The organism is Flavobacterium sp. UBA7680, from assembly GCF_002482975.1.
Lineage (GTDB): Bacteria > Bacteroidota > Bacteroidia > Flavobacteriales > Flavobacteriaceae > Flavobacterium.
This window is the reverse complement of record NZ_DLHA01000058.1, coordinates 185,808-301,150: the sequence shown is the minus strand read 5'-3', so window position 1 is coordinate 301,150 and position 115,343 is coordinate 185,808. Positions and strand designations below refer to the sequence as shown.

The window sequence follows — 115,343 nt, the reverse complement described above, 5'->3', positions numbered from 1 at the left end:
TTTGTCAAAGTTTTTGCATAAAGTTTGTCATTTCGACGAAGGAGAAATCGCACTCGTGAGTCTACAACGAAAATCGCCAATCTTTGTCGAGCTTCTAGTGCGATTTCTCCTTCGTCGAAATGACAAAATATTCAATAATTTTTAAAACTTTAAAATGACATACAAACTCTTTCTCGACGATATTAGAGACGTAAATATGGTTTACAAAAAACTAACTAATGATGATTTCGTTGTTGTTAGAAATTCTCATGATTTTAAAAAAGTTATTCTTGAAAAAGGGCTTCCTGAATTAATTAGTTTTGATAATGATTTAGGTCTTGATGAAAATGATCAAATTGCCGAAGATGGTTACGCTTGCGCCAAATGGCTGGTTTATGAATCTGGAATAGATTTATTGAATTTAAAATTCAATGTTCATTCTGCTAATCCTGTTGCGAGTAAGCAAATTCAGGGTTTGCTTGATAATTATATTAGACATTTGAGAGGTTAAAACAATTAAACATTTATTTGTATTTTCGTACAAATACTTTAACTAACTAAAATTAATATTGTATGTCATTTCAAGGATACCTAAAAACAATTAAAGAAAAAACAGGAAATGGTCCAGCCGAGTTTAAAACTTTAGCTGAACAAAAAGGTTTTACAGCCGAGGGAAAATTAAAACCAGAAGTAAAAGCTGGAGATATTGTAAACTGGCTTAAAAATGATTTTGACTTAGGCCAAGGACATTCAATGGCAATTTATGCGCTGCTTAAAGGCATAAAAAATGAGGATAGTGAATAAATGAATTAGTCTCGCTCTATCTTTTTTGAATGATTATGTTAACGAGTGAGTAATTGTAGTGCGTCATCTATTAGACAGCCAATGTGGATTAGGTATATCTTGCAAAAAGAACTTCCATTCCTGCAAAATTTGCAAAAAATCTGCTATTGGAATTTCTACTGGGTTACCTGTTGTATTAAAAACGGCTCTAAAAGGTGGCGATTTGATTTCGACACTTTCATCTTGATTTCCTCCCCAAATATTATAGTCTTCGAATGGTAAGTTTAAATCTAAATTTAAAGAATTGATGTCATCTATGATTTCTTGTGTTAAACGAATGCCATTTGGTTCTAGAAAACTTGCTATCTCATGATTTTTAGTTGAACCATTAATTAATGAAACCCCAATACTTGGTTTCACTGTGACACCGTCAGATAATGTCCAAATATAAAAGTTTAAATTGTATTGATTTGCTACACTCATAGTATGTTATAAATTCATTAAAATTCAAAAATATGAATAATGATTATAAAGATTGTTGCAAAGTATATCTAAATAATTTTAATTACTCCCGTACCAATTACAAAGTATAATATTCCTTTGGAATATCTCATCGGTAGAAAAAATAATATCGTTTTGCATTGTGTCCTGTAAGGATACCTGTTTTAAGGAAATAAAATATCTACAACATTAATCAAACGTTCCTACGGAACGTATAATCGTAATACAAATTTAATTCTACCAAACAGACAGTCCTACGGAATGAATTGCCGTGTGAGGCTATGTAAAAGTTGAAACAGATATTTCTGTAATAAAAAAATATCTTATTCTGATATTTAAATGACTTATGTGGTAGTTGAATAGTTTTTCGAAGGGTTAGTTTTAAGAATACTAACCTTATAACTATTTTATTATTAAAAAATTAAAAAAAGTACTAATGCCTTTTTTGGTTTTTGGCACAATTGTTTTAGTTGCTGGCTGTGACAATGAAGAAAATGACACAGGTCAATTAATAAGTGAAAATGCTAAAATTGATCAGGCTAAAAATTGGTTTCAAAGCTACAAATCAAACTCCACAACCAATAAATCAGAAGAAGGAGAATTTAATAAAGCATTTAGAAATCTTGATTACTATTGGGAAAATGCCAAAGTAATCCAACTGAGTGATAATTCTACAGGAATCACTGTACCTATTAAGGATAACCCCGAAGATCCAGATTACAAAGGACAGAAAATGTTATATTTGTATGAATCGGATTCAAAGTATCAGGCTCTAATACAGGAGATATTTCCAGAGTTGCAAGATAAAATTGATGATGCGCAAAAAAAGCAAGGGTTTGAGGATTTAACTTTTTTTAGCGGTTATATCATTCATTGGGATTTAAAAAAAGGCTTTTTAAAAGGTGCGAAATTAAAAGAAGGTCTTGTTATTGAAGATGTACAAGATGTGATAATGCTATTTGACAAAGATCACAAACATAGCTCGACATCTAAAATGATAGAAATGTTTGATGAGAGCGCTAATTATGGCGGAGAACGTGACGACACCTTACAGAGAGGAGGAACTGCGGCAATTCCATTAAATAATGTTATTGTTACGCAGAAATCTCCTGCTCCAGCTCCTAGGGATTTTAGTATTGCTGGAGCATTTGGTGGAGATGGAGGTTCAAGTGGGTATTCTGGAACTCCTACAGGAGGTGGAGGATCTGGAGGAGAAAGCGGCCTTGTAATGCCCCCTCCTCCCGATGTAGCAATTAGTGACATAAAAAAATTCCTGTCGTGCTTCAGTATTTCCGTCCCAGTAAAACTTACGGTTTATGCAGAAAGAATGGGAGGAGGCAATGGCGTAGGACATGCATTCATAGGCATATCACAAGGAAGTAATTCTGCGGTTTATGGCTATTACCCTAAAACGGCATTAGGTTCCTTAAGTGGGAAGGGCATTATGGGAGAAAATGGAGGCCATCATTACAACGTATCTGCCAGTATGACCATTACTGGAGCGCAATTGAGCCAGATCATAGCACTCTCAGAAGTTTACCAATCCAAGTGGTATGATTTAAGCTTTAACAACTGTTCTGATTTTGCTACTGATGTATTAAATATTGCCGGAGTTTCAACTTCAGGGATGATTGACACTCCAAACACCGTAGCTTCTATATTAAGTAGCCTTGCAAATCATACAACGGAATCAAATAACGCACCTAAAACAAATAAATCATGTCCATAAACTTACGAGTTGCAAAATTCATCGCAGTGCTGTCTTTTTTATTAATCAGCGGCGTCCAAGAGAATGGGGTTCCAAATTTTGCCCTGATATTGATCTATTTCTACCAGTTTTTGAGCGACCTCTCCAACAGTGTGCACCCAATATTTTGGGAAGGACTGCTTACAATTCCTGTATTAGGTCTGCTTATTTTAATTCTAGTAAACAGAAATTATAAGGTTTTATTGAGTTGTTTTGTGGTTTTACTGGCTTTTCTAGTTTACACTACTGGACTATTGCATAATTACCACAGGATAAATACTGCTTTTGTAATCCCGTTGGTTTTATATATAATATCTTCGGTTTATGTCATAGCGTTGGCAAGAAAAGCAGCGGCTTGATGTTATAATGCCTAAATTAAATTTGAAAAAATGATAGAATCATTAATGGATCATTTAATTAATAATAATATTGGCGAAATAATTACAGGTAAAAGACTTTAAGCTATATAATTATGAAAGATGTAACAATTAATGACTTCTCAATATCATTGCTAATTTGGCAAATATTTTGTATATGTTTTTTGGCAGCAATAGTATACTTATTGTATAAAATTTACAAAAAAGTCAAATAAGTTTTGCTCTACCAGCGTAAGCATCTCGCTCGTGAACACAATAATAACTAAAAAGCTTAATAAACATAAGTTTATTAGGCTTTTTAATTAGAAAATGAATATCGGTTTGAAATTCTAAAAAAAAATCCCGACAATGTGTCTTTCCGTAAAAATGGTTGGTTATAATATTTTATATTTGAAATAAATCTAACCAAACCCCAATCAAAATTCCTGCTGATGAAACACAAATTAATTTCGTTATTCGTGTTGGTTTTCATTATTTTTTCTTGTAAAAATGAAACTAAAGAAAGTAATTCTATTGCTGAACCTGAAAAATCGAACGCAAATACAACTGAATCAGACAGTATAAAAAGTGATTCGGCTGTAGTGAATTCTTCAAGCAATAATTTGGCAGAAAACAAAAAATTATTGTTGGATTTTTATCTTAAAAATGACAAAAAACCACAATATTTTTTAATTAACAACAATAAAGATACTACGATTGTCTGCGCCGAAAAAACCAAAATAACAATTACGGCGAATAGTTTTATTGTTTCAAAAACGCAAAAAGAGGTTTCGGGACAAATTAAGATATCGGTTAAAGAATATTATAGTATTTCGGATATTCTTTTAGGCAGACTTTCGACAACTTCAAACGGAAAATTGTTGGAAACTGGCGGAATGCTGGATATAAATGCTGTTTCGGGTGTGGAAAAATGTGATTTGAAAAAAGGAAAAAGTATTGAAATTGAAATGCCTAAAAAGAAAGAAAAAGAAGGAATGCAGCTTTTTAACGGAAAGAGAACAAATGATCAGGTTAATTGGCAGCTTGCTGAGGTTTCGATCAATTTAAATAAGGTTTATAATAAAGTTGATGAAATGCCTGTTTATCCGGGTGGTAATCAAGTGTTATATAAAACTCTTGGCAACAGTATAGTTTTGCCGGAAGAAGTTATCTCAGGTAGAGTTGCAAGTACATTTATTGTAGATAAAGAAGGAAATGTAACCAATATTAAAATAATAAAAGGCTTAAGTAAAGAGGTTGATGAAGCTGTGGTTAAGGCTTTTAAAAAGCTTTCAAAGTTTATTCCGGGCAAAGTAAATGGTATTCCTGTAAATGTTCAATATTCTCTTCCCGTTAATATTCACTCAGATGAAGATGGTAATAATGGCTATTTAAGTTCTACTTCTAACAGCAGCGAATTTGGTAATTATGAAGCAAAAAAAACAAAAGCAGAGGAATTTGGTTCTTACTTATTTAAAAGTGCGAAACTAGGTTTTATAAATTGTGATAGATTTTTGGATTATGATGAATCGTCTAAAATTGATTATGTGATTAATTTTAAAAATGACAGCAATACTTCTGTAAGTATCATATTTCATAGTATAAAATCGGTAATGACAGGATACTCAAATGGTGATAATGTCTCGTTTAACGATATTCCATCTGGAGAAAAGATTACTATTTTCGCCATTAAATATGTTGACAATAAACCTTATTTAGCCACTCAGGAAGCCGAAACATCACAACAAAAATTGAATAATTTGGCTTTTGAGGAAGTAACTCCTGAAAAATTAAAACAGGAAATAAAAAAACTGGACCGATTAAATTAATTCTTTTAATAAAAAAATGGATTAACATTGATGATCTAAATAAATTATAATAAAAAGCCCCAATTATTATTGGGGCTTTTAAATTTTATTTTAATCTGCTTTTACTTTTATTTCTTCTGCAAATAATAATTTAATGTTTTCGTAAGAGTTTTTAAGCGCTTCTTTGATTTGTTCCGGGTTTAGCCAGGCTACTTTTTCAATTCCTTCTTCGATTTGTCCGTGTGGAGTTCCTTCAAAATCAGAATGCATTTCGAACCAATGCGTGATTTTAAGTTTGTATTTTCCGTTGCGTTTAAAGATATGATATGTTTTTTGAAGTTTTTGAACAATACGAAGCTGGTTTACGCCCGTTTCTTCCTCAACTTCGCGCATGGCGGTGGCTTCAATGTCCTCGCCTTTCTCGATTCCGCCTTTTGGGAGATCCCATTTTCCGTTTCTGAAGATGAATAAAACCTCGCCTTTTTTATTGTACACAAAACCTCCGCCGGCTTTATTTACCGGAATTTTGGCTTTGAGGGTTTTCATTATCTCACTTTCGTCAGGATGATATAAAATAGCTTTTTGAATTTTATTTTGAAAAATTTTCACTATAAGCTGTTCTATATCAATACTTTCTAACAAGAACAATTGAAAATCTGTCTCGCGGGAGATTTCATTTGTCAAAAAAAGTGGTTTGTCGTTCACAAAAACTTTATACATTTGTACTATGATTTTTAATAAAGATACTGCCGAAAAAACAGCCGAATTGCTTTTGCAAATAAATGCAATTAAATTGAATCCCGAAAATCCTTTTACATGGGCTTCTGGTTGGAAATCTCCTATTTATTGTGATAACAGGTTAATTCTTTCATTTCCGAGCATTAGAAACTATGTTCGTGATGAATTTGCTAAGAACATTGAAAAACAATTTGGAAAACCTGATGTGATTGCCGGTGTTGCTACTGGAGCCATTGGAATTGGAATTTTAGTTGCCGAAAGCCTTGGACTTCCGTTTGTATATGTGCGTCCGGAACCAAAAAAACACGGAAGACAAAATCAAGTTGAAGGTTTTTTTCAAAAAGGACAAAATGTTGTAGTTGTTGAAGATTTAATCAGCACAGGAAACAGTAGTTTACTTGCCGTTGAAGCTTTGCGCAATGAAGGTGCTAATATTAAAGGAATGGCAGCGATTTTTACCTACGGTTTTAATGTTGCCGAAGAAAATTTTAAAAATGCCAATGTTGACTTGTTTACTTTAAGCAACTACGAAAATCTTTTAGACTTAGCAGTTCAAAAACAATATATCACAGAAGATCAACAATCTACGTTACAAGAATGGAGCGTAAGCCCATCGACTTGGGGACAAGAATAGATTTTAGATTTTAGATTTTAGATTTTAGATTTTAGATTTTAGATTTTAGATTTTAGATTTTAGATTTATAAAAAATCGCTTCGCTCTTTTTGGGATTTGGAATTTTAAAAAATTGGAATTTATTTTGATTGCTACATACAAATAAAAAAACAAAATATTATATGAACTTAGAAAGTCCAAAAGTTACCGTTCAGAAATCAGCTCAGGATTTATTCGATCAACTGACTGATGTTAAGAATTTTGAAAAACTAATGCCGGATAACATCGCTAAATTTGAAGTAATTGGCGAAGATGCTTTTATTTTTGGATTGAAAGGTATGCCGGAAATCAAATTAAAAATGAAAGATAAAGTAGCGCCAAACAAAATTGTTCTAGGCGCTGCAAGTGATAAACTTCCGTTTACTTTAACTTCAAACATTGACACTATTTCTGATTCAGAAAGTGCTGTTCAATTATTCTTTGAAGGCGAATTCAACGCTATGATGGCGATGATGGTTAAAGGTCCAATCAGTAAGTTTATTGAAACTTTAGCAAACAATATGACAAAATTATAATTGTGAATTATAAATTGTGAATTATAAATGAAAATGCCCGATTTTAGTCGGGCATTTTTATTTTTTGTCATTTCGAGGAACGAGAAATCGCACTAGAAATTCGACAAAGATTGGTGACTCTCGTTACGGAGTTTCTAGTGCGATTTCTCGTTCCTCGAAATGACAAACAGTACGAAAAAAAACTCAGAATCTTAGAACCTTAGTATCTTAGCAACACTTAATAAAGCATCTGAATCTCCTTTATCTCAAATTCAGAAACAGAATCATCTTCCAATAAAACCTGCAATTTTCCATTAAGAGAAACGCCCTGAATAATTCCCATGAAATTTTTATCCTCTAGATTTTTAAAAGGCATTGGAACTCCTTTTTTGAAGAGAGAATTAAAATAATCTATCCAGAAAAGAGATGATGAGGTTATCCATAATTCAGTTTTCTCTTGTATTTTTTTGGTAATTAAAATTGCCAGATTGTCTTTGTCAAAAGTTTTCCCTGAGATAACTGCCAAAGAAGAACCGCGAGGCAGATCCTCATAATTAGTTTGATTGACATTTATTCCGATTCCAACAACTGACACTATCCTGCCATCGCTTTTTAGAGTATTTTCTATCAATATGCCACCTATTTTCTTATTGTATGACATTATGTCGTTAGGCCATTTTATACATAAATCAGGAATATTTAACGATTTCAAGGCGTCTAAAACAGCTAAAGAAACGACAATACTCAAATTAAAAACCTGTTCATTATCAAACAGAAAATCTTTTACCAAGACGCTCATAATTAAGTTTTTACCCGTCTCAGAGCTCCACTTTGCCCCCATTTGCCCCTTGCCTTTTGTCTGATTTTCAGCCGTTACCACCGTAAAATTCTCCAGTTCATCCTGACTTGACAATGATTTTAAGAAATCATTTGTGGAATCTATGGCATCGAGTTTGATTAGTTTCATTAAATAATTTAAATATCTTAATTTAATATTTTGTTAAGGTTCAAAAATAATCACAAAATTTGGTAACTTTACAAATTCATATAAAATAATTCATGGCGAAAAAGACTATTAATAATGATGTTCTATTGGCGAACATAATCAAAGGGATTGAGGAAGTAAAAGGAAATGATATCGACATTCTTGACTTAAGAGATATAGACACAGCAGTTTGTGACTATTTTGTCATTTGCAACGGTAGCTCAAATACCCAAGTTAACGCCATTGTAAACTCAATTCAAAAAACAGTTTCAAAAGACTTAAAAGACAAACCCTGGCACGTAGAAGGAACCGATAACGCAGAATGGGTTCTTATGGATTATGTGCATATCGTGGTACATGTTTTCCAAAAACACATTCGTGAATACTATAATATCGAAAGCCTTTGGGGTGACGCCAAAATAACTACAATCGAAAACAAATACTAAAAGAAAAATTTTTCTAAATGGCTAAAGATAATAATCCAAATCCGAGTAAATTTAAAATAAGTCCCTGGTTAATATATACCGCAATACTTCTAGTTTTTTTATTTATAAGTTTTGCAACCGGTGGATCTAACTTAAGCGAACCTGCACAATTGACTTCTTCTAAATTCAACACTTTATTAGAAAAAGGTCAAATTGAAAAAGTGATCGTTTACAATAAAGCCGAAGCTGAAGTATACCTGACTGCTGCTGCTCTTAAAGATCCGGCAAACGAAAAGGTTTCTAAAGATATTTTTAAAAACCCTAACAAAGGGCCGCACTATACTTTAGAGATTGGTAACGACCAAATCTTTCAAACAAAACTTGAAAAAGCAGTTGGTGAAGGCAAACTAAAAGATTTCAATTTCCTTCAAAAAAATAATTGGAGCGATATTTTAATCAGCTTACTTCCTATTATCATCATTATTGGTGTATGGATTTTCATTATGCGTAAAATGTCTGGCGGAGGCGCTGGCGGAGGCGGACAGATTTTTAATATTGGAAAATCTAAAGCTAAACTTTTTGATGAAAAAACAGATATCAAAACTACATTTAAAGATGTTGCAGGTTTAGAAGGTGCTAAAGAAGAAATACAAGAAATTGTAGAATTCCTTAAAAACCCTGAAAAATATACAAATCTTGGAGGTAAAATCCCTAAAGGAGCTTTACTTGTAGGACCTCCGGGAACTGGTAAAACATTATTAGCAAAAGCCGTTGCAGGTGAAGCGCAGGTTCCATTTTTCTCTTTATCAGGTTCTGATTTCGTTGAAATGTTTGTGGGAGTTGGTGCATCTCGTGTACGTGATTTGTTTAAACAAGCAAAAGAAAAATCTCCTGCAATTATCTTTATCGATGAGATTGATGCTGTAGGTAGAGCTCGTGGAAAAAGCAATATGTCTGGCGGAAACGACGAAAGAGAAAATACTTTGAACCAATTATTGACAGAAATGGATGGTTTTGGCACAAACTCAAACGTAATTGTTTTAGCTGCAACCAACAGAGCTGATGTTCTTGATAAAGCTTTAATGCGTGCAGGGCGTTTTGACAGACAAATTTTTGTTGACTTACCGGACATTCGCGAAAGAGCTGAAATCTTTGCAGTACACTTAGCTCCTATCAAAAAAATTGAAGGTCTTGATTTAGATTTCTTAGCAAAACAAACTCCGGGATTCTCTGGTGCTGATATAGCAAATGTTTGTAACGAAGCTGCTTTAATTGCTGCCCGTAACAATAAAACTGCTGTTGATAAACAAGATTTTCTTGATGCTGTTGACAGAATTATTGGTGGTCTTGAAAAGAAAAACAAAATTATTACTCCAGAAGAGAAAAGAGCAATTGCAATTCACGAAGCTGGTCACGCTACTGTAAGCTGGATGTTAGAACATGCTGCTCCGCTTATTAAAGTAACTATTGTTCCCCGCGGACAAAGCTTAGGTGCTGCATGGTACTTACCAGAAGAAAGACAAATCGTAAGAACAGATCAAATGTTAGACGAAATGTGTGCTACTATGGGCGGAAGAGCTGCTGAAAAGGTAACTTTTGACAGAATTTCGACTGGTGCATTAAGCGATTTAGAAAAAGTAACGCGTCAGGCTCGTGCAATGGTAACGATTTATGGTTTGAACGATAAAATTGGAAATGTTACTTATTACGATTCATCAGGGCAAAGTGAGTACAATTTCTCAAAACCATATTCTGATGAAACTGCAAAAGTTATTGATAAAGAAATTTCAGAATTAATTGAAGGTCAATACCAAAGAGCGATTGAAATTTTACAAGAAAACAAAGACAAGCTAAATCAGCTTGCTGATATATTAATTGAAAAAGAAGTTATTTTTAAAGATGACTTAGAAGCAATTTTCGGAAAACGTACTTTTGACAAAAATTTAGAAGAAGTCGTTTCGTAAATTATTCATTAAATACACAATATTTTTTAAAATCTTAATTCAAAATACCCTTTTGAATTAAGATTTTTTTATCTTTGAACGTTTTCAATTAACATGTAAAGTATTTCATATAAAAAATGAATTTTTTCAAAAAAATATTTGGTTCCGGCGAATCTGCTTCTGACGAAGAACACGAAAGTGAGTACGCAGGAACTCCTGCCCCAAATAGTCATTTGTCTTTAGACGAACAATTCATCTTTAACTTTAAGAAAAATGGCGGAAAATTTTTGTATTGTGAAAACACTCAAGAGGTTGCAGAACAATTCGAAAATATTTTAGAAGAAAACGACTGGTTTGAAAGTGAAGTTTTATGTTACGAACCAGCCCTTTTTCATTTATTAGATGAAAATAAATTATTCTATATTGCCCCATCTAAACCAAAGTTTTTATTAGCAAGCTGCGAAAATCTAATTTCTGATGAAGGTTCTATTCTTTTCTCTTCAAAACAGATTAGACAAAATAAACCGAATGAATTACCTGCAAATATTGTAATTATTGCCACAACAAGTCAAATTCTTCCAATGAAAAGTGATGGTTTAACTGCCATTAAACGTAAATACGATCGAGACATTCCGACTAATATCACCACAATAAAATATTTCGAAAAGGCAAAAGAAGAAGATTTCACTCAATACGGAAGTGTTGCCAAGAATCTTTATTTATTGCTCTTAGAAGATCTTTAAGATGAACGAAACGCTTAAAAGAACCATTTCTGGTGCTGTTTATATTGCTCTGTTGTTAACTTCAATCTTGTTTTCCACCGAAAGCTTTATCATTCTCTTTGGAATTTTTCTAATTATTACCATTTATGAATTTTCAAATATTGTAAATCTTAATAAAGTCTTTTCGATTTTATTTGGAACTTTACTTTATTCCATCGTAATACTTATCAGCCATTACAATAAACAAACTTCTACTTATTTAAATACTACTTTTAATTCAAATCTTGATTTAGAAACTAATATTCAGCAATTAGATCTTATTCTTTTAGCTATTACACTGGTTGTATCTATTAAATGTATCATATTTTTATTTTATGATTCAGTTCAAAAAATAAGTACCTCTTCAAAATATTTATATCTTTTAGGATACATCACATTACCCTTTCTTTTTATCGTAAAAATTTCCTTTGGAACAAATTCTTATAACCCTAAGATTATCATAGGTTTGTTTGTATTAATCTGGACAAATGACACTTTTGCGTATTTGGTTGGAAAATCAATGGGAAAACATAAATTATTTGAACGTGTTTCGCCTAAAAAAACAATTGAAGGTTTTCTGGGCGGAATGGTTTTTGCAGCTTTTGTAGGCTTTTTAATTTCAAAATTATATATACAGCCTAGTCCGGCTTTTAGCAGTAAATCTATCCTTATATGGACGATTATTGCTTTAATCGTGAGTGTTTTTGGAACGATCGGCGATTTGATCGAATCAAAATTTAAACGAATTGCAGGCATTAAAGACAGCGGCTCGATTATGCCTGGACACGGAGGTATCTTAGATCGATTAGATAGTGTTATATTTGTAGCACCAATTATATTTTTATTTTATCAAATTTTATATTATGTTTCATAAAGAAGGAGCCCCATCTATTTTATTAGGAACAGTTTTTACTGTTGCCGTACTTGTAATTGCTGATAGATTTATTGATATCAATTGGCTAAGAATGCTAGTTCAGATAGCAGCATTATTGGTTTTGATTATCATTTTACAGTTTTTTAGAAATCCTAAAAGAATTGCTGTTAGAAACAGCGATCACATACTTGCTCCTGTTGATGGAAAAGTTGTGGTTATTGAAGAAGTTTACGAAGGCGAATACTTTAAAGATAAACGTTTACAGGTTTCTATTTTTATGTCACCTATCAATGTTCACGTTACGCGTTATGCGATGGACGGAATTATAAAATTTAGTAAATACCACCCTGGAAAGTTTTTAGTTGCATGGCATCCAAAAGCTAGTGAGGAAAATGAAAGAACAACTGTAGTAATCGAAAATGATACTTTTGGTGCTATTCTTTACAGACAAATTGCTGGTGCTTTGGCACGTAGAATTGTAAACTATGCTCAGGAAGGAATGCAGGTTATTCAGGGAACTGATGCTGGTTTTATTAAATTTGGATCGAGAGTAGATTTATTTTTACCTTTAGGTACACCAATTAATGTCGAGTTAAACCAAAAAGCAATTGGAGGAAAAACTATTATTGCTACAAAAGCGTAAATGGCAGAAAAAGATTTAGATACACGCTTCAACGAGGCTGTAGAAATTGCATTGAAAATGACTCAGGCCTCTCTGCCGCAAGATGTGCAGTTAAGACTTTATGCGTTTTACAAACAGGCTACTTTTGGAACTGCTGTTTACAATCAGTCTGAGAATTTTGATTTACGAAATGCTTTTAAAACTAATGCCTGGATGCAGATTAGTCATTTATCGATTGATGAAGCCAAGGAATGTTACATCGAAATCATTAATTCACTATCATCAAAATAAATTAATATTATGAAGAATAACATTGTTCGTTTCAGCATTTTAGCTTCATTTTTTCTATTATTTTCTTGTAATGACAACAATAAGCTAACCGAAGTTGTAGAAGTTCCGCTGCCAACTAAAGAAGAAAAAATAACGATTGGTTCTCCAAATGATGTAAAAGCAGATCCGGGTTCATTTGAACTTACAAAACTGCCTTTTGCTTACGACGGATTAAGTCCTGCGTTACGTTCCTTAACTTTAGAAACGCATTATTCTAAACACTATTTATCGTATACAAACAATTTTAATAAAGAAATTGTTTCGACTGAGTTTGAAAATATGCCAATTGAGGATATTTTGAAAAAAATGCCTCTCACGAATTTAAAACTTCGTCAAAATGCCGGTGGATATTACAATCATACGCTTTATTTTAATATTTTAACTCCAAAAGAGCAGACTCCAAAAGATACTCTTGCGGGTTCCATTAATAAGGAATTTGGATCTTTTAATAATCTTACCAATCAGTTTAAAGGTCAGGCTGAAAAACAATTTGGTTCTGGCTGGGTTTGGCTGGTTGTAGACCGATACGGAAAATTACAAATTACCACTACGGAAGATCAGGATAATCCGTTAATGAAAAATGCATTAATTCCCGGAACGCCAATTTTAGGTATTGATTTATGGGAACATGCTTATTATCTGGATTATCAAAACAGAAAAGGAAGTTATATCGACGCTTTTTACGAACATATAAACTGGGAAAGAGTAAACGAGTATTATGTCGAAGCCCTCAAAAAGGTCAAGAAAGTATAAAAAAGTAAAGCTGGTACTAAAAAAGTATCAGCTTTTTTTATTTTCTTATTTCAGAACACAGGCACTTTATTAATGCAAGCCAAAAAATATGACATAAATCATAGTGTATCAATGGATATTCATATATCTTTAAGCTTCGTGAAATGTTTTTTTAATCAAGAATCATATCACGAGGAACTATTTAACTATTTTGAATAAACCAATATGCTAAGAACGATGACTATGTCGGGTGAAGCTATTAAAATAAAGTACAGTGAAGATTAAAGCTATTCTCTTATATTTTGTCTTAATGATTTTCTTTTCATGTGACAATAAAGAGAAAACCATTTCCATCAATAATACTCAAAAGAGTCCGTTTTTAAAAACTACTTCGTTACCTATCCACAATCAAAACGCTGCTTATAAAACAATTGATATAGAGTATTCGGCTGAGCAGTTGGATAATAATAAAGGACTCTCTAACAGTTCGATTAATGCTATTTTTCAGGATTCTGACAATTTACTTTGGATAGGAACCTGGGATGGTTTAAATCGCTATGATGGCAGCAATTTTAAAATTTACAGACCGGAAGCTAATAATGAAAACAGCTTAAGCAATCAGGTTATTTTAAAAATAGACGAAGACAGTAATGGAAACATTTGGATTGTTACCATACACGGCATCAATCGATTTGATAAAAAAACAGGCACTTTTCAGCGGTATTATTTCTCGAGAAAAGATATCTCACCATTATCTGAATCTGAGTTTAACATGGCATTGGATTCTTCTAAAAGAGTATTTTGTGCCGCAAAAAATTGGGGAATTGGCTATTTTGAAAATGATAGTTTTCAATTATTAAACTCAAAAAATCTCCCTAAAAAAGCGGTAAAAAAAATGCAGTTTACACAAAACGGTGAATTGCTGGTTTTATTTGAAAATAATGATCTCTACAAATTATCCATTGAAACTGCCAAAAGTGGTAAAAAGACAATTTCAGGAATAAAGCTAATTTCAAAAAACATTCAGTCATTTGATGAAATTTCGAAGCAAAAAATAGTTATAGTATCACTAAACGGACACAGCAGTTTATATTCTTTAAACAATGAAATTCTTCCATTCCGTAAAAACCATATTGAGAAAATTATAGGAAAAATTGCTGACGGCCTTATTGTTCTGGACAAATCAGGATATGCTGTTTTAAATCAAAATGGTGTTGAGGTAAAAAAAGATTGGCTAAACCATTTGAAAAACAAAACTACCGTTCTAATTCAAGGGAACGAAAATATATTTTGGGCAGGAACAGATGGTGACGGAATTTTTAAAATAAGTCCGCTTAAAAAACCTTTTAATCTCGTTTCTAAAACAGAGCTTCCAGAATTGGATGGTGCTATTGTGAGGGCATTTTTAGAATTAGAAGATCATTCATTTCTTATTGGTACAAAAGGAAAAGGTTTGTTTAAATTCTCATCAAATTTTTATTTAAATCCCGAAAAACCATTACAATACAAAAACTACAACGAGAATAATAGTGCTATAAATAATTCAGTTTTTTCTTTACACAAAGGACAAAAAGATCTAATTTTTATTGGCACAGATGGAGACGGTATTACCGTTTATGATTCGAAAAACTCAAAATTAGTTACCTGGAAAGAAATTATAGGCAGCGATGCCTTTTCTTACTTCAAATCTGTTTATTCTATTTATCAGGATGATAACGGGTTTATCTGGGTGGGAACAAACGGATATGGTATGTTTCGTTTTAAAATTGAACACTTAGGAAATAATCTAAAAGTTTCTGATTTTAAAAATTATGCCGCCAATAACAATCAAAGCAATGCCTTGAGCAGCAATATTGTCTTTTCGATAATTCCAAAAAATAAAAATCAGCTATGGATTGGAACTCGTTTAGGCGGATTAAATTTATTTGATATCAAATCAGAACGTTTTTATGCTTACAGAAATCATAAAAATGATCCTGAAAGTTTATCTAACAATGATATTTTATGTTTAGTTACAGATGCTAAAAACAGGCTTTGGATAGGAACTAGTCTCGGTCTAAATGTACTGGAAACAAAAAATGGAAAATCTGTATTTAAAAGCTTTACGGTAAAGGATGGTCTTCCTAATAATACGATTCACGGAATTGTTTGTGATAAAAAAAACAATCTCTGGTTAAGCACCAATTTTGGTCTTTCTAATTTTAATGTCAAAGAATTAAATTTTACGAATTATACTAAAAACGAAGGGCTTCAAAACAATGAATTTGCAGATGGCGCTTTTTATCAAAATCTAAAATCTGATTTTATATTTATGGGCGGCATAAAAGGATTTAATTATTTTTTGCCTCAAAATATAAAAGAGTCAAATGTAATTCCAGATCTTTTTATTGATAAAATAAGCGGACAGAATCAGCCGCTGCCCTATTATCAAGGATTGGTTATTGCACCAAATTCAATTTCTCATCCTTCAATTGTTTTAAATCATAATCAAAACTTCTTTGATATAGAACTGACGGCACTGACTTTTATCAATACCGAAAAATGTCAATATGCTTATCAATTAAAAAATTTTGATAAAGACTGGAATGTTATTGATAATCGAAGAATTATTTCTTTTACAAACGTTCCTAAAGGAAATTATTCTTTATGGATAAAATGGTCAAACAGCGATGGTGTCTGGACTAAACCAGTTCAGGCTGTTGATATACGCGTTAAACCGGTATATTGGCAGTCAAACATTGCCTTTTTAATTTATGCCCTGCTCCTATTGGCTTTTGCATTTTTTATTCAGAGTTATTACAAAAAACGTCAATCCTTAAACCAAAATATCTTATTTAGGAAAAGGGAAATGGAAATTCATGAAAACAGGCTTACTTTTTTTACCGAAATAGCGCATGAATTTCAAACGCCACTTACTTTAATTGTTGGTCCAATTCAAAAACTTTCTGAAGTAACCAACCTCAGCGAAAGAAATACGAAATTTATACACATGATTCAGCGCAATTCTTCGCGTTTATTGTTTCTGACACAGCAATTGCTTGAATTTAGAAAAGCTGAATTCGATCATATTGAAGTAAATGTGAAAAATTTTGATTTGGTGAATTTAATCGAACAAATTGCCGAATTGTTTGATGAATGGGCAATCGAAAAAAACATTAGTTATTCACTTGATATTCCGCCAGTTTTATTGGGTTGGTTTGACAAAGATAAAATCGAAAAAATAGTATTTAATCTAATGTCGAATGCTTTTAAATATACGCCTGAAAATGGAAAAATAACCTTGAAGTTTAGTATTCAAGACATTGGTTCAGAAAAATTAAATATCACGATAACCAATACAGGAAAAGGAATTTCGAAAGAAGAATCAGATTCTTTGTTCGATCAGTTTTTCTTAGCTAAATTAAATAATGAGACTGATAATACCATGTTTAGAACCGGTATTGGTCTGGCGTATGTAAAAAAATTAATTACAGCATTAAGAGGCAAAATTTCGGTTTCAAGTCAGGAAAATGTCGAAACAACATTTACTGTTTTACTGCCTTGTAATAAAGATTCGTTTGATGACAAAGAACTGGATAGCACTGTAAGCCCTATTTTAATTTCAAATCATTTAAAAAATATCCTGGAAGAAACTCCGGTTAAAGAGGAAGAAACTCCAGATAAAATTTCCTCATTAAGCCACATTACAGATGATAGAAAATCCATATTGATAGTTGAAGATGAAAAAGAAATTCATTTGCTTATTAATGATTTATTAGATCAAAAATATAAACTTATTACAGCATACAACGGTTTAGAAGCTTTAAAAATTATTGAAAATGAAATTCCTGATCTTATTATCAGCGATGTAATGATGCCTTTTATGGACGGAATTGACTTTTGCAAAATAATCAAGAACGATCTTAAAACCTGTCATATTCCGTTTATTATGTTAACCGCAAAAGATTCTGTTCTGCATCGAATTGAAGGAATCGAAAGCGGTGCCAATTCCTATATCGCAAAACCATTTTATCCGGATCATTTACTGATAAGAGTTCAAAAGCTTCTGGAAGAAAAAGAGTTAATATCAAGACATTTTACGCAGGATACTCCTATCGAAAATCTGGCTTCTCTTCCCATAAATAATGATGAAAAAGACTTTATTAAAAAAGTAATTGATCTAATTCGACGTAATATCGATAATGAAAATCTTCAAAGTTTATTTATCGAAAAAGAATTAGGCATCAGTAATTCACAATTGTATAGAAAAATCAAACAAATATTTGGTTTTACACCTGGCGATTTGATTCGAACCATCCGATTAAAATATGCTGCAGAATTATTACGAAAGAATATTCTAACAGTATCTGAAGTTTGTTACAAATCAGGCTTTAATAACCGCTCTTATTTTTACCGCGAGTTTAAAAAACTCTATAATACTACCCCAAAAAATTACCAGCTCAAATACAAAAGCAAGAGCTAAAACAATTACAAAATACTAAATATCAACACAATAAATACCAGTGTACACTTTTGAAGAAATAGTGTACACTGTTTCTTGTATGCACCAGCTAATTTTATAAACGATAATTATTTCAATCGTTATCGTAAAACTTTACAAACATCTCTAACCTTTTTAACCATGAAAAAAAACACTCCAACCAGTAAACCAATTAACACTTCCTTATCATGATGAAAAAATATATTTATAAGTTATTCCTGTTTGGAATAATGATGGTAGGAAGCATTATAAATGCTCAAACCGTAAAAGGTGTAGTTTCTGATATTGATGGTCTAATGCCGCAGGCTAATATCAATGTAAAAGGAACCTCAACCTATGCCATAACCGATTTTGATGGTAATTATATCATTAATGCAGGCCCTGACGCTGTCCTGATTTTTAGCTATGTAGGATATCAATCTCAGGAAATAGCGGTATCTGGCAGAAAGGAAATAAATGTAACGCTAACAGCAGATTCAAATGCCTTGAATGAAGTTGTTATTGTAGGATATACAAGTGAAAAAAAATCATCCATAACAGGTGCAGTCGCAACTGTAGATATGGGCGAATTATCTAAAACAAAAGTAGCCGATGTCGGGCAGGCATTACAAGGGCAAGTTGCCGGAGTTTCGGTTTCGGCTAATACTGGTGCTCCAGGCGACGGACTCAAAATACGTATTAGAGGTGAAGGAACATTGGGTAACAACGAAGTTCTTTATGTTGTAGATGGTGTTGCGACCCGCGATATTTCGTTCCTGAACATGTCTGATGTAAAATCCATGACCGTATTAAAAGATGCTGCTGCAACTGCCATATATGGATCAAGATCTTCTGGCGGTGTTGTTATTCTTACCACCAAAAGCGGTGCAAAAGGAAAAGCAAATATTGATGTAGATTATTTTGGTGGAACTAGTTATGCGACTAACCTTCCGAAAATGCTAAATTCAGATCAGTATTTGACTGTAATGGACCAGGCTTGGCATAATTCTAACAATAATCCTGCAAATGGAATAAGTCCTTACCAAACCGATAGAACTAACGGACAGGTTAATGGTATTCCGTTATCAAATACAAACTGGTTAAACGAATTATTTGGCGCAGGAAGAACAGACAATTTCCAGATTTCGGCCAGCGGAGGTACTGATAAAACACAATATTTAATTTCTGGTGGTTATTTTGGACAAAATGGTATTGTCGTGGGCGATAAAGATACTTACAGACGTATCAATTTTAGAGCAAATATCAATACCGAAATTACGGAACGTCTTAAAGTGGGTACAAACTTTCAGATTACAAGCAGCAGACAGGATAAAATGTCTTCAAGCGGAGATGCTCCCGGAGTAATCAGACATGCTTTATTACGTCCTTCTGTTTTAGGCGTTTATAAAGATGTAAACGATCCAACGTATAAAGCAAATGATCCTTATACTGATTTGCCATTTTACTTAAATAATAATCCTAATGGCGGATGGAGCCGTAATTACGAGTTGACTTCTAATCCTATTGCGATAGTTAATTTTACAGATGATGTACGATCTGCCTTTAAAACTTTTGGAAATGTTTATGCAGAATATGCTTTTCTGGCTGATAAATCATTAAAATTCAGAAGTAATTTTGGTGCCGAAATCACTTTCGATCACAATAAAGCTTTTGGAGAAAATTTTGGAGATGATAATGACAACGATCCAAATGAGTTATATCCGGGACAAGGCAGACAAAACCGACCTTCAAACTTAAACGAAAACAGAGGCGAAGCTACCACTTTTACCTTTACCAATACTTTAAACTATACTAAAACCCTTGCACAGAAACACAGTATCAATGCATTATTAGGGGAAGAAACCGTTAGTTACGACCAATCTGCAGTTGGCGGAAGCCGAACGAATTATAACAATACGACAGATCCTTTCCGTTATTTGGATTATGGAAGCGATGTCAATAAAAACAGTTCAGGATCTGCACAAAGCTGGAACCTTATTTCCTTTTTTGCGTCTGCAAATTATGCATACGATAATAAATATTTAGTTTCAGGTACAATAAGAGCCGATGGTTCTTCTCGTTTTGGCCCTAATAATAAATGGGGTTATTTTCCTTCGGTTTCTGGAGGCTGGGTTATGTCCAGAGAAAAATTCATGGAAAACGCAAAATGGGTTTCTAACTTAAAATGGAGAGCTAGCTGGGGACAATCTGGAAATCAGGAAATCCCTAATAACGCTTATGAAACTCTTGTTACAGAAACTGGCGGAATCATAAATGTGGTACGTTACGGTAATCCTGATCTAAAATGGGAAACAACTACGCAAACCAATTTTGGTCTTGATTTAGGTGTATTAGATAATAAACTGACTTTTTCTGTTGATTATTTTGATAAAACAACTAATGATATTTTACTAGCCGTAGGGCTTCCGTCTGCAACAGTTGGTCAAATCAACAAAACGTATGTAAATGCCGGTGTTGTAACTAATAAAGGCTTTGAATTTGGAGCGAATTTTCAAAATAACGATCACGAATTTAAATACGGTATTAACGGAAATATTGCGACACTAAAAAATAATGTAGAACAGCTGCAGCAATATGTTTCAGAAATTAATGATGACAAAACGCACACCAAAACTGTAGTTGGACAGCCAATTAGTTCGTATTATGGATTGAAGTTTGACGGAATTTATCAAAATCAGGCAGAAATAGATGCAGCTTTATACTCCAATTCAAACGGTGCAAAACCCGGAGATATTAAGTTTAAAGACTTAAACGGAGACGGGCAGATTAATGCCAATGACAGAACGTTTATAGGAAGTTCGATTCCGAAAATAACATACGGATTTTCATTTAATGCCGAATACAAAAGATTTGACATGTCATTTCTTTTCCAAGGCGTTTCGGGTGTAGATCGTTACAATGATTTAAAACAAATTTTAGATTACGACAGCCGTCCGTTTAATTCTACTACTTCAGTATTAAACGCGTGGAATGGCGAAGGTACAAGCAACACAATTCCTCGTAATACATTGAATGATAATGGAGGAAGTCAGGTTTCAAGTGTTTTTGTTGAAGATGCTTCTTATTTGAGATTAAAAAATCTTGAAATTGGATATACATTCAATCCTAAAATAATTGGCGACACGTATTTAAGAATGTATGTATCCGGACAAAACTTATTGACTTTTACGAAATATACTGGTTTAGATCCAGAATCGACTTCTTTTATAGATCAGGGTACTTATCCTCAATCTAGTACAATACTAATAGGTCTAAAATTTAAAATTTAATAATCGAATCATGAAATATAAATATATAACAGTAATCCTTATTGCACTTGCCTTAACAAGCTGCGAAGATGAACTTACGACAGATCCCATCGGAGCGCAAACTCAGGAACAAGCCAATTCTAAACCAACATTAGCCTCTGTAGAAAGTTCGGTAACGTCTTCTTACGATATGTTATCCAACAGATTAAATCAGCTTGCTGAATGGGATTGGAACGGAGGTTTAGTATTTCAAAATGATATTATTATTGATGATATCGCATCTGATGATATGGAAAAAAAATGGTCTCCAGATGGTGATCAATCGTGGATGGATGAAATCAATAATTTTACTTTTACTTCGACAAATGGCGGTCCAAACGGATTGTGGAAATACAATTATGAAGGTATTAAAAGAACCAACATTGCATTGAATTTTCTATTAAATCCGGAAATTGAATCGCTTACCGGAATTTCTACCCAAAGAAAAAATCAATTACTGGGCGAAGCTTATTTTTTACGCTCGTATTATTATTTTTCATTGGTAACAAATTTCGGTGATGTGCCTTTAATTTTGGCTCCCATAAAAACATATCAGGAAGCTTTTGATAAAGCCGTAAGAGCACCAAAAGAAACCGTATGGAGCCAAATTAAGACTGATTTAGAAACAGCAAAAGGACTTTTACCAAACTTAAAATATTCGTCAAGTACAGAAAAATGGAGAGTTTCTAAAGGAGCGGTTATTGCACTTTTGGCTAAAACGGCACTGTACAATAAAGACTGGGCTAGTGTAAATACTTTAGTATCAGAACTAGAAACGACAGGTTTTTATAGCCTTGATGCAAATTATTTTGATAACTTTAATATGAACAAGGAATATACAGACAATGAAGTGATTTTCTCTTATAACCATGTTAAACAAGCTGATCCAAGAAAAGGAAACGGAATTTGTGCACCTCTTGGGTGGGGATTTTTTGCTCCAAGTGCTGATTTCTTAGCTTCGTTTGAGCCTAATGACCCTAGAAAATTATATACCGTAAATGCTCCTGAGCAATGGGTTAATAAACTTTTAGGAACTACAGACGGCGGAAACAAAGGCGATGATGATGCTCCAAACAATAAAGTTTTCATTCGCTATGCCGACGTTTTGCTTTGGAAAGCAGAAGCACTTAATGAAACAGGAAATTACTCAGGCGCAATTGACATTATAAACCAAATTAGAGCTAGAGCCAGAAATACAGTTACAACTGTTACGGTTAGAGTTCAGGATCCGGCTTTTCCAGCTGATCCTAGTAAAACGATTCCGTCAACTTCGGTTGGTCCTCCTCCACCCGCAGGAACATTGCCAGACAGACCAAATTCTGGAGATAAAGCTGTTGTAAAAGCTTGGTTGATTGCTGAAAGAAGAGCCGAATTAGGTTTTGAAAATCAAAGAATGCCCGATTTAAAAAGATGGGGAATTGCTAAGGATGTAATGACGGCTCACGGAAAAGTTTTCTTAGACAAACATATGCTGTACCCAATTCCGCAAGCAGAAGTAGATGCATCGGCAGGACTTTTAACACAAAATCCTGGATATTAGGACAAATCTATTTGCAATTTTTAAATTGCCTCCAGCTTTAGCTGGAGATCTAAAAAGGGAATGAGAACTAGGCTTTAGCCAAAAACACTTAATTATTTTGGCTAAAGCTGAATTTATTATCAATTCTTCAACCTCCAGCTAAAGCTGGAGGCAATTAAAAACGATAAAAAATAAAAATCATGAAAGATATAGCGAAACGTTTTGCAGACAACCCATTATTATCACCTGCAGACATCCCAGCAAGCAGAGAAGGATTAGAAATAACCTGTTTATTAAATCCGGGAGTATTTCAATATGAAAATAAAACCTGGCTGGTAGTACGCGTTGCCGAAAGACCGAAACAAAAGGATAATATCATTTCTTTTCCCATATTGACAGAAACCGGTTCTATTCAAATTATTGAAATAGCAAAAAATGATCCCGAATTAATAGCGACAGATGCCAGAGTAATCAATTACAAAGGAGTAGATTATCTAACAACATTATCTCATTTACGCTTATTATGCAGCCAAGACGGACATAATTTTTATGAACCCGAAAATTATCCATCACTTGTTGGAGAAGGTATACTTGAAACGTTTGGTATAGAAGACTGCCGCGTTGCCGAAATCGAAGGAACATATTACCTAACCTTCACTTCAGTATCAGATAATGGTGTTGGTGTTGGTTTACGTACTACAACCGATTGGAAAAATTTCACCAAACACGGTATGATATTACCCGCACACAATAAAGACTGTGCCATTTTTGAAGAAAAAATAAACGGATTGTTTTACGCTTTACACCGTCCGAGCAGTGTCGATATTGGCGGTAATTATATCTGGATTGCTTCGTCTCCCGATGGTATTCATTGGGGAAATCATCATTGTATCATAAAAACAAGAAAAGGACTTTGGGACAGCAAAAGAGTTGGTGCCGGGGCTGCTCCAATAAAAACAGATAAAGGATGGCTCGAAATTTATCATGGAGCCAATGAAAATCATCAATATTGTCTGGGTGCTTTTTTAATGGATTTAAAAGATCCTTCAAAAGTAATTGCAAGAACCATTGAACCTATTATGGTTCCTACTACAGAGTATGAATTAAGCGGATTTTTTGGAAACGTAGTATTCACCAACGGCCACATTGTAGAGCCAGACGGAGACACTCTTACCATGTATTATGGTGCATCAGATGAATTTGTATGCGGTGCTCAATTTTCGATTAAAGAAATCCTTTTACTTTTAAAAAATAGCTAATGTTTAAAAAACTTATATCAGAAATTGATCATTTTAAAAGCCAGACCCATAATTTTCGTATTCTTATTTTCACCAACTTAGTATACGCACTAGTACTGCCGGTTATCGATATATTTGTTGCCGCTTATATTATGCGAAACTCAAATGACACCTCAAAAGTAGTCATCTATCAATTGGCAATTTATACCGGGATTCCGCTTACTTTTTTATTAAATGGCTTCCTGCTGAAACATATCAATATCAAAAAATTATATTCAATCGGAATGATGCTCAGCGGAGTTTCGATGATTATAATGATGTCCTTAAAAACACTTGATTTAATCGGAATTGGTGTTGCCGGGATTACTATGGGGCTTTCTTTTGGTTTGTATTGGTCAAATCGCGATTATCTGGCTTTGTCTATAACAAATGACAACAATCGAAATTATTATTACGGATTAGAAACTTTTATTTATACTATAATTGCCATCGCAATACCTGCAGCGATTGGATTATTTATTCAGTCAAAAATAGGTGAAGATCAAAAACATCAGGCTTATGAAATTATTACCGCTGTTGTTTTTTTAATTACCATTATTGCTTCAATCGTTTGTTATAGAGGTAAATTTATAAATCCTGTACAAAAGCAATATATCTTTTTCAAATTTCATCCGCTTTGGTACAAACTGTTATCGCTGGCAGCATTCAAAGGTTTGGCACAAGGGTTTTTAGTTACCGCTCCTGCCATGCTTATTTTTAAAATATTGGGTGAAGAAGGCGCATTAGGAAAAGCACAGTCCATTGGAGCTGTTTTAGCCGCAATTATAATTTATTTCATTGGTCGTTTTTCTAAACCATCAGACAGGATCAAAACCTTTTCTGTTGGATTAATTTTATTTGCTTTAGGTGCATGTTTAAATGGTTTCTTATTTAACAAAATGGGCGTAATAATCTTTTTACTATTACTGCTTATAGCAAAACCTTTAATGGATTTAGCCTACTTCCCTATTCAGTTAAAGGTAATTGATATTGTTTCCCGAATCGAAAAAAGAGGCGAATTTGCGTATATCTTAAACCATGAAGCGGGTTTATACCTCGGAAGACTTTTAGGCGCCGGAACTTTCTTAACCTTGTATTTTGTTGTATCTGAAGATATTGCTTTAAGATATGCCATTGGTATTATCGCACTATTGCAGTTATGTTCTATTTATATCAGCAAAAAAATCATCAAACAAGGTCTTGAACTTTCACCAGATGAAGAAACAGAACCTAAAGTATTAGAAGAAGTAGCGGCAAGACTGCTTTAAATCAAAAAAGAAGAAAATGAATACATTTATAAAAATCAGCACTTCGTGTTTGTTAGTTTTAAGTTTAACTGCAGCCGCACAAGTAACACAGCAAAAAATACCTCGCGTAGCACAAATGCCTGATTTGCCTCAGCCATTAAAAATTATCGATTACAAAAAAATGGCTTTAGATTTTGACAAAACAGTTTACGATTTTAATGCAAAAGGTAAATTTTGGCCGATGGTCTGGATGGATGACAGCAAGAAAAATTATCCGCAAACAGTTGTTGGATTATATACTGCTGTAGCAGATGTTCGACAAGGCCCGGATCATAATAAAGGAATGTTTCATGAAGCTCTGGCAACAATGGGCGCAACATTAGGAGCTACATTAGTAGGTATTGACAAAAACAATTCGCAAAACCTAAACTATGTTGCCATGTTGAAAAACTATTTTAACAAAGAAACCAACTGGAATATTATGATGAATAATACCTGCCCCGAAGTTGCTTTATTGGGCGGAGGTTATGGGCGTGATTGGTGGTATGATGTATATCCAAATCTTCTGTTTTATGCCATTTATGATAAATATCCTAATGAACCCGGTTTTACAGAAATAGCCAGAAGTATTGCAGATAAGTTTTATGAGGCCGATGTAATTTTAAACGGCAACTACGAATACTCCTATTTTGATTACAACAAAATGAAACCCATGACAAACCAAATCTGTGCGCAGCCAGATGCTGCGGCAGGACATGCATGGGTATTGTATATGGCTTATAAAAAATTTGGTGATGTCAAATACTTAAAAGGAGCTAAAAGTGCATTAGCAGCCTTAGAATCACAGTCCAAAAATCCAACTTATGAAGTATTAATGCCTTTTGGAGCTTATCTGTCAGCTAGAATTAATGCCGAAGAAAGCACAAAATACGATACAAACAAAATGCTGGCTTGGACTTTTGACGGAACACCAATTTGTCGCGAAGGCTGGGGTTCTTTAGTTGGAAATTGGAACGGAATTGATATTTCGGGTGTTTTTGGAAGTACGGTAGATCACGGCGGATATGGCTTTTTAATGAATACTTATGATGCTGCCTGGCCGCTTATACCAATGGTAAGATACGATCAATCGTATGCAACAGCAATAGGAAAATGGATGTTGAACGCTGCCAATGCTTCTCGATTTTTCTATCCACAATATATGCCTGATGAACACGAAACAATACCGGAATTAGCTGAAGTTTCAAAAGGCGTTATTGGTTATGAAGGCATTATAAAGCAATCTAGTTATAAAGAATATGAAAACCTAAAAGGCCCTGTAGCACAAGGTGATGGTCCGCTTTGGGTTCTTGGCGAAAATCCTAAAGAATCTCAATTTAGTGTATATGGAAGTGGTCATGTTGGTATCTTCGGAAGTATTATTCGTGAAACCAATGTTATGGGAATTTTACAATTAAATTTATTAGCAACCGATTTTTATAGTGATAAAGCATATCCTTCTTATCTGTATTATAATCCATATTCTGCAAGTAAAACAGTAACCATAAAAGTTGAAAAAGGAGCAAAAGTAGATTTATACAATACCGTTTCAGGAAGTTTTGTAGCCAAGAATGTTTCTGCTTCTGCAAAAATAAAAATAGATGCATTGAGTGCTGCTGTAATTATTCAAGTTCCTTCTGATGGAAAAATAAGTTATGACGGCTCAAAGATGTTAGTTAATGGAATTGTGGTAGATTATAAATCGCAAGGCAAAAAATAAGAACTATTTTCTATCTAGCTTGACACACAATCTTGTCATTCCGAGGAACGAGGAATCTTCGCAAGTAGCTCGACAACGATTGTATAAATTTCTTTGTAGAGTTTCTCGTGCGAAGATTCCTCGTTCCTCGGAATGACAAGATTGGGTACAAATTATGGACTAAAACACAGAATTTCATATAGATATAGCGTTCCGAAGGAACAAAACATATTGTAGGGATGGATTTTAATCCATCCTTCGCAATTATAATCGACAATAATACTATGAAATCTAATACCTTCAATTATATATTCATTTTTCTAATAATGTTTAATATAAATCCAGCAATCGCTCAAAATACAGCTGACAAAAAATGGTGGAAAGAATCCGTTTTTTATCAAATCTATATGCCGAGTTATGCCGACAGCAACGGAGATGGATATGGCGATTTTAAAGGAATGACTCAAAAGTTAGATTATCTAAAAAAAATAGGTATAAAAGGCATTTGGCTTACGCCTTTCCTTACTTCACCAAAAGTGGATAACGGTTATGATATTGCTAATTATTACGAAGTAGACCCAACATATGGCACTAAAGCCGATTTTGATATTTTTTTGAATGAAGCCCATAAAAGGGGAATAAAAGTAATTATCGATATGGTTTTAAATCATACTTCTACAGATTGTAAATGGTTTCAGGAATCGAGAAAATCAAAAGACAATCTGTATCGGGATTATTATATTTGGAAGGATGAACCGAATAATTGGGAATCATTTTTTGGAGGTACAGCTTGGGAAAAAGACGCTGCAACTAATCAATATTACTATCATAAGTTTGATAAAAGAATGGCCGACTTGAACTGGTCAAACCCAAAAGTTGTTGCTGAGGTTCAAAAAATACTCCGCTTTTGGCTTGATGCTGGCGTAGATGGTTTCAGGTTAGATGTTATAAACTTCCTAACTACTAACGGAATTACAAAAGATAATCCGATGAAAAACGGACAGCAGGAACACCTAAACGATATTGATCAGGAAGGTGTAAAAGATGCCATGAAAATTATAAAATCGACCGTCAATGAATACGATAATCGTTTTATTGTGGGAGAAATTGGAAGCGATAAAATCGAGGTTTTAAAACAATATCAATCGCAGGATTTATTAGATGTTGTTTTTAATTTCAATTTTGGAAGTATCAAAGAGTTTTCGACTAAGCGTATTTTTGACGAATTGCAAAGCATGGAGAAAAACATGAGCAACTATCCTACTTTGTTTTTTGGAAGCCATGATATGCCCAGAATGATCGACAGACTGGCAGACGGAAATACTGACAGAGCCACAGCACTTGCCGCTTTGATACTTACCGCAAAAGGAGTTCCATTTATTTATTATGGTGAAGAAATCGGAATGCATAATATTATCGCCCAAAACATAAACGAAATGGTCGATATACAAGGCAAAACCCATTATCAATTGGCAATATCGCAAGGCAAAAATGATAAAGAAGCACTTCTTGAAGGTAACGAACATAATCGGGATAAATCACGAAGCCCGATGCAATGGAATGCAGAAGCGTTTGCTGGATTTTCAACAGAAAAAAGCTGGATTAAAATCAATCCTGATTACAAAGAAATAAATGTTGCTGCTTTAAAAAATCAAAAAAAATCAATTCTTAACAGCTATAAAAAATTGACAGCTTTAAGAAATAAAGAAAAAGTTTTGCAATATGGCAGTTATGATAATCTGGAAATTGAAGGAGATCAAATTTCGTTTACACGATCTTTTGAAAATGAAAAAATTACTGTTCTAATTAATTTTGGTATAAAAAAAGTAATAACATTACCAAAGAATGCAAAAATATTATTAGGTCAAAAAGAGCTGAAAACAAATAGCTATATTATTTATAAAAATTAGTTTTTTCATATAACAAACCCGACAGGTTTTAAAAACCTGTCGGGTTTGTTATATGCGCATACTATTTCAATTCAAAAATAAAAGATTCCGAAGGTTTTATTTTAACTCTTGCCGAGCCTTCGCCATTTTTTACAGTAAAATAGGTTTTACTCTCAGAATATAATTTATCAACTAGCACATACGAACCATCTTTTAAATTCCATTTTGAAATAACATCCGCAGGAATTTTTAAATCAAACTCACTTGTTTTTTCTGAAGAGAAATTGGCAACTATAATCAATTTTTGATTTTCAGACCAACGAACAAACGAATAAATTAATTCATCATAGCCTTGATTATTTTGACGGTTTACAGATTGAATTTCCTGAAAACTGCACATCAAAGCCGGGCTTTTTATAGAGAAATTTAATAATCTTTTATAAAAATCTCGTAATTGTTTTTCAGAATCAGACAATTGTCCGCCGTCAAATTTTCCTTCATTCATCCATTTTTGATGATTCGGAACTCCGATATAATCAAAAATAGAAGTTCTGGAATGAGTTCCGAAACCTGCATTTTCATTTCCCGCCTCTCCTACTTCCTGTCCAAAATAAATCATTGTTGGTGAAGTGCTTAAAGTTGTCGAAACTACCATTAAAGGTTTACCGCGTTCCGGTGTTCCGGCAAATTCCGGCGAAGCTAAACGCTGTTCATCATGATTGTCAAGAAAATGAAGCATATGATGTTCAATATCTGCCATTCCTTTTTGAATATCAGACAATCCATCTGGAGAAGATTTTCCGCGAATAACATCTTTCAGTTTATCATACGTTTCTACTTTATCATACAAATAATCCATTTTTCCCAAACGAATATAATTTCTATATTCATTTGGATTATAAACTTCTGCCAATAAAAAAGCATCTGGATTTTTCATTTTGATTGCAGAATTCATATAACTCCAAAATTCGTACGGAACCATTTCTGCCATATCATAACGAAAACCGTCAACACCTTTTGCTGTCCAGTATAAAGCTATTGATTTAAATTTTTTCCACGAATCCGGCACCTCTTTATCCTGCCAAAACGCAAAATGTTCGGGATATGATTTTTGATCAAAACCAGCCGGAAGTTCAGGGAAATCTTTTGAACCATCAGGACGAACACCATAATTTACTTTTACTGTTTCATACCAGTCGTTTTGATCCGGTTTAACTTTACGCGAACCATTTCCTGTCCATTTTGCAGGATTTTCATCAAAAACACCATCAACAAGAGGATTTTTTTCTCCGTTTAACGGAATATCTCCATCGGGAATTTCGAAGTGTACATTTGGAATATAATAGAAATTATTATCACGTTTATATTCAGCAGATACATCATCATCGGCACCAAAATCTCTTACTCCTTCGGGATTATTTTTTCCTTCGTATTTTCTCGCAATATGATTCGGAACTATATCAATAATTAGTTTTAAACCTGCTTTATGTGTACGCGCAATTAAAGCCTCAAATTCCTGTAATCTGTTTGCCGGATTTACTGCCAAATCAGGATTTACATTATAATAATCTTTTACGGCATATGGCGAACCCGCACGGCCTTTTACAACTTCAGGATCGTCATTTGAGATTCCGTAAGCCGTATAATCGTGAACCAAAGCGTGATGCGGGACGCCTGTATACCAAATATAAGTTACACCTAAATCCTTAATTTCGTGAAGCGCCTTATCTGTAAAATCATTAAACTTTCCAACCCCGTTTTCTTCAATTGTTCCCCACGGTTTATTGGTTTTGTTTTTATTTCCGAACAAACGGGTAAAAACTTGGTAAACAACAATTTTATGATCTTTTGAATTTTCTTCTTTTACTTCACTCATTTTTAAATCTTTTGTTTTACAACCCGAAAACAACATTGTCGCGGCCATTCCCGCAGCAATAAATTTACTTTTTATCATAGTTTTTTAAATCTAAACGTATCTGTTTTTCGGAATTAGAAATCTAAATCCAATTCCTAAATTTAGTTTATTTTTTATAACTCTAAAGAATGCCATTTCAATTTATCATTTTGCCATAACGAAATCGTTAACTACAACGTGAGAGTTCATGGTTTTGTTGATAAATTAGAGGGACAAAGGTTCAAAGTAACAAAGGGACAAAGTTTTTGAAATGTCAGTGAAATTTTTAAATTCAAACTTTGAACCTTTGTTACTTTGTTACTTTGAACCTTAAAAAATAAACATATAAATTAATGCTAATAACAATCTAAGGTTGTATCCTTTTTTATAAATTTGACAAAAATTTAATCACTTGAAGAAATTACTCTTTTTTATATCTTGTCTGCTTTTATTAAGTGTTCAAATCATTTCTGCGCAAGCACCAAAAAAAGCGCAGGGACCCAAAAAAATCAACATAGAACATTCTGATTATTTAGATGTGGATCAAGCTACAGCACCTGATGCAGTCTTGCTTACCGGAAACGTAAAAGTAAACCATGACGGAGTAGTTCTTACTTGTAATAAAGCGTATTATTTTCAGAAAGAAAATTATCTTAAAGCCTTTGGAAATGTACAATTAGTACAAGGCGATACTTTATTTTTAAATAGTAAATATGCCGAATATAACGGAAATATGAAAAAAGCTTTTGCAACTGGAGATGCTGTAATGACTTCACCAGATGCAACGCTGCAAACAGATACTATTAATTTTGACCGAAATACCCAGGAAGTTTTCTATAACACAAAAGGAACTATCGTCAACAAAGACAATACTTTAGTGAGCAAATCAGGAAGGTATTTTGTAGCCCAGAAAAAATTTCAGTTTTTGACAGAAGTTACGATTACGAACCCAAAATATGTTATTAAATCTAATCATTTAGATTATTACAGTAATTCTGGGCATACGTATTTACTTGGTCCATCAACAATTACGAGTAAAACAAATTATATTTATACCGAAAAAGGGTTTTATGACACCAAGAAAAACCTCGCTCACTTTTTACGGAAATCATATATAAAATACGACGACCGACTCATTGAAGGTGACAGTTTATTTTATAATCGAAACACCGAGTTTGCATCGGCAACACGAAATGTAAAAATCACGGATTCAATCAACAAAGGGCTTGTAAAAGGGCATTATGCCGAGATTTACAAACTAAAAGATTCGATGTTTGTAACCAAAAGAGCGGTTGCTATTAATTTAGTCGAAAACGATTCTGTTTACATTCACGGACAAAAATTAATGGTAACCGGAAAAGAAGGAGAACGAATTTTGAGAGCGTTTAAAAATGTCCGCTTTTATAAAACCGACATGAGCGGAAAATGTGATTCGATTCATTCAAATTCTAAAACCGCTTTAACGAAATTGATTGGAAGTCCGATTTTGTGGAACGGCGACAGCCAGATTACGGGTGATTTAATGCATTTAATTGGCGATAATAATACCAAAAAGTTAGATTCATTAAAAGTTATTAATAACACTTTCCTCATCTCCAAGGACACTTTAGGGACGGGCTATAATCAGGTCAAGGGACTCAATTTATTTGGAAAGTTTAAAGAAGGGAAACTCCACGATGTTGACGTCGTCAAAAACACCGAAGTTGTCTATTTTATGCGGAATGACGCCAATGAGTTAATCGGAATTAATAAAAATGTCAGCAGTAAAATCAACCTGATTTTAGAGAATAATGCCGTAGAAACGATTACATTTTTTAATCGTGTTGACGGAGATATTTTCCCCGAAGAAGATTTACCTGAAAATGCCCGTAAACTACGTGGTTTTGTCTGGCGCGGTGACGAAAGAATAAAATCAAAAGACGATATTTTTACTGCCGAAGAAAATGAAATGAACGACAAATTAGTCAAAGAAGGAAAAGATCAGGAAGAAAAAGATAAAAACGTTCCTATGAAAGTCAGAAAAGAGACTTTGGATTACGACAAGAAAAAACCAGCTGTAAAGACAGAAACGAAACCTAAAGTTAAATAGTTTTAGTTTTCAGTCTCAGTTTTCAGAATTTGAAACCTGAAACAAATTTTTAATTTTCAGTTTCAGCTTTGAGATCTCTGCATAAAAATGCAATCTTAATTTTAACCTTACAAACTTTGCGTAAATCTTTGCGATCTTTGCGTTAAAAATTAGTCTCAGTTTTCAGTCTCCAGCAACCTGAAACTTTAAACCTGAAACAAAAACCTAAGAACCTTAGCATCTCAGCAACTTAGCATCTTAAAAAAAATGAACCCAGATTTTATAAAATACCAGGCACAAACTTCCCCTTATCCGTTAGGAATGGAAGTTTCGCACGCCATAGGATCATACATATACGATACAAACGATAAAAAATATTTAGACTTTGTTGCCGGAGTTTCGGCTTGTACACTTGGACATCAGCATCCCAGAGTAAATCAAGCCATAAAAGATCAGTTAGACAAATATTCGCACGTAATGGTTTACGGAGAATATTCGCAGAGTCCGGCAGTTCAATATTGCAAATTAATGGCCTCACTCCTTCCAGAATCTCTAAACAAAACCTATTTAGTAAATTCAGGAACAGAAGCAATTGAAGGCGCTTTAAAACTAGCAAAAAGAACAACAGGCCGCAGCCAGCTTATTTCTTGCCATAACGCTTATCACGGAAACACAATGGGTTCTATGAGTGTTATGGGATTTGAAGAACGCAAACGAGCTTTTCGCCCGCTACTTCCAGATGTAGATTTCATTACATTTAATAACGAAGCCGATTTAGAAAAAATAACCACCAGAACCGCTGCAATTCTTCTTGAAACGATACAAGGCGGTGCCGGATTTATTCAGCCCGAAAATAACTTTCTGCAAAAAGTCCGCAAGCGTTGTGATGAAGTTGGAGCGTTGATGATTGTAGATGAAATTCAGCCGGGTTTTGGAAGAACAGGAAAACTTTTTGGCTTCCAAACCTACGACGTTATTCCAGATATTGTTGTTATGGGAAAAGGTATGGGAGGCGGAATGCCGGTTGGTGCTTTTACAGCTTCGGCAGAAAGAATGGACCTTTTAACCGAAAATCCTAAACTGGGACATATCACCACATTTGGAGGTCATCCTGTCATTGCGTCAGCTTGTTTGGCTACTTTGCAGGAATTAACTGAGACAAATTTAATGCAGGAAGCACTTGAGAAGGAAAAACTGTTCAGATCGCTTTTGGTACATCCTTTGATAAAGGAAGTTAGAGGAAAGGGATTAATGCTCGCAGCAATGACTGAAACGGCAGAAATAACGAATCAGGTTATTTTAAACTGTCAGGACAAAGGATTAATACTGTTCTGGCTTTTGTTTGAAGGATGTGCTATCCGGATAACACCGCCGCTTACTATTTCTGAGGAAGAAATAAGAGAAGGCTGCTCCATAATTTTAAACGTTATGGACGAAATATTGAAAGCGAACAATAATTAAATAATCTTTTAAAAATCAGAAGATTATAATTAAATTTGGAGCGTAAATTCTAAATTCATTGTTAATTAAATTGTTCAAAACAATTAATTTCCCCTCCCCACATCAATTATATGGTTGCCTAAATTTATAACAGGCTAATTTCAAATAAAACAAAGTATGCAATTAAGCAACGAAGAAGAAGATTATAACCTATCCTTATCAAAATTTGAGTCGATGTTAAAAACTAACAAAGTTCTCTTTTTTGATTCTGAAGAATTTGAAGAAATCATTCTTCATTATTTAGATATAGGCAAGGCTAATTTAGCAAAAAAGGCCTTAAAACTTGCATTAGACCAACATCCAAAATCTACAGGCTTAAAACTAGTACAAGTAGAAATGCTGGTTTACGAAGACAAACTTGAAATCGCTGAGAAGCTTTTAAACGAGTTGTATGCAATCGAACCAAACAACGAGGAAATTTATATCCAAAAAGCAAATATTTGTTCTAAAAGAGATCAACACGAAAAAGCGGTAGAATTACTTAAAATTGCCCTGCAATATACTGATGATTATGCCGATGTTTACAACTTGATTGGAATGGAATATCTTTTTATGGATAATCTTGAACTGGCAAAAGAGAGCTTCATCAAATGTCTTGAAGAAGATTTAGAAGATCAATCTGCCTTATATAACGTGGTTTACTGTTTTGAATTTTTAGATCAAAATCAGGAAGCTATTGTGTATCTGAACGATTACATCAACAAAAACCCATATAGCGAAATTGCATGGCATCAGCTTGGAAGACTGCATTATGGCGTAAAAGAATATGAAAGTGCCATTCGTGCTTTTGACTATGCAACCCTAATCGACGATGAGTTTTTAGGTGCATTTATGGAAAAAGCAAAAGCTTACGAACGTCTTAAAAAGTACAACGAAGCTATTGAAAGCTATAATCGTACCATTGAATTAGACGACGCAACATCGTATGCTTTATTGCGTATTGGTAAATGTTATGAAAAATTAGGAAATGCTGTAAAAGCGCTTCAATATTACAACCAGACTGTTCACGAAGATCCGCTTTTAGACAAAGGCTGGATTGCAATTACAGATTTTCATGTTCGTCAAAAGAACTTTCAAAAAGCCTTATTTTTTGTCAACAAAGCATTAGCAATCGACAATCAAAATCGTTTGTATTGGAAACGTTATGCAACGATCAACAAACAAATGAACTTTTTTGAAGAAGCTGAATTTGGGTACAGAAAAGCGGTTGAATTTGGAGATTATGCTCTTGATACCTGGTTGTATTGGGTTGATATTCTTCAATTTTTAGGAGAATTTGAGAGTGCTATTCAAACCTTGCTTCAAGCTTCAGAATATTTTCCCGAAGAAAACGAAATCGAATATCGTTTGGCAGGATTGTATTTTATGATTCAGGACAATACGAAGGCAAAATTCCATTTAAGCAATGGACTTCGTTTAAACTTTGATAATTATATTCTTATCGAAGATTTATTTCCGGTTGTATGGACAAAGAAAACAGTTAGAAATTATATCGAAAAACACAGAAAATAATAATGATTGATATTTTAAAAAGGCGTTTTGGCTTATTGGGCCGTAATATTAGTTACTCATTTTCAAAAGGTTATTTTACAGAAAAATTTAACGACGAAATTTTCGCAGGCAACAGCTATGAGAACTTCGACATTGCTGAAATTAACCACTTTACCGGATTATTAAAAAACAATCCGGATTTGAAAGGTTTAAATGTTACGATTCCTTATAAAGAGCAGGTAATTCCTTTTTTAGATAAACTATCAAAAAAAGCAACTTTAATTGGTGCTGTAAATACTATTAAGTTTACCAAAAATGGAAAACTAAAAGGTTACAACACCGATTATTATGGTTTTAAAAAATCATTAAAACCGTTATTAGAACCGCATCATAAAAAGGCATTGATTCTTGGTACAGGTGGCGCTTCAAAAGGTGTTGCTTTTGCACTAGATGAACTTGGTATTCTTTATACTTTTGTTTCAAGAGAAGCAAAAGAAAACATAATTGATTACAACTTAATCAATGCTACAACTTTTGATAACTTTCAAATCATAATCAATTGTACGCCAGTTGGCACAAGCCCTAACATAGAAGCTTGTCCTGATCTTCCTTATGAGTTTTTTACAGATAAACATATCGCATACGATTTGATTTACAATCCTGCCGAAACTCAATTTCTTAAAAATGCTAAAGAAAGAGGTGCTGTAATTAAAAACGGATATGATATGCTTATTTTTCAGGCAGAGAAAGCCTGGAAGATCTGGAACAAATAAAAAATTTGGAATATAGGAAATTAAAGTAATTTTTGTAAATTAGTCTACTCATTTGTAGATAGTTATGAAAAAATCAACACTTTACTTCTGCATTTTATTTTTTATTTCACTTGCTTCAACAGCACAGGAATCTCAAAACACAAATGAGACCGCAAGTAGTGTCTATACCGAAGCCCGATATCATTATTATCTAAAAACAATTCTTCTTTTCAATGAATATTTAGATACTGATTCTGGCTCATTTAACACAACTCAGCTTCGATTTTTACATCCAATCGCTAATAAAGCGTGGAATTTAAGGGTCGATCTTCCGTTAGTTTCTACTAATACTTCTTCTATAAACAAAACCGGAATTGGAGATATTGCTGTCGGAATCAGCTACATTCCCTATTTAGAACATAAAAATGGCGGAGTTGCTTTTCGTGCTCGGGTCATATCAAATTCAGCTGTTGATCCTGCTTTGGGATCAGGAAAATGGGTCTTTGCTCCTGCAGTTTTCTATGGAAAATATTTGGTTATGAATAAATTTCTATGGATAAGTTCTATAGAAAATCAGTCTAGTTTTGCCGGATCAAGCAACAGAAGCGACATCAATACAATCTCTTTTGAAAATTACTTCATGTACATTTTTGGAAAAAACTGGGTTGCTGCCGATGCCGCTTTTAGATATAATAATACAAATAAAGGTTTCCCGAATAATGCTTTTGTAGAATTTGGTCGAAAAATAACCGCAAATGATATGGCATATATTCATCCGAGCGTTGCTTTTGGAAATCATAAATCTTATAATTTTGGAATTGAAGTTGGAATGTTGATTTTATTTTAATCAGGAATCGGCAAAAATTTCCAGCTAAAACCATCAGTTTAACTTCAATCATCTAAAAAATAATAGGAAATCGAAATTTTTATTTCCTCCAAACAATTTATAAAAATTTGCATATGAGAGGTATAAATGAAGGCAAAGAATAGGAATTTCATCGTAAAATACAGCATAAACAAACGATTTATTTTGTAGTTAGGAACACCTTTACTATCTTTCGCTCTGTTTAAAGTAAAAACCTTATACATTTAAAATGTTAGAAGAAAAGAATGATAACCTGCAAGAAGCAGACGGAAAGTTAGGAATCGATATTAGTGATTCTACACAAGATGATACAGTTGAAGCTGCAGAAACTGAAACGGTAACTGAAACTACTGTTCCAGATGTTGAAAATGAAGTTGAAGAAACAGCTGAAATTGAAGAAACTGATCATCAAAGTGCATTAGATGCCATAACAAATTCAAACGCCGAAGAAAGTGAAGATGAAACGCTAAAAGAGCGTCATGATATTCCTATGAAGGATTATCATACTTTTTCTTTGGATGCACTGGTAGACGAGCTTAAAAAATTGGTTAATATAGACAAAACAATGTCTGTAAAAGATCATATTGAGGAAATCAAAAAATCATTTTTACTACAATACAATCATCTTATAGAAGAAAAAAGAGAAGAATTTAATGCTTCAAAAGAAGACCCTAATGAAGAATTTGAATATCATTCTCCTTTAAAATCTAAGTTTGATGAATATTACAATATTTTTAGAGAGAAAAGAAATGCTCACTTTAAACATTTGCAAACTAATCTAAAATCTAATTTAGAAAATCGACTTGCCATAGTTGAGGAACTAAAAGAACTTATAAATCCGCAGGCCAATATAAAAGATACTCTTAAACATTTTAATGATTTAAGAGAAAGATGGAAAAATGCCGGAGCAATTCCAAAAGACAAATACAATCACGTTTGGAACAACTATCATTTTCATGTAGAAAATTTTTATGATTATCTGCATTTAGATCGTGAAGCAAGAGATTTAGATTTTAAACATAACTTAGATCAAAAGCAAAAAATCATTGCAAGAGTTGAAGAACTTGTCAATGAAAGCGACATAAGTAAAGCATTTCGTGAATTGCAAGATTTACACCGACTTTGGAAAGAAGATATCGGGCCTGTTTCTAAAGAACACCGTGATTCTATCTGGAATAAATTTAGCGAACTGACTAAAAAAATTCACGATAAAAGAGAAGTTTTATTCGAAAGCCAAAGAGCAAACGAACAGCAAAATCTTGAAGCTAAAAAAGATATTATTTCTAAAATCGAAGTTTTAGGAACTGAAAAAGTAAACTCGCACTCGCAATGGCTTATTCAGATTCAAAAAGTAGAAGCTTTAAGAAATGAGTTTTTCGCAGCTGGAAAAGTTCCTTCTGAAGTAAATGAAGAAACCTGGGCATCGTTTAAAACAGCTGTTAGAAATTTCAATGCCTTTAAAAATTCGTTTTACAAAGACATCAAGAAAGATCAAAACGACAATTTAAATAAAAAAATGGCCCTTGTAGCTAAAGCCAAAGAACTACAGGAAAGTACAGATTTTGGTTCTACTACTCCAATCATGAAGCAAATTCAGGAAGAATGGAAACAGATTGGTCATGTTCCTAAAAAATACTCAGATAAAATCTGGAAAGAATTTAAGGATGCGTGCAATCATTATTTTGATAAATTAAAAGAACACAAATCAGAAGAAAATGCTGATGAGGTTGGAGCTTTTGATAACAAAAAAGCATACTTAGATATTTTAAGAGCTTATCAGTTAACAGGCGATCACAAAACAGACCTTGACGCTATAAAACAGCATATTGAAATCTGGAAAGGTTACGGAAAAGTTCCTTTTTCAAGACGTCATATTGAAGGGAAATTCAATAAAATTTTAGATGCACTTTTTGAAAAACTAAGTTTAAGCAAAAAAGAATCTGAAATGATGCGTTTCTCTAATAGAATTGATTCGTTATCAGATAGTAACGATACGAGAAAATTAGATAATGAAAAGATTTTCATTATGCGTAAAATTGAAGAAGTTCAAAATGAAATTTTCCAGTTAGAAAATAACATTCAGTTCTTTACCAATACTAAAAATGCTAAAAAAGAGAATTCAATTGTTACTGAAGTACGTAAAAACATTGCAATTCACAAAGAAAGCCTTGATGTATGGAAAGATAAATTGAAACAATTAAGAAACTTAAATCAACCGGAATAATTCTCAGGTTGAGCGAAGTCGAAACCATTTAAATATAAAAGGTGTAATGAAATTCATTGCACCTTTTTTTTGTGCTCATTTTTTTAACCGCAAAGCACGCAAGAGATTTATAAAAGCGCAAAGTTCGCAAAGCTTTACTTAAATACTTTGCGAACTTTGCGTAAACCTTTGCGTCTTTGCGGTTAAACATCACCACAACGAAAAACCTAAAACTTAACATTTCTTATTAAATTTCGTAAAACTATTCTGCAAAATATTGATTATATTTGAGTTACCACTATAATAAACAATCAACAAATAACATTTAATACTAATTTTTAAATTAAGAAGAACATGAAATTTACAAGAAAAGCAAATGCCAACTGGAAAGGAACAGGCATGGAAGGAACAGGAACTATAAGTACACAAAGCACAACATTAGATAACGCACAATTGTCTTTTAAAACAAGATTTGCAGACGGAGTTGGAACAAACCCTGAAGAATTAGTCGCAGCAGCGCATTCTGGCTGTTTTACAATGCAGTTAAGCTTTTTACTTAACGAAGGTGGTTTTACTGCAGATGATTTATCTACAGAAGCTACAGTAACTTTTGAAGACGGAACTATAACATTAATTCATTTAGATTTAAAAGGAAAAGTGCCATCAATATCTGCAGAAGAATTTGAAAAAACGGCTGCAAAAGCAAAAGAAATCTGCCCGATTTCAAAACTTTTAAATACAACTATAACTTTATCTGCAACATTAGTGAGTTAAGTTATATTTTCTAAGCATAAAAAAAACCATCCGTTTCTGGATGGTTTTTTTTATATAATGAAATGACTAATATTAGTTCATTGTTGCTTTTAAAGCTTTTGCTTCAGCAGTCATTTCTAATGCTTTATAAACTCCTAATAATGTTTTAGCAACATCTTCGTTTTTAGGATCTAATTCATTTGCTTTTTTAAGGTAAGGAATAACACCTTTAAAAACACCTTCTCTTTGTGCTTTTAAAACGTCGTAACGTTTCATATCTTTTGCAGAAGTTCCCAATTTATTCATTTCGTCAATAATTGGTTTTTCAGCTTCTAACTTTAATGCAGCAAGGTTAAGGTATGCATTAGTATAGTTTGGATTAATTTCGATAGCTTTCAAATAGTATTTTTCAGCATCAGCATTATTTTTTGAATTTGCACTTAATACACCTAAGTTAAATACTAAATCAGCATTGTTTGGATCTTTTTGTAATGCTTCTCCAACTAATTTTTTGTACTGCTCGTAATCTTTAGTTTCAAGGTATAAGTTAGCTTCTGTAAGAATCAAAGAACTATCATCTGGATTAGTTTTTCTAGCATCAGCAATTGCTTGTTTAGCTTCTTCAATTTTTCCTTTTTGAACTAAAATCAACGCTAAGTTTTTGTAGATTTCTCCTCTTTTTGAAGGAATCGCTTCTGTTTTAGGTTTTTCGTGAGTTCCTAATTTTACTGCTAAATCTCTTTCTTTTGAATTAGCAAAGTTATCTTCTCCTCCACTTGCTTTGTTTGTGGCTAAATACAAAGTCCCTTTACCAGAAAAGTTTAATTTTTTCAACTCTTCATACATTGGAAGTGCTGTATCAAAATCCTGAGCGTTTACAGCTGTAGATGCCGCATAGTAAAGATTGATAGTATCTTTTTTATCTAACTGATAAGCATCATATAATTTTTTAGCACCGTCAGAATGTTTGTTTGCCTGAGTATCTGCAATCGCTGAGTTAATCAACAAACCTTTGATATTTGTGATCGAAGCTGCTGCCTGAGTTGAATATTTCTGTTTTCCAGAAGCATTTTCAACATCAATTAATTTTTTGTAGCTGTCAGCAGCTGCACTTAAGTTTTTACTTTCTTCAACTTTTTTAGTTGCAAGGTCTAAATAAGCATTTCCTTGTACAAAATAATATTGAGCCTGCTCAGTATCTTTTGCATTCACTATTGAATTCTCTGCATCTTTTAGCTGCGCAAGTGCCCCTTGTGCATCACCGCTTTTCAATGCTTTTTCAGCATTTTTAATTTGATCTTTTTGAGCAAATGTAGCTACAGAAATCAGTAATGCTGACGCTAGTATAACATATTTACTTTTCATAATGTTCTATTTGTATATTTAATTTAATTTTTGTGGTTTTTATCTTTATTCTTCAGATTCTTCTTCTTCCGAGTCATCTTCGTCTTCCACTACATCATCAGCGTCATCGTCGTCATCTTCAGCAGTTCCGTCATCTTCAAGAACTTCTAAATCCGGTTTAACTCTTTCAATTGCAGATTCGACAACATTACCATCTTCATCTACAATAACTTCTTCTGCATCGTCTTTCATAACTTTTGTAACAGCAGCGATAGAATCTTTACCTTTTAGGTTAATCAATCTAACACCTTGAGTAGCACGTCCCATAACACGTAAATCCTCAATTGCCATTCTAATAGTTAATCCAGATTTGTTGATGATCATTAAATCATCAGAATCTGTAACGGCATTAATCGAAATTAATTTTCCAGTTTTCTCCGTGATATTAAGAGTTTTAACCCCTTTACCTCCACGGTTTGTAATTCTGTATACATCTTCTCCATCATCGTCAACTAATTTGGTACGTTTTCCGTATCCGTTTTCAGTTACCACTAATATCTGAGAATCTGTAACATCATTTTTACCAACAGTAACCATACCAATTACTTCATCTGTATCGTCTTTTAAAGAAATTCCACGAACTCCGGAAGCTGTTCTTCCCATCGGACGTGTTTTTGTTTCTTCAAAACGAACCAATTTACCAGACTTAACTGCCAGGATAATTTGGCTTTCTCCATCTGTTAATTTAGCTTCAAGTAATTCGTCACCTTCTTTAATTGTAATAGCGGCAACTCCATTTACACGAGGTTTAGAATATTTCTCTAAAGAAGTTTTCTTAACCTGTCCTTTTTTCGTAACCATTACAAGGTTATGCGTATTGATATAATCTTTGTCTTTTAAATCTTGTGTACAAATGAAAGCTTTTACTTTATCATCGCTTTCGATGTTTACTAAGTTTTGAATTGCTCTACCTTTAGCCGTTTTGCTTCCTTCCGGAATTTCATAAACACGCATCCAGAAACATTTTCCTTTTTGGGTAAAGAACATCATATATTGGTGGTTGGTAGCAACGAACATATGCTCAAGGAAATCCTGATCTCTTGTTCCTGCGCTTTTTTGTCCAACTCCTCCTCTATTTTGAGTTTTATATTCTGTTAAGTTTGTACGCTTGATATAACCTGCATGCGAAATTGTAATAACCACATTTTCATCGGCAATCAAATCTTCGATACTTACATCTCCACCAGAATATTCAATAGTAGAACGACGAGCATCTCCGTATTTCTCACGAATTTCTTCAAGTTCTTCCTTAATTAAGTTAGTTCTTAAATTAACGTCTGCTAATAAAGCTTTTAAGTGCTCGATTAATTTCATTAATTCATCAAACTCAGCTCTTAATTTATCTTGCTCCAGACCTGTTAACTGACGTAAACGCATCTCAACAATAGCACGAGCCTGAATATCTGACAAACTGAATCTTTCGATTAATTTTTCACGCGCTTCTTCTGTATTTTTAGAACCTCTGATGATCGCAATTACTTCGTCAATATTATCTGAAGCAATAATTAATCCTTCTAAAATATGTGCTCTTTCTTCAGCTTTACGTAATTCAAATTGTGTTCTACGAACTACAACATCATGACGATGCTCAATAAAGTAGTGAATCATATCTTTTAGATTCAACATTTGAGGACGCCCTTTTACAAGTGCAATATTGTTTACACTAAAAGAAGATTGTAATGAGGTGAATTTATATAAGGTATTCAATACTACGTTTGGTGTAGCATCACGTTTTAAGATATAAACGATACGCATACCGTTTCTATCAGACTCGTCACGAATATTCGCAATACCTTCAATTTTTTTATCATTAACTAAATCAGCCGTACGTTTGATCATTTCGGCTTTGTTAACCTGATATGGAATCTCGGTAACAATAATACATTCTCTTCCGTCAACTTCTTCAAAACCAACTTTAGCACGCATAACAATACGTCCTCTACCCGTTTTAAAAGCTTCACGAACACCTTCATAACCATATATTACACCACCCGTTGGAAAATCAGGAGCTTTAATATGTGTCATTAATTCGTCAACTTCGATATCATTATTATCAAGGTACGCTAATGTTCCGTTGATAACTTCTGTTAAATTGTGCGGCGGCATATTAGTCGCCATACCTACTGCAATACCTGTTGCTCCATTCACTAATAAGGTAGGAACTCTTGTAGGCATTACTTTTGGCTCATATAAAGTATCATCAAAGTTTAATTGAAAGTCAACTGTTTCTTTTTCGATGTCTGCCATAATATCTTCAGATATTCTGCGCATTCTCGCCTCAGTATAACGCATTGCTGCCGGACTGTCACCATCAACAGAACCAAAGTTACCCTGACCGTCAACTAATAAATATCGCATACTCCACTCCTGAGCCATACGAACCATTGCATCATAAACAGAGGTATCACCGTGTGGGTGATACTTACCTAAAACCTCCCCTACAATTCTCGCAGATTTTTTGTGGGCAGATCTTGAAGTTACACCTAAATCATACATTCCGTAAAGAACTCTTCGATGCACTGGTTTCAAGCCATCTCTAACATCAGGAAGTGCTCTCGATACGATTACTGACATCGAATAATCGATGTAAGCTGATTTCATTTCATCTTCAATGTTAATAGGAATTAACTTTTCTCCTTCAGACATAAGTTGTTATGTTTTAATAATTACATTAGTTTCAAAGCGTGCCAAGATACGTTTTTTTAAAATTTTTTCAGCTATTTCCTTACACTTATTTAAATGATTTATTAACAACTTTATTTTAGCTTTTAGTTAATAAATTAAGCGTTTTTTAACGCTTTTATTGTTATTTTTTTTGTCAATTAGCTGACAGTAGTTATCGATGGGTATGGTTTTTGTTTTTCAAACTGTAATTCATTAAATTTACAATACCAATTATATATTATGGATGATAATTTTTCACCAAGAGTAAAAGATGTTATTACATACAGTAAGGAAGAAGCCCTTCGTTTAGGACACGACTTTATTGGTACTGAGCATCTAATGCTGGGCATTTTAAGAGATGGTAACGGAAAAGCTATTCATATACTTAATAACCTAGCAGTCGATTTAGATCATTTACGCAGGAAGGTAGAAATACTGAGTCCAGCCAACCAGAGCGTTGAGGTAAATGCCGAAAAGAAAAACCTTCATCTGACCCGACAGGCCGAAAGGGCACTGAAGACCACTTTTCTAGAAGCTAAAGTATTTCAAAGTTCGTCGATTAGCACAGCTCACTTGCTTTTATGCATCTTACGAAACGAAAACGATCCAACAACCAAGCTGTTGAATAAGCTAAAAATAGATTATGACATAGCTAAAGAACAATATTTAAACATGACGCCAAACGAAGAAGAATTCTTAGAAAACTTGCCAAGAAACGAATCGTACAATGACGATTCAGGACAAGATGACAGTCTAAAGGAAAGTAGTTTTAATAATCCAGCCAATAAGTCAAACAAAAAATCTAAAACGCCGGTTCTGGATAATTTTGGGAGAGATTTAACAGAAATGGCTGAAGAAGGAAAACTTGATCCTGTAGTAGGACGCGAAAAAGAAATTGAACGCGTTTCTCAAATTTTAAGCCGAAGAAAAAAGAACAATCCGCTTCTTATTGGAGAACCCGGAGTTGGTAAATCTGCTATTGCAGAAGGACTTGCTTTGCGCATTATCCAGAAGAAAGTATCTCGTATTCTTTTTCACAAACGTGTTGTAACATTGGATTTGGCAAGTTTAGTTGCCGGAACAAAATACAGAGGCCAGTTTGAAGAAAGAATGAAAGCCGTAATGAACGAGCTTGAAAAAAACGATGACATTATTCTTTTTATTGACGAAATCCATACTATTGTAGGAGCTGGAGGAGCAACTGGTTCGCTTGATGCTTCAAACATGTTCAAACCTGCATTAGCAAGAGGAGAAATACAATGTATTGGTGCTACAACTCTTGACGAGTACAGACAATATATTGAAAAAGATGGTGCTCTTGAAAGACGTTTCCAAAAAGTAATTGTTGAACCAACTTCTGTTGAAGAAACAATCGCAATTTTGAACAACGTAAAAGACAAATACGAAGACCACCACAATGTTACTTATACACAGGAAGCAATTGAAGCTTGTGTTAAATTAACAAACAGATATATGTCTGAGCGTTTCTTACCAGACAAAGCTATTGACGCTATGGATGAGGCCGGATCTCGTGTACACATTACTAATATTGATGTTCCAAAACAAATTTTGGATTTAGAACGTCAGTTAGAAGAAGTTCGCGAAATGAAAAACATGGTAGTTAAGAAACAAAAATATGAAGAAGCTGCCAAACTTCGCGATGATGAAAAACGCATTGAAAAAGATTTAGCCGTTGCACAAGAACAATGGGAAGAAGATTCTAAAAACAACAGAATTGAAGTTACAGAAGATAATGTAGCCGATGTTGTTTCGATGATGACCGGAATTCCAGTAAACAGAATTGCACAAACAGAAAGCAACAAATTAGCACAATTACCTGAATTGATTCAGAACAAAGTAATTGGTCAAAATGAAGCTGTTCTTAAAATTGCACGTTCTATTCAACGTAACAGAGCTGGACTTAAAGATCCTAATAAACCAATTGGTTCATTCATTTTCTTAGGACAGACTGGAGTTGGTAAAACACAATTAGCAAAAGTTTTAGCAAAAGAATTATTCGATTCTGAAGATGCATTAGTTCGTATTGACATGAGCGAATACATGGAAAAATTTGCTATTTCTCGTTTAGTTGGTGCGCCTCCGGGATACGTAGGTTACGAAGAAGGTGGACAATTGACTGAAAAAGTTCGTAGAAAACCATATTGCGTTGTACTTTTAGATGAGATCGAAAAAGCGCATCCAGATGTGTTTAATATGATGCTGCAAGTTTTAGATGACGGATATTTAACTGATAGTTTAGGTCGCAAAATTGACTTTAAAAACACTATCATTATCATGACATCTAACGTTGGAGCACGTCAGTTAAAAGACTTCGGACAAGGTGTTGGATTCGGAACTGCTGCAAAAGTGGCTCAGGCTGATGAAAACTCAAAAAGCATTATCGAAAATGCATTGAAAAAAACTTTTGCTCCTGAGTTCTTAAACAGAATTGATGATGTAATCGTGTTCAATGCATTAGAAAAAGGTGATATTGATTTGATTATCGAAATCGAATTGAAAAAACTATATTCTCGTATTGCTGAGTTAGGTTACAAACTAACATTAACAGACAAAGCAAAAGCATTTATTGCAGAAAAAGGCTTTGACAGACAATTTGGTGCAAGACCGCTAAAAAGAGCAATTCAGAAATATGTTGAAGATTTGTTAGCAGAAGAAATCATCACTTCGAAAATACATTCGGGAGATGAAATCATGATGGATTTAAAAGAAGATTCACAAGAACTTTCGGTAGAAATTCACAAAGCCGAAGAACCGACAAATCAATAAATTAGTCAAAATTTATAACAAAAATAATCTACCCGTTACGTTTTCATAACTTAACGGGTATTTTTTTTGGATAATTTACTATCTTTAGTAAAAGCAAATAGCTATTTTTGAATTTAAATTCTATAATTAAAAAACAAAGTATGCTTCAAAACAAAGTCATTTTAGGCAGCGAAGAATGGTGCGCATTTCCAGAACTTGGAATCCCGACAATTAAGGCTCGTGTCGATTCTGGTGCCAAAACTTCGGCAATGCACGCTATCAACATAGCTCCTTTTATAAAAAATGATGCTAATTGGGTTAAGTTTGACATTAATCCAATTCAAAATAATATTAAAACCATCATTCATTGCGAAGCTCCGCTGGTTGATAAAAGAATTGTAAAAAGTTCAAGCGGTTTTAGAGAACACCGTTATGTAATTCAGACCAATATTAGAATTGGCGATTCAAAATGGCCTATCGAAATGACTTTGACCAACCGTGATTCAATGGGTTTCCGTATGCTTTTAGGGCGTGAAGCCATGAGCGGACGTGTACTAGTTGATCCGGAAGAAAAATACTTATTGGGACAGCCTACAAGTGAAGCTTTAAAAGAATTATACCAAAACTCAGAAAAAGCAAGTTCGGGTTTACGAATTGGCCTTTTAGCCAGTAATCCTGAATTATACAGTAATAAAAGAATCATGGAAGCAGGCGAAATGCGCGGTCATGAAATGCATTTTTTGAACATCAAAGAATGTTACATGAAACTCGACGCTAAAACTCCTGAGATTCATTACAGAGGCGGAAAAATCTTAAATCAGTTTGATGCTATTATTCCCCGAATTCGACCAAGCATAACTTTTTACGGCTGTGCCTTAACACGTCAGTTTGAAGCATTGAAGGTTTTCGTTTTAAACTCCGCTACAGCTATAACACAATCAAGAGATAAATTATATTCACTGCAATTACTTTTAAACAGCGGCATTGATATCCCGACAACTGGTTTTGCCAATTCTCCGCTGGATACAGACGATTTAATTAAGATGGTTGGAGGTTCTCCTCTAATTGTCAAGTTATTAGAAGGAACGCAAGGAAAAGGGGTTGTTTTGGCAGAAACCAAGAAAGCTGCAGAAAGTGTTATCAATGCTTTTAAAAGTTTAAATGCCAACATCTTAGTTCAGGAATTTATCAAAGAAGCAAACGGAAAAGATATTCGCTGTTTTGTAATTGACGGAAAAGTAGTTGCTGCGATTCAGCGTGAAGCAATGCCGGGCGAGTTTAGAGCAAATATTCACCTTGGCGGAACAGCATCTGTAATCAAAGTAACTGCCGAAGAGAAAAAGATCGCAATTAAGGCCGCAAAAGCTATGGATTTAAAAGTTGCAGGCGTTGATATTATTCGTTCTTCAAAAGGACCTTTATTGCTTGAAGTAAACTCTTCACCAGGTCTTGAAGGAATCGAAGGCGCAACAAATAAAGATATTGCCGGAGAAATGATTAAGGCTATTGAAAAGAATTTTAAACTTGGTTAAATTCATTTAAACTTAATATCACATAAATAATTTAGCAGCTTTGTCAAAGTTTAAAACTTTGACAAAGCTTTTTTTAAACTTTAAAATAAAAAATATGCTTTTTCCCTATTTAGATATTATTCTACGAAGTGTTGCAGTCTACTTTTTTATGACAATTGCCTTACGCATTTTCGGTAAAAAAGAACTTTCGCAATTAAATACTGCTGATATTATTCTGATTTTACTAATTAGCAACTCCGTTCAAAATGCAATGGTTGGCCCGGATACCAGTCTTCTTGGAGGTTTAGTTGCTGCATTGGTTTTATTTGTAATCAATTTTATTATCAAAAAATTGACCCATAAATACAAGCTTTTTAGCGATCTGTTATTAGACAAACCTGAAGTATTAATTCACGATGGAAAACTCGATTTTAAAGCTTTAAGTAAATTAGATATTTCTGATGAAGAACTAAAAGAAGCCATGAGAGAACATGGAATCGAATTTTTCAAAAATGTAAAGCTTGCAATGTTAGAAATTGACGGAACAATCAGCATTATATCCGAAGATCAGGAAAAACTAAAACAAACGCATTACAAACGAAAACACAATCACAAAAGCCTGCAGAATTTCAATTAAAGAGAAACAAAAAATTTCTTTTCTTATTTCTTAAAAGGAATTTTTGATTTGCCATAAAAGGGTAAAAGCAATTCTTCATTGGCAAACCTGCCATCCAGATCATATCGCATAGGTGTTTTTACCAACAGGGTGCTAAAATTTCCTTCTACATCTATATAAATCTTTTTTGAATAATATCTTTCAGAAGAAGCCAGGCAATCCTGTATTGCAAATAACATTTTTTTTCGGGAAGACTTTTGAATTCCCATAATATCAGTAACCTTAGCAATTACTAAAATAGTATCGTTTCTCTCTACCGTATAATATTTTAGTTTATTTGTATCTATCCCTTTCAAAGATCTGTTAACAGATTCTTTTATAAAACAGGAAATTATATCCGATTCCTCATTTGGATTACTGGTTACTTTTTTTTGATCTACTTTCAAGCGAATTTTTCTTATATCATCCTCTTTTTTGCAAGAGAAAAATAAACAAAATACAAGTAAAAAAAATAGTGGTGAAAGTTTATTGTTTTTGAAGAGGTGTATCAATTGGAATTAGCCGTTTTTAAAACTCATTTCAATCTATTTCAATACTTTAGACAATGAATTTATATGTTTAACAATTCGGCAAATATCAATTTATAAAACAGTAAGAATAACTGCTAAAAATTAAAAAAATAGCATTTACAGACATTTTTCCATTTATAAATTACCGCAATAAAAAAGCCGATTTCAATTTGAAATCGGCTTTTTTATTATGTTGACAAAATGCGATTTACATCTCACATTTCACAAAAATCATTTTACGAAATAAACAAACTTAGTATAAAATAAACCAAACCTGCTAATATTGCTGAAATTGGAATAGTCAGAATCCAAGCCCAAACTAAACTTACTGTAACTCCCCAGCGAACTGCAGAAACACGTTTTGTTAATCCAACACCAATAATAGATCCTGTAATAGTATGCGTTGTACTTACCGGAATTTTTAAATGCTCAGTAAAATAAAGCGTTAAAGCTCCAGCAGTTTCAGCAGCAACTCCTTCAAATGAACTTACTTTTGTGATTTTAGAACCCATTGTTTTTACAATTTTCCATCCACCACTTAAAGTTCCCGCTGCAATTGCAGAATAACAAGCTAACGGAATCCAGCCCGGCATTACTCCTTTTATTCCTGTGTCATCATTTGGCAGTACAACATTTAACCATGAATCCATATGAACACCAGGATTTGTATTGATATAAACCGCTACAGCAGCAGCAATAATACCCATTACTTTTTGAGAATCATTTCCTCCGTGACCTAAACTAAAAGCCGCTGAAGATAATAACTGCATTTTTTTCAAAGCAGCATCAGCCTGATGAAGATTTAAACTGCTAAATATCAAACAAAATGCACTTACCGTTAAAATAATAAAGGCTACTAAAAACCATTTAATATTATGAGGATCAAAAGCTATACTCCAAAAATGAGAATCAAAACGAGGTTTTCCATGCTCTAAAATTTCATCATAAGAAACCATTTGAGCATATACAAACCAAATAGTTCCAAGCATTAAAGCTACTGTAAATACTTTAGGCCAAATACTTTTACGAGAAGCATTTAATAACCAGATTGAAATTAAATACGATGCCAAAGCTCCTAATAAAGGTGCTAAAACAATAAAAGCAATAATAATAAGAACTCCAGAAGGCATTCCGCCATCTTTTCCGGCCTTATACCAGCTTACAATTTGATACCAGTAATGTGTTGCTCCATCCTCTCCAACATAACCAGAAAAACCATGAACTGCAATAGCGTGCGCAACCGCCGCTCCGGCAAAACCTCCAATTAATGTATGAGAAGAACTTGAAGGAATTCCTAACCACCAAGTCAATAAATTCCAGCAAATTGCCGCAATAACCCCGGCAAGAATTACAACCAGGTTAATTTCCATTGTGTGCGCTGTTTTTGCAACAGTATCTGCAACACCAAATCCGAAAACCCAATAAGCTAAAAAGTTAAAAAATGCTGCCCAAAGAACGGCCTGAAAAGGCGTTAAAACCTTTGTAGCAACAACAGTCGCTATAGCATTTGCCGCATCATGAAAACCATTGATGTAATCAAAAATTAAGGCTAATACTATAATTAATAAAAGTAGCGTCATAAAATTATAACTTCAGAATGAAAGATTGAATTAAGAATGTTTTACAGAAATAGATTCTAGTATGTTCGCAACACTCTTACATTTGTCTGTTGCTGATTCTAAAACAGATAACACTTCTTTATATTTAATAATATTTTTAGCGTCTGTTTCGTTTTCAAAAATTTCAAAAACTGCTTTGTTATATACATTATCAGATTTGTTTTCCAGTTTATTAATTCTGGCACAAGCATCTTTAATGATTTTAAAATTCTTTAAATTTCTTAATTCTTTTACTGCACTATCAATGTTTTGACAAGCTTCAAGATTGATTTCTGTCATCCTTCTGATAGATTTTGTAATCTTATCAACCTGATACAATCTCATACGGCTTGCCGCACCATGAAGGTAATCAGCAACGTTATCAATAGAAGTAATTAATGTATGGATATCCTCTCTGTCAAATGGAGTGATAAAGTTTCTGCTCAATTCCAAATTGGTCTGACGCGTAATGTCCTCCCCTTTTTGTTCTAATTCGTCAATCTTTTGAAAAAGAATTTCTCTTTCTTTTAATGGAAGGTTTACCGCTTCGTGTAAGTTAGAAGCTAGTTCAATTAAATTGCTTGAAGCCTCTTCAAAAAGTGGAAAGAATTTCTTGTCTTTCGGCACTAAAAATTGGAAAATACTGTTTATTGACATTTTTATATTTTTGATAGTGCAAAATTACTTCAATAATATTTTACAATGTTAAGCCATTGTTAACAAATCGTTTTCTATTTGGAAACTCCCAAGGAACGAAACTGTGTTTTCAATATCATAATGTAAGATTCTATCTTCCTTAACCAAAGGCACAACTTCTCTATAACTGCTTAAGAACATTTCGATGAAATCACTTGATTTTAAAGGCTCTCTGTAAGCAATTGCCTGAGAAGCATTTAACAATTCAATGGCCAAAATACGCTCTAAATTATCTAAAACTCGTAAGGCTTTTGTCGCTCCGTTTGCTCCCATGCTCACATGATCTTCCTGTCCGTTGCTCGAAACAATACTGTCAACACTCGCCGGAGTTGCCAATTGTTTGTTTTGACTCGCAATACTTGCTGCAGTATATTGCGGAATCATGAAACCAGAATTCAATCCCGGATTATCAACCAAAAATGCCGGAAGATTACGCAAACCGGAAATTAACTGATACGTTCTTCTTTCAGAAATACTTCCTAATTCTGCCAAAGCAATTGCCATAAAGTCTAAAGCCAAAGCCAAAGGCTGTCCGTGGAAATTCCCACCCGAAATAATCTGATCGGCTTCAATAAATATATTTGGATTATCGGTAACCGAATTAATTTCAGTTTTAAATACCTTTCTAACGTAATCAATTGCATCTTTTGAAGCACCGTGAACCTGTGGCATACAACGGAAAGAATACGGATCCTGAACATGTTTCTTTTCCTGAGCGATAATTTCGCTTCCATCCAAAAATTCAGTAATGCGCTGTGCTGTTACAATTTGTCCTTTATGCGGACGTATATAATGTATCAATTCATTAAATGGCTCAATTCTTCCATCAAAACCTTCTAAAGAAATAGTTCCGATTAAATCTGCCAAATATGAATATTTATATGCTTTAATTAAAATATGAGCTCCATAAGCACTCATAAACTGCGTTCCGTTTAACAAAGCCAAACCTTCTTTTGACTGTAAAACAATTGGTTCCCAGTTAAAATGTTTTAAAACTTGGGCAGAAGCCACTTTTTTACCTTCAAAATAAACTTCACCTTCTCCAATTAAAGGTAAAGATAAATGAGCCAGCGGCGCTAAATCTCCAGAAGCTCCAAGTGAGCCCTGCGTATAAATTACCGGTAAAATATCATTATTATAAAAATCAACCAAACGGTTTAAAGTAATCAATTGTACTCCAGAATGTCCGTAGCTTAAAGATTGAATTTTAAGCAAAAGCATCATTTTTACAATTTCTGCAGGAACTTCCTCACCCGTTCCGCAAGCATGAGATTTCACTAAATTTTCCTGAAGTTTCGATAAATTCTCATTAGAGATTTTTACACTATAAAGTGATCCAAAACCAGTATTGATTCCATAAATTGGTGTCGTAAGTGATGCCATCTTTTTATCTAAATAATCACGGCATTTTTGAACGTTTACCTTAGCTTCTTCAGACAACTCAAGTGCTTTATCATTTACTAAAATTTCCTGTAAAGTTTCAAGCGTTATAGTTTCAGTACTTATATAATGAATATCTCTCATGACATTTTTAAATTTAAGGTGTCAAAATTCAACAAATCAATATTAAAAAGCAACATTTTATCACAATAATTAAAATTTCAATAAAGCCCAATCTTTACTTTTATTTATTTGATAATAGTAAAATGTAGATTATCACAGCCTTTTGCTCCTTTTTTTAGTAAAATTCTCATCGGGAAAGTATCTATATTTCCGTTTTAAATTATCAGAAATATATTAAAACGCTAACTTAACATGTTTAATTTTAACAAATGCTCAATATTGAAATCTAAGGATTTAAATTATTAAAATATTCGTAAAAAGGCTTTCAAAATTTTTAACTCGTATAAAAATCTGTACTTTTGAAAAATCAAAAATGAAAAGTAACAGCGCAAAATATCAATCTACAATGACAACTCAAACAGGAGTTGCAATTGCTGCTACAACAATTTCTACTACAACAACTACTACCCCTTAGGGGTATACACTTTTACATATAATCCAGATTATCTATACTTTTTTCGCAAAAGAAGAAAGGTAATGGGTACATAAAAACTATTGCATTCAAAGAAAAAAAATATCAAAAATGAAAGTATTAAAATTTGGCGGAACTTCGGTTGCCAATGCTCAAAATATAAAACTCGTTCTCGAAATTGTTAACCAAAAAGCGAAGCAGGATAAATTAGTAGTTGTAGTTTCTGCACTTAGTAAAGTAACTGATTTATTGCAATTAGCAGCAGCAAAAGCAGCGGCAAATGATGAAGGCTTTAGAGATATTGTTGCCGAAATCGAGAAAAAACACCTTGACACACTTAAAGAACTTATTCCGGTAAGTGAGCAAAGCAGTTTGTTGAGCCATGTAAAAAGAATCATAAACCACTTAGAAACTTTATTAGACGGTTGTTTCCTTTTAGGCGAATTATCGCCAAGAACTGCCGATACTATTTTAAGTTTTGGAGAATTGCTTTCATCTTATATCATTGCTCAGGCGTTTCAGCAAACTGAAAAAGATGCGGTTTATAAAGATAGCCGTGAGTTAATTAAAACAAATGCTGATTTTGGAAAAGCAGTTGTTAACTTCGAAATTTCAAACCAATTGATTCAGGAATATTTTGCTTTGAATCAATCAAAAATCAATATTCTTCCAGGTTTTATCGCTCAGACTTTAGACGGAATTACTTCCACTTTAGGACGCGGCGGATCTGATTATACGGCAGCAATTATTGCCGGAGCAATCGATGCGGAACAACTGGAAATCTGGACTGACGTAAACGGAATGTTTACTGCAAACCCAAAAATCGTAAAACAAGCGCAGCCAATTGCGAATATTTCGTATCAGGAAGCAATGGAATTGTCGCATTTTGGTGCCAAAGTTTTGTATCCGCCAACAATTCAGCCGGTTTTAAGAAAAAACATTCCAATTTTAATCAAAAATACTTTTGAGCCGGAAGCTGTAGGAACTTTAATTTCGGACACTGTTGTATCAAAAGATACCGTTGTAAAAGGAATCAGTCATATTGATCATATTTCACTGCTGACACTTGAAGGTCCGGGAATGATTGGAGTTGCAGGTTCATCAAGACGTTTGTTTGAAGTATTGTCTCAGGAAAAAATCAACGTAATTTTTATTACTCAGGCTTCTTCTGAACATTCCATTTGTATCGGAATTTTAAATTCGGATGCTGATAATGCCGAAGCTGCGATCAACAGAGCTTTTGAAATCGAAATTGCACAAAACAAAATCGATCCTTGTTATGTAGAAAAAGACCTTTGCATTATTGCTTTGGTTGGTGAAAACATGAAAAATCACCAGGGTTTAAGCGGAAGAATGTTCTCTACTTTAGGAAAAAACAACGTAAACATTCGTGCGATTGCGCAAGGTGCTTCTGAAAGAAATATCTCGACTGTAATTAACGAAAGAGACGTTAAAAAAGCATTGAATACTTTACACGAAAATTTCTTTGAAGAAAACACTAAACAGCTCAATTTATTTGTAATGGGCGTTGGAAATGTGGGCGAAAAATTCATCGAGCAGATTCACAATCAGAGAAAATTTTTAAAAGACAATTTAAAGATTAATGTTCGCGTAATTGCTTTGTCGAACTCAAGAAAAATGCTTTTTGATGAAGACGGAATTTCTTTAAAAGACTGGCAATCGACTTTGGATAAAGGTGAAGAAGCAATTCCAACAGAATTTATTGCACGTGCCAGAGAATTGAATTTACGTAACAGTATTTTTGTTGATATTACAGCAAATGCAGGTGTTTCTGAAATGTATGAGAAATTCTTAAAAGAAAGTATTGCCGTTGTAACTTGTAATAAAATTGCTTGTTCATCTGCCTACGACAATTATAAAAAACTAAAAAGTTTATCACGCCAATACAACGCTCCGTTTTTATTTGAAACGAATGTTGGTGCGGGATTACCAATTATAGATACTGTAAAAAACCTTATTGCATCTGGCGATAAAGTGCATAAAATTCAGGCGGTTTTATCTGGAAGTTTGAACTTCATTTTCAATAATTTCGATAAAAACAATTCTTTTCACGATGTGGTAAAAGAAGCCGGAGTGCAAGGATTCACAGAACCTGATCCGAAAATTGACTTAAGCGGAATTGACGTAGCTCGTAAAATCCTGATTTTGATTCGCGAAAGCGGTTACGAAATGGATATTGACGCCATTGCAAACGAATCGTTTTTACCAGCTGATTGTTTAGCAACAACAAACAACGAAGACTTTTTTGCTTCGTTAATCAAACACGCTGCTCATTTTGAAGGTATTTATGAAGAAGCTTTAGCCAAAGATTCAAGATTGAAATACGTAGCGCAATTCGAAAACGGAAAAGCAAGCGTTGGTCTGCAATTCATCCCAAAAGAGCATCCTTTTTACAATCTTGAAGGAAAAGACAATATCGTATTGTTCTACACAGATCGTTACGTAGATCAGCCTTTATTGATAAAAGGCGCCGGAGCCGGAGCAGCGGTAACAGCATCAGGAATTTTTGCAGATGTTATTCGTATTGGGAATGTTTAGCCGCTAAGGCACTAAGACGCTAAGTTTTTAAGTTTTTATTCTTTGAGACTTAGCGCAAAAAATAAAAAATCTTTGCGTCTTTGCGCCTTCGTGGCAAAAACCAAAGCCTTAAAAAAATAAAACTTTGTGACTTTGTGCCTTCGTGGCAAAAACCAAAAAAATGAAAGAAATAAAACTATTTTGCCCGGCAACTATCGCAAACCTCTCCTGCGGATTTGACGTACTCGGACTTTGCTTAGACAATGCGGGCGATGAAATGATTGTTCGAAAAGTCGATCAAAAAGGAGTACGAATCACTAAAATTGTGGGTGCCGATTTGCCTTTGGAAACCGAAAAAAACGTTTCTGGAGTTGCAGCTTTGGCAATGCTTGAAACTTTAGACGAACTAGATTTTGGATTCGAAATCGAAATTTATAAAAACATAAAAGCCGGAAGCGGAATCGGAAGCAGCGCTGCAAGTTCTGCCGGAGCGGTTTTCGGAATTAATGAATTATTAGGAAGACCATATTCTCGTAAAGATTTGGTTCAGTTTGCGATGCAGGGCGAAAAATTAGCCAGCGGAAACGCGCATGCCGACAACGTTGCTCCTGCCCTTTTAGGCGGATTTACTTTGGTAAGAAGTTATGCTCCGCTTGATATTATCAGAATTGACAGTCCGGAAGAATTATTCGCAACGGTGGTTCATCCGCAAATTGAGTTGAAAACTTCTGATGCACGTTCAGTATTAAAACAAACGGTTTCCCTAAAAAGCGCCATTATGCAATGGGGAAATGTAGGCGGATTAATCGCAGGTTTATACACCAAAGATTACGAATTGATTGGAAGATCGCTTCATGACGAAATCGTTGAGCCTTTAAGAAGTGTTTTGATTCCGGGATTTGATTTAATCAAACAAACGGCTCTTGAAAACGGTGCTTTAGGTTCTGGAATTTCAGGTTCTGGCCCATCTATTTTTGCTTTAAGCAGAGGAAAAAATACCGCCGACCAAATCGCAAAAGCCATGAGCGACGTTTACGAAAAAATGAATTTACCATATGAAATTCACGTTTCGAAGATAAACCCCGATGGAGTTCGCATTTTGTGAGATGTGAAATGTATTAAGTAAAAAAAATTAAAAAAAAGTTTTGTCAGGCTGAGCGAAGTCGAAGCCCACGCAAAGTAAAAACACAATGTTTGTCATTTCGAGGAACGAGACCCGAGCGATAGCGAACAGGCGAAGCAAATCGCACTAGTTTGTCGACAAAGTATAGACACAAAACATAGCCATAAAGTTTGTCATTTCGACTGAAAGGAGAAATCTCCACAAGAAGCTCGACAAAGATTTGACTCTCATTGCGGAGTTACTTGCGGAGATTTCTCCTTCGTCGAAATGACAAGAAAACCGAACATAACTATTGGAATTTGGAATTTAAAATTTGGAATTTCCTCCAAAAATCTAAAATCTAAAATCTAAAATATCAAAATATCAAAATATCAAAATGAAATACTACAGTTTAAACCATAATGCCCCAAAAGTTTCTTTTCAGGAAGCCGTAATACAAGGATTAGCGAGTGATAAAGGATTATATTTCCCAGAAAATATCACCGCTTTAGATTCATCATTTTTTGATAAAATCGAAAGTTTAAGCCACGAAGAAATTGCTTTTGAAGCCATAAAACAATTCGTTGGCGATGAAATTCCGGCTTCAACATTAAAAGAAATCATTGCAGATACTTTAGTTTTTGATTTTCCGGTTGTGAAAGTTGAAAACGGAATCTATTCGTTAGAATTATTTCACGGCCCTACAATGGCATTTAAAGACGTTGGAGCGCGTTTTATGTCACGTTGTCTGGGATATTTCAATAAAGACAAAAAAGACGCTAAAAACACCGTTTTAGTAGCAACTTCCGGAGATACGGGCGGAGCCGTTGCCAGCGGATTTTTAGGCGTTGACGGCGTTGATGTTGTCATTTTATATCCGTCAGGAAAAGTGAGCGATATTCAGGAAAAACAATTGACTACTTTAGGGCAAAACATTAAAGCGCTGGAAGTTGACGGTGTTTTTGACGATTGTCAGGATATGGTAAAAAAAGCATTTTTAGATGAAACTTTAGCGCACAAAAACCTTACTTCGGCAAACTCAATTAATATTGCGCGCTGGTTACCGCAAATGTTTTATTTCTTCTTTGCTTACAAAGCATTGAAAAGCCAAAACAAACCTTTAGTTTTTTCTTGTCCAAGCGGAAATTTCGGGAATATCTGCGCCGGAATTATGGCAAAGAAATTAGGTTTACCAATTGAACATTTTGTAGCGTCTACAAACGTAAACGACACGGTACCAAGATTCTTAGAAAACGGAAAATACGACCCTAAACCTTCTAAAGCAACAATTTCTAACGCAATGGATGTTGGAAATCCAAGTAACTTTATTAGAATTCAGGAATTGTACAATAATGACTTAAAAGCTTTCGAAAAAGATTTCTCTTCTTATAGTTATACCGATGAAGAAACTCTTGAAGCTCTAAAGAAAATTTATAACACAGACGGTTATATCGCAGAACCGCACGGTGCTGTTGGTTATTTAGGTTTGAAAAAAGAATTGGAGAAACATAGCAATGCAATTGGTGTTTTCTTAGAAACGGCGCATCCTATTAAGTTTTTAGATGTTGTTGAACCTGCTTTGGGAATTACACTTCCGATTCCGACACAAATTGAGAGTGTTATTAATGAGGAGAAAGTTAGTGTGAAGATTGGAACTTATGAAGAGTTGAAGGATTTCTTGGGGTAATTTTTTATAAAATAAAAAATTTAAAGCCGCAGATTACAACATTTTAAAACTGTAATTTGTGGCTTTATTCTTTTATAAATATAAGGTTCAGAAATAATTATTAATTAAAATATATCTTTAAATTATATAACCAATTTATTTAAAAAATTATGGAAATGAGACTTCGATTAAACTATGAAAGCTTCTTCAATGAAAATGATAATATTCAAGATTTAATAGAACCTTTAAATAAATTGGATTTATTAAGAGCCGTAAGTTATATAACAAATAAATCCAGAACAGAAAAGGATTCCATCGAAACAATAAATAATTGGTTTAGAAATCCTTTACATAAATTAAATTTGATTCCTATAACTCCTACAAACACATCAATTCTAAATATTTTCAGTAGTTTAAAATTATTGAATTATATATATGAAAAAGAAGATATAAAAACAGATGTAATTATTGATACGGACGAATTTGAATTACGCCTATTTAAAACATATCTTTTATTAAATTCCGAACAGGATAAAATTGAAAAAGCAGGAAAAGATAAGCTGCCACAAAATGGTTCTGATGAACACCTAAGCGCATCTTTACTTATAATGGCGTATCATGACCATGATTTACAAAATTATATTCTGAACGAAGTTTTTTTAACTCAATTTATAAAGGCTATTGATTTTTTTCAATTTATTGAAAACGAACCAAAGCTTGCGTCTCACCTTTCCTTATTCCTTTCAACATATAACTGCAAAACATGGAAAGAATGGACAAGAAATTTATTAAATCTGATTATACCTGTAATTAATCATAATGATGAAACATATTCTGAAATTCAACTTGAAGAAGATGCTAATTTTGAAATAAATTCAAACTTTATAAATTTATTTACAGTTTCAATTGATTACAATGAATTACCTGATTTTGTAAGTTTGAGAAGTAATCCAATTTTAAAAATTGACGAAAAAACATTTATTATTCTCAGTAAATTATTTTTAGTTGAACGAATATTTAAAAGTGTTGTTTTTGAATTCAGTTTAAAGATCAATGTAAGTTTGCCAAAAGAATTACAAGTAAAAGATTTTCGATCAATTTATTGTGATCATTTTTCTGAGCAGGTTTTATTATACAACACTTTAGACAAATGTTTCCCAAATAATAATAAATGGATTAAATTTAGAGGAGAAGATTTTAAAAAAAATGGATATTCAGCAGAACCTGACTATTATGTAAGATTTAAAAATAAAATACTTCTATTTGAAAGTAAAGACGTAATTTTAAAAGGAAAAGTAAAACAATCCAGAGATTTTTCAATTTTATCAGAATCGTTAAAAGAGAAGTTTTTAAAACACGGTAAAGACAAAAAAGCAATATTGCAAATAATTGAAAATATAAAAAGATTATTTAGTATTTATTACACAAAAATAGACAACAACTATAACATAGAGCATCTAAATATCTATCCAATATTAGTTGTTCACGATAGACAATTTGATACTCCTGAATTAAACAGATTAATAAATATATGGTTTAGAAATGAGATTAGAGAGAACTTCAATACGAAAGAAATTTCCAAAATAAATGATCTTGTTATTATTAATATTGATACTTTAATTTTATATCAAGAGCATTTTAGAAAGAGAGGAGAGTACGGATTAGAAATAATGATTAACAAATATTTTGAATTTATAAGACCAACTATTATTAAAAGTAAGGAAGAATTTAGGCAAAAGTATCTTAATACTTCTATTTCTTTCTCTCTCTTTGTTGCAAGAAAATTTGATCAGACTAATTTTAAAAATCAACCATCTTATATTGAAAATTATATTCAGAAACTTGATTTAAAATAAAGTCTAGAAAAGAATAAAAAAGAGATCTTAATAAGATTCTTTTCATTCTAATACATCACTCTCTATCGTAATCATACCTATCGTTAACACAAATAAATTCAAAACATATTCTACACACCCACCAGCGGGACACTCACCCTAGCAATTGCAGTAACAAAGCGTTAATGGTAAGCTTAAGAAAAAAGTAGATATTCAAAATATATTTTTATATTTACAACGCAATCGTAGCTCAGCAAGGTTAGAGCGCTTGAGAAATCAAGAGGTCGCAGGTTCGATTCCTGCCGGTTTATGAGATACTACTTTTTTTAGATTTCATAAACTGGCAAATCAGCTAATTAAATAAAATATGCCAGACCCAAACACCCTAGATTTTTACAAAGCATATGTTGTAAATACTACTGATTATCTTACTGCAGAAAATGAAATAAGAAGAACAATAAATAGAGCAATTAAAGAGAATAAAACAAATACTCTTAACGTTCAAACAAAATTATATGCTCTCTTATATTCAACTTATTCAGAATCAAGTTTCATGAAAATGATATTAACTCCTTATGGTTTTGAACAAAAATATATAGATGAAATTCTTAAACAGGCAAGTATTCAAGAGAAATGGTATAAAACAATAGAACTAGCTTTCTTAAAATTCAATACTTTCTCCAAAGGTTCTGAAATTCCAAATAAAAGTCTAGAATTAAAAAGAATTGTACTTAAATATATTGTAGACCCAAGTATTATTAGAAACAAAATTGCACACGGTCAGATTACAGTTGCTTTGAACAGTAAAAACACTGCGCTAAATATCGATTTGACCACAAAGATTGATAATTTAGATGTTGTGTATATTTATAGATTATTTCAAATAAATAAAAAACTAATTTCAATAATTGAGGATTTAATTGAGTCTCCTGACAAAGCTCATTACAATTACTATTACAGCAAATTTCAAGAACTAGAATCATTCATTTCAAAATCACAACATTGGAATTTGTCATCAAAGAAGAATACAAAAAGTATGTCTAAAACAGTTATTCGTTAAAAAGGCTATTATATAAAAAAAAGACCTTTTGTGAAGGTCTCTTTTTATTTTAATATATCTTCAAAAAAGGATTATTTCCCGTTCAATAACTTCTCCAAATACTCAACCTTATCTTTTTCAGCTTGCACCAAACGTTCGTAAAGTTCAACAACTTTATCTAAAGGATTAAAAGTACAACCGTAATTACCCGTCGTTATATTTCCGTGATCTTGAAAAGTATTTCCAATAATATTAAAAACCGCTTCTTCTGAAAAGTTCTTAATTGCTTCAACAGAAACTCCAAGAGCATTTGCTATCTCAATTAGTTTTTGTTCTTCGACAGTTTCGCTGTTTTCAATAGCTGAAATAGTCTGCTGACTTGTCCCTAAAGCTTGTGCTAGTGCTTCCTGTTTCATATCTTTAAGCTCTCTGATACGGCTTATATTTCTGCCGATATGTTTTGGTTTTATTGCTGTACTCATAATTCAAAGATATTTAAAATTCTTAAACGAAAATTAATTTCGGTAAAAAACAAATTAGCTTTTGTAAGATACGCTTTTCATAATTGATATAAATTGACAAATTCGGCTTTAGCCAAAAAACGTTAAAGATTTAGGCTAAAGTCATTTTCTAATGTAATTTTGTTTCTCCAGCTAAAGCCGGAGGCAATTCAATTTTTATAAAACAAAATCACATTAAAACATAATGATTACAAAATCAACTCTTGAAGACATTCCTGCATTATTAACTTTAATAAACTCTGCATACAGAGGAGAAACTTCTAAAAAAGGCTGGACTACAGAAGCACATTTATTAGAAGGAAAAAGAACAACTGAAGAGGAATTAACCGAAATTATTTTAGATCCTAAAAATACATTTTTAAAATTCACAGAAAATAACCAAATAATTGGTACGGCTTTATTGGTAAAGAAAGAGCATCAGTTGTATTTAGGAATGCTGACCGTTTCGCCTGTATTACAAAATGGCGGAATTGGGAAAAAATTGCTGGCAGAAGCCGAAATTCGTGCTAAAGCTTTAGGATTGCCTAGTATTATTATGACAGTTGTTTCGGTTCGTTCTGAGCTTATTGCGTGGTACAAACGTCATGGTTATGTTGAAACTGGAGAAAGAGAACCTTTTCCTCCAAGTGAAATTCATATTAATATTTCAGATAAGCCTTTGGAGTTTATATTTTTAGAGAAAAAGATTTAAGTTTTTTTTTGCCACGAAGGCACAAAGACACAAAGTTTTTTCTTTTTTACCATATAAGTAATATAAGTTCATTTAAAAGAAGATTAAATATGGATCTTAGATACTTTGAAATCTTATAAAATATTCAATAAATGAAAATAAGTCTTTTGTCTAAAAAAGATAGTAAAGCTTCTATTTGGAGTGGCGGATTGACATATGAATATATGATATATCCGAAAACAGCAAACTATACGGATAGAGATTTTGTATTCAGAATTAGCAGTGCTACAATAGAGGAAGTGCCTTCAGTGTTTACCAAATTTAAGGGCTATTACCGATACTTAGTTATGCTTGATAACGACTTAGAGATTGAGGTAAACAAAGAAAAAAAAGTATATGATAAGTATGAAATCATAGAATTTAATTCGGATGATGAAGTGGCTTCTTATACAAATGGTGTTGATTTTAATTGGATGGTTTCTGAAAAAATAGACCATCACAAACTGAGAATAGCGAATAGTAATCAGATTTGTAATGCTCAAGTAATAATTTTGTTTTCTTTAGATACAACAGTTATTAAAATTAATGAGAAGTCATATAATCTGGAACCTTATGATTTATTAGTCATTGAAAATCAAAAAAAGGAAAATATAATGCTTCATTTTTCTAATGAATGCCTTTTTGGGATATTGGATTTTTAAAAGAAGTTGTTTTGCCACGAAGGCACGAGGACACTAAGTTTTTTTTTTAATCTTGCAAGTCGCAAAGTTTCCATACAGTTTGTCATTTCGAGGAACGAGACCCGAGCGACAGCGAATAGGCGAAGCAAATCTCCGCAAGAAGCTCTACAAAGATTGGAATCCCGTTGCGGAGTTACTTACGAAGATTTCTCCTTCGTCGAAATGACAAGATTGAGGATAATTAATCTGCGTGAAACAAAAATCATTTTAATCCTTTTATCCTGATAGCTATCGGGAGTGGCTAAAAAACTTATGTTAGACGCACTGCTGTGCGTCTCTACGGAAAAAAACCTTTGAACCTTTGTTACTTTGTATCTCTGCCCCTTTCATCTTAAGAAACCCTTCTCTTAATCTTTGATAAAAACTCGTGTGAAACTCCTAAATACGATGAAAGATTTTTGTTGTTTATGGTCTGGACTTTTTGCGGATAACGATCTTTAAAATCTAAATAACGCTGTTTTGAAGTTTTATTTAAAACATCCAAAAGTCTTTGTTGAATCGCCACATTGGCACGCTCAATCATTAAAACATGAAACTGAATAAGCTTGGGAACTTCTGCAAACAACTGCGCTTTTTGGGCTTTATTTATAACCAAAATTTCGCTGTCTTCTATGGCTTTAATATTGTAAGTCGTTGGCTTTTGGTGATAGAAACTTTCCAGATCACACATCCATTCATTTTCGAAGGAAAAGAAAATTACGGTTTCCGTTCCGTTTTCGTTTAAGATGTAAGTTTTAAATGAACCTTTTAAAATAAACCCCTCATAACTATTATTAGAATCCTGAATTTGAAGAAACTGATTTTTTTTAAGTTTAATAAGTTCAGCTTTTGAAACAATGATATTCCATTCTTCATCTGTGAGCGGGATCTTTCGCTCAATGTTTTTTCTTAGTAGGTTGTACATGCTTGTGGTTTTTGTTGGAAATAAATTTGTTTTTTCAATCCACTCTTTATTAGGGGTTTAAAAAATGTAATCGATTACGTAAATGTACACTATTTATGCATTTTTGTAAATTAACAACTGTTAAAAAAACGAATTTCATAGATTTTTTTGCAAAAGTTTGAACTTGTTCAACTTTTTTCCTGCAAATTATAGTCAGATTTGTGTTGTTAAACTTTTATAAATAACCAAACTTAAATTATGAAATTACAATCAACACTCTCCATGTTTTTACTAACATTGGCTTTAGGATTTACGGCATGTAACTCTGAAGAAATTGCTTCACCGAATTCAGAAGCAAGTACCGAAACAACAATTCAGTCAGGTACGACGAATTTAACCGCAAAAATTGGAAACTGTTCTGAAGTTCCGGGCTGGGCTTCTCAAAACGGAAATACAACAGGCGGCGGTTCTTCGGCTGAAACTACTGTTACAACTTACGCTCAATTAAAAGCGGCTATTGAAAACACTTCTGTAAAAGTGATCAAAGTTTCCGGAACTATTACAGTTACTACACGATTATCATTTCAGGATCAAACTGGTAAAACTATTTATGGTGCGAGTGGTGCAAAACTGGTTTCGACAAATCAGACTAAAGATGCTTCTGGAATTATTAACATTAAAAGATGTAAAAATCTAATCATCAGAAATCTTATTTTTGAAGGTCCCGGAGCTTATGATACTGATGGCTGGGACAACGCAATTCTGGATGAATGTACCAATGTTTGGGTAGATCACTGCGAATTTAGAGATGGTGTTGACGGAAACTTCGACATCAAAAACAAATCCGATTATATCTCGGTTACATATTCTAAATTCCATTATCTAAAACCACCAAAAGCTGGAGGTTCCGGAGGATCGGACGATCATAGGTATTCAAACTTAATTGGTTCAAGCGATGGTGCTACCGCAGATCGCGGCAAATTGAGAATTACTTTTGCAAGATGCTGGTGGGCTCCCGGATGTAAAGAAAGAATGCCTAGGGTTCGTTTTGGAAAAGTGCATTTGGTAAACAACTTCTTTAACAGTACAGTAAGCAATAAATGTATTGCTGCAGGTTTTGAAGCTGATCTTCGTGTAGAAAGCAACGTTTTTGAAGGTGTAAAAACTCCTATCGATTTAATGAGCGGTTATACTGCTGTTACGGCAACTGATAACGTTTTTACCAATACAACCGGAAATCAAGCCGGAAGCGGTACTGCTTTTACTCCGCCATATTCGATTGTAAAACTTAATAAAACAGCTGTTAAAGCTGATATTTCTGCAAATGCAGGAGCTACTTTAGGCGGTAATATCTGCGGCTCTTTTTAATTGAATTAGAATAAAAGTAAGTTAGTTTTTAGTTAGAACCACGGATTGCAGTGATGCAGTTCGTGGTTTTTTATTTTTTTTCTGCCACGAAGACGCAAAGATTAAATGTAGAGGCGCACAGCAGTGCGTCTAACACAAAGTATGGACAATTGGAGCGTAGACGCACTGCTGTGCGCCTCTACAGAAAACCTTTGTAACTTTGAACCTCTATACCTTTGATCCTTTCCTTAAAGCACCAACTCTTCAAACAATCTCTGAATCGTTTTCTCCAAATCCTGACACAAACCCGGATGAGGTCTTGAAGTTTGGATTGCAGAACTTCTAATTGCGGTTAACCAGCGGAAACGCTCCGGAATATCAAATTCAGCAATTGGACCGCCATCTTTAGCACCTTTGGCGATTTTTTCTAATGAAGTCAGATTGCATTCTAATTGTTCGATATCAAAATCGTTTGAAAGTGCTTCAATTTTTTCTTTATTTAAATGAAAAAGTACTTTTATAAATTTGGCTTTTTTGCAAAACAAAATGATTCCGATATTCAGGAATTCTTCGCGCTCTACCCTTGGCACAACACGAATCACAGCATATTCGTATAAGTGATTATCTTGCATTTTGAGCCTGATTTACAAATATTTCTGAATTATTTAATCGGGTTTGCAAAAACTGTAAATATACATTTCGTAAGCCTTCAGGTGTTTCGTCTGCATCTTCCCACTGAAGCCAGTCTAACGGAATTGTATTTACAATATCTTCTAAAATTTCCGGTGTTAAAATCGCTTTAAACTCAGCGTCAACTTCTTTTAAAAGTGAGGCTTGCGGCAATAAAACGTGGTCTTTTATCAACGCAAACGGACTTTTGGCATGCTGTTCCCAATTGTTCCAGGAATGATGAAAATACAAACATGCTCCGTGATCAATCAGCCATAATTCTTTATGCCAAATCAGCATATTGGTATTTTTGAAAGTTCTGTCTACGTTTGTAATATAAGCATCCAGCCAAACAATCTGCGAAGCTAATTTTGCATCTACTGTAGTTACAACGGGATCAAAAGTTATGGCTCCCGACAAGAAATGAAGTGCCAGATTCAATCCCTGACTTCCTTGCAGTAAATCCTGAATTTCTTCGTCGGCCTCAGTTCTTCCAAAAGCTTCGTCGAGATTTGCGAATACTAATTCTGGTAATTGTAGTTTTAAGGCTTTTGCTATTTGTCCGCCAACTAATTCGGCTATAAGGGCTTTCACGCCGTGTCCGGCACCACTAAATTTTAATACGTATTTAAAATCGTCATCGGCTTCTGCCAAAGCGGGTAAAGATCCGCCTTCGCGCAGCGGCGTTATATAGCGCATGACGTTTACCGTTCTGAGATCGAAGTTGTTTTTCATAAATACAAACTTACTAAGGTTTTTGCCACGAAGCCACAAAGACACGAAGTTTTTTAATCTCGCAAAGACGCCGAGTCGCAAAGTTTTTGTCCACGCTATATTCCCAATCTTGTCATTTCGAGGAACGAGAAATCTCCACAAGAAGCTCTACAAAGATTGGATTCTCGTTAAGGAGTTACTTATGAAGATTTCTCGTTCCTCGAAATGACAAACTGTATGGGAACTTTGCCTAAAAGCTTTGCGACTTTGCGAACTTTAAAAAGCAAAGCACCTTAAAAAAACTTAGCGTCCTTTGCGAAAAAAAACCTTTGTGTACTTTGCGTTAAAATAAAACCTCAGTTAAGCTTTTAAACTCAAAAATGCCTTTCCTAAATACTTAATAATTGTAGAAGCTGTAAAAGATTCATAACCTGTTTTTGGTAAAGCGATATCTGCGGTTAATCCATGAAGGTAGACTCCGAATTTTGCGGCGTATTTTGGTTCGTAGCCTTGTGCAAGGAAGCTTGTGATGATTCCGGTTAGGGTGTCGCCGCTGCCTGCTGTGGCAAGTGCTGCGTTTCCAGTTGTGTTTTGGTAGATTTCTGTTTTGTTGATAATGAATGTCGGTGCGCCTTTCATTACAATTATCAGTTTGTATTTTTCTGAAAAAGCGATTGTTTTTTGGAACTTTTCGGAATCTGAATTCCATTTGCCAATTAAACGTTCCAGTTCTTTGGGATGAGGCGTTAAAATGGTGTTTTCGGGAATTAATTCTAACCAGGATTGATTTTCGGCTAAAATATTAAGTGCATCTGCGTCAATAACTAAAGGCGCTTTGTTGATTCTTAAAAATTCAAATAAGGCTTTTTGTGTTCCGAGTTCCTTCCCTATTCCGGGTCCAATTCCAATTGCTTGCGGAATTAATGGCAAATGAATATTGGTAATGAAATTGGTGTTTTCATCGGTAACGGTCATTACTTCGGGAATGGAGATTTGAAGGATTTGATAACCGCATTTTGGTATAAAAGTCGTTACGAGTCCGCAACCGGATTTTAAGCATGCTTTTGAGGCTAAAACGCCTGCTCCTATTTTTCCGTAACTTCCGGCAATAATCACGGCGTGTCCCTGAATTCCTTTGTGTGTATGAGGGTTTACGGGTTTGTATATTTTTAAGATTTCTTCTTTTGTGATTAAATATGGAGATTTCATTTGATGACTTTTTTATTTTAAACACATAGAGTCATAGTTTTTCTTTGTGGATAAAGGCGTTTCACTTGTTTTTAATAAACATAGCTGATTGTGAAAATGTGACTTTATAAAAGATGATTCTTTACTGTTTCTTATGATTAAAGTTACATAAAAAATCGAAAACACGAATGTTTATTGTTTTCGTTGAGTCCTAGCCCTGATTACTTCACTATATTTTTATTTTTCATAGGAGTTCAGTGAACTTCGTTTGAAGCGGCATCCTTTTGCTTTTTTCTTTAAAAAGCAAAAGATATAGCGGATAGCAGGAAATTGCTCCTAATTATTGCGAAATTTATAATTTAAGGCATTCAAATTAGATATTTTTTGAATAGATTTGCAGAACAATTTTATAAAACAACACAATGAAAAATACTGCGCTTACGCACATACATGAGAGTTTGGGAGCGAAAATGCTGCCTTTTGCGGGTTACAATATGCCTATTACATATGAAGGTGTAAATGCTGAACATGAAACGGTTCGTAATAGTGTGGGCGTTTTTGACGTTTCGCATATGGGTGAATTTTTGTTAACGGGACCAAATGCTTTGGCTTTGATTCAAAAAGTGACTTCAAATGATGCTTCGACTTTGACTATTGGTAGAGCGCAATATTCTTGTCTGCCAAATAATGAAGGCGGAATTGTTGACGATTTGATTGTTTATAAAATGAAAGAAGAAGAGTATTTACTTGTTGTAAATGCTTCGAATATTGAAAAAGACTGGAACTGGATTTCATCTTACAATGATTTGGGAGTTGAAATGAAAAACCTTTCTGATGATTATTCATTATTGGCAATTCAGGGACCAAAAGCGGTTGAGGCTATGCAGGCTTTATCTTCTATAGATTTATCTGCTATTGCTTATTACCATTTTGAAGTAGCAGATTTTGCCGGATTTAATGATGTAATTATTTCTGCAACTGGTTATACTGGTTCAGGAGGATTTGAAATTTACTGCAAAAATGCTGATGCTGAAGCAATTTGGAACAAAGTTTTTGAAGCTGGTGCAGCTTTCGGAATTAAACCTATTGGTCTTGCAGCGCGTGATACGTTACGTCTTGAAATGGGATTCTGCCTTTACGGAAATGATATTAATGATACGACTTCTCCGCTTGAAGCCGGTTTAGGATGGATCACAAAATTTACTAAAGATTTTACAAACTCTGAAGCTCTTAAAAAGCAAAAAGAAGCTGGTGTTACGAGAAAATTAGTTGCTTTTGAAATGCAGGAACGTGCGGTGCCAAGACACGATTACGAAATTGTAGATGGTTCTGGAGCTGTAATTGGAATTGTAACTTCTGGAACAATGTCGCCTTCTATGAATAAAGGAATTGGTTTAGGATATGTTACGGTTTCAAACAGTGCTGTTGACAGTGATATTTTTATTAGAATTAGAAAAAATGATGTTCCTGCAAAAGTGGTAAAATTGCCTTTTTACAAGAAATAATTAAAGTTATAAATATTGTAAGATGCATTACTGTAATGGTAATGCATTTTTTTTGCCGCAGATTAAATGATTGTAGGGATTAACCCTTTAAATTCATTTAATCTGTGGCATTTTATTTCTTATTTATATGTAAGATTTTTTAGAAAAAATGTAAACCGTTTTCGAAAAATTACCGTAACTTTAATATAGAATGTTGAGATTTCACCTATGAACAAAATTTTGCCGTTATTTTTACTGTTTACCTCTTTCCTATTTAGTCAAAATAGCGCCGAGACATGCCAAATTCTGAACAAAATAAATGCCGTTATTCAAACGGAACATTTACGTCCGAAACCTGTTGATGACAGTTTATCTGTTTTTGTTTTTGATAATCTTATAAATGAATTAGATCCTTCACGCAATATCTTTTTTAAGAGTGAATACGATCAACTGGCTGCAGAATATCGTTTAAATTTAGACGATTTAATTTTAAGTAATGATTGTACTTTTTTAACTGATATTACGGCCAAATATATTAATGGATTGATCAGAACTAAAGAGGTTCTTGAAAAAATTCAGGCAACTGCATTTGATTATACCAAGAAAGATACGATTCGATTCTATAAAAAATCCTTTCCTTTTTATTTAAAGAATGAAGATTTAGAGAAAGTATGGCGTAAAAAACTGCGTTATCAAATTCTGGATGATATTGCTGAAACGAGTGATAATTTGGATTCTATTAAAGCTAATTTTGTTTCTATTGAAGCTAAGTCCAGAAAACTGATTCTGGCTAATGAAATTTGCCGTATCAGCACTCTTTTAGAAACTAAAACCAAACAAGACGAGAATCTTTATAATTTCTTCTGTACTTATTTTGATCCGCATACGGCTTATTTTAGTGACGATTCTAAATCGAGTTTCGTGGCTTCCTTATCAAAAGAACATTTATCATTAGGAATGACGGTTAATTTGAATGAAAAAAATGAGATTATCGTTCACGAAATAGATCCAAATGGCCCGGCGTATCAAACTGGGCAGATTAAAAAAGGCGATCAGATTATTTCGGTTTCCAATCATAAAGAGACACTTCAGGTTTCCTGTTCTTCGTTAGAATCTATTTCTACCATGATTTTATCTGAAGCGAATAAAACGCTTACGCTTACGCTGAAAAGAAACTCAGGCAAAAACTTTGATGTTTACATCGAAAAACAAGTCATGAAAGACGAAGAAAATTCGGTTTTCAGTTTTATAATTGGTAAGGAAAGTAAAATTGGCTATATAAAAATCCCGAGTTTTTATGCTGATTTAGATGGAAACAGTAGAAAAGGCTGCGCCGATGATGTTGCCAGAGAAGTTATTAAACTCGAAAGAGATAATATAAAAGGTTTAGTGATTGACTTGATTGATAATGGTGGCGGTTCGATGGAAGAAGCGATAAAACTGGCCGGAATGTTTATTGATTATGGGCCAATTTCGGTTGTTATTGATCATACTAAAGAGAAATCAGTTATCAACGATCCTTACAAAGGCATGATTTACAGAGGTCCAATTGTGATTTTGGTGAATAGCAATACGGCTTCTGCAAGTGAATTTTTCTCTTCGATTATGCAGGATTATAATCGTGCGCTTTTGCTAGGAAGTAATACGCTTGGAAAGGCTACGATGCAGACGATTCTTTCGCTTGACGAAAATAAAAATACGGATTTCCTTAAAATTACTATCAATAAATTCTACAGAGTTACCGGAAAAAGTCATCAATATATTGGGGTTACGCCAGATGTTGTTCTTCCTGAATTTTATGAGGATGTTTATCAAAAAGAAAGTGATTTCCCTACTGCGATGAAAAATGACAGCATTGAACCATTTTTAAAATTCAGGCCGTATGTAAAACGCGCTTTAATTGATAAATTGGCCAAAAACAGTTCTTTAAGATTGGCTGATAATTTTTATTTTAATGATATTAAAAAGATCAATCTAAAAATAGATCAATTGGTCAATACGCCAAAAGCAGAGATTCCGATGACTTTGGATGCGGTTTTTAATCAAAAGAAAGTCGTAAATTCTCTTTGGACAGAGATCAATACTTTTAATGACGAAAATAATCCGCTGGATGTTTACAATTCTTCTGTAAATCAGTTTTTATTGGGTGCTTATCCTAATGATAAAACGATTAATCAATATCAAATGGATAATTTAAAAACAAATCCATACCTCAACGAAGCAGTGAATATTATCAATGACTTTAATTTTTCAAAATAGAGATTTTTGTTTCAAGTTTTTTTTGTTTCAAGTTTCAAGTTAACAGCAAAGTGCGCAAAGTTGTGCCAACTTGAAACGTGAAACCTGAAACTTGAAACAAATAAAAAAAATTAAAATTTTGATTTTGGATAAATAAGGAATAACCTTTATTTTTGCATCACAAAACTAAAAATTAGAAATGGGAAGAGCGTTCGAATTTAGAAAAGGAAGAAAAATGAAACGTTGGTCTGCAATGGCCAAAACATTTACCAGAATTGGTAAAGACATCGTTATGGCTGTTAAAGAAGGCGGTCCTAACCCTGACGCCAATTCTAGATTAAGAGCTGTTATACAAAACGCTAAAGCGGCCAACATGCCAAAAGATAATGTTGAGCGCGCGATTAAAAATGCCAGCAATAAAGATACTGCCAACTATAAAGAAATTTTATTTGAAGGATATGCTCCTCACGGAATTGCGATTTTGATTGAAACTGCATCTGATAACAATAACAGAACGGTAGCAAACATTCGTAGTTATTTCAACAAATGTAACGGGACAATGGGGACTCAGGGTTCTGTTGAATTTATGTTTGATCATACTTGTAATTTCAGAATTGCAAATAGTGGTCTTGATGCTGAGGAATTAGAACTTGAATTAATTGATTTTGGTGCCGAGGAAGTTTTTGAAGACGAAGACGGAATCTTAATCTATGCTCCTTTTGGAAGTTTTGGTGCTTTACAAAAAGAGTTAGAGAACAGAGGTTTAGAAATTTTATCTTCTGGTTTTGAGCGTATTCCGCAAATTACAAAAGAATTAACTGAAGCTCAAATCGCTGACGTTGAAAAACTAATCGAAAAAATTGAAGAGGATGATGACGTAATGAACGTTTATCATACGATGAAAGAGGAATAATATTTTTCTTTTTATAAAAATTTTAAAAGCTCTGAATTTTCAGGGCTTTTTTGTTTTTGTTAAAATTGATGCAGAAGAAAGCAAAATATTATAAAAAGTAAAATAAACTATTATATTTGTCGCAATCAGATCATAATTCCTTTAAACAAAAACAAATATGCAAACATCAAAATACACTAGATTTGCCGTAATTATTCTGGTAATCTTATTTGTAGTGCTTAGCGTAATAAGCTAATAAAAATCAAAAAGCCTTCTGAAATTCAGAAGGCTTTCTTTTTATAGAAAATATAAAATTACTTTTTTGGTGTGTTTGTTACTTTGATCAAATAAGTTCCTTCTGGCAGATCGCCAATATTCGAAGCGTTTGCTCCTATTATTTTTTGGCCCTGAGAGAAAACCTCAACACTTTTACCGCTTTTAGAAGTTTCGGTAGAAGCAGCCACAGCCGCAGCTGGTAGCTTTACAGGTGCAGGAGCAGCTTTTTTCTCTGTATTTGAAACTGGCACTGGCGGAGCCGCTACTGTTTTAGCTGGTTTTGAACTGTTATAGGATTCCATAACTTGTTCGTCTGTCATAGCAACAGCATACAATTTAATATCGTCAATATCGGCATTGATGTTTGTTGCCGTATTTAATTTTCCGATACTTAAAATATAACCTTTGGTTGAACGCGCGATTCCATCGGCAGATTTTAGCAATTCACCATTACGATAAATTTTTGAAATATTACCGTCGTAAGTAATGCTGTACATGTACCAGATATCTTTTAATAGCGGTGCAGAAGCCTGAACATCATTGCCTGGTCCCCATCCTGAAAGAATTGTCTCAGAATTACCTCCGGCCGCCGCTTGTTGCGTTAATCCGAAATATTGTCCATTTGCTGCCGTACCGTATCCTAAAACATGATTAACGGTATTTATTGCATTAAATTTAACCCAAACCGATATTGTTCTTGGTTTATTGCCTTGTGGAAGATCGCCTACTACAGCCTGATAAGCTTTGTTAGAAAGTCGTAAAGCTCCTTTAGGGGCACCCATTCTGTCATTTACAAAAACAGGAGTACCTAAAAAGGAAATTGTATTATCTGCACTGCTTAAATTTCCATTGAAATTAAATTCCTGAACGGGGTTTTGCGCATTAGAATTTAAAAAACTTACAAACATTAAAGTGAGTAATATTTTTTTCATAGGGATATAGATTTTTTACTGGATGATATCTTTTTATATAACTTATTTGACAGCAAATTTGATCATTCAAATTTTACAATTACAAATTTTTAAATATTTTATGTACAAATTTTGTTAAAACTATAATTTTAATTCAGCATAAACAAACAAATCCTACATACAAATACAGAATTCTCACAAAATATAAAAAATTATAGTTGTAAAGGGCTAAAAAAAAGCCTTCTGAATCCAAAAGGCTGTTTCCTAATTCCAAAAAATCTAATTGCTACTAAACAATATTTAAAAACTAACTAACTATTTAAAAAATTAATTGATGGCCTTATTTTGATGTTATTTTTTTTGCCGGAGCATTTGAAATCTTTAATAAATAGGTTCCTTCAGGAAGATCATTTATAGTCATTGAACTATTCCCTACTACTTTTTGTCCCTGCGAATACACTTCAATATTTTTACCTCCCACATTTACATCTTTACTCACAATAATATTACTTGAGGTAGTTTTTGTTGTTTTAGACTTTACAGTGCCTTTTGTTTTAGGAGCTGTTGCAACTTCTGCAGCTACTATTAGAGGTTTAGAACTATTATAAGACTCTGCTACCTGTTCATCTGTCAAAGCCACATCATAGATCTTTAAATCGTCTACATCTGCATTTATACCAACCGATGTGTTTATTTCGCCTAATCTAAAAATAGTTCCTTTTGTAGAGCGTTTTAAACCGTTTATGAATTTTAACAACTCTCCATTGCGGTACATTTTAGAAACTGTTCCGTCAAATGTTACGGTATATTGATACCAAACGCCTTTTGCTAATGGAGTTGAAACAATTACATCATTTGCTGCACCCCAGCCCGCTAAACTTAAATCTGAATTAGAAGAAACTGTAGACTGCTGCAGTAAACCAAAATACTGAGCATTGTAAGCTGAACCATAACCCCAGATATAATTTGCCGATGCTATATCATTAAATTTAACCCAAATACTAACCGTTCTCGCTTTATTGCCTTGCGGCAGATCGTCTACCACGGCTTCCAGTGCTTTATTGTTTAATCTTTGAGCATTTCCGGCAATTCCTGATCTGTCGGCAACAAACTCATTTGTACCCATAAAAGAAATTGTGTTAGATTCATTATTTAAAGTCCCATTGAAGTTAAACTCCTGAATTGGATTTTGAGCAGTCGCATTCAAATAACTTACAAACATTACTGAGAGTAGAAATTTTTTCATAATAGCAGAATTTAGGGTTATAAATAAAGTGTGTCATTTATACACAGCTAAACTATACTATTATGCTTTTCGTCGAAAATTTTTTCGTTAACCTACCTAAATAATCGTTAAAATAACCAAAATTGATGATTTCATCGACAAAATTAGTTTTAATTATACTATTGAAGTAATTCTTAAAATTATAAATTAACCTCAATTTCAATTAAAATATCTTACGTATAAATACGGTTTCCTCAATCAAAACAAAATAATTAACATTTATAAAATTTAAACTTTTAAAATATTAGCAGCTCTTTTATCAAATTTCTTAATCACTTAAAAACCAGCATAAAAAAACTCCATTCGCAAAACGAATGGAGTTTAATATTTTTAGAAAAATAGTGATCTATTTTACGAATTCAATTTTTTGTGTTTCTTCTTCATTAACGCTGTCAAAGAATCCTTGTTCGTTCATCCAGTCATCGCTGAATACTTTACTCATATAGCGTGAACCGTGATCAGGGAAGATTGCAATAATGTTGCTGTCTTTTGTAAACTCACCTTCTTCTGCATATTGCTTAATTGCCTGCATTACTGCTCCAGATGTATATCCTACAAATAAACCTTCTTTACGCGTGATTTCTCTTGCTGAATGGGCACTTTCTTCATCGGTAACTTTCATAAATTTATCGATGATATCAAAATCTGTTGCCGAAGGAATTAAGTTTTTACCTAAACCTTCAATACGATATGGGTAAATTTCTTTATTATCAAATTCTCTTGTTTCGTGGTATTTTTTCAATACTGATCCAAAAGCATCTACTCCTAAGATTCTAATATTCGGATTTTGCTCTTTTAAGAATTTTGCTGTTCCGGAAATTGTTCCTCCGGTTCCGCTGCAAGCAACAAGATGTGTGATTTGTCCTTTTGTTTGTTCCCAAATTTCGGGACCTGTAGTGTTGTAATGGGCATCAATATTTAATTGATTGAAATATTGATTAATATAAACTGAACCCTTAGTTTCTTCGTGTAATCGTTTTGCTACATTGTAGTATGATCTTTCATCATCTGCAGATACGTGAGCCGGACAGACATAAACTTTTGCGCCTAAGCTTCTCAACATGTCAATTTTATCTTTGGATGATTTTGAACTCACGGCCAAAATACAATTATAACCTTTTATAATGCTTACCATGGCTAAACTAAAACCTGTATTACCTGATGTAGTTTCTATAATGGTGTCGCCTGGTGATAATATTCCTTTTCTTTCAGCTTCTTCAATAATATATAACGCTATTCTATCTTTTGAGGAATGACCCGGGTTAAAAGCTTCTACCTTTGCGTAGAAATTTCCTTCTAACTCTTCGGTGATTTTATTTAGTTTAATAAGCGGGGTATTACCTATTAATTCTAAAACATTATTATAAGCGTTTATTTCTTCTTTCATAAAAAAATAGTTAATCGAAAGTGTTTTTTACGCACCTTGATAGGTTGCAAATTTAACAAAAAAAATCTAATTAGCTTTTAATTTTTTCTAAATCTAATAAAAAAGTAAATTCTTTTGCTAAGTCTTTTAAAGCCTCAAAACGTCCTGAAGCCCCGCCATGTCCCGCGTCCATATTAGTATCTAAAAACAATTGATTATCATTTGTTTTTAAAACTCTTAATTTAGCCACCCATTTTGCTGGCTCCCAATACTGTACCTGAGAATCATGCAATCCTGTCGATACATACATATTAGGATATTTTTGTGCTTTTACATTGTCATAAGGTGAATACGACAACATATAATCGTAATACTTTTTATTTTTTGGGTTTCCCCATTCGTCATATTCTCCTGTTGTAAGCGGAATGCTGTCGTCCAGCATTGTTGTAATAACATCTACAAAAGGTACCTGCGCAATAACTCCGTTATATAACTCTGGTGCTTCATTTACAATTACACCCATTAAAAGTCCTCCTGCAGATCCACCTTCAGCATAAAGATGTTCTGGCGACGTATATTTCTCGTCTATTACAAATTTAGAGCAATCAATGAAATCTGTAAAGGTATTTTTCTTTTTTAACAGTTTTCCGTCTTCATACCATTGTCTTCCTAAATCTTCTCCTCCTCTAATGTGCGCAATTGCATAAACAAAACCGCGATCTAATAATGAAAGTCTTGTTGAAGAAAAATAAGTATCCATCGTAATTCCGTATGAACCGTACGCATACAGCAATAACGGGTTTTTACCATTTTTATTCAATCCTTTTTTATAAATCATCGAAATTGGCACTTTTACACCATCTCTTGCTGTTGCCCAAACGCGTTCTTCGACATAATTTTCTTTGTCAAATTTCCCGCCTAAAACCTGTTGTTCTTTTAGAATTTCTTTGGTTTTAGTTTTCATATTAAAATCAATTACAGATGAAGGCGTGGCAAGCGATTGATAGCTGTAACGCAGAATATCGGTATCAAAATCAATGTTTGTTGTTGTAAAAGCATTGTAAGTTTCGCTTCCAAAAGGCAGATAATAATCTGGTTCACCGTTCCATGGCATAATTCGGATATGATTTAAACCATTCGAGCGTTCTTCGACAACTAAATAGTTTTTAAAGATCTCAATGTCTTCTAATAAAACATCTTCTCTGTGCGGAATCACATCAACCCAATTTTTTTTGCCTGTTTTATTTTCAGGCGTTTTCATCAGCTTGAAATTAGTTGCTTTATCTTTATTTGTTAAGATATAAAATGAATCTTCATAATGAGAAATACTGTATTCTAAACCGCGGACACGAGGCTGAAATACTTCAAATTCTCCATCCGGATTATCTGACTTCAGGATTCTATATTCAGTCGTTAAAGTACTTCCAGAGCTGATTACGATATATTTTTTAGATTTTTCTTTACTAATGGAAACATTAAAAGTATCATCTGTTTCATCATAAACTAAAACATCTTTTTTAGAATCTGTATTTAATTTATGTCTGAAAATCTTATCAGATCTTAAAGTAACTTCGTCTTGTTTGGTATAAAAAATGGTTTTATTATCATTTGCCCAAACAGATGCGCCTGTTGCATTTTCGATTTTATCTGATAGGATTTCTCCTGTTTCAAGATTTTTGATTTGGATGGTATAAATTCTTCTACCCACGATATCAGTCCCAAAGCTTGCAAATTTATTATCAGGACTTATACTTAAACCTCCTAATTTAAAATAAGCGTGACCTACTGCCATTTCATTACAATTGAACAGAATTTCTTCTTCTGCCGAAAGGCTTCCTTTTTTTCTGGCGAAAATTGGGTAATCCTTTCCTGTTTCAAAACGGGTAATATAAAAATATCCGTTGTAGAAATAAGGAACAGATGAATCATCTTCTTTAATTCTTCCTTTCATTTCTTCATATAAAGATTCCTGAAAACCTTTAGTATGAGAGGTCATTTGCTGGTAATATTCGTTTTCTTTATTCAGGTAATCGATAACTTCCGGATTTTCTCTGTCATTCAGCCAAAAATAATTATCGATTCGGGTTTCTTTATGTTTTTTTAGTGTTTTTGGAATTTCCTTGGCCTTTGGAGCCTGTATATTTTCTTGCATTGATTGAGCATTTGTTTTTAAATACGAAGGAGCAAAAGTAGTACAAACGCAACAGAACAAAATTAATTTTTTCATAAAATATTCTATTGATTTAATACAGCAATATACTAATTTTGTATGAAATAATTTAAAAATCAACAAAAAATGGATTTAATGGGAATGATGGGTAAACTTAAAGAAACCCAGCAAAAAATTGAAGATACAAAGAAACGCCTTGATACTGTTTTAATTGACGAACAAAGCGCTGACGGATTATTAAAAATTACAATTACTGCGAATAGAAAAATAAAGTCAATCTCTGTTGATGATTCTCTTTTAGAAGATAAAGAACAACTGGAAGATTATTTAATTGTAACGCTAAATAAAGCTATCGAAAGAGCTACAAGTGTAAACGAAAGTGAACTTGACGCTGTCGCAAAAATGGATATGCCGATGATTCCTGGGATGGATAATTTGTTTAAGTAAAGTGACAAAGGTTCAGAGTTGCAAAGGGACAAAGGTTTTTCTTATTGTAACCCAAAAAAAAAGACGCACTATTTTTATAGTGCGTCTTTTTTTAACCTTTGTCCCTTTGTCTCTTTGCAACTTTGAACCTCTTTCCTAAATCTTCGAAAACATCTCCAAAACATACGTATGCATTACTTCCTTATAATCTAAATGGGTAACGATTCTTAGTTTGTTGTGTCCTAAGGAACTTATTAAAATATTTTTCTGTTTTAATTTTTCGATTAAAAGCTGGTCGCTGTAACCTTCGGCTAATGAAAAAATCAAAATATTTGTTTCTACTGGTTCTACAGATGCAATCCAGGATTTTGTGCTTAATATTGCTCCTATTTCTTTTGCTCTGCGATGATCTTCTGCTAAACGTTCTATATTATTTGCCAATGCATATAATCCCGCTGCGGCTAAATAACCAACCTGACGCATTCCTCCGCCTAATATTTTTCTGATTCTTAATGCTCGGTGAATATCTGCTTTGGTTCCTAATAAAACCGAGCCAATTGGTGCGCCTAAACCTTTTGATAAACAAACAGAAATAGTGTCGAAAATAGCTCCAAATTCTTTTGGGTTTTGTCTTTTGGCAACTAATGCATTCCAAATTCTGGCTCCATCTAAATGGAATTTCAAATTATTAGCATCGCAGACTTTTTTTATTTCTCTTAAATCTTCTAATTCATAACAAGCTCCTCCGCCTTTATTAGTTGTGTTTTCAACACAAACTAAACTCGTTAACGGGCTATGATAAAATTCGGGATCATTAATTGCGGCTGCTACTTGTGCGGCATTTATCATTCCGCGGTCTCCATCTAACAAACAGCAGGAAACTCCGCTATTGAAAGAAACTCCGCCGCCTTCATAATTATAAACGTGAGCATATTTATCGGCAATTAATTGTTCTCCGGGTTGTGTATGCAGTTTAATTGCGGTTTGATTCGCCATAGTTCCCGACGGAAAAAAAAGTCCAGCTTCCATACCAAAAAATTCGGCTATTCTTGTCTCTAATTCGATAACCGTAGGATCTTGTTTGTATACGTCGTCGCCAACCTGAGCGTTAAACATATACTGCAGCATCTCATAAGAAGGCTTGGTAATGGTATCGCTAATTAAATTTATTTCCATATAAAAACTATATCTATTTTGGACAGCAAAATTACGTATTACTGTTTGTTATTAATCCCAAGTTTTGATAAATTTTAACTTGTGAATTACTTAGAACCAAATTAACGTAATATTTATAAAAAATATATAAAACTAGCATTAATAATTTCAAAATTTGATTTCTAGTTTCTAAAACAATTCTATCTCCTTAAAAAGGACTTTTAGAGTTTATCTTATTTTGTACCATAATTTAATGCTGTATTCTAAAAACTAAATCTTATTTTTGTATAACGAAATTACGCATTAGTTTTTTGAATAAACTAACGTAAAATCTGCAAAAACAAATAAAACTACTTATTAATTTATGACAACAGCCGAACAAGTAAAAGGTATTGTGGAGCGCCTTGGTGCGTTGAGGAGGTATCTTTGACGTTGATGCCAAGCTAATCGAAATTGCAAACGAAGAAGAAAAAACTTTTGCGCCTGATTTTTGGAATAATGCCAAAGAAGCAGAAAACATTGTAAAAAATCTTCGAAACAAGAAAAAATGGATTGAGGATTATGACAAAGCTGTAACGCTTACAGATGAACTACAGCTGGCTTATGATTTTTATAAAGAAGGGGAACTTTCTGCAGATGAATTAGAAGAACAATATGATACGACGCAAAGTCATATAGAAAACATCGAATTCAAAAACATGCTTTCTGACGAGGGCGACAGTTTAAGCGCTGTTGTGCAGATCACTGCCGGTGCCGGCGGAACTGAAAGCTGCGACTGGGCAGGAATGCTGATGCGTATGTACATGATGTGGGGCGAAAGTTATGGCTATAAAATAAAAGAACTTAACTTTCAGGAAGGTGAGGTTGCTGGTATTAAAACCGTAACTTTAGAATTCGAAGGCGATTATTCTTTTGGATATTTAAAAGGAGAAAATGGAGTTCACCGTTTGGTTAGAATCTCTCCTTTTGATAGTAATGCTAAACGTCATACTTCGTTCGTATCTGTGTATGTTTATCCGCTTGTTGATGATAGTATCGAAATTGACATTAATCCTGCCGATATCGAAATTACAACATCGCGCTCAAGTGGTGCCGGAGGACAGAACGTAAATAAGGTTGAAACAAAAGTTCAGTTAGTTCACAAACCAACCGGAATCCAGATTCAGTGTTCTGAAACAAGATCGCAACAAGATAACAGACAGCGTGCTATGCAAATGCTTCGTTCTCAATTGTATGAAATTGAGTTAAAGAAACAACAAGCGCAGCGTGCTGATATTGAAGCCGGAAAAATGAAAATCGAATGGGGTTCGCAGATTCGTAATTACGTAATGCAGCCTTATAAATTAGTAAAAGATGTTCGTACAGGTTACGAAACCAGCGATGTCGATGGCGTAATGAATGGTAATATCGACCCTTTCCTAAAAGCATTTTTAATGATGATGGGACAAAAGGAGGAAGAATAGTATTCAGTGTTCAGATTTATAGTATTCAGTTGCAGTTTGCAGTCACAGTAAACTTGAAACCTGAAACTTTAAACTTTAAACTTTAAAACTAAAAAAGTTATGATAAAATGGGCAGATGTAATTCATTTTACAAATAAAGGAAATCCGGCTCCAGAAAAAAGAGTGGAGAAAACGGAAGAAGAATGGAAACAGCTTTTATCTCCGGAAGAATATCAGGTAACACGTTTAAAAGGAACTGAAAGATCTTTTAGTTCTGAATTATGCAGTTTATTTGATCCCGGAATTTATGAGTGCAAATGCTGCGGAACAGTTCTTTTTGATGCAAGCGAAAAGTTTGAGTCAGGAACGGGCTGGCCATCTTTTACACAGCCAATTAAAGAAAATGCGATTGGTTATAATGCCGACAAATCATACGGAATGATTCGTGTTGAAGTTGTCTGCAATGTGTGCGATGCGCATTTAGGACACGTTTTCCCAGACGGACCAGAACCAAGCGGTTTACGATATTGCATTAACGCAGTTTCTCTGTCGAAAATTAAAGAATAAATTCAAAAAGCGATTCCTTTTAAAGTGAATCGCTTTTTTTTTAATACCCACAAAGAGAAACAATTAACAAAAGAAATGTAAGCTGCTACTTACCAATTAAATAATTTATTTTTTATTTTAAAAAACTAAGATTATTCATCTAAAAATTCAGCGTCTACAAACCCAGACATTAAAAAACCTTCAAAAAATTAATAGTTAAAATGTTAATTTTGTAATATTTAGACTTCTATTTTAAATAATTATTAAGAAACATAAAAATTTTATTAGGTAATTAAAATCTATTTTATTTTATTTGACGAAAATTAACCCTAAGTCGAATAAAATTTGTCAATGAAATCCTATTCAATCCAAGAAATTAATGAAGTAATTAATGGTGTAATTTACGGCACTACTTCACAGAGCATTACCGCAACAGAGCAATTAGAAAAAGCTACAACTTCAGAAATTTCTTTTATAGGAAATAAAAAATATGAAAAGTACTGGTCGACCTCAAATGCTTCAATTGCTGTCGTAAACGAAGACATTTCTATTGAACCTGGAGAAAATCGCGCTTTTATTAAAGTAAAAAATGCTGATTTAGCTATGTCGCAAATTTTGGCACTTTTTGCTCCGCCTACTCCAATATTTCATAATAACATTCACAAAACAGCAACTATAGACGAAACAGCAATTATTGGCGAAGGTGCTAAAATTGGTGCTGGCTGTTATATTGGACCTAAAGTTGAAATTGGTGCTAATGCAGTAATTTATCCAAATGTTACTATTTTGGATGAATGTACAATTGGAAAAAATACCATTATTTGGTCTGGAACAGTTGTTCGTGAGCGTTGTCATATCGGGAGTGATTGTATTATTCATCCAAATGCAACAATTGGTGCAGATGGTTTTGGATTTCGCCCTTGTTCGGAAAAAGGCCTAGTGAAAATTCCACAAATTGGAAATGTAATCATTGGAAACGGTGTTGAAATTGGAGCAAATTCTTGCGTTGACCGCGGAAAATTCAGTTCGACCATTCTTGGAGATGGCTGTAAAATTGATAATTTAGTTCAAATTGGACATAACAGTAAATTAGGCCGATTCTGTATTATGGCTGGAAACAGTGGTTTAGCAGGTTCTGTAACTTTAGGAAATGGTGTTATTATTGGCGGAAGTGCTTCTATAAAAGATCATACTACTATTGGTGACGGAGCTGTAATTGGTGCCGGATCTGGTGTTACCGGAGACGTTCCTGCAGGAAAAACAATGTTAGGTTATCCGGCTGTTGAAGCTCGTGATGCTTTAAAACAATGGGCAATGCTAAAACGAATGGTTTGCGCTCCTAAAAAATAATCTGCAATTCTAAATATTTTAAACACATAGAAACATAGATTTATATCGTTTCCGTTTGTTAGAGATTAAAATAAATGACACATCATTTACACATAGACTATGTTTGTTAATGCAAATGAAATGCCTTTTACAGAAATAAAAACCTATGTTTCTATGTGTTTAAATTAATTACACGCAATCGTTTATATAAAAAAAACATCCGCTGCAACGGATGTTTTTTGTTTTTATAAAGGTTCACATTCAAAGCCAATCACTTTCATTAAAAAAATCACCTTTTCGATAATATCATCTTTACATTCAAATCTTAGAATATTATCACAGTCTTCGAGATCAAAATTCCACTTAGAGTTCGGAAATAACTGATTCAGTTTTGGTGCAACCTTCTTCACTTTCGAAATATTATCAATATTTGTTTTGAATACAAAAATCATAACTAATGGTTTTGAATTTTACTTAGAATTTTAGAATCAATGTAAAAAGTGCCAAACGGAATCACACAGGCCAAAAGCACTTTCCAAGTTGTAGTTGCAAATTTCCAGTTCTGCTCTACTCCAACGCTCAATGTATTAAAAACAAAAAGCAGAAATAAAGCACCATGAACTGTTCCAACTGGTCTTGTTAAAAATGGCATTTCAAAAATATATTTCATCGGCATTGCTATAAAAAGCAAAATTAAAAGTGAAGTTCCTTCCAGAAAACCAATAATTCGTAATCTTCCGGTATTTGTAAGCAGTAAATTTTTCATAATTATCTAAAATAAGGTCGGTTTGCAAGAGGTGAAAAAGGCCACGGAATGGCAATAAAAATGATTAATAAAGCAATAGAAAACCACATTAGCATAGTTCTGAATTTTTGATCGTCAGAAAGTTTTCTTTTGGCTAAAGCCGAACCAATTGTAATGAAAACTATCGCGATTAACATTAATGCGATATGAATAATTCCGAAGAAAGAAGCATCTAAATTTTGAATCGCTTCTTTAAAATTTTTCCAGAAATACTTCACAATCGGACTTTGAACATAAACTAATATTCCAAAAATAAGCTGAATATGAGCAATTGTAGCCGTCCAATGCCGGATGAGGTTATCTTTCTTGGTAAAAGGAAGTTTTTGAGAATAACCTTTGTAAGCTGTATAAATAGAATATAACAAGCTTACCAATACGAACCATCTTATAAAAGAATGGCATACTAAAAGAGATTGATACATTGTTTTTTGATTAAGACAATGCAAATATATTTAAGAACATACTAAGTAGTATGTTTTTAAATAATAATTTTATTTCAAGCCATTTAAATAACTCCTAAGTTCTTTTAAATAAACAAGATAAGAAGAATTATCATTTTGAAGTTTTCCGAAATTTCGTATTCCCCAATAGCCCGATAAGATAAAAAAAGCAACTTGTTCGCCCACTACATCTTTGCGAATCAAACCCGATTCTTTTCCTTTTTCGATAGAATTTATGATTGTCTTTTTCCATAAATCGACCAATTCTGCCAATGCTTCACTAAACCTGTTATTCCACGGCGTCATTTCCTGCGTAAGATTTCCAACCGGACAACCGTATTTTACCTGCAAAAAAGGATCTTCAAGCAATAAATACGAAATCATATTATAAAAATCTTCTACTGGATTTTGCGAAGCTTCAGTAGGTTTTATAAAATTTTCCTGCATTGTAGGTTTTAGAATTTCTTCAATAATCGCAATTCCCATTTCATCTTTGGTTTTAAAATGGTAATAAAAAGCACCTTTTGTAACTTGGGTTGTTGCAATAATTTCATCAATACTGGTGGTTTGATAACCTTTTGTATAGATCAATTCAAATGCTTTATGAAGAATCGTAAGTCGGGTATTAGCAGCTTTAGACATAAAAAATACTAGTTAGTATGAAAAAGCAAATTAAAGAAAAATAATTGGTGTAATTAGTTTTAACACATAGAAACATAGATTTAGCAAGATTAAAAAGGCGTTTCACTTGTTTGAATAAACATAGTTAGGCTATGTGTTAGAAACGAGTTTCTTTTAACTCCCTTCTTTAAAACTATAAATCCTATGTTTCTATGTGTTTAATTAAAAAACTAGAATTATAAACTTTTTCTTAATTCACAAAGCAATCGGTTTATTTCAATTGATTTTGTAAATTAGCCAACACTATTTTGTAAAATCAATATTATATCATGGATTTAAACTTCAATAAAAACGAAGATCACAATAAACTATTACTTTCAGACCTAAAACAAAAATTTGCCAAAGTAAAACTAGGCGGAGGCGAAAAAAGAATCGAAAAACTACATGCCGAAGGAAAAATGACGGCTCGTGAGCGTATCGCTTATTTATTAGATGAAAATGCAGAAAATATTGAAATTGGCGGTTTTGCCGGAGAAGGAATGTACGCTGAACACGGAGGATGCCCTTCTGGCGGAGTTGTCATTAAAATTGGATATATAAAAGGAAAACAATGTATTGTAGTTGCCAATGATGCAACAGTAAAAGCTGGTGCATGGTTCCCCATAACAGGCAAAAAAAACCTGCGTGCACAGGAAATTGCAATGGAGAACAGACTTCCTATTATTTATTTAGTAGACAGTGCCGGAGTTTATTTGCCAATGCAGGATGAAATTTTTCCTGACAAAGAACATTTCGGACGCATCTTTAGAAACAACGCTCAAATGAGTAGTATGGGAATAACGCAAATCGCTGCCGTGATGGGAAGCTGCGTTGCCGGAGGTGCTTATCTACCCATTATGAGTGATGAAGCTTTAATTGTAGACAAAACAGGCAGTATTTTCCTTGCTGGAAGTTATTTAGTTAAGGCTGCAATTGGCGAAACCATTGATAATGAAACTTTAGGCGGCGCAACAACACATTGCGAAATTTCTGGAGTTACAGATTATAAAGCTAAAGATGATAAAGATGCTTTAGATAAAATCAAAAATATCGTTGATAAAATTGGTGATTTTGATAAAGCCGGTTACAGTAGAATTAAGGCTGAAAAACCTGCTTTAGAGCCAAAAGACATTTACGGAATTTTACCAAAAGCCAGAAATGAGCAATACGACATGATGGAAATCATCAATCGTTTGGTAGATAATTCAGAATTTGAAGCTTATAAAGATGGTTACGGTCAATCGTTAATTACGGGTTATGCCAGAATTGATGGATGGGCAGTTGGAATTATAGCCAATCAGCGTAAAGTGGTAAAAACCAAAAAAGGTGAAATGCAGTTTGGTGGTGTAATTTATTCTGATAGTGCTGATAAAGCAACCCGTTTTATTGCAAACTGTAATCAAAAGAAAATTCCATTAGTATTTTTACAAGACGTTACCGGATTTATGGTTGGTTCAAAATCAGAACATGGCGGCATTATTAAAGATGGTGCCAAAATGGTAAATGCTGTAAGTAATTCGGTTGTGCCAAAATTTACCGTTATTGTTGGGAATTCATATGGAGCAGGAAATTACGCTATGTGCGGAAAAGCGTATGACCCAAGATTAATATTTGCCTGGCCAAGTGCAGAACTTGCTGTTATGGGCGGAACACAGGCTGCAAAAGTTTTAGCTCAAATCGAAGCTTCTTCGCTTAAAGCAAAAGGAGAAGTTGTTGACGAAGCTAAAGAAACAGAACTTTTTAATAAAATAAAAGCACGTTACGACGAGCAGACTTCACCTTATTATGCCGCATCAAGGTTATGGACTGATGCTATCATTGATCCACTTGATACCCGCAAATGGATTTCAATGGGAATCGAAGCTGCCAACCACGCTCCTATTCAAAAACCATTTAATCTGGGTGTAATTCAGGTGTAGTATTTCACTAAAACAGATAACGTGTTAAATAAATAGTAAAAAACTTATTTTTAGATACTTAAATTAAATATATCATTAAAAATTAGTAACTTTATATATATAATTTTAATTACGTAGTATCATGGAAAATGTCAAAAGCTTAAATAAGTGGGCAAACGCCCATACTTATTTACCAGTAGATTTAGTACGTATAATATTGGGTGTTTTTTTATTTATGAAAGGCGTTTCTTTTGTAACAAACGTTCAGTATTTACATGATTTAATTTCTCCAATTGATCGGTTCGGAGGCGGAATGTTTCTTCTGCATTATATCGCGCCGGCACATATGATTGGAGGTATAATGATTGTTTTTGGGCTACTTACCCGCTGGGCAATTGCAGCTCAATTACCAATACTATTTGGAGCCGTTCTCGTAAATTTTATGGGACACATGCATTCTGAAAGCTTAATTCTTGCAATTGTAGTTTTACTCATTTGCATCTTCTTCTTATTCTACGGAGGAGGAAAACACTCTGCCGACTATTATTTTAAAATGCAGCAATAAAAATATTTTATCCTCAACTATTAAAAGTTGAGGATAAAATAATAAAGCTATTTTTAAGAAGTAATTAGCACTTAAAATTTCATTTATTGTGTTTTATGAACTAAATTCGCCACCATGAATTGGATTCGTAAAACCATACTTTTCGTATCACTTTTGATCATAGGACTTTTTGCCGCTCAGGCAAACGAACTTCCTGTGCAAAAAACGGAAACTCAAAAAACGGATACCAACTTCTCCAAAGAAACTGCAGATTCATCAGCATTTATTCAGCCTCAGGGAAGCTATCACTTTGCGGCAAATATCAAAACAGATCATCTCGCATGCATTAAATGGTTTGATTCGTTACTTGTTGTTATTCCGCAGCATAAAGTAATACAATCAGCCTTTAACTTTACAAACCCATTTCCTGCACAGAGCAAAAAAATCTCATTAATGCTCTACGCCTTCCATTTTTTCTGGTAAATAAACCTTGAAATTTTAATTTGAAGAAGTAATTCTTCACCAGCAATTAAACCGTTTCTATCCCGAAACTGTTTACTATTTCATATTATTTACCAAATTTAAAAAAAGAAACATGGAAACAAGTGTAACCATAATTGGTATTGTGATTGCGGTCATAGTAGCCATTCCCATATATTTTTCAGCACGATCGAGCGCCGCAAACAAAACAAAAATCTTAAACATCAAAAAGAAATTCAATCCAAACAATCCGGAACAATTTGATTTGACTGAATCTCAAAGCAATAAAACGTTAACGATCGATCAAAAAAACAGAAAGTTTATTTTGATGAATTTCAATCCAAATCAACAAGAATCAACTTATGTCGATTTGAAAACTGTTTCATCTTGCAAATTAGTTTTAACTACCGAAGGAAACTCAGATACAATTGTAAAAATTGATTATGATTTTCAGGATAGAGAAACTTCTAAAAAAATTACAATTCCATTCTATGATTTTGATGATGACCGCATTAAACAAATAAGTGCGTATCAGGATCATATGTTTGCGAAAAAATGGCTTAAAATCATTCAGGATTCTATTTAGTGTTAGTTATTTAATTCAGTAGAAAGAGGCTCATTATGAGTCTCTTTTTTTTGTCTCATACATGATATTTGTCATTTTATGTCTGTGGTTCAAATAGTAATTTTGATGTAAACTAAATCCGTCTTTATGAAAATTTCATTGACCCAGAAATACAATGTGCCTGGACCAAGATACACGAGTTATCCTACGGTTCCTTATTGGAATGAAACCGCTTTCACAGTCGAAGAATGGAAAACATCTTTTCAAAAAGCATTTGCCGAAAGCAATTCAAAAAACGGAATTAGTCTTTATATCCATCTTCCTTTTTGCGAAAGTATGTGCACCTTTTGCGGATGCAATAAACGAATTACCAAAAATCATTCTGTTGAAGAAAAATACATTCAGGCCCTTTTAAAAGAATGGAGTTTGTACTGTAAACAACTGCCCGAAAAACCTTTTATAAAAGAAATACATTTAGGCGGAGGAACGCCTACTTTTTTTTCAACCAATAACTTAGAACATCTTATCAATGGTATTTTCAGCTTCGCAAATAAAGCTGAAAATCATGAATTTAGTTTTGAAGGACATCCTAATAATACGACTTACGAACAACTTAAAAAATTATATGATTTAGGCTTTCGCCGAGTAAGTTTTGGTGTTCAAGATTATTCCGAAAAAGTACAGAAAGCCATTAATAGAATTCAGCCTTTTCATAATGTTGCAAAGGTTACTTTTTGGGCAAAAGAAATTGGTTATAAATCTATAGGGCACGATATTATATTCGGATTACCATTTCAAACTTTAGATGATGTTGTGGATACGGTTGAGAAAACAAATTCCCTAAAACCAGACCGATTAGCATTTTACAGCTACGCTCACGTGCCATGGATTAAAGGAAATGGGCAACGCGGATTCAACGATGAAAATCTTCCTAAAGATGCTGAAAAAAGACAGCTTTATGAAACAGGCAAACAGTTACTTTCTGTAAATGGTTATCATGAAATTGGTATGGACCATTTTGCTTTATCTTCAGACAGTTTATTTCATGCCGCACACAACAAAAAAATGCATCGAAATTTTATGGGTTACAGTGCTTCAAAAACACAGCTTATGATTGGTTTAGGAGTTTCTTCGATTAGTGACAGCTGGTACGGTTTTGCTCAAAACACTAAAAATCTGGAAGATTATTATCAGTTATTAGAATGGGATCAGCTTCCGGTTGTAAAAGGTCATATTTTAACCGATGAAGACCTTATCATCAGAAAACATATTCTAAATTTAACCTGCGATCTTGAAACTTCCTGGAGTGACGATTCTTTATATTTTAAAGAATTGCCACAAGTTTTAAAGGCTTTAAAAGAAATAGAAAACGATCAATTAATTGTAATTGAAGAAAACAGAATCAAAATTACTGAAGCGGGAAGACCATTTGTCCGCAACATTTGTATGGCTTTTGATTTACATTTAAAAAGAAAATCACCGGAAACTAATTTGTTTTCGATGACCGTTTAATGACAATTCGGAGTTCCCTGAACAAACAAACTCATATTTGAAGGAGATAAATAGGGAATTCCTAAACCTAAGCCTCTCAAAATAAATAATACTCCAATTATAACGGCAACATAAGGAATTGCTTTTTGAATTTTATTTCGAAATGGTAATTTTAATAATGAGTTGACGTAAACTACAACTGTCATTAACGGAATTGTTCCTAATCCGTACAGTAACATATACAAAACTCCAAAGCCGGCGCTCTGCATGGCAATTGCTCCAAACAACGCCACATAAACCATTCCGCATGGCAGGAATCCGTTTAACAGACCAATTGTAAAAAGAGATTTATAGCTTTTCTTTTTAAACTGACTTCCTAAGTTTGATTTTATATTTGAAATTACTTTGTAAACGGGTTTTGAGAAATTGTATCTAGCGAATATTTTTTCTGGTATCAGAGCAATTAAAATCATGGCAATCCCAATAAAAATTGACATTCTTTGCTGCATTCCTGCTAAGAAAAAGCCTCTTCCTAATAATCCGAAGATTAAACCAATTGTTGAGTAAGCGGTTAATCTTCCTAAATGATAGGTGATAATCTGTGTTACTTTTTTAGCTTCATTTTTATGATCAACAGGAAGCATCATAGCAATTGGCCCGCACATGCCAACACAATGCAGACTGCTGATAAGACCTAATATGAATGCTGAAAATAACATTTTTTTATTTATTTTTTATTGGTGAATTTTGATTATCATGTGTCCCTACGGGACACTTTTTTTGGGAATATTACATTTTTTTTCTACCGATGAATTGTTCCTAACGGAACATAACTCGTAAAAATTTAATATCGGTAAAAGAGAAATACGTAAAATACCTTTAGTCCCTACGGGACATTTTACATTACCATTATGTTTTTTTCTACCGATATGTTGCTCCTAACGGAGCAGATCTTATTGAAATTAATTATCGATATTTTTTTCCAATATGTAACTCCTTACAGAATATTATTCAAACATATCTCGTAGAGATAAAATATCGGTAAAAAAGAAAATACTCGAATACTCTATTGTCCCGTAGGGACTAAACATTTTGCCCAAAAGCTAAATCAATATTAACGTATAGTCCCTACGGGACATTTTACATTATCGATATGCTTTATTTCTACCGATATGTTGCTCTTAACGGAGCATATTTCATCATAATTAATAAATCCATATTTTACCAATCATTTTCTCATGCCAGAGTATTTTTTAAGCATATCTCGTAGATTATATATCGGTAAAAAAAGAAATGCTCGAACACTCTATTGTCCCATAGGGACTATACTTTTCACATAAAAAGACTAAATCAGTTTACGTAAATAACCTCTTTTGTCAGGTATTTTTTTCCTTCATACTGCCATTCCATATTAACATCCCAACGTCCTTTGATTAGCTTTTTATGTGGAATTAATAATGAAGAATTAGTCAAAGCAATTTCTGTATTAAAATCAAACTTTTTGTTTGAAGGTCGGTATAACAAAATATTTCCTTTTATTTTATCACTTTCAAAAGTGGCAGGAAAAGTAACTTTTACACCATCTTCTTCAAATTTTACTGAAGGTTTATGCTGTAAATCGTGCGCGTTTTGAATTCTTGCCATTTCTTCCTGAAAATGCGTGTCGTGTTTGTAATATTCTTCTACAACCAAATCGTTATCATATTTACTATTTGATTGTACTTCAAAAACAAAGTATAATATAAATGTCATAAACAAAGCAAATGCAATGACAATTCCGGTTCCCCAATTAATTTTCATGATAGTATATTTTTAATTAAAACTTCGTGGCCCTAAGAAATTTGTTGTAGTGGTTTCGAGTAATTCTTTGCCATTATAAACCCCAATTTTCAAATTGGTTTTATCACTTTCCAGCAGAACTTCTTTTATTTCTATGAATAAAGTTCCCTGCGAAATTGCTTCTTTTGCCACTTTAAAATGCTCTTTCCCTACATTGTTAATTTCACCTTTTTGATCGATTAATTCAAAATGAATATCATTATAATCTTTCATGGTTTTATTGACAATTTTATACGTATAAACATTGCTTATTTTATCTCCTTTATGTTGAAAAAGCTGTCCGGGTAAACGCAGAATAACGGCTTGAACATCTGTTCTTAAAAACAACATTCCAACAAAAATGCCCATCAAAATAAAAAGAACCGCACTGTAACCTTTCATTCTGGCAGTAAACCTAAAAGGTTCTTTTTTAACAATTTCATCTTCTGATGCGTAACGAATAAGACCTTTTGGTAATCCTACACTTTCCATTATATGATCGCATTCATCAATACAAGCGGTGCAGTTGGTACATTCTAACTGCGTTCCGTTTCTAATGTCAATTCCCATTGGGCAGACATGAACGCATTGAAGACAATCAATACAATCTCCTTTTCCGGTTAAAGCTCTGTCTTCTTTTTTATTGAATTTTGCTCTTCCTTCTTCTTTTTCTCCTCTCACAAAATCATACGCAACGTTGATAGATTTATTGTCTAACAGAACGCCCTGAAGTCTTCCGTACGGACAGGCAATTATACAAACCTGCTCGCGGAACCAGACAAAAACAAAATAGAAAACTCCGGTAAAAATAAGTAGTGCAATAAAATTACTTGCCTGCTGAATTGGGCCTTGCTCCACCATTAAAAGTAAAGAATCACTTCCTACTAAATAAGCCAGAAATACGTTGGCAATTCCAAAAGAAATCAAAAAGAAAATTGTCCATTTAGTCAATCTTTTTCTAATTTTTTCTGCATTCCATTCCATTCTTGCTAAACGGGATTGTGAACCGCGGTCGCCGTCAATCCAATATTCGATTCGGCGAAAAACCAATTCAAGAAAAATGGTCTGCGGACAAATCCATCCGCAAAATATTCGCCCAAAAACAACGGTAAATAAAAGTACAAAGACAACGCCAATAAGCATTGAAATTACAAAGAGGTAAAAATCTTGCGGCCAAAAGGGAAAGCCGAAGATATTAAAACGACGTTCAATAATGTTGAACATCATAAATTGGTTTCCGTTTACTTTTATAAACGGATTTATTATCAAAATTGCCAATAAAACATAACTGACAATTTTTCGGTAATCATAAAATTTACCAGACGGTTTTTTTGGAAAAATAAATTTCCTTTTACCACCTTCATCTATAGTTCCAATGGTATCTCTAAAAGCTTCGTCTGGTAAATTTGACATGATATTCTAATTATTTTTTAACTTCTGTGGTATCTTTTTTTGTAGCTGCTGCATCTGTTTTAGGCGCACTTTCGTCTACCCAAACTTCTCCTTCCGGTGCTTTTGGATCTTTTGGATTGGATCCTTGCAGTGATAAAATGTAACTCGCCACTTTTTGAATTTCTTTTGGTTTCATACCATTCGTTTTCCACGAAACCATCCCTTTTCCATCACGTCCACCGTTTGTAATAGTGTGGAATACATTTTTAATTCCTCCACCTAAAATCCAATGATCATCTGTTAAGTTAGGTCCAATTTGTCCTCCTGCATCTGCTCTGTGACAAGCTGCACAATTGGTTGTAAAAATTTCTTTTCCTGCGGCTAAACTTGCATCATCAGTCAGTAAAACAACCGTTTTTTCATCCATTAAATCCGGAGCAGTTTTTAAGTATTCTTCGACATCAATTTTAGCTTGTGCCATTTCTTTTTTAAGTTCCATTTCCTGATCATCAGCCCCTAAAACATCATAACGAACTACATAGATTACTCCAAAAATGATACAGATATAGAATAAATAAACCCACCACGGCGGTAAATTATTATCAAGCTCTTTGATGCCGTCATAATCGTGATCCATCAATAAATCAGCTTCTTTAGACATTGGTTCTGTCTTAGTAAGTTTGTGCATTAATTCTTTGAACCAAGTACTTTCCTGAAGACTTAAACTATTCTCATAATCTAATTTTGCTTTTTCTTCTGGTGACAATAGTTGATACATTACCTTATTTACAGCACTTAACGTAACTTCGATCGCAATCAAAATAAACAGAAAAACAAGTAAAAAGACAGATACCATTGGGTACTTTATAAAAGCAGGTCTGTCGCCTGAATCTATACAATATTCCATCAAAGCAAATACGATGAAGAAAATCAGCGGTACTCTAACATATACTGGGAAAAACTTTTTCATTTTTATCTATCTTTTGAGATTATAACTTGCCCTTCTTCTAAAGGTATATTACTCATTTCCTGAATTTTATCTTTTTTATAAGAAAACACCCAAATGCCTAATCCTACGAAAAAGAAGAAGAAAATCAAGAGGGAAAGTATCGGGTAAATTTCTACACCCGATATCGTTTCCATATTGTGTTTTATTTGTTCAAACATAATGCTGTTATTTAGTTTCTTTTACTTTAATATCAGTACCAAGTCTTTGAATATATGCAATCAAAGCAACTATTTCTCTTTCATTCATCGGAATGAATTTTTCACCTTTTGCAGCAGCTTTTTCACGGCTTTTTTCATAACTTTTTACAAAGTCAGGATCATTTTCAAGGCTTTTCTCAATTTTAATCGCCTGAGTTCTTAATGTTTTTTGTGCATTTGCAACTTCTTCTGCTGAATAAGGAACTCCAAGAGAAATCATTACGTTCATTTTCTTTTGAGTCAATGAAATGTCTAAAGGTTTATTATCAAATAACCATTTATAACCTGGCATAATTGATCCTGCAGATGTGCTTTGCGGATTCCACATGTGGTTAAAGTGCCAGTTATCATTGTACTTACCTCCTACTCTTAACAAGTCTGGACCTGTACGTTTTGATCCCCATAAGAATGGATGATCGTAAACAAATTCTCCTGCTTTTGACTGAGGTCCATAACGCTCCACTTCACTTCTAAACGGACGAACTGATTGTGAGTGACAACCTACGCAGCCTTCTCTGATATATAAATCACGTCCTTCAAGTTCTAACGGTGTATATGGTTTTACGCTTGAAATAGTTGGAATATTTGATTTTACCATAATCGTTGGTACGATCTGAATAACTCCTCCAATTAAAATGGCGATTGTAGCCAAAATGGTTAATTGAATTGGTTTTCTTTCTAACCATGAATGGAATTTTTCTCCACTTAATCTATTACTGCTTATTTTTTGCAATGCCGGAGCTTGTGCTAATTCATCTTCAATTGTTTCACCAACACGAACTGTCATGATAATGTTGTAAACCAATGTCAGCATTCCTATTAAGTACAAACTACCTCCAATTGCTCTCATCCAATACATAGGCATAATGGCAGTTACTGTTTCAAGGAAGTTACCGTAAGTTAAAGTTCCGTCTGGATTAAATTGTTTCCACATTGATGCTTGTTGGAAACCAGCCACATATAACGGAATTGTATAAACTATAATACCAAGAGTACCAATCCAGAAATGGAAGTTTGCTAATTTCTTAGAGAACAATGCTGTTTTTGTCATTCGTGGAATCAACCAGTAAATAATAGCAAATGACATAAATCCGTTCCATGCTAAAGCACCTACGTGTACGTGTGCAACGATCCAGTCAGTGTAGTGCGCAATAGCATTTACATTTTTTAGTGATAACATTGGCCCTTCAAAAGTCGCCATTCCGTAACCTGTAATCGCTACAACGAAGAATTTTAAAACTGGTTCTTCACGAACTTTATCCCACGCACCTCTTAAAGTTAAAAGTCCGTTGATCATACCTCCCCAAGATGGAGCAATAAGCATTACAGAAAATGCAACACCTAAGTTTTGAGCCCAGTTTGGTAAAGCTGAATATAATAAGTGGTGCGGCCCTGCCCAGATATAGATAAAAATTAAAGACCAAAAGTGAATAATAGATAATCTATAAGAGTAAATAGGGCGATTTGCAATTTTAGGAACGAAGTAATACATCAATCCTAAAAATGGTGTTGTCAAGAAAAATGCAACCGCATTATGTCCGTACCACCATTGTACCAATGCATCCTGAACACCAGCATATACGGAGTAACTTTTTAATCCTGAAACAGGAATTTCTATATTATTGAAAATATGCAATACGGCAACCGTTACAAATGTTGCCAGATAAAACCAAATTGCTACATATAAATGACGCTCTCTACGGCGTAACATGGTTCCTATCATGTTAATTCCCATGACAACCCAAATTAACGCTATAGCAATATCAATAGGCCATTCAAGTTCTGCATATTCCTTCGAAGAAGTATATCCTAATGGTAATGTGATGGCTGCGGCGACAATGATTAACTGCCAGCCCCAAAAATGCAGATTACTTAAAAAGTCACTAAACATTCTGGCTTTTAGTAATCTTTGCATTGAATAATACATTCCTGCAAAAAAAGCATTCCCTACAAAGGCGAAAATAACGGCATTTGTGTGTAAAGGCCTTAAACGACCATAACTTAGCCATGAAATCCCATCTGTAATATTGGGAAAAAGGTACATAACCGCCAGGGTCAGTCCCACTAACATACCCACAACTCCAAAAAGAATGGTGGCGTAAATGAATTTTTTTACAATTTTGTTGTCGTAATAAAACTGTTCCATTTCCATAATTTATACTTGTTTTTCTTCGATTGGTGAATTATTATTTGGGGAAATAATTTTGGTCTCGTCATCAAAAAGAATTCTGACCGAGGGCGTATAATCGTCATCGTATTGTCCAGATTTGACAGCAACGATAAAGGCAATAAAGAAACAGATTGCCACGAAAATACTTACTGAAATTAAAAGATAAATAACACTCATACCGTAAATTTATGTTAACAAAATTACTGGGTCAGTGGCGTTTAAAATATGATAATTATCATGCTTGTAGAAGAATGATAAAATTAAAAAAAATATTCTTACAATTATTTAAAATCCATCTAAATTCTTACAATTGAAGTAGTTAGACATAAAAGTCACAAAACTTACAATCGTAATTGTGCTTAAAGGCATGATGATTGCTGCCACTAAAGGAAGTAGATTTCCGGTAACGGCAAACGTAAGTCCGACAATATTATAAAGGAGTGATAAGCCAAAACTCATTTTAATAATCAGGATCGATTTATGAGAGAGTTTTAAGAAATAGTTTAATCGTGAAAATTCACCTGCATCGAGAATTGCATCGCAGGCTGGAGAAAATACATTTACATTTTCGGATACAGAAATACCCACATTACTTTGTGCAAGGGCTCCAGCATCATTCAGTCCGTCTCCTACCATCATAACATTCTTTCCTGTTTCCTGCAGTTTTTTAATAAATTCTAATTTTTGTTCTGGTTTTTGGTTAAAAACCAGTTCAGTATTTTTAGGTAAAATAGCTTCAAGATTTTCTCTTTCGCCATCATTATCTCCAGAAAGCACTTTTATATTATATTCTTTGCTAAGGGTTGCAAACAATTTTTCTAGTCCTTCGCGATATTGATTTTGGAAGATAAATTTTCCGTAATATCTATTGTCTATTTTAATATGAAGCGAGGTTTTTTCTATTTCTGAAGAGTCTAAAATTGGGCTTTCAACAAATGATGAAGAACCTATTTTTACTTCTTTTTCTTCGGCGAAAGCCAAAATTCCTTTTCCGGTAATTTCCTGAAAATCATCAATTTTTATCCTGTCATATTCCGGCAGAAAGTCATATAACATTCTGCTTAAAGGATGATTGGATCCTCGAAGCACGTTTTTTATTAATTGTAAATTTTCATCGGCAAATTCAATTCCTTCGTATAAAATATTAGATTTTTTATTGGTTGTAATGGTTCCGGTTTTATCAAAAACAATAGTATCAACTTTAGCCAATTGTTCTATTACTAAAGCATTTTTTAGATACATTTTTTGTTTTCCCATTATTCTGAGAATATTTCCAAATGTAAACGGAGCAGTAAGTGCCAACGCGCAAGGACAAGCCACAATTAATACTGCTGTAAAAACATTAAAAGCAATATTGGTATCAATAAAGATCCAGTAACCAAATCCTGCAAAGGCAATTAGCAATAAAATTGGTGTAAAATAACGGCTCAAAGCGTCTGTAATTGTTTTGTGTTTTTGTTCTACTTTTTTCTGAAAAATTTCGTTGCTCCATAATTGAGTCAGATAACTTTCTGAAACAGAATGCAATACTTCCATTTCGATTACTTTTCCAATTTGTTTTCCACCTGCGAATATTTTATCTCCTGATTTTTTTGTGATTGGAACAGCTTCTCCGGTAACAAAACTATAATCGATTTCGGCCTTTTCGCTCATTAAAATTCCATCTACTGGAATTAATTCCTGATTTCGAATCAATAATCTGTTTCCTTTTAAAACATCATAAATTGGAACGCTTTCTTCTGAAAAATCAGCATTGATTCTGGTTACCGCAATTGGAAAATAGGATTTAAAATCTCTTTCGAAACTTAAAAAACTATAGGTTTTTGTTTGAAACATTTTACCCAGCAGCATAAAGAAAACCAAACTGGCTAAACTGTCAAAAAATCCCGGTCCATGATCCATCAGCATATCATAGCTACTGCGAATGAACATTACAATAATTCCTAAGGCAATAGGAATATCAATGTTTAACATTCTGGTTCGGATACTGTGATAAGCTGAAACGTAATAACCACTTGCAGAATAAAAAAAACTTGGTAACGCTAAAAGAAAAATTAGAATTCTAAAAAACGGTTTATAGCTATCTAACCAAAATTCTTTGATTTCGAAATATTCAGGAAAGGAAAGCAGCATAATATTTCCGAAACAGAAAAAGGCAACGCCTACTTTATAAGTTAAACTTCTGTCTACTTTATTTTTACCTGTTTCGTAATTTTCTAAACTAATATAGGGTTCGTAACCTATAGAACTTAATAAGTATACAATTGATTTGAGAGAAACGGTTTCTGAATTGAAGGTAATTCGAACCTTTTTTTCGGGAAAATTAACTTGTGAAGCGCTGATTCCGGGCTGCAGACGATTTAGGTTTTCGAGAATCCAAATGCATGAGCTGCAGTGAATATGCGGAATATTTAATGAAACTATTGAGGTATTTCCTTCCTGAAATTCGAGAACTTTAGCTAAAATTGCTTCGTTGTCTAAAAAGTCATATTTGCCCTGAATGTCCTGAGGAGTAGCTCCAGGCGATTTTTCAAAATCATAATAGCAGGTTAAATCATTTTGGCTAAAAATTTCGTAAACTGTTTTACAACCAGTACAACAAAACTTTTTTTCATCAAAATTGATCTCTTCATTTTTAGGAATAGTCAGCCCGCAATGAAAACAACTCTGCTCGCTCATAATTTGTTTTTTTAATTAGCAAAATTCTAAATAAGCGGTGATTATAACTATGACATTTATCATGTTATAATGAAATCTAATCCTAAATTAATGAAATAATTTATCAAATTGAAATAATACCTTTTTCTACGTATTTTTAGCCGTAAAAGTGCTTTTTAACCACAGGAATTGGTTAATTTTGCACCAAATTACTCCTGCTATGAATAAATGTGATCAATGTATTGTTCGTCAGCTTTCTTCTCTAAAAGCCCTAAATAAAGATGAAGTTATAAAATTGGCTAATAGCAAAACTACCTACACGATTAAAAAAGGCGAAGCTATTTTTGAAGAGGGCGAAGTTACGAATGGCGTTTTCTGCGTTAAGGACGGAGTTGGAAAACTTTCAAAATTAAGTGCCAACGGAAAGGATCAAATCGTTAAGCTTGTAAAATCCGGAGAACTTTTAGGACAGCGTTCGATGATTAGTAATGAACCTGCAAATTTATCTGCAAAAGCCATTGCTGATATGGAAGTTTGCTTTATTCCGAAATCAGAAATTATCCATTTCTTTAATAGCAACAATCAGTTTTCTTTGAATTTGATGCAGTCTGTATGCGAGGATTTGAAAGAATCTGAAAATGATAAAATTGCTTTGGTTCAAAAAACGGTAAAACAGCGTTTGGCAGAAACTTTATTGCATTTACATAATGAATTTGGAGAAAATACAGATAAAACCCTTAAAGTACAGCTTACCAGAGAAGAACTTGCAGGAATAATAGGAACGGCAACTGAAAGCTGCATCCGATTATTATCTGACTTTAATAAACTGGAATTAATTGAATTAGTAGGTAAAAAAATTATGCTTAAAAATGTAAAAGCATTAAAACGAATGGCCGAATAAATTACTGTTTTTTAGCTTCGTTCCAAAAAACATCCATTTCTGCGAGAGTCATATCCATTAAAGGTTTTCCTAACTCGCCTGCTTTACTTTCTAAATATTGAAAACGCTTGATAAATTTTTTATTCGTGCGTTCTAAAGCATCTTCCGGGTTAACATTTAAAAATCTGGCATAGTTTATCATTGAGAATAAAACATCGCCAAATTCGGCTTCAATTTTATCCTGATCACCAGCTTCAACTTCAACCTGCAATTCGTTTAGTTCTTCCTGAACTTTATCCCAAACCTGGTGCGGTTCTTCCCAGTCAAACCCTACTCCTTTTACTTTATCTTGGATTCTGCTTGCTTTTACTAATGCCGGCAAACTTCTTGGAACTCCTTCTAAAACAGATTTTTTACCTTCTTTTAATTTTAGTTTTTCCCAGTTTTGTTTTACTTCTTCTTCATCTTTTACAACAGTATCCGAATAAATATGCGGATGGCGGTGAATTAATTTATCGCAGATTTCGTTGCAGACATCTGCAATATCAAAATCATTGGTTTCTGAGCCTATTTTAGCATAAAAAACAATATGTAGCAGTAAGTCTCCGAGTTCTTTTTTTACTTCGTTTAAATCATTATCTAAAATGGCATCGCCTAACTCGTAAGTTTCTTCAATTGTTAAATGCCTTAATGTCTGCAAGGTCTGTTTTTTATCCCACGGACATTGCTCACGAAGTTCATCCATGATAATTAATAATCTTTCGAAGGCTTTGAGTTGAAGTTCTTTGCTCATTTTTTTATTTTAAGATACCAAAATTAAAACAATTTGCGGATTAAACAGGTCTTTGCTAAACTAAAAAAGAAGGCAAAATACCTTCTTTTTAATTTAGATTGACTCTTTAATTTTTCTTCCGTTTAATTCCTGAACATTTCTAAAATTATTCAATGGCATTATCTTTTTTAAATCTGTTATCATTTTAATAGAAACTTCGATTGGGGTTTTAAAAATAAACCATTGTACGCCTTCTGTACAAGGCGGTGTTGTCAATGAACCAGAGTAAGTATAATAGGATCTATTTTGTGGAAGAACTTTATTGATATTAAAATCGTTGCTAACTTTTACAGTATCATTAGCTTTTTTAGGCAGATACTTATCAAGAAATTCAAAAGTTTCATTGCTTTTCTTGTCTTCTTGCGCCATAATAGAAACTACGGCAAATTTTCCATCTTTATTTTTATGAACCATGTGAATTTCTAACGGATATCTCACACCTTTTATAGTATGTTCTGCCGATTCATGAAAATGAAATTGTTTGAGTTCATATTGATCTCCATTAATTACGATATAATCTCCGGATTCAAAATCAAATTGAATAGTGTGTCCGTTATTGATAACATCATGAATTTTTGTTTTTAGATTGTAATGAAAATCAATAGGTTTTAGCGTATTATCATTTTCAGTGTCAACAATATCAACTGGTGATTGTACTTTTCCTCCGCAATCATTCTGATCCATTTCTCCCCAATGAGATGGCCCCGTTTCACCTTCATAATTCCAATGCTTATGATGCTCTAAAGTTGTTATTGTATCAGATGGAGTTACATATTGTTCTGTTTCTTTTGATTTGTTGTTGCAAGCTGTCGCTAATACTAAAGCTGCTATTACTGCAAAATTTTTCATTTCCTTTTTCATTTTTCCTATCATTTAAAATTTAGTTTCAAAGCCAAAAAATCATTTCAAAACAGTTATAAAATACACATAATATACTTATGTATAAATAGTTACAATTTAAAACTAAATTATCAACTGCGTTTTTAGACTATTTTAAAATATTATTTTTCTTACAAAAATATATTTTAAAACTTAAATAACAAGTGATTTTAAATAAAAAAATCCCGTTAAGAAATATCTTAACGGGATCAATATATTTGAATTCAGAAAAATTATTTTTCTTCCTTTTTAGCTTTTGGCTTTTTAGCAGCTGGTGCTTTTTTTGGTTTTTCTTCAACAGCCGGAGTTTCTTCTGGAGCTTCAGCAGCAGCTGGAGCTAAATCAGTTACTAAACCTTTAGCCTGAAGTGTGTTGTACCAGTTTAATACTTTTTTAATATCTGAAGGATAAACTCTTTCTTCATCATAATCCGGTAAAATTTCTTTAAAGTAAGCAGCTAAAGTTGCATTATCTTCTTTGTGAGAAATCGCCTGACCTTTGTTTTCTTTAGCAGCAATTTTTTGCATTACTTCAGTCAATGGTTTTTCTCCGTCGTGTGTATAAATTGAAATTTCTGATAGTAAGCTTACATTACTTTTTAAGTTTACTGTAATTTTTTTTCCGTCTAATAATGATTCTGCCACAAAACCTGTACGAGTCTGCACTTTCAATACATATAAACCTGGTTTCCCAGAAATGGCTAAAATTTTGTCTAAATTCATGTTTATTAAAATTAGTATTAAGAATTTTTGTCTTTTATTAATGTTCTAAATTTTTAGAACTTTTTATCTTCCTTTCTTTGCCGCTGCAAATTTCATTCTGTATTCCTGAAAAGTCTTGCCTTCGGTGATGTTTTTTAATTTCTTTTGAATCAAACGCTTTTTTAAAGAAGATATTTTATCAGTAAATAAAATGCCTTCGATATGATCGTATTCGTGTTGAATAACTCTCGCAATTAAACCGTCAAAAACTTCAGTTTTCATTACGAAATCTTCTTCGCAATATTCAATAGTAACAGTTGGTTTTCTGTAAACATCTTCGCGAACGTCCGGAATACTCAAACAGCCTTCATTAAAACTCCACTCTTCACCTTCTTCTTTAACGATTTTAGCATTGATAAAAGTTTTTTTGAAACCTTCTAAGTCTTTCTGTTCATCTTCTGGTAAATCCTCATCGTCGCTAAAAGGAGTTGTATCAATAACAAATATGCGTATAGGAAGACCAACCTGCGGTGCCGCAAGTCCCACTCCTAAAGCATTATACATGGTTTCATACATGTTTGCTATTGTCTCTTTTAAGTTTGGATAATCTGGCGTAACTGCCGTTCCTACTTTTCTTAAAACAGGATCACCATATCCTACAATTGGTAAAATCATTTGTAATTATTTAATGTTTTATCTAATGAAAACCCTATATTAAGGTTAACATATTTCAGCTGGCAAAAATAGTAAAAAATACTCAACGATTAGCTGTAAAGCCACATTATAACAATTTTTTATATGCTTTAGAAAACTCCGCTATAATTATGCCAAAATATTTCGTACAATTCTTAACTTTGCTAGTAAACCTCACGATATGCTAGAGCGAATCTCAAAATTCACAAACAGTACTTCCTTTTTAAATGCATCAAAAGTTACTATTGCTTCGGTTGTACCTGTTGTAATTTTGAATTTTTTGGGACATTTTGAAATAGGTTTTACGATTGCGCTTGGTGCTTTTTATACCTATCCAAGTGATATTCCGAGTTCATTAAGTCACAAAATCAAAGGGTTAATTGTAGCTTCTTTAATTGTTTCGGGTGTAAATTTATTAGTCAATCTGGCTTATCCTTTTCCGTTTTTATTTTATCCGTTTTTAGGGTTTCTATTATTTTTATGTTCGATGATTTCGGTTTACGGACAGCGCGCTACTTTGGTTTCGTTTTCTGCTTTATTATCGATTTCATTATCATTTGGGCATTTACATACGGGATTGGAAGCTCTTCAATATTCCGGATTTATTTTTACGGGAGGAATTTTATATCTTATCGTTTCGCTGGTTTTTCATTTTGTACAGCCATATAAATATGTCGAATTACAAATTGCCGAAGGGATAAAACTAACAGCAAAGTATTTAAAACTAAGAGGTGATTTATGGAGCCCGGCTGCTGATCGTCAAAAAATTATAGAAAAACAACTAGCAATACAGGTTGACCTGAACTTGATTCATGAGGATTTACGCAAAATGTTGATTGGAAACCAAAATACTTCAGCAACTACAACGCAGAATCGAAAAATGCTTTTGGTGTTTATTACTTTGGTTGAAATTCAGGAATTGGCACTTTATACTTCGTTTGACCACAGTAAACTTCATGAAAAGTTTGCAAAGCATCCGGAAGTCTTGCGTACCTATCAAAATGTTGCTTATAAACTGGCTTCTACACTTAAAAAGCTTTCAAAAAACGTGCATCATATTGCGGTTTATGTAGATAAAAATGATCTAAAAAACGAATTAGACGCACTTGAGTTTGCTATTTTTGATTATGAAAAAACTTTAGGCAAAGAAGAAGCTGCAGAAGGTGTTTTGATGCTGACGAATATGCTGAAATATGCTAAAAATCAGGTTGGAAAAATTAAAATTATTCAGCGTGCTTTATCGCTGGCAATGCAGTCTTATAAATTAAAAGATAAAGAGTTAGAAAAATTCTTAACGCCGCAATATTATCCTATAAGGACGCTTATTGAAAACTTAAGTTATTCTTCATCCATTTTCAGGCATTCGCTTCGATTAACGATTACGATTTTAATTGGTTTTATAATTGGTAAATTTCTGCCGTTTCAAAATGTCTACTGGATTTTATTGACCATTGTAGTAATCATGCGTCCGGGTTATGGCTTGACGAAAGAGCGTTCTTATAACAGAATCTTCGGAACTATTTTGGGAGGTCTTCTTGCGTTTGGGATTGTTTCTGTAATTCAAAATCATGTTGCTTTGAGTATTTTCTCGATTGTATGTATGCTTTTGGGAATTTCATTTACACAGATCAATTATAAAATAAGCGCCACATTTGTTACAATGTATGTGGTTTTTATTTACGGAATTTTAACGCCAAATGTTGTCGAAGTTATTCAATTTAGAATATTAGATTCGCTCGCTGGAGCAACTTTGGCTTTTATTGCCAATCAGTTTTTATGGCCAGCGTGGGAATTTATTAATACGCCAATTCATATTGAAAATTCGATTCGGGCAAATCGAAATTATCTTAAAGAAATTGCTGATTTTTATAATAAAAAAGGCGAAATACCAACGTCTTACAGATTGTCCAGAAAGAATGCTTTTGTTGAAATAGGAAATTTAATGACTTCTTTTCAACGTATGATGCAGGAACCAAAATCAAAGCAGAAAACAATGCCTTTGGTTAATAAATTGGTGGTTTTAAATCATTCGCTTTTATCAGCTTTAGCATCATTATCGACTTATATTCAATCGCATCAAACTACATCTGCATCAGAATCTTTCAATTATATTATAAAAACTATTTTACAAAATCTGGAACATTCGATTTCTATTTTAAGAAATGAAACGATTATAACGGATACTTTTTTTGATAAAGAAGATGTGACGCTGCAATTTGAAGAACTGAAACGTAAAAACTTTACACGACTTGCAACCGACGATGAACTGGATAAAGAAACGCGTCAGGCAAAAATGCAGGAGGCTTCGATGGTTATTGAGCAATTGATCTGGATGAGTAATCTTGCAGAGAAGATTTTAAAAATAACAAAAGAATTAAAAGCTGTAAACAACGATTAATATAGTTTTTAGCAATAAAAAAAGGACTTAGATAAAAGTCCTTTTTTTATTTTTAACGGAAGTTTTATTTAATTTTTAAAACTTCTGCTGTATGTTTTCTCATTTCTGCTAAAAGCTCTGGTTTATCATTCAGCGTTTTACCATAAGATGGAATCATTGTTTTCATTTTAGCTTCCCATTCTGGTGTTTTAATTTGATTTGTAAAACATCTGCTGATTAAATCAACCATAATGGCAACTGCAGTTGATGCTCCCGGAGAAGCTCCTAATAATACGGCTAAAGTTCCGTCGTGTGTTGTAATAACTTCTGTTCCAAATTCCAAAACTCCACCGCCATTTTCACCTTTTTTAATTACCTGCACACGCTGACCTGCTTTTTCTAATTTCCAGTCTTTAGAACGTGCACTTGGCAAATATTCACGAAGTGCTTTCATTCTGTCTTTTGGAGACTGACGAACCTGCTCAATTAAATATTTTGTTAGTGGAATATTATGAAATCCGGCAGAAAGCATCGGAATTAAATTGTTTGCTTTTATGGATAATGGTAAATCTAAATAAGATCCATTTTTAAGGAAACGTGTTGAGAATCCTGCAAATGGTCCAAAAAGAAGTGCTTTTTCACCATCAATTACACGTGTATCAATATGCGGAACAGACATTGGAGGCGCACCTACGCTTGCTTTTCCGTACACTTTTGCCTGATGTTTTGCAATAACTTCCGGATTTGTACATTTTAACCATTGACCGCTTACAGGGAAACCTCCGTAACCGTCTCCTTCTGGAACATGCGCTTTTTCTAATAAAGGCAATGAACCACCTCCGGCTCCAATAAATACGAATTGAGTATAAGCTTTTCTTTTTTGACCAGTTGATAAATCGGTGATTTTAATTCTCCATGATTTATTCTCACGCTGTCTTAATTTTTGAACTTCGTGATTAAAATATAAAGTTACGCCGTCTAATTTTTCAAGATAATTAAACATGCTTCTGGTTAAGGCTCCGAAGTTTACATCGGTACCAATTTCCATGTGAGTTGCTGCTAATTTTTCTCCTTCTTCTCTACCTTCCATTACAAGAGGCATCCATTCTTTCAGTTGATTAAAATCTGTACTGAATGTCATTTCAGAAAAAATTGGATTGCTTTGAAGTGCTTCGAATCTCTTTTTAAGATACTCAACATTTTTATCTCCCCATACAAAACTCATGTGAGGAACACTTTTAATAAAATTTTCTGGAGAAGGAACTTTATTTTCCTGTACTAAATACGACCAAAACTGGCGTGAAATTTCAAAAGATTCTGCTATACTGATTGCTTTTTTGGGATCGATACTTCCATCTTCTTTTTCTGGAGTATAATTTAATTCACAAAAGGCAGAGTGTCCGGTTCCTGCATTATTCCAGGCATCCGAGCTTTCGGCCGCTGCCACATCTAATCTTTCGTAAATTTCAATTTTTATATCGGGCTGCAGCTCTTTTAAAATTAATCCAAGAGTTGCACTCATAATTCCAGCTCCAATAAGCACTACTTCACTATTGGAACGTATTGTATTGTCAGGCATAACAGTAATTTGTTTTAAAATGCAAAGGTACTTTTTTCAATCGCAAAAAAAAACTAATTTTTACATGATAAAAGTTAGAAAATTATAAATTTTTCTAAAAATGAAGATTTAATCCCAAATAAACTTAAAAACGTTTCGACGAAAGATAATCCTGAAGCATAATGGTTGCGGAAATTTCATCGATAAGCCCTTTATTTTGGCGTTGTTTTTTGCTAAGTCCGCTGTCTAGCATAGTTTGAAATGCCATTTTTGAAGTAAAACGTTCATCACCACGAATTACTTTCATTTCCGGAAAAATATTCGAGAAATGGGTTACAAAACCATTAATCACAGAGGCACTTTCTGATGGCTGACCGTTCATTTGTTTTGGTTCGCCAATTAAAACTGCTTCTACTTTTTCTTTAGCAAAATAATCTTTCAGAAAATCAACTAAAGTATGAGTAGGAATTGTAGTTAAACCTGATGCAATAATCTGCATTTCGTCTGTAACAGCAATTCCTGTGCGTTTTTGTCCGTAGTCTATGGAGAGGATTCTTGGCATTTTTTGAAATTTTGATAAACGATAGAAAGGAAAATTATAATCTTTAAAGTGAGTCTTTATATTTTATAAAACTGAAAACTAAAACAATATTTTTCTCGATATCAACCTCATAAACAGAAACGTAACCTTTAAAAACATAATCTCTAATATTTTCATTATCAAAGTATTTCGACTTAGTAAAATGAAAAGGATGTTTTAAATCTTTTTTAATATTTTTAAGCAAATCTTTCCTAAACTTTAGAGCTGCTCCGGGTTTATCTTTATAAATATAATGAACTTGTTCTTTTAATAATTTTAAAAATTCATTAGAAATTTTAATTGTCATATTCCGAAAATGTATTATCTAAAATCGAATCTACTTCATCTATTGAATACAACTTTTCATTGCCACTTTTTAATTTAGCATAAGCTGCATGCACTTTTCTTTTATCATTTTCAAAATCAGAATCTTCCTCAATAATTCTCAATTCACTTGGAGAAAATTTACTTAATAACTTAAGCACTTTCTCTCTAATCTCCGGCTGAAATTCTAATCTTATCGCTTCCATAATTCTATCATTTTACAATACAAATATAAAACTTTTTAAGTTCATGTTTTTTTTAAATTAAACTTAAAACCAAAAGGCCCGCCTTGAAAACTCAAAACGGACCCGAACCTAAATATTTAAAACTAAAAATTATTCTCTTTTATCGGTTAAACAATCTGCCGAAAAAACCTCTGTGCTCCTCTTCTTCGCCATCTTGTTCTTCTTCATAATGAGCAAATTTTGCCTGATTTTTTTCATGATCGTAAATTAACTCTTTTATATATTCAACATATGATTTCTTTTTTTCTTCTAAAAAACCAATCAAATATTTCTCGCTAAACTCTACTCCGCTTGCTGCTTCGATTTGAAGTAACTTTTTATACAATGGTTCAATATGCATTGCAATCACTTCTTGCGGAACAGCTTGTCTTCTTCCAAAATAATTTACAATTACACCGTTTTCATCTCTTGCAATATCAAAATCTGTAATGACCCAATAATATCTTCCTGATTTTGCCAGATTTTTTACAATTGCATGAAAGTTTTTTCCATTTTTAAGATTTTCCCAAAGCACTTTAAAAATAACTTTTGGCATATCGGGATGGCGAATAATATTATGTGGCTGCCCCATTAATTCATAATCTTCGTAACCACAAACGTCAACAAAAACTTCATTGGCATATTCAATAATACCAAAGGCATTTGTTTTGCTCATAATTACCTGCGTTTTATCCCATGTAACTTCTTTATCGATTACTGTTACCGGAGTTCGGAGTTGATTTTCCTGATTCATGTGTAGTAGATTTTATATGTTTTGGATTGGATTTTTAAGGTTGATTTCTCAGAATTAATCCGGCAAAAGTAGATGGAAGAAAAAGCAAAGAATCTGACATTTGTCATATTTTGATATAAAAAAAACTTTTAGAGGTAGATTATTGAAATCGACATTATATTGAGAAAACGTAATTTATCAAATTAAAAACAAAAAGTTATATTTATAACACTTTCGATCCCGTTTACTTTTTTGCTTTTCCGTAAATACGTTATCTTTGCCAAAAATTTAAACTATGAATTCTTTACAGACTATAATTGAACAAGCTTGGGAAAACAGAGCTTTATTACAAGAAAAAACTACAACTGACGCTATTAGAGAAGTTATCGAATTAATTGATGCAGGAAAATTACGTGTTGCTGAACCAGTTGGTGACGCTTGGCAAGTAAACGAATGGGTTAAGAAAGCGGTTGTAATGTATTTCCCAATTCAAAAAATGGAAACATGGGAATCTGGTATTTTCGAATATCACGATAAAATGTTGCTAAAAAGAGGTTATGCTGAAAAAGGAATTCGCGTAGTACCAAATGCTGTGGCACGTTACGGAGCTTATATTTCAAGCGGTGTTATTTTGATGCCGAGTTATGTAAATATTGGTGCTTATGTTGACGAAGGAACTATGGTTGATACTTGGGCAACTGTTGGTAGCTGTGCACAAATTGGTAAAAACGTTCACTTAAGTGGTGGTGTTGGTATTGGTGGTGTTTTAGAGCCATTACAAGCTGCTCCGGTAATTATTGAAGACGGTGCTTTTATTGGTTCTCGTTGTATTGTTGTAGAAGGTGTTCACGTTGGTAAAGAAGCTGTTCTTGGTGCTAACGTTTGTTTGACTGCTTCAACAAAAATTATTGACGTTACTGGCGACGAACCAGTTGAAATGAAAGGTTTTGTTCCTGCACGTTCTGTTGTAATTCCTGGAAGTTATACTAAAAAGTTTGCTGCTGGTGAATTTCAGGTTCCATGTGCTTTAATTATTGGTACTCGTAAACCATCTACAGATTTGAAAACTTCATTAAATAATGCGCTTCGCGAATACGACGTTGCGGTATAATTTATAAAGAACAAATAAATTAAAAAATCCAAATTCCAATTGATTATGATTGGAATTTGGATTTTTTTTGCTTCAATTTGTAACCAATTAAAAGATTCCCTTTTTAGATGAAGATACTTGTTATTCAACAAAAAATGATTGGAGACGTTTTAGTCAGCAGTATTATTTGCAATAATCTGCGTACTGCTTATCCAGATGCTCAAATAGATTATTTGGTTTATGCTTCGACAACTCCGGTTTTAGAAGGTAATTCAAGTATTGACAACATCATTTTATTTGAAGAAAAACATCGAAAAAGCAAAAAAGAATTATTGAAACTTGGTTTTCAAATTCGAAATGAAAAATACGATCTGGTTATTGATGCTTATTCAAAACTAGAAAGCTGGATTTTAGTATTTTTAAGCAACGCCAAAAGAAAAATCTCTTATAAAAAACCCGGAAGAAATTTTCTTTATACCGATAATGTTCCTTTTGCACCTTTTCCTAAAACCAATTTAGGTTTGGCAATTGAAAGAAGACTTTCATTAATTGAACCTTTAGATTTAAAAATTCAAATAGATCCAATCCCGAAGTTATTTGTTTCTGAAAAAGAAAATCAGGACGCTTTAGCTGTTTTTGAAAAACACAATGTTCGTAAAGACAGAAAAACGTTAATGATCAGTCTTTTAGGAAGCGAGAAATTAAAAACATATCCGCTGGAATTCATGTCGAAAGTGGTTGATTATATTGCAGATAATGCTGATATAAATATTCTTTTTAATTATTTTCCGAAGCAGATTGAAGATGCAAAAACTGTTTTTAACGCTTGCAAACCTTCGACTCAGGAAAAGATATATTTTGATTTATTAGGCGGCGATTTACGTTCGTTTATTGCCATTATGAATCAATGTGATTTAATTATAGGAAACGACGGCGGCGCCATAAATATGGCTAAAGCGCTTGAAAAACCTTCTTTCATCATTTTTTCTCCTTGGATTGAAAAGAAAATCTGGGCTACGTTTGAAGATGAAATCCACCATTTATCTGTGCATTTAAAGGATTATCGTTCGGATTTATTTGAGCAGAAATCTGAAAAAATGCTTAAAAAAGAAGCTTTGTCTTTGTATCAGGAATTTAAACCTGAATTTTTTAAAGGCAAAATTGAATCATTTCTAGAAAAAAACATCAGCTAAAAATGATTTCGTCTCCAAAACAACTTTTATCGGCTTTACTGATAACTTATAATGAAGAATCTAACATACGTGAGGTTCTTGATAATTTGGCTTTCGCCGATGAAATAATCGTCGTTGATTCTTTTAGTACCGACAAAACTTTCGAAATTGCATCGACTTACAAAAATGTAAAAATCGTACAGCGTGCTTTTGATAATTTTGCGATTCAGCGAAACTATACAATAGATTTAGCTTCAAACTCATGGATTCTTTTTATCGATGCCGACGAGCGAATAAGCCCGGAATTGCAGCAAGAAATTAGTACCGAAATCAATCAGCCAAAAAGCGCTTCAGCCTATTTTTTCCGCAGAGATTTTATCTTCGAAAACAAGAAACTGTACTTTAGCGGCTGGCAGAATGATAAAATTATTCGTCTTTTTAGAAAAGAAGATGCACGCTATAACAACAATAAAATTGTGCACGAAAAACTAATTGTAAAAGGAGAAATTAGAAAATTAAAGCACAAACTAACGCATCATTCTTATTCTGATTACGAAAATTATAAACAAAAAATGATTTTCTACGGTCAGCTAAAAGCGCAGGAAGAGTTAACAAAAAATACTAATCCTAACTTTTTTCATTTCTATATTCGACCTGTTTATCAGTTTTTAAACCAATATTTATTGAGGCTCGGCTTTTTAGACGGAAGAAAGGGAATTATTATTTGTTACTTAAATGCTTTAAGCGTAGCAGTTCGTTTTCAGGAACTTAAAAAAATCCAGAAACAAATTAAGATTTCTTCCAGAATTTAAGTTTCTTTTTCAATCTTTTCTTTCTTGCAAATTCTTCCTGAAAAGTAGAAGTCGCCTGCCACATTTTTTCGAAAATTTCTGTTTCAGATTTATCAGTATAGAATTTAGAATATTCATTACTCATTACAGCGATCATTTCTTTTTTAGGTGTTAAACGGCTAAAATTGTTCATGCGCTGTTCGAAACTCATATTATCGTGAAAATTCATTCGGTTTAAATCGACTAAAAAGAAACTATAGATATTGTTTTCGTTCTTTTTAATTAATGTATTTCCTGGCGAATGATCTAAAAACTCTACTCCTTTTTCATGAAGATCAAAAGTAAATTTTGTAAACTGCCTTAGAATATTATCATTATCAGGATATTCAGGAATTTCTACCAATTCTCTATAAGTCAATTCTGTAATCAAATGTTCGCTGGCATAATAGCTGTCTTTTAAGCCCACTAAATTAAAGTTTTCAAGAAATGCAATTGGCTCTGGAGTTCCAATTCCTTTTTCTAATAAAATCGTGGCATATTCAAACGAACGTCTTGCTTTTGATTTTCTAAAGTATTTATAGGCAATTTTATTAACTATATTCGGAATTTTAAATGATTTGATATTGATTTTTTTTCCATCTAAATCAAACAATTTTATCTTATTACGATCTCCGTTTCCAAAAAGTTCGCCAGATGAGCCAAACGTTTTGATGGTGTCCAAAATTGCTGGAGTATTATTTTCGAAAGAAGGATTTACTTTAAAATTCATCAGTAGTTTTTTATAAGGGGACAAAAATACGGATACGATTTAAGACTTCAAATTATTATTGTACTTTCGTAAAAAAAGAAAATAATGTCCCAAAAAAGTATCTTTCTAGAAACGCATAATATCAACAACAGAGCATCGGGTTTAGGAACTTTTAATTATGAATTAATTAAAGGATTATCAACGTTAGATTTTGATAATTACGAATTAACGCTGAACAGCGCAAAGCCGGAACTTTTAAAAGACGAATTTAAGGATAAATTTAAATACCATAAATACAGCAGTCTTTCAAGACATCCTTTGTTTAGAATCCGCAAAAAATACGATTTATGGCATTCTGTAAATCAAAATATTAAAGTTGAGCCTTTTCATAAAATAAACTATCTGTTAACTGTTCACGATATTCATTTTGTAGAAGAAGTTTCAAACGATAAAAGTCCTAAATTAAAGAGGCTTTTTACAGAAAAACTAGAAAGATCTACTGCAATCACTTATATCTCAGAATTTGCAAAAAAACACACGCACGAACATTTTAATGTTCCAAATGTTCCCGAATATGTTATTTATAATGGAAATCCAATTTCTACTCTTTTAGATACATCTGCTTTTATTTCGGATGTTCCTGTCGATAAACCTTTCTTTTATTCTATTGGAGATTTTATTGAGCGAAA

General features: G+C 33.3%; 97 protein-coding genes and 1 tRNA gene (1 of these 98 only partly in view). 57 read left to right on the top strand and 41 right to left on the bottom strand.

Going from position 1 to position 115,343, the window contains the following annotated elements:
* Window positions 1-154 precede the first annotated feature (154 nt).
* Both B3C18_RS24960 and B3C18_RS24955 read left to right on the top strand, forming a co-directional pair.
* Window positions 155-490: a cyclic-phosphate processing receiver domain-containing protein gene (locus B3C18_RS24960; protein WP_291153302.1), complete on the top strand. Its 336-nt coding sequence runs from the start codon at window positions 155-157 to the stop codon at window positions 488-490.
* A gap of 62 nt (window positions 491-552) precedes the next feature.
* Window positions 553-783: a DUF4287 domain-containing protein gene (locus tag B3C18_RS24955; protein WP_291153299.1), complete on the top strand. Its 231-nt coding sequence runs from the start codon at window positions 553-555 to the stop codon at window positions 781-783.
* Between the two features lie 63 nt (window positions 784-846).
* On the opposite strand, the gene B3C18_RS24950 is transcribed toward B3C18_RS24955, so the two are convergent.
* Entirely contained in the window at window positions 847-1,245 is a 399-nt protein-coding gene (locus B3C18_RS24950; protein ID WP_291153297.1) for a hypothetical protein, read from the bottom strand.
* Between the two features lie 454 nt (window positions 1,246-1,699).
* Between B3C18_RS24950 and B3C18_RS24945 the strand changes: the two genes are divergently transcribed.
* Together B3C18_RS24945 and B3C18_RS24940 are read left to right on the top strand one after the other, a co-directional pair.
* Complete coding sequence (locus B3C18_RS24945; protein WP_291153294.1) at window positions 1,700-2,992, top strand: hypothetical protein; 1,293 nt, start codon at window positions 1,700-1,702, stop codon at window positions 2,990-2,992.
* A gap of 826 nt (window positions 2,993-3,818) precedes the next feature.
* Entirely contained in the window at window positions 3,819-5,195 is a 1,377-nt protein-coding gene (locus tag B3C18_RS24940; RefSeq protein ID WP_291153292.1) for an energy transducer TonB, read from the top strand.
* 90 nt (window positions 5,196-5,285) lie between these two features.
* Here the strand turns inward: B3C18_RS24940 and B3C18_RS24935 are convergent, their stop codons facing one another.
* Complete coding sequence (locus tag B3C18_RS24935; protein ID WP_291153289.1) at window positions 5,286-5,894, bottom strand: NUDIX hydrolase; 609 nt, start codon at window positions 5,892-5,894, stop codon at window positions 5,286-5,288.
* Window positions 5,895-5,901: 7 nt separating this feature from the next.
* On the opposite strand from B3C18_RS24935, the gene pyrE reads away from it, so the two are divergent.
* Together pyrE and B3C18_RS24925 are read left to right on the top strand one after the other, a co-directional pair.
* A complete protein-coding gene (pyrE, locus tag B3C18_RS24930) occupies window positions 5,902-6,546 on the top strand; it encodes an orotate phosphoribosyltransferase (RefSeq protein ID WP_053473537.1) in 645 nt (214 codons plus the stop codon).
* Between the two features lie 161 nt (window positions 6,547-6,707).
* A complete protein-coding gene (locus B3C18_RS24925) occupies window positions 6,708-7,100 on the top strand; it encodes an SRPBCC family protein (RefSeq protein ID WP_291153285.1) in 393 nt (130 codons plus the stop codon).
* A gap of 217 nt (window positions 7,101-7,317) precedes the next feature.
* On the opposite strand, the gene B3C18_RS24920 is transcribed toward B3C18_RS24925, so the two are convergent.
* The gene (locus B3C18_RS24920) at window positions 7,318-8,046 is read right to left on the bottom strand and encodes a biotin--[acetyl-CoA-carboxylase] ligase (protein ID WP_291153283.1); all 729 of its coding nucleotides are present in this window, start codon (window positions 8,044-8,046) and stop codon (window positions 7,318-7,320) included.
* A gap of 92 nt (window positions 8,047-8,138) precedes the next feature.
* Between B3C18_RS24920 and rsfS the strand changes: the two genes are divergently transcribed.
* From rsfS to B3C18_RS24850, 14 genes are all read left to right on the top strand, one after another.
* Window positions 8,139-8,510, top strand: coding sequence for a ribosome silencing factor (gene rsfS / locus B3C18_RS24915; RefSeq protein WP_012024667.1), 372 nt, complete (start codon window positions 8,139-8,141; stop codon window positions 8,508-8,510).
* 17 nt (window positions 8,511-8,527) lie between these two features.
* Entirely contained in the window at window positions 8,528-10,453 is a 1,926-nt protein-coding gene (gene ftsH / locus B3C18_RS24910; RefSeq protein WP_291153279.1) for an ATP-dependent zinc metalloprotease FtsH, read from the top strand.
* A gap of 116 nt (window positions 10,454-10,569) precedes the next feature.
* The gene (locus tag B3C18_RS24905) at window positions 10,570-11,175 is read left to right on the top strand and encodes a lactate utilization protein B/C (RefSeq protein WP_291153277.1); all 606 of its coding nucleotides are present in this window, start codon (window positions 10,570-10,572) and stop codon (window positions 11,173-11,175) included.
* 1 nt (window position 11,176) lies between these two features.
* Entirely contained in the window at window positions 11,177-12,067 is an 891-nt protein-coding gene (locus tag B3C18_RS24900) for a phosphatidate cytidylyltransferase (RefSeq protein ID WP_291153275.1), read from the top strand.
* Window positions 12,057-12,710, top strand: a complete 654-nt coding sequence (locus B3C18_RS24895; protein ID WP_291153272.1) for a phosphatidylserine decarboxylase family protein — start codon at window positions 12,057-12,059, stop codon at window positions 12,708-12,710. The genes B3C18_RS24900 and B3C18_RS24895 overlap by 11 nt, the downstream gene beginning before the upstream one ends.
* Window positions 12,711-12,980 carry an acyl-CoA-binding protein gene (locus tag B3C18_RS24890; protein WP_291153269.1) on the top strand — a complete coding sequence of 90 codons (270 nt, stop codon included), beginning with the start codon at window positions 12,711-12,713 and terminating at the stop codon, window positions 12,978-12,980.
* Between the two features lie 9 nt (window positions 12,981-12,989).
* On the top strand, window positions 12,990-13,772 hold the full coding sequence (locus tag B3C18_RS24885) for a superoxide dismutase (RefSeq protein ID WP_291153267.1): 783 nt from the start codon (window positions 12,990-12,992) through the stop codon (window positions 13,770-13,772).
* Between the two features lie 289 nt (window positions 13,773-14,061).
* Window positions 14,062-18,213, top strand: a complete 4,152-nt coding sequence (locus tag B3C18_RS24880; protein WP_291153264.1) for a hybrid sensor histidine kinase/response regulator transcription factor — start codon at window positions 14,062-14,064, stop codon at window positions 18,211-18,213.
* Between the two features lie 206 nt (window positions 18,214-18,419).
* Window positions 18,420-21,500 carry a SusC/RagA family TonB-linked outer membrane protein gene (locus B3C18_RS24875; RefSeq protein ID WP_291153261.1) on the top strand — a complete coding sequence of 1,027 codons (3,081 nt, stop codon included), beginning with the start codon at window positions 18,420-18,422 and terminating at the stop codon, window positions 21,498-21,500.
* Window positions 21,501-21,510: 10 nt separating this feature from the next.
* The gene (locus B3C18_RS24870) at window positions 21,511-23,058 is read left to right on the top strand and encodes a RagB/SusD family nutrient uptake outer membrane protein (protein WP_291153258.1); all 1,548 of its coding nucleotides are present in this window, start codon (window positions 21,511-21,513) and stop codon (window positions 23,056-23,058) included.
* A gap of 179 nt (window positions 23,059-23,237) precedes the next feature.
* Window positions 23,238-24,296 carry a glycoside hydrolase family 130 protein gene (locus B3C18_RS24865; RefSeq protein WP_291153255.1) on the top strand — a complete coding sequence of 353 codons (1,059 nt, stop codon included), beginning with the start codon at window positions 23,238-23,240 and terminating at the stop codon, window positions 24,294-24,296.
* On the top strand, window positions 24,296-25,582 hold the full coding sequence (locus B3C18_RS24860; protein WP_291153252.1) for an MFS transporter: 1,287 nt from the start codon (window positions 24,296-24,298) through the stop codon (window positions 25,580-25,582). The genes B3C18_RS24865 and B3C18_RS24860 overlap by 1 nt, the downstream gene beginning before the upstream one ends.
* Before the next feature lie 16 nt (window positions 25,583-25,598).
* Window positions 25,599-27,320 carry a hypothetical protein gene (locus tag B3C18_RS24855; protein ID WP_291153250.1) on the top strand — a complete coding sequence of 574 codons (1,722 nt, stop codon included), beginning with the start codon at window positions 25,599-25,601 and terminating at the stop codon, window positions 27,318-27,320.
* A 305-nt stretch (window positions 27,321-27,625) separates the two neighbouring features.
* Complete coding sequence (locus B3C18_RS24850) at window positions 27,626-29,209, top strand: alpha-glucosidase (protein WP_291153247.1); 1,584 nt, start codon at window positions 27,626-27,628, stop codon at window positions 29,207-29,209.
* Window positions 29,210-29,270: 61 nt separating this feature from the next.
* Here B3C18_RS24850 and B3C18_RS24845 read toward each other — a convergent pair whose 3' ends face one another.
* A complete protein-coding gene (locus B3C18_RS24845; RefSeq protein ID WP_291153245.1) occupies window positions 29,271-31,142 on the bottom strand; it encodes an alpha-amylase family glycosyl hydrolase in 1,872 nt (623 codons plus the stop codon).
* Between the two features lie 352 nt (window positions 31,143-31,494).
* On the opposite strand from B3C18_RS24845, the gene B3C18_RS24840 reads away from it, so the two are divergent.
* From B3C18_RS24840 to B3C18_RS24810, 7 genes are all read left to right on the top strand, one after another.
* On the top strand, window positions 31,495-33,171 hold the full coding sequence (locus B3C18_RS24840) for an OstA-like protein (protein ID WP_291153242.1): 1,677 nt from the start codon (window positions 31,495-31,497) through the stop codon (window positions 33,169-33,171).
* A gap of 246 nt (window positions 33,172-33,417) precedes the next feature.
* Window positions 33,418-34,611, top strand: a complete 1,194-nt coding sequence (locus B3C18_RS24835) for an aspartate aminotransferase family protein (RefSeq protein ID WP_291153240.1) — start codon at window positions 33,418-33,420, stop codon at window positions 34,609-34,611.
* Window positions 34,612-34,767: 156 nt separating this feature from the next.
* The gene (locus B3C18_RS24830) at window positions 34,768-36,162 is read left to right on the top strand and encodes a tetratricopeptide repeat protein (protein ID WP_053473553.1); all 1,395 of its coding nucleotides are present in this window, start codon (window positions 34,768-34,770) and stop codon (window positions 36,160-36,162) included.
* Window positions 36,163-36,164: 2 nt separating this feature from the next.
* Complete coding sequence (locus B3C18_RS24825) at window positions 36,165-36,914, top strand: shikimate dehydrogenase family protein (protein WP_291153237.1); 750 nt, start codon at window positions 36,165-36,167, stop codon at window positions 36,912-36,914.
* Window positions 36,915-36,978: 64 nt separating this feature from the next.
* Window positions 36,979-37,740, top strand: coding sequence for a lipid A phosphoethanolamine transferase (locus B3C18_RS24820; protein WP_291153234.1), 762 nt, complete (start codon window positions 36,979-36,981; stop codon window positions 37,738-37,740).
* A gap of 247 nt (window positions 37,741-37,987) precedes the next feature.
* A complete protein-coding gene (locus B3C18_RS24815; RefSeq protein ID WP_291153231.1) occupies window positions 37,988-39,982 on the top strand; it encodes a DUF349 domain-containing protein in 1,995 nt (664 codons plus the stop codon).
* A 333-nt stretch (window positions 39,983-40,315) separates the two neighbouring features.
* Entirely contained in the window at window positions 40,316-40,735 is a 420-nt protein-coding gene (locus B3C18_RS24810; protein ID WP_291153228.1) for an OsmC family protein, read from the top strand.
* Between the two features lie 72 nt (window positions 40,736-40,807).
* Here the strand turns inward: B3C18_RS24810 and B3C18_RS24805 are convergent, their stop codons facing one another.
* Window positions 40,808-42,079, bottom strand: a complete 1,272-nt coding sequence (locus B3C18_RS24805; protein ID WP_291153226.1) for a tetratricopeptide repeat protein — start codon at window positions 42,077-42,079, stop codon at window positions 40,808-40,810.
* A gap of 45 nt (window positions 42,080-42,124) precedes the next feature.
* The gene (gene gyrA / locus B3C18_RS24800; protein WP_291153223.1) at window positions 42,125-44,764 is read right to left on the bottom strand and encodes a DNA gyrase subunit A; all 2,640 of its coding nucleotides are present in this window, start codon (window positions 44,762-44,764) and stop codon (window positions 42,125-42,127) included.
* Window positions 44,765-45,022: 258 nt separating this feature from the next.
* Between gyrA and B3C18_RS24795 the strand changes: the two genes are divergently transcribed.
* The 3 genes from B3C18_RS24795 to B3C18_RS24785 all read left to right on the top strand — a co-directional run bounded on the left by B3C18_RS24795 (window position 45,023) and on the right by B3C18_RS24785 (window position 49,696).
* On the top strand, window positions 45,023-47,569 hold the full coding sequence (locus B3C18_RS24795) for an ATP-dependent Clp protease ATP-binding subunit (protein ID WP_291153220.1): 2,547 nt from the start codon (window positions 45,023-45,025) through the stop codon (window positions 47,567-47,569).
* Between the two features lie 140 nt (window positions 47,570-47,709).
* Window positions 47,710-49,080, top strand: coding sequence for a 30S ribosomal protein S6--L-glutamate ligase (gene rimK / locus B3C18_RS24790; protein ID WP_180857701.1), 1,371 nt, complete (start codon window positions 47,710-47,712; stop codon window positions 49,078-49,080).
* Window positions 49,081-49,174: 94 nt separating this feature from the next.
* A complete protein-coding gene (locus B3C18_RS24785) occupies window positions 49,175-49,696 on the top strand; it encodes a DUF421 domain-containing protein (RefSeq protein WP_291153216.1) in 522 nt (173 codons plus the stop codon).
* Window positions 49,697-49,719: 23 nt separating this feature from the next.
* On the opposite strand, the gene B3C18_RS24780 is transcribed toward B3C18_RS24785, so the two are convergent.
* The 4 genes from B3C18_RS24780 to hutH all read right to left on the bottom strand — a co-directional run bounded on the left by B3C18_RS24780 (window position 49,720) and on the right by hutH (window position 54,062).
* The gene (locus B3C18_RS24780) at window positions 49,720-50,121 is read right to left on the bottom strand and encodes a hypothetical protein (RefSeq protein WP_291153213.1); all 402 of its coding nucleotides are present in this window, start codon (window positions 50,119-50,121) and stop codon (window positions 49,720-49,722) included.
* Window positions 50,122-50,480: 359 nt separating this feature from the next.
* Window positions 50,481-51,824 carry an inorganic phosphate transporter gene (locus tag B3C18_RS24775; protein ID WP_291153210.1) on the bottom strand — a complete coding sequence of 448 codons (1,344 nt, stop codon included), beginning with the start codon at window positions 51,822-51,824 and terminating at the stop codon, window positions 50,481-50,483.
* A 30-nt stretch (window positions 51,825-51,854) separates the two neighbouring features.
* Entirely contained in the window at window positions 51,855-52,499 is a 645-nt protein-coding gene (locus B3C18_RS24770; RefSeq protein WP_291153207.1) for a DUF47 domain-containing protein, read from the bottom strand.
* A 48-nt stretch (window positions 52,500-52,547) separates the two neighbouring features.
* The gene (hutH, locus tag B3C18_RS24765) at window positions 52,548-54,062 is read right to left on the bottom strand and encodes a histidine ammonia-lyase (RefSeq protein ID WP_291153204.1); all 1,515 of its coding nucleotides are present in this window, start codon (window positions 54,060-54,062) and stop codon (window positions 52,548-52,550) included.
* Between the two features lie 562 nt (window positions 54,063-54,624).
* Between hutH and thrA the strand changes: the two genes are divergently transcribed.
* The 6 genes from thrA to B3C18_RS24735 all read left to right on the top strand — a co-directional run bounded on the left by thrA (window position 54,625) and on the right by B3C18_RS24735 (window position 62,714).
* A complete protein-coding gene (thrA, locus tag B3C18_RS24760) occupies window positions 54,625-57,072 on the top strand; it encodes a bifunctional aspartate kinase/homoserine dehydrogenase I (RefSeq protein WP_291153201.1) in 2,448 nt (815 codons plus the stop codon).
* Window positions 57,073-57,232: 160 nt separating this feature from the next.
* Window positions 57,233-58,156, top strand: coding sequence for a homoserine kinase (locus tag B3C18_RS24755; RefSeq protein ID WP_291153197.1), 924 nt, complete (start codon window positions 57,233-57,235; stop codon window positions 58,154-58,156).
* Between the two features lie 394 nt (window positions 58,157-58,550).
* Window positions 58,551-59,840 carry a threonine synthase gene (gene thrC / locus B3C18_RS24750; protein WP_291153195.1) on the top strand — a complete coding sequence of 430 codons (1,290 nt, stop codon included), beginning with the start codon at window positions 58,551-58,553 and terminating at the stop codon, window positions 59,838-59,840.
* 149 nt (window positions 59,841-59,989) lie between these two features.
* Window positions 59,990-61,675, top strand: a complete 1,686-nt coding sequence (locus tag B3C18_RS24745) for a hypothetical protein (protein WP_291153193.1) — start codon at window positions 59,990-59,992, stop codon at window positions 61,673-61,675.
* Window positions 61,676-61,892: 217 nt separating this feature from the next.
* Window positions 61,893-61,965 (top strand) — tRNA-OTHER (locus B3C18_RS24740).
* 56 nt (window positions 61,966-62,021) lie between these two features.
* A complete protein-coding gene (locus B3C18_RS24735; RefSeq protein WP_291153188.1) occupies window positions 62,022-62,714 on the top strand; it encodes a hypothetical protein in 693 nt (230 codons plus the stop codon).
* 71 nt (window positions 62,715-62,785) lie between these two features.
* Here the strand turns inward: B3C18_RS24735 and B3C18_RS24730 are convergent, their stop codons facing one another.
* The gene (locus B3C18_RS24730; protein WP_291153185.1) at window positions 62,786-63,175 is read right to left on the bottom strand and encodes a helix-turn-helix domain-containing protein; all 390 of its coding nucleotides are present in this window, start codon (window positions 63,173-63,175) and stop codon (window positions 62,786-62,788) included.
* A 223-nt stretch (window positions 63,176-63,398) separates the two neighbouring features.
* On the opposite strand from B3C18_RS24730, the gene B3C18_RS24725 reads away from it, so the two are divergent.
* Together B3C18_RS24725 and B3C18_RS24720 are read left to right on the top strand one after the other, a co-directional pair.
* Complete coding sequence (locus B3C18_RS24725) at window positions 63,399-63,905, top strand: GNAT family N-acetyltransferase (protein ID WP_291153183.1); 507 nt, start codon at window positions 63,399-63,401, stop codon at window positions 63,903-63,905.
* Between the two features lie 131 nt (window positions 63,906-64,036).
* Window positions 64,037-64,585, top strand: a complete 549-nt coding sequence (locus B3C18_RS24720) for a HutD family protein (protein ID WP_291153180.1) — start codon at window positions 64,037-64,039, stop codon at window positions 64,583-64,585.
* Window positions 64,586-64,955: 370 nt separating this feature from the next.
* Here the strand turns inward: B3C18_RS24720 and B3C18_RS24715 are convergent, their stop codons facing one another.
* The gene (locus tag B3C18_RS24715) at window positions 64,956-65,528 is read right to left on the bottom strand and encodes a Crp/Fnr family transcriptional regulator (protein ID WP_291153177.1); all 573 of its coding nucleotides are present in this window, start codon (window positions 65,526-65,528) and stop codon (window positions 64,956-64,958) included.
* Between the two features lie 237 nt (window positions 65,529-65,765).
* Between B3C18_RS24715 and B3C18_RS24710 the strand changes: the two genes are divergently transcribed.
* Window positions 65,766-66,875: a pectate lyase family protein gene (locus B3C18_RS24710; RefSeq protein ID WP_291153174.1), complete on the top strand. Its 1,110-nt coding sequence runs from the start codon at window positions 65,766-65,768 to the stop codon at window positions 66,873-66,875.
* 227 nt (window positions 66,876-67,102) lie between these two features.
* On the opposite strand, the gene B3C18_RS24705 is transcribed toward B3C18_RS24710, so the two are convergent.
* The 3 genes from B3C18_RS24705 to B3C18_RS24695 all read right to left on the bottom strand — a co-directional run bounded on the left by B3C18_RS24705 (window position 67,103) and on the right by B3C18_RS24695 (window position 69,446).
* Window positions 67,103-67,486, bottom strand: coding sequence for a DUF3037 domain-containing protein (locus B3C18_RS24705; protein WP_291153172.1), 384 nt, complete (start codon window positions 67,484-67,486; stop codon window positions 67,103-67,105).
* Window positions 67,476-68,258 carry a HipA family kinase gene (locus tag B3C18_RS24700; protein WP_291153170.1) on the bottom strand — a complete coding sequence of 261 codons (783 nt, stop codon included), beginning with the start codon at window positions 68,256-68,258 and terminating at the stop codon, window positions 67,476-67,478. Before B3C18_RS24700 ends, B3C18_RS24705 begins: the two co-directional genes overlap by 11 nt.
* Window positions 68,259-68,597: 339 nt before the next feature.
* Entirely contained in the window at window positions 68,598-69,446 is an 849-nt protein-coding gene (locus B3C18_RS24695) for an NAD(P)H-hydrate dehydratase (RefSeq protein ID WP_291153168.1), read from the bottom strand.
* 401 nt (window positions 69,447-69,847) lie between these two features.
* Here B3C18_RS24695 and gcvT point away from each other — a divergent pair, with 401 nt between their 5' ends.
* From gcvT to B3C18_RS24680, 3 genes are all read left to right on the top strand, one after another.
* Complete coding sequence (gene gcvT / locus B3C18_RS24690) at window positions 69,848-70,930, top strand: glycine cleavage system aminomethyltransferase GcvT (protein WP_291153165.1); 1,083 nt, start codon at window positions 69,848-69,850, stop codon at window positions 70,928-70,930.
* 207 nt (window positions 70,931-71,137) lie between these two features.
* Complete coding sequence (locus tag B3C18_RS24685; RefSeq protein WP_291153162.1) at window positions 71,138-73,168, top strand: S41 family peptidase; 2,031 nt, start codon at window positions 71,138-71,140, stop codon at window positions 73,166-73,168.
* Window positions 73,169-73,346: 178 nt separating this feature from the next.
* Complete coding sequence (locus B3C18_RS24680) at window positions 73,347-74,060, top strand: YebC/PmpR family DNA-binding transcriptional regulator (protein ID WP_291153160.1); 714 nt, start codon at window positions 73,347-73,349, stop codon at window positions 74,058-74,060.
* A 293-nt stretch (window positions 74,061-74,353) separates the two neighbouring features.
* Here B3C18_RS24680 and B3C18_RS24675 read toward each other — a convergent pair whose 3' ends face one another.
* The 4 genes from B3C18_RS24675 to B3C18_RS24660 form a co-directional block, all read right to left on the bottom strand.
* On the bottom strand, window positions 74,354-75,247 hold the full coding sequence (locus tag B3C18_RS24675) for a LamG domain-containing protein (protein ID WP_291153158.1): 894 nt from the start codon (window positions 75,245-75,247) through the stop codon (window positions 74,354-74,356).
* Window positions 75,248-75,566: 319 nt separating this feature from the next.
* Window positions 75,567-76,472, bottom strand: a complete 906-nt coding sequence (locus tag B3C18_RS24670) for a LamG domain-containing protein (RefSeq protein WP_291153155.1) — start codon at window positions 76,470-76,472, stop codon at window positions 75,567-75,569.
* 385 nt (window positions 76,473-76,857) lie between these two features.
* Complete coding sequence (locus B3C18_RS24665) at window positions 76,858-77,898, bottom strand: PLP-dependent cysteine synthase family protein (protein WP_053473587.1); 1,041 nt, start codon at window positions 77,896-77,898, stop codon at window positions 76,858-76,860.
* Window positions 77,899-77,968: 70 nt separating this feature from the next.
* A complete protein-coding gene (locus B3C18_RS24660; protein ID WP_291153150.1) occupies window positions 77,969-80,104 on the bottom strand; it encodes a S9 family peptidase in 2,136 nt (711 codons plus the stop codon).
* A gap of 69 nt (window positions 80,105-80,173) precedes the next feature.
* Between B3C18_RS24660 and B3C18_RS24655 the strand changes: the two genes are divergently transcribed.
* Entirely contained in the window at window positions 80,174-80,494 is a 321-nt protein-coding gene (locus B3C18_RS24655; protein ID WP_053473588.1) for a YbaB/EbfC family nucleoid-associated protein, read from the top strand.
* Between the two features lie 135 nt (window positions 80,495-80,629).
* Here B3C18_RS24655 and B3C18_RS24650 read toward each other — a convergent pair whose 3' ends face one another.
* Window positions 80,630-81,649, bottom strand: a complete 1,020-nt coding sequence (locus B3C18_RS24650) for a threonine aldolase family protein (protein WP_291153145.1) — start codon at window positions 81,647-81,649, stop codon at window positions 80,630-80,632.
* Between the two features lie 343 nt (window positions 81,650-81,992).
* On the opposite strand from B3C18_RS24650, the gene prfB reads away from it, so the two are divergent.
* The 3 genes from prfB (at window position 81,993) to lpxD (ending at window position 84,966) form a co-directional block, all read left to right on the top strand.
* Window positions 81,993-83,091 (top strand): peptide chain release factor 2 gene (gene prfB / locus B3C18_RS24645; protein WP_291153141.1). Its coding sequence is split into 2 segments (ribosomal slippage): window positions 81,993-82,055 and window positions 82,057-83,091, totalling 1,098 coding nucleotides; the frame shifts between segments, so codons are not numbered across the junction.
* A gap of 99 nt (window positions 83,092-83,190) precedes the next feature.
* Window positions 83,191-83,637 (top strand): peptide-methionine (R)-S-oxide reductase MsrB, encoded by a 447-nt coding sequence (gene msrB, locus B3C18_RS24640; protein WP_291153138.1) that lies wholly within the window; start codon window positions 83,191-83,193, stop codon window positions 83,635-83,637.
* Between the two features lie 330 nt (window positions 83,638-83,967).
* Window positions 83,968-84,966, top strand: coding sequence for a UDP-3-O-(3-hydroxymyristoyl)glucosamine N-acyltransferase (lpxD, locus tag B3C18_RS24635; RefSeq protein ID WP_291153135.1), 999 nt, complete (start codon window positions 83,968-83,970; stop codon window positions 84,964-84,966).
* A gap of 433 nt (window positions 84,967-85,399) precedes the next feature.
* Here the strand turns inward: lpxD and B3C18_RS24630 are convergent, their stop codons facing one another.
* The 3 genes from B3C18_RS24630 to B3C18_RS24620 form a co-directional block, all read right to left on the bottom strand.
* Window positions 85,400-85,711, bottom strand: a complete 312-nt coding sequence (locus B3C18_RS24630) for a DUF3817 domain-containing protein (RefSeq protein WP_291153131.1) — start codon at window positions 85,709-85,711, stop codon at window positions 85,400-85,402.
* A gap of 2 nt (window positions 85,712-85,713) precedes the next feature.
* Window positions 85,714-86,172, bottom strand: coding sequence for a hypothetical protein (locus B3C18_RS24625; RefSeq protein ID WP_291153128.1), 459 nt, complete (start codon window positions 86,170-86,172; stop codon window positions 85,714-85,716).
* Window positions 86,173-86,241: 69 nt separating this feature from the next.
* Window positions 86,242-86,832 carry a TetR/AcrR family transcriptional regulator gene (locus B3C18_RS24620; RefSeq protein WP_291153125.1) on the bottom strand — a complete coding sequence of 197 codons (591 nt, stop codon included), beginning with the start codon at window positions 86,830-86,832 and terminating at the stop codon, window positions 86,242-86,244.
* Window positions 86,833-87,140: 308 nt separating this feature from the next.
* On the opposite strand from B3C18_RS24620, the gene B3C18_RS24615 reads away from it, so the two are divergent.
* The 5 genes from B3C18_RS24615 to hemN all read left to right on the top strand — a co-directional run bounded on the left by B3C18_RS24615 (window position 87,141) and on the right by hemN (window position 91,849).
* On the top strand, window positions 87,141-88,769 hold the full coding sequence (locus B3C18_RS24615; RefSeq protein ID WP_291153122.1) for an acyl-CoA carboxylase subunit beta: 1,629 nt from the start codon (window positions 87,141-87,143) through the stop codon (window positions 88,767-88,769).
* A 121-nt stretch (window positions 88,770-88,890) separates the two neighbouring features.
* Entirely contained in the window at window positions 88,891-89,313 is a 423-nt protein-coding gene (locus B3C18_RS24610; RefSeq protein ID WP_053473598.1) for a DoxX family protein, read from the top strand.
* Window positions 89,314-89,427: 114 nt separating this feature from the next.
* A complete protein-coding gene (locus tag B3C18_RS24605) occupies window positions 89,428-89,775 on the top strand; it encodes a hypothetical protein (protein ID WP_291153119.1) in 348 nt (115 codons plus the stop codon).
* A gap of 112 nt (window positions 89,776-89,887) precedes the next feature.
* A complete protein-coding gene (locus tag B3C18_RS24600; RefSeq protein WP_291153117.1) occupies window positions 89,888-90,358 on the top strand; it encodes a hypothetical protein in 471 nt (156 codons plus the stop codon).
* Window positions 90,359-90,484: 126 nt separating this feature from the next.
* Window positions 90,485-91,849: an oxygen-independent coproporphyrinogen III oxidase gene (hemN, locus tag B3C18_RS24595; RefSeq protein WP_291153114.1), complete on the top strand. Its 1,365-nt coding sequence runs from the start codon at window positions 90,485-90,487 to the stop codon at window positions 91,847-91,849.
* On the opposite strand, the gene B3C18_RS24590 is transcribed toward hemN, so the two are convergent.
* The 8 genes from B3C18_RS24590 to B3C18_RS24555 all read right to left on the bottom strand — a co-directional run bounded on the left by B3C18_RS24590 (window position 91,846) and on the right by B3C18_RS24555 (window position 101,093).
* Window positions 91,846-92,547, bottom strand: coding sequence for a sulfite exporter TauE/SafE family protein (locus tag B3C18_RS24590; RefSeq protein ID WP_291153111.1), 702 nt, complete (start codon window positions 92,545-92,547; stop codon window positions 91,846-91,848). The genes hemN and B3C18_RS24590 overlap by 4 nt on opposite strands.
* Before the next feature lie 631 nt (window positions 92,548-93,178).
* The gene (locus tag B3C18_RS24585; RefSeq protein ID WP_291153108.1) at window positions 93,179-93,628 is read right to left on the bottom strand and encodes a FixH family protein; all 450 of its coding nucleotides are present in this window, start codon (window positions 93,626-93,628) and stop codon (window positions 93,179-93,181) included.
* A gap of 12 nt (window positions 93,629-93,640) precedes the next feature.
* Window positions 93,641-95,059: a cytochrome c oxidase accessory protein CcoG gene (gene ccoG / locus B3C18_RS24580; protein WP_291153106.1), complete on the bottom strand. Its 1,419-nt coding sequence runs from the start codon at window positions 95,057-95,059 to the stop codon at window positions 93,641-93,643.
* 10 nt (window positions 95,060-95,069) lie between these two features.
* A complete protein-coding gene (locus B3C18_RS24575; protein ID WP_291153103.1) occupies window positions 95,070-96,008 on the bottom strand; it encodes a cbb3-type cytochrome c oxidase N-terminal domain-containing protein in 939 nt (312 codons plus the stop codon).
* Window positions 96,009-96,010: 2 nt separating this feature from the next.
* On the bottom strand, window positions 96,011-96,205 hold the full coding sequence (locus B3C18_RS24570; RefSeq protein WP_053473606.1) for a CcoQ/FixQ family Cbb3-type cytochrome c oxidase assembly chaperone: 195 nt from the start codon (window positions 96,203-96,205) through the stop codon (window positions 96,011-96,013).
* Window positions 96,206-96,212: 7 nt separating this feature from the next.
* Complete coding sequence (ccoN, locus tag B3C18_RS24565; protein ID WP_291153099.1) at window positions 96,213-98,396, bottom strand: cytochrome-c oxidase, cbb3-type subunit I; 2,184 nt, start codon at window positions 98,394-98,396, stop codon at window positions 96,213-96,215.
* A gap of 3 nt (window positions 98,397-98,399) precedes the next feature.
* Window positions 98,400-98,591 carry a cbb3-type cytochrome oxidase assembly protein CcoS gene (gene ccoS, locus B3C18_RS24560; protein ID WP_073482448.1) on the bottom strand — a complete coding sequence of 64 codons (192 nt, stop codon included), beginning with the start codon at window positions 98,589-98,591 and terminating at the stop codon, window positions 98,400-98,402.
* 108 nt (window positions 98,592-98,699) lie between these two features.
* Window positions 98,700-101,093, bottom strand: coding sequence for a heavy metal translocating P-type ATPase (locus B3C18_RS24555; protein WP_291153095.1), 2,394 nt, complete (start codon window positions 101,091-101,093; stop codon window positions 98,700-98,702).
* A 199-nt stretch (window positions 101,094-101,292) separates the two neighbouring features.
* Between B3C18_RS24555 and B3C18_RS24550 the strand changes: the two genes are divergently transcribed.
* On the top strand, window positions 101,293-101,973 hold the full coding sequence (locus B3C18_RS24550) for a Crp/Fnr family transcriptional regulator (RefSeq protein ID WP_291153093.1): 681 nt from the start codon (window positions 101,293-101,295) through the stop codon (window positions 101,971-101,973).
* A gap of 1 nt (window position 101,974) precedes the next feature.
* Here the strand turns inward: B3C18_RS24550 and mazG are convergent, their stop codons facing one another.
* The 4 genes from mazG to def all read right to left on the bottom strand — a co-directional run bounded on the left by mazG (window position 101,975) and on the right by def (window position 105,039).
* On the bottom strand, window positions 101,975-102,745 hold the full coding sequence (gene mazG / locus B3C18_RS24545; protein ID WP_232682439.1) for a nucleoside triphosphate pyrophosphohydrolase: 771 nt from the start codon (window positions 102,743-102,745) through the stop codon (window positions 101,975-101,977).
* Between the two features lie 93 nt (window positions 102,746-102,838).
* Window positions 102,839-103,633, bottom strand: a complete 795-nt coding sequence (locus tag B3C18_RS24540) for a carbonic anhydrase (RefSeq protein ID WP_291153089.1) — start codon at window positions 103,631-103,633, stop codon at window positions 102,839-102,841.
* Between the two features lie 263 nt (window positions 103,634-103,896).
* Window positions 103,897-104,385, bottom strand: a complete 489-nt coding sequence (locus B3C18_RS24535; RefSeq protein WP_291153087.1) for a DUF5606 domain-containing protein — start codon at window positions 104,383-104,385, stop codon at window positions 103,897-103,899.
* A gap of 63 nt (window positions 104,386-104,448) precedes the next feature.
* Complete coding sequence (gene def / locus B3C18_RS24530; RefSeq protein WP_291153085.1) at window positions 104,449-105,039, bottom strand: peptide deformylase; 591 nt, start codon at window positions 105,037-105,039, stop codon at window positions 104,449-104,451.
* A gap of 199 nt (window positions 105,040-105,238) precedes the next feature.
* Here def and B3C18_RS24525 point away from each other — a divergent pair, with 199 nt between their 5' ends.
* Window positions 105,239-107,455 (top strand): FUSC family protein, encoded by a 2,217-nt coding sequence (locus B3C18_RS24525; protein ID WP_291153082.1) that lies wholly within the window; start codon window positions 105,239-105,241, stop codon window positions 107,453-107,455.
* 64 nt (window positions 107,456-107,519) lie between these two features.
* Here the strand turns inward: B3C18_RS24525 and B3C18_RS24520 are convergent, their stop codons facing one another.
* The 5 genes from B3C18_RS24520 to B3C18_RS24500 all read right to left on the bottom strand — a co-directional run bounded on the left by B3C18_RS24520 (window position 107,520) and on the right by B3C18_RS24500 (window position 110,874).
* Window positions 107,520-109,013: a malate:quinone oxidoreductase gene (locus B3C18_RS24520; protein WP_291153079.1), complete on the bottom strand. Its 1,494-nt coding sequence runs from the start codon at window positions 109,011-109,013 to the stop codon at window positions 107,520-107,522.
* A gap of 124 nt (window positions 109,014-109,137) precedes the next feature.
* Window positions 109,138-109,554: a Holliday junction resolvase RuvX gene (ruvX, locus tag B3C18_RS24515; protein WP_291153077.1), complete on the bottom strand. Its 417-nt coding sequence runs from the start codon at window positions 109,552-109,554 to the stop codon at window positions 109,138-109,140.
* A 43-nt stretch (window positions 109,555-109,597) separates the two neighbouring features.
* Window positions 109,598-109,879: a type II toxin-antitoxin system RelE/ParE family toxin gene (locus B3C18_RS24510; protein ID WP_180861234.1), complete on the bottom strand. Its 282-nt coding sequence runs from the start codon at window positions 109,877-109,879 to the stop codon at window positions 109,598-109,600.
* Window positions 109,869-110,102: a hypothetical protein gene (locus B3C18_RS24505; RefSeq protein WP_291153073.1), complete on the bottom strand. Its 234-nt coding sequence runs from the start codon at window positions 110,100-110,102 to the stop codon at window positions 109,869-109,871. The genes B3C18_RS24510 and B3C18_RS24505 overlap by 11 nt, the downstream gene beginning before the upstream one ends.
* A gap of 139 nt (window positions 110,103-110,241) precedes the next feature.
* On the bottom strand, window positions 110,242-110,874 hold the full coding sequence (locus B3C18_RS24500; RefSeq protein ID WP_291153069.1) for a PAS domain-containing protein: 633 nt from the start codon (window positions 110,872-110,874) through the stop codon (window positions 110,242-110,244).
* 274 nt (window positions 110,875-111,148) lie between these two features.
* Here B3C18_RS24500 and B3C18_RS24495 point away from each other — a divergent pair, with 274 nt between their 5' ends.
* The 3 genes from B3C18_RS24495 to B3C18_RS24485 all read left to right on the top strand — a co-directional run bounded on the left by B3C18_RS24495 (window position 111,149) and on the right by B3C18_RS24485 (window position 113,927).
* Window positions 111,149-111,964 carry a 2,3,4,5-tetrahydropyridine-2,6-dicarboxylate N-succinyltransferase gene (locus B3C18_RS24495; protein ID WP_291153066.1) on the top strand — a complete coding sequence of 272 codons (816 nt, stop codon included), beginning with the start codon at window positions 111,149-111,151 and terminating at the stop codon, window positions 111,962-111,964.
* Window positions 111,965-112,071: 107 nt separating this feature from the next.
* Window positions 112,072-113,136, top strand: a complete 1,065-nt coding sequence (locus B3C18_RS24490) for a glycosyltransferase family 9 protein (protein ID WP_291153063.1) — start codon at window positions 112,072-112,074, stop codon at window positions 113,134-113,136.
* A 2-nt stretch (window positions 113,137-113,138) separates the two neighbouring features.
* Window positions 113,139-113,927: a glycosyltransferase family 2 protein gene (locus B3C18_RS24485; RefSeq protein WP_291153060.1), complete on the top strand. Its 789-nt coding sequence runs from the start codon at window positions 113,139-113,141 to the stop codon at window positions 113,925-113,927.
* Here B3C18_RS24485 and B3C18_RS24480 read toward each other — a convergent pair.
* Entirely contained in the window at window positions 113,905-114,675 is a 771-nt protein-coding gene (locus tag B3C18_RS24480) for a Kdo domain containing protein (RefSeq protein ID WP_291153058.1), read from the bottom strand. The two genes, B3C18_RS24485 and B3C18_RS24480, sit on opposite strands and share 23 nt — an antisense overlap.
* Window positions 114,676-114,759: 84 nt before the next feature.
* Here B3C18_RS24480 and B3C18_RS24475 point away from each other — a divergent pair, with 84 nt between their 5' ends.
* Window positions 114,760-115,343, top strand: the 5' portion of a protein-coding gene (locus B3C18_RS24475; RefSeq protein WP_291153055.1) for a glycosyltransferase family 4 protein. 490 nt of this gene lie beyond the right edge of the window; 584 of the gene's 1,074 nt are visible here — the first part of the coding sequence; it begins with the start codon at window positions 114,760-114,762; its stop codon lies beyond the right edge, outside the window.

Coding starts and splice junctions, on each gene's coding strand:
- B3C18_RS24960 (WP_291153302.1), top strand. CDS start 155: ATGACATACAAACTCTTTCTCGACGATATTAGAGACGTAAATATGGTT.
- B3C18_RS24955 (WP_291153299.1), top strand. CDS start 553: ATGTCATTTCAAGGATACCTAAAAACAATTAAAGAAAAAACAGGAAAT.
- B3C18_RS24950 (WP_291153297.1), bottom strand. CDS start 1,245: ATGAGTGTAGCAAATCAATACAATTTAAACTTTTATATTTGGACATTA.
- B3C18_RS24945 (WP_291153294.1), top strand. CDS start 1,700: ATGCCTTTTTTGGTTTTTGGCACAATTGTTTTAGTTGCTGGCTGTGAC.
- B3C18_RS24940 (WP_291153292.1), top strand. CDS start 3,819: ATGAAACACAAATTAATTTCGTTATTCGTGTTGGTTTTCATTATTTTT.
- B3C18_RS24935 (WP_291153289.1), bottom strand. CDS start 5,894: ATGTATAAAGTTTTTGTGAACGACAAACCACTTTTTTTGACAAATGAA.
- pyrE (WP_053473537.1), top strand. CDS start 5,902: ATGATTTTTAATAAAGATACTGCCGAAAAAACAGCCGAATTGCTTTTG.
- B3C18_RS24925 (WP_291153285.1), top strand. CDS start 6,708: ATGAACTTAGAAAGTCCAAAAGTTACCGTTCAGAAATCAGCTCAGGAT.
- B3C18_RS24920 (WP_291153283.1), bottom strand. CDS start 8,046: ATGAAACTAATCAAACTCGATGCCATAGATTCCACAAATGATTTCTTA.
- rsfS (WP_012024667.1), top strand. CDS start 8,139: ATGGCGAAAAAGACTATTAATAATGATGTTCTATTGGCGAACATAATC.
- ftsH (WP_291153279.1), top strand. CDS start 8,528: ATGGCTAAAGATAATAATCCAAATCCGAGTAAATTTAAAATAAGTCCC.
- B3C18_RS24905 (WP_291153277.1), top strand. CDS start 10,570: ATGAATTTTTTCAAAAAAATATTTGGTTCCGGCGAATCTGCTTCTGAC.
- B3C18_RS24900 (WP_291153275.1), top strand. CDS start 11,177: ATGAACGAAACGCTTAAAAGAACCATTTCTGGTGCTGTTTATATTGCT.
- B3C18_RS24895 (WP_291153272.1), top strand. CDS start 12,057: ATGTTTCATAAAGAAGGAGCCCCATCTATTTTATTAGGAACAGTTTTT.
- B3C18_RS24890 (WP_291153269.1), top strand. CDS start 12,711: ATGGCAGAAAAAGATTTAGATACACGCTTCAACGAGGCTGTAGAAATT.
- B3C18_RS24885 (WP_291153267.1), top strand. CDS start 12,990: ATGAAGAATAACATTGTTCGTTTCAGCATTTTAGCTTCATTTTTTCTA.
- B3C18_RS24880 (WP_291153264.1), top strand. CDS start 14,062: ATGATTTTCTTTTCATGTGACAATAAAGAGAAAACCATTTCCATCAAT.
- B3C18_RS24875 (WP_291153261.1), top strand. CDS start 18,420: ATGATGAAAAAATATATTTATAAGTTATTCCTGTTTGGAATAATGATG.
- B3C18_RS24870 (WP_291153258.1), top strand. CDS start 21,511: ATGAAATATAAATATATAACAGTAATCCTTATTGCACTTGCCTTAACA.
- B3C18_RS24865 (WP_291153255.1), top strand. CDS start 23,238: ATGAAAGATATAGCGAAACGTTTTGCAGACAACCCATTATTATCACCT.
- B3C18_RS24860 (WP_291153252.1), top strand. CDS start 24,296: ATGTTTAAAAAACTTATATCAGAAATTGATCATTTTAAAAGCCAGACC.
- B3C18_RS24855 (WP_291153250.1), top strand. CDS start 25,599: ATGAATACATTTATAAAAATCAGCACTTCGTGTTTGTTAGTTTTAAGT.
- B3C18_RS24850 (WP_291153247.1), top strand. CDS start 27,626: ATGTTTAATATAAATCCAGCAATCGCTCAAAATACAGCTGACAAAAAA.
- B3C18_RS24845 (WP_291153245.1), bottom strand. CDS start 31,142: ATGATAAAAAGTAAATTTATTGCTGCGGGAATGGCCGCGACAATGTTG.
- B3C18_RS24835 (WP_291153240.1), top strand. CDS start 33,418: ATGAACCCAGATTTTATAAAATACCAGGCACAAACTTCCCCTTATCCG.
- B3C18_RS24830 (WP_053473553.1), top strand. CDS start 34,768: ATGCAATTAAGCAACGAAGAAGAAGATTATAACCTATCCTTATCAAAA.
- B3C18_RS24825 (WP_291153237.1), top strand. CDS start 36,165: ATGATTGATATTTTAAAAAGGCGTTTTGGCTTATTGGGCCGTAATATT.
- B3C18_RS24820 (WP_291153234.1), top strand. CDS start 36,979: ATGAAAAAATCAACACTTTACTTCTGCATTTTATTTTTTATTTCACTT.
- B3C18_RS24815 (WP_291153231.1), top strand. CDS start 37,988: ATGTTAGAAGAAAAGAATGATAACCTGCAAGAAGCAGACGGAAAGTTA.
- B3C18_RS24810 (WP_291153228.1), top strand. CDS start 40,316: ATGAAATTTACAAGAAAAGCAAATGCCAACTGGAAAGGAACAGGCATG.
- B3C18_RS24805 (WP_291153226.1), bottom strand. CDS start 42,079: ATGAAAAGTAAATATGTTATACTAGCGTCAGCATTACTGATTTCTGTA.
- gyrA (WP_291153223.1), bottom strand. CDS start 44,764: ATGTCTGAAGGAGAAAAGTTAATTCCTATTAACATTGAAGATGAAATG.
- B3C18_RS24795 (WP_291153220.1), top strand. CDS start 45,023: ATGGATGATAATTTTTCACCAAGAGTAAAAGATGTTATTACATACAGT.
- rimK (WP_180857701.1), top strand. CDS start 47,710: ATGCTTCAAAACAAAGTCATTTTAGGCAGCGAAGAATGGTGCGCATTT.
- B3C18_RS24785 (WP_291153216.1), top strand. CDS start 49,175: ATGCTTTTTCCCTATTTAGATATTATTCTACGAAGTGTTGCAGTCTAC.
- B3C18_RS24775 (WP_291153210.1), bottom strand. CDS start 51,824: ATGACGCTACTTTTATTAATTATAGTATTAGCCTTAATTTTTGATTAC.
- B3C18_RS24770 (WP_291153207.1), bottom strand. CDS start 52,499: ATGTCAATAAACAGTATTTTCCAATTTTTAGTGCCGAAAGACAAGAAA.
- hutH (WP_291153204.1), bottom strand. CDS start 54,062: ATGAGAGATATTCATTATATAAGTACTGAAACTATAACGCTTGAAACT.
- thrA (WP_291153201.1), top strand. CDS start 54,625: ATGAAAGTATTAAAATTTGGCGGAACTTCGGTTGCCAATGCTCAAAAT.
- B3C18_RS24755 (WP_291153197.1), top strand. CDS start 57,233: ATGAAAGAAATAAAACTATTTTGCCCGGCAACTATCGCAAACCTCTCC.
- thrC (WP_291153195.1), top strand. CDS start 58,551: ATGAAATACTACAGTTTAAACCATAATGCCCCAAAAGTTTCTTTTCAG.
- B3C18_RS24745 (WP_291153193.1), top strand. CDS start 59,990: ATGGAAATGAGACTTCGATTAAACTATGAAAGCTTCTTCAATGAAAAT.
- B3C18_RS24735 (WP_291153188.1), top strand. CDS start 62,022: ATGCCAGACCCAAACACCCTAGATTTTTACAAAGCATATGTTGTAAAT.
- B3C18_RS24730 (WP_291153185.1), bottom strand. CDS start 63,175: ATGAGTACAGCAATAAAACCAAAACATATCGGCAGAAATATAAGCCGT.
- B3C18_RS24725 (WP_291153183.1), top strand. CDS start 63,399: ATGATTACAAAATCAACTCTTGAAGACATTCCTGCATTATTAACTTTA.
- B3C18_RS24720 (WP_291153180.1), top strand. CDS start 64,037: ATGAAAATAAGTCTTTTGTCTAAAAAAGATAGTAAAGCTTCTATTTGG.
- B3C18_RS24715 (WP_291153177.1), bottom strand. CDS start 65,528: ATGTACAACCTACTAAGAAAAAACATTGAGCGAAAGATCCCGCTCACA.
- B3C18_RS24710 (WP_291153174.1), top strand. CDS start 65,766: ATGAAATTACAATCAACACTCTCCATGTTTTTACTAACATTGGCTTTA.
- B3C18_RS24705 (WP_291153172.1), bottom strand. CDS start 67,486: ATGCAAGATAATCACTTATACGAATATGCTGTGATTCGTGTTGTGCCA.
- B3C18_RS24700 (WP_291153170.1), bottom strand. CDS start 68,258: ATGAAAAACAACTTCGATCTCAGAACGGTAAACGTCATGCGCTATATA.
- B3C18_RS24695 (WP_291153168.1), bottom strand. CDS start 69,446: ATGAAATCTCCATATTTAATCACAAAAGAAGAAATCTTAAAAATATAC.
- gcvT (WP_291153165.1), top strand. CDS start 69,848: ATGAAAAATACTGCGCTTACGCACATACATGAGAGTTTGGGAGCGAAA.
- B3C18_RS24685 (WP_291153162.1), top strand. CDS start 71,138: ATGAACAAAATTTTGCCGTTATTTTTACTGTTTACCTCTTTCCTATTT.
- B3C18_RS24680 (WP_291153160.1), top strand. CDS start 73,347: ATGGGAAGAGCGTTCGAATTTAGAAAAGGAAGAAAAATGAAACGTTGG.
- B3C18_RS24675 (WP_291153158.1), bottom strand. CDS start 75,247: ATGAAAAAAATATTACTCACTTTAATGTTTGTAAGTTTTTTAAATTCT.
- B3C18_RS24670 (WP_291153155.1), bottom strand. CDS start 76,472: ATGAAAAAATTTCTACTCTCAGTAATGTTTGTAAGTTATTTGAATGCG.
- B3C18_RS24665 (WP_053473587.1), bottom strand. CDS start 77,898: ATGAAAGAAGAAATAAACGCTTATAATAATGTTTTAGAATTAATAGGT.
- B3C18_RS24660 (WP_291153150.1), bottom strand. CDS start 80,104: ATGAAAAAATTAATTTTGTTCTGTTGCGTTTGTACTACTTTTGCTCCT.
- B3C18_RS24655 (WP_053473588.1), top strand. CDS start 80,174: ATGGATTTAATGGGAATGATGGGTAAACTTAAAGAAACCCAGCAAAAA.
- B3C18_RS24650 (WP_291153145.1), bottom strand. CDS start 81,649: ATGGAAATAAATTTAATTAGCGATACCATTACCAAGCCTTCTTATGAG.
- msrB (WP_291153138.1), top strand. CDS start 83,191: ATGATAAAATGGGCAGATGTAATTCATTTTACAAATAAAGGAAATCCG.
- lpxD (WP_291153135.1), top strand. CDS start 83,968: ATGAAATCCTATTCAATCCAAGAAATTAATGAAGTAATTAATGGTGTA.
- B3C18_RS24630 (WP_291153131.1), bottom strand. CDS start 85,711: ATGAAAAATTTACTGCTTACAAATACCGGAAGATTACGAATTATTGGT.
- B3C18_RS24625 (WP_291153128.1), bottom strand. CDS start 86,172: ATGTATCAATCTCTTTTAGTATGCCATTCTTTTATAAGATGGTTCGTA.
- B3C18_RS24620 (WP_291153125.1), bottom strand. CDS start 86,832: ATGTCTAAAGCTGCTAATACCCGACTTACGATTCTTCATAAAGCATTT.
- B3C18_RS24615 (WP_291153122.1), top strand. CDS start 87,141: ATGGATTTAAACTTCAATAAAAACGAAGATCACAATAAACTATTACTT.
- B3C18_RS24610 (WP_053473598.1), top strand. CDS start 88,891: ATGGAAAATGTCAAAAGCTTAAATAAGTGGGCAAACGCCCATACTTAT.
- B3C18_RS24605 (WP_291153119.1), top strand. CDS start 89,428: ATGAATTGGATTCGTAAAACCATACTTTTCGTATCACTTTTGATCATA.
- B3C18_RS24600 (WP_291153117.1), top strand. CDS start 89,888: ATGGAAACAAGTGTAACCATAATTGGTATTGTGATTGCGGTCATAGTA.
- hemN (WP_291153114.1), top strand. CDS start 90,485: ATGAAAATTTCATTGACCCAGAAATACAATGTGCCTGGACCAAGATAC.
- B3C18_RS24590 (WP_291153111.1), bottom strand. CDS start 92,547: ATGTTATTTTCAGCATTCATATTAGGTCTTATCAGCAGTCTGCATTGT.
- B3C18_RS24585 (WP_291153108.1), bottom strand. CDS start 93,628: ATGAAAATTAATTGGGGAACCGGAATTGTCATTGCATTTGCTTTGTTT.
- ccoG (WP_291153106.1), bottom strand. CDS start 95,059: ATGTCAAATTTACCAGACGAAGCTTTTAGAGATACCATTGGAACTATA.
- B3C18_RS24575 (WP_291153103.1), bottom strand. CDS start 96,008: ATGAAAAAGTTTTTCCCAGTATATGTTAGAGTACCGCTGATTTTCTTC.
- B3C18_RS24570 (WP_053473606.1), bottom strand. CDS start 96,205: ATGTTTGAACAAATAAAACACAATATGGAAACGATATCGGGTGTAGAA.
- ccoN (WP_291153099.1), bottom strand. CDS start 98,396: ATGGAAATGGAACAGTTTTATTACGACAACAAAATTGTAAAAAAATTC.
- ccoS (WP_073482448.1), bottom strand. CDS start 98,591: ATGAGTGTTATTTATCTTTTAATTTCAGTAAGTATTTTCGTGGCAATC.
- B3C18_RS24555 (WP_291153095.1), bottom strand. CDS start 101,093: ATGAGCGAGCAGAGTTGTTTTCATTGCGGGCTGACTATTCCTAAAAAT.
- B3C18_RS24550 (WP_291153093.1), top strand. CDS start 101,293: ATGAATAAATGTGATCAATGTATTGTTCGTCAGCTTTCTTCTCTAAAA.
- mazG (WP_232682439.1), bottom strand. CDS start 102,745: ATGAGCAAAGAACTTCAACTCAAAGCCTTCGAAAGATTATTAATTATC.
- B3C18_RS24540 (WP_291153089.1), bottom strand. CDS start 103,633: ATGAAAAATTTTGCAGTAATAGCAGCTTTAGTATTAGCGACAGCTTGC.
- B3C18_RS24535 (WP_291153087.1), bottom strand. CDS start 104,385: ATGAATTTAGACAAAATTTTAGCCATTTCTGGGAAACCAGGTTTATAT.
- def (WP_291153085.1), bottom strand. CDS start 105,039: ATGATTTTACCAATTGTAGGATATGGTGATCCTGTTTTAAGAAAAGTA.
- B3C18_RS24525 (WP_291153082.1), top strand. CDS start 105,239: ATGCTAGAGCGAATCTCAAAATTCACAAACAGTACTTCCTTTTTAAAT.
- B3C18_RS24520 (WP_291153079.1), bottom strand. CDS start 109,013: ATGCCTGACAATACAATACGTTCCAATAGTGAAGTAGTGCTTATTGGA.
- ruvX (WP_291153077.1), bottom strand. CDS start 109,554: ATGCCAAGAATCCTCTCCATAGACTACGGACAAAAACGCACAGGAATT.
- B3C18_RS24510 (WP_180861234.1), bottom strand. CDS start 109,879: ATGACAATTAAAATTTCTAATGAATTTTTAAAATTATTAAAAGAACAA.
- B3C18_RS24505 (WP_291153073.1), bottom strand. CDS start 110,102: ATGGAAGCGATAAGATTAGAATTTCAGCCGGAGATTAGAGAGAAAGTG.
- B3C18_RS24500 (WP_291153069.1), bottom strand. CDS start 110,874: ATGAATCAGGAAAATCAACTCCGAACTCCGGTAACAGTAATCGATAAA.
- B3C18_RS24495 (WP_291153066.1), top strand. CDS start 111,149: ATGAATTCTTTACAGACTATAATTGAACAAGCTTGGGAAAACAGAGCT.
- B3C18_RS24490 (WP_291153063.1), top strand. CDS start 112,072: ATGAAGATACTTGTTATTCAACAAAAAATGATTGGAGACGTTTTAGTC.
- B3C18_RS24485 (WP_291153060.1), top strand. CDS start 113,139: ATGATTTCGTCTCCAAAACAACTTTTATCGGCTTTACTGATAACTTAT.
- B3C18_RS24480 (WP_291153058.1), bottom strand. CDS start 114,675: ATGAATTTTAAAGTAAATCCTTCTTTCGAAAATAATACTCCAGCAATT.